The organism is Streptomyces sp. NPDC049585, assembly GCF_040675615.1.
Lineage (GTDB): Bacteria > Actinomycetota > Actinomycetes > Streptomycetales > Streptomycetaceae > Streptomyces > Streptomyces luteosporeus.
The window spans coordinates 55,757-169,806 of the sequence record NZ_JBFAPE010000002.1 but is presented as its reverse complement, the minus strand read 5'-3'; the positions used below and the strand labels follow the sequence as shown (position 1 = coordinate 169,806).

General features: G+C 71.6%; 104 protein-coding genes, 3 tRNA genes and 2 pseudogenes (2 of these 109 running past the window's edge). 63 read left to right on the top strand and 46 right to left on the bottom strand.

The window, feature by feature from the left end; genetic code table 11:
* The 3 genes from AB0K17_RS03180 to AB0K17_RS03170 form a co-directional block, all read left to right on the top strand.
* Positions 1-509: the 3' portion of an NAD-dependent epimerase/dehydratase family protein gene (locus tag AB0K17_RS03180; protein ID WP_365981922.1), read on the top strand. It extends 445 nt beyond the left edge of the window; 509 of the gene's 954 nt are visible here — the last part of the coding sequence; the start codon falls outside the window, past its left edge; its stop codon occupies positions 507-509.
* Positions 510-732: 223 nt separating this feature from the next.
* Positions 733-1,629: a LysR family transcriptional regulator gene (locus AB0K17_RS03175; RefSeq protein WP_365965007.1), complete on the top strand. Its 897-nt coding sequence runs from the start codon at positions 733-735 to the stop codon at positions 1,627-1,629.
* A 59-nt stretch (positions 1,630-1,688) separates the two neighbouring features.
* Positions 1,689-2,204, top strand: a complete 516-nt coding sequence (locus tag AB0K17_RS03170; RefSeq protein ID WP_365981921.1) for an NUDIX domain-containing protein — start codon at positions 1,689-1,691, stop codon at positions 2,202-2,204.
* Positions 2,205-2,272: 68 nt separating this feature from the next.
* Here AB0K17_RS03170 and AB0K17_RS03165 read toward each other — a convergent pair whose 3' ends face one another.
* From AB0K17_RS03165 to AB0K17_RS03155, 3 genes are all read right to left on the bottom strand, one after another.
* A complete protein-coding gene (locus AB0K17_RS03165; RefSeq protein ID WP_365981920.1) occupies positions 2,273-3,547 on the bottom strand; it encodes a globin domain-containing protein in 1,275 nt (424 codons plus the stop codon).
* Positions 3,548-3,698: 151 nt separating this feature from the next.
* Positions 3,699-4,328, bottom strand: coding sequence for an HAD-IB family phosphatase (locus tag AB0K17_RS03160; RefSeq protein WP_365981919.1), 630 nt, complete (start codon positions 4,326-4,328; stop codon positions 3,699-3,701).
* A 485-nt stretch (positions 4,329-4,813) separates the two neighbouring features.
* Positions 4,814-6,034 (bottom strand): MFS transporter, encoded by a 1,221-nt coding sequence (locus AB0K17_RS03155; protein WP_365981918.1) that lies wholly within the window; start codon positions 6,032-6,034, stop codon positions 4,814-4,816.
* Positions 6,035-6,172: 138 nt separating this feature from the next.
* Between AB0K17_RS03155 and AB0K17_RS03150 the strand changes: the two genes are divergently transcribed.
* Together AB0K17_RS03150 and AB0K17_RS03145 are read left to right on the top strand one after the other, a co-directional pair.
* Positions 6,173-6,631 carry a MarR family transcriptional regulator gene (locus tag AB0K17_RS03150; RefSeq protein WP_365981917.1) on the top strand — a complete coding sequence of 153 codons (459 nt, stop codon included), beginning with the start codon at positions 6,173-6,175 and terminating at the stop codon, positions 6,629-6,631.
* A 41-nt stretch (positions 6,632-6,672) separates the two neighbouring features.
* Positions 6,673-7,134 (top strand): GNAT family N-acetyltransferase, encoded by a 462-nt coding sequence (locus tag AB0K17_RS03145; protein WP_365981916.1) that lies wholly within the window; start codon positions 6,673-6,675, stop codon positions 7,132-7,134.
* Here the strand turns inward: AB0K17_RS03145 and AB0K17_RS03140 are convergent.
* The 3 genes from AB0K17_RS03140 to AB0K17_RS03130 form a co-directional block, all read right to left on the bottom strand.
* On the bottom strand, positions 7,105-7,872 hold the full coding sequence (locus AB0K17_RS03140; protein ID WP_365981915.1) for a helix-turn-helix domain-containing protein: 768 nt from the start codon (positions 7,870-7,872) through the stop codon (positions 7,105-7,107). The genes AB0K17_RS03145 and AB0K17_RS03140 overlap by 30 nt on opposite strands.
* A 204-nt stretch (positions 7,873-8,076) precedes the next feature.
* Positions 8,077-9,204 carry an aminotransferase class V-fold PLP-dependent enzyme gene (locus AB0K17_RS03135; protein WP_365964999.1) on the bottom strand — a complete coding sequence of 376 codons (1,128 nt, stop codon included), beginning with the start codon at positions 9,202-9,204 and terminating at the stop codon, positions 8,077-8,079.
* A gap of 95 nt (positions 9,205-9,299) precedes the next feature.
* Positions 9,300-10,685: a serine hydrolase domain-containing protein gene (locus AB0K17_RS03130; protein ID WP_365981914.1), complete on the bottom strand. Its 1,386-nt coding sequence runs from the start codon at positions 10,683-10,685 to the stop codon at positions 9,300-9,302.
* A gap of 94 nt (positions 10,686-10,779) precedes the next feature.
* Between AB0K17_RS03130 and AB0K17_RS03125 the strand changes: the two genes are divergently transcribed.
* On the top strand, positions 10,780-12,018 hold the full coding sequence (locus AB0K17_RS03125) for an MFS transporter (protein WP_365981913.1): 1,239 nt from the start codon (positions 10,780-10,782) through the stop codon (positions 12,016-12,018).
* Here AB0K17_RS03125 and dnaB read toward each other — a convergent pair.
* Positions 11,985-13,463, bottom strand: a complete 1,479-nt coding sequence (gene dnaB, locus AB0K17_RS03120; RefSeq protein ID WP_365964996.1) for a replicative DNA helicase — start codon at positions 13,461-13,463, stop codon at positions 11,985-11,987. The two genes, AB0K17_RS03125 and dnaB, sit on opposite strands and share 34 nt — an antisense overlap.
* A gap of 379 nt (positions 13,464-13,842) precedes the next feature.
* Here dnaB and AB0K17_RS03115 point away from each other — a divergent pair, with 379 nt between their 5' ends.
* Positions 13,843-15,195 (top strand): MATE family efflux transporter, encoded by a 1,353-nt coding sequence (locus AB0K17_RS03115; protein ID WP_365981912.1) that lies wholly within the window; start codon positions 13,843-13,845, stop codon positions 15,193-15,195.
* A gap of 266 nt (positions 15,196-15,461) precedes the next feature.
* Here the strand turns inward: AB0K17_RS03115 and rplI are convergent, their stop codons facing one another.
* The 4 genes from rplI to rpsF form a co-directional block, all read right to left on the bottom strand.
* Positions 15,462-15,908, bottom strand: a complete 447-nt coding sequence (rplI, locus tag AB0K17_RS03110) for a 50S ribosomal protein L9 (RefSeq protein ID WP_344433031.1) — start codon at positions 15,906-15,908, stop codon at positions 15,462-15,464.
* 18 nt (positions 15,909-15,926) lie between these two features.
* Complete coding sequence (gene rpsR / locus AB0K17_RS03105; RefSeq protein WP_004950692.1) at positions 15,927-16,163, bottom strand: 30S ribosomal protein S18; 237 nt, start codon at positions 16,161-16,163, stop codon at positions 15,927-15,929.
* A gap of 74 nt (positions 16,164-16,237) precedes the next feature.
* A complete protein-coding gene (locus AB0K17_RS03100) occupies positions 16,238-16,822 on the bottom strand; it encodes a single-stranded DNA-binding protein (RefSeq protein ID WP_365964994.1) in 585 nt (194 codons plus the stop codon).
* 83 nt (positions 16,823-16,905) lie between these two features.
* Positions 16,906-17,196 carry a 30S ribosomal protein S6 gene (gene rpsF / locus AB0K17_RS03095; RefSeq protein ID WP_049719052.1) on the bottom strand — a complete coding sequence of 97 codons (291 nt, stop codon included), beginning with the start codon at positions 17,194-17,196 and terminating at the stop codon, positions 16,906-16,908.
* Between the two features lie 276 nt (positions 17,197-17,472).
* On the opposite strand from rpsF, the gene AB0K17_RS03090 reads away from it, so the two are divergent.
* The 3 genes from AB0K17_RS03090 (at position 17,473) to AB0K17_RS03080 (ending at position 20,099) form a co-directional block, all read left to right on the top strand.
* Positions 17,473-17,802 carry a hypothetical protein gene (locus AB0K17_RS03090; protein WP_365964993.1) on the top strand — a complete coding sequence of 110 codons (330 nt, stop codon included), beginning with the start codon at positions 17,473-17,475 and terminating at the stop codon, positions 17,800-17,802.
* A 101-nt stretch (positions 17,803-17,903) separates the two neighbouring features.
* Complete coding sequence (locus AB0K17_RS03085; RefSeq protein WP_344433028.1) at positions 17,904-19,022, top strand: peptidoglycan bridge formation glycyltransferase FemA/FemB family protein; 1,119 nt, start codon at positions 17,904-17,906, stop codon at positions 19,020-19,022.
* Between the two features lie 45 nt (positions 19,023-19,067).
* The gene (locus tag AB0K17_RS03080; RefSeq protein WP_365964992.1) at positions 19,068-20,099 is read left to right on the top strand and encodes an alanine racemase; all 1,032 of its coding nucleotides are present in this window, start codon (positions 19,068-19,070) and stop codon (positions 20,097-20,099) included.
* Between the two features lie 63 nt (positions 20,100-20,162).
* Here AB0K17_RS03080 and AB0K17_RS03075 read toward each other — a convergent pair whose 3' ends face one another.
* Together AB0K17_RS03075 and AB0K17_RS03070 are read right to left on the bottom strand one after the other, a co-directional pair.
* Positions 20,163-21,656, bottom strand: a complete 1,494-nt coding sequence (locus AB0K17_RS03075; RefSeq protein WP_365981910.1) for a glycosyltransferase 87 family protein — start codon at positions 21,654-21,656, stop codon at positions 20,163-20,165.
* A gap of 129 nt (positions 21,657-21,785) precedes the next feature.
* Positions 21,786-24,419: a transglycosylase domain-containing protein gene (locus AB0K17_RS03070; RefSeq protein WP_365981909.1), complete on the bottom strand. Its 2,634-nt coding sequence runs from the start codon at positions 24,417-24,419 to the stop codon at positions 21,786-21,788.
* 394 nt (positions 24,420-24,813) lie between these two features.
* On the opposite strand from AB0K17_RS03070, the gene AB0K17_RS03065 reads away from it, so the two are divergent.
* The 4 genes from AB0K17_RS03065 to AB0K17_RS03050 all read left to right on the top strand — a co-directional run bounded on the left by AB0K17_RS03065 (position 24,814) and on the right by AB0K17_RS03050 (position 28,531).
* The gene (locus AB0K17_RS03065) at positions 24,814-25,401 is read left to right on the top strand and encodes a helix-turn-helix transcriptional regulator (protein WP_365964989.1); all 588 of its coding nucleotides are present in this window, start codon (positions 24,814-24,816) and stop codon (positions 25,399-25,401) included.
* 50 nt (positions 25,402-25,451) lie between these two features.
* The gene (locus tag AB0K17_RS03060) at positions 25,452-26,534 is read left to right on the top strand and encodes an inositol-3-phosphate synthase (protein WP_344433023.1); all 1,083 of its coding nucleotides are present in this window, start codon (positions 25,452-25,454) and stop codon (positions 26,532-26,534) included.
* Between the two features lie 81 nt (positions 26,535-26,615).
* A complete protein-coding gene (locus AB0K17_RS03055) occupies positions 26,616-27,884 on the top strand; it encodes an MFS transporter (protein ID WP_365981908.1) in 1,269 nt (422 codons plus the stop codon).
* 107 nt (positions 27,885-27,991) lie between these two features.
* Positions 27,992-28,531 (top strand): hypothetical protein, encoded by a 540-nt coding sequence (locus AB0K17_RS03050; protein WP_365981907.1) that lies wholly within the window; start codon positions 27,992-27,994, stop codon positions 28,529-28,531.
* A 76-nt stretch (positions 28,532-28,607) separates the two neighbouring features.
* Here the strand turns inward: AB0K17_RS03050 and AB0K17_RS03045 are convergent, their stop codons facing one another.
* Positions 28,608-30,071, bottom strand: coding sequence for a CCA tRNA nucleotidyltransferase (locus AB0K17_RS03045; RefSeq protein ID WP_365981906.1), 1,464 nt, complete (start codon positions 30,069-30,071; stop codon positions 28,608-28,610).
* A gap of 208 nt (positions 30,072-30,279) precedes the next feature.
* Between AB0K17_RS03045 and AB0K17_RS03040 the strand changes: the two genes are divergently transcribed.
* The 4 genes from AB0K17_RS03040 (at position 30,280) to AB0K17_RS03025 (ending at position 36,836) form a co-directional block, all read left to right on the top strand.
* On the top strand, positions 30,280-32,637 hold the full coding sequence (locus AB0K17_RS03040) for a DUF6049 family protein (protein ID WP_365981905.1): 2,358 nt from the start codon (positions 30,280-30,282) through the stop codon (positions 32,635-32,637).
* 46 nt (positions 32,638-32,683) lie between these two features.
* A complete protein-coding gene (gene murJ, locus AB0K17_RS03035; protein ID WP_365981904.1) occupies positions 32,684-34,885 on the top strand; it encodes a murein biosynthesis integral membrane protein MurJ in 2,202 nt (733 codons plus the stop codon).
* Positions 34,886-34,994: 109 nt separating this feature from the next.
* Entirely contained in the window at positions 34,995-36,677 is a 1,683-nt protein-coding gene (locus tag AB0K17_RS03030) for a protein kinase family protein (RefSeq protein WP_365981903.1), read from the top strand.
* A gap of 36 nt (positions 36,678-36,713) precedes the next feature.
* On the top strand, positions 36,714-36,836 hold the full coding sequence (locus AB0K17_RS03025; protein WP_365981902.1) for a hypothetical protein: 123 nt from the start codon (positions 36,714-36,716) through the stop codon (positions 36,834-36,836).
* A gap of 104 nt (positions 36,837-36,940) precedes the next feature.
* On the opposite strand, the gene AB0K17_RS03020 is transcribed toward AB0K17_RS03025, so the two are convergent.
* Complete coding sequence (locus tag AB0K17_RS03020; protein WP_365981901.1) at positions 36,941-37,486, bottom strand: RICIN domain-containing protein; 546 nt, start codon at positions 37,484-37,486, stop codon at positions 36,941-36,943.
* Between the two features lie 211 nt (positions 37,487-37,697).
* Here AB0K17_RS03020 and sigM point away from each other — a divergent pair, with 211 nt between their 5' ends.
* The 4 genes from sigM to trxA all read left to right on the top strand — a co-directional run bounded on the left by sigM (position 37,698) and on the right by trxA (position 40,823).
* The gene (gene sigM, locus AB0K17_RS03015; protein ID WP_365981900.1) at positions 37,698-38,408 is read left to right on the top strand and encodes an RNA polymerase sigma factor SigM; all 711 of its coding nucleotides are present in this window, start codon (positions 37,698-37,700) and stop codon (positions 38,406-38,408) included.
* Positions 38,405-39,367 (top strand): hypothetical protein, encoded by a 963-nt coding sequence (locus AB0K17_RS03010; RefSeq protein WP_365981898.1) that lies wholly within the window; start codon positions 38,405-38,407, stop codon positions 39,365-39,367. The genes sigM and AB0K17_RS03010 overlap by 4 nt, the downstream gene beginning before the upstream one ends.
* 114 nt (positions 39,368-39,481) lie before the next feature.
* Entirely contained in the window at positions 39,482-40,450 is a 969-nt protein-coding gene (gene trxB, locus AB0K17_RS03005; protein ID WP_344433012.1) for a thioredoxin-disulfide reductase, read from the top strand.
* Positions 40,451-40,496: 46 nt separating this feature from the next.
* Positions 40,497-40,823: a thioredoxin gene (gene trxA / locus AB0K17_RS03000; RefSeq protein ID WP_365964979.1), complete on the top strand. Its 327-nt coding sequence runs from the start codon at positions 40,497-40,499 to the stop codon at positions 40,821-40,823.
* Positions 40,824-40,898: 75 nt separating this feature from the next.
* Here trxA and AB0K17_RS02995 read toward each other — a convergent pair whose 3' ends face one another.
* The 9 genes and pseudogenes from AB0K17_RS02995 to rpmH all read right to left on the bottom strand — a co-directional run bounded on the left by AB0K17_RS02995 (position 40,899) and on the right by rpmH (position 47,727).
* Positions 40,899-41,516, bottom strand: coding sequence for a GNAT family N-acetyltransferase (locus AB0K17_RS02995; protein ID WP_344433010.1), 618 nt, complete (start codon positions 41,514-41,516; stop codon positions 40,899-40,901).
* 316 nt (positions 41,517-41,832) lie between these two features.
* Positions 41,833-42,957 carry a ParB/RepB/Spo0J family partition protein gene (locus AB0K17_RS02990; RefSeq protein ID WP_365981897.1) on the bottom strand — a complete coding sequence of 375 codons (1,125 nt, stop codon included), beginning with the start codon at positions 42,955-42,957 and terminating at the stop codon, positions 41,833-41,835.
* On the bottom strand, positions 42,954-44,006 hold the full coding sequence (locus AB0K17_RS02985) for a ParA family protein (RefSeq protein WP_365964977.1): 1,053 nt from the start codon (positions 44,004-44,006) through the stop codon (positions 42,954-42,956). Before AB0K17_RS02985 ends, AB0K17_RS02990 begins: the two co-directional genes overlap by 4 nt.
* A gap of 299 nt (positions 44,007-44,305) precedes the next feature.
* Entirely contained in the window at positions 44,306-45,046 is a 741-nt protein-coding gene (rsmG, locus tag AB0K17_RS02980) for a 16S rRNA (guanine(527)-N(7))-methyltransferase RsmG (RefSeq protein ID WP_365964975.1), read from the bottom strand.
* An 86-nt stretch (positions 45,047-45,132) separates the two neighbouring features.
* Positions 45,133-45,663 (bottom strand): R3H domain-containing nucleic acid-binding protein, encoded by a 531-nt coding sequence (locus tag AB0K17_RS02975; RefSeq protein WP_365964974.1) that lies wholly within the window; start codon positions 45,661-45,663, stop codon positions 45,133-45,135.
* Positions 45,663-46,790 (bottom strand): membrane protein insertase YidC, encoded by a 1,128-nt coding sequence (yidC, locus tag AB0K17_RS02970; RefSeq protein ID WP_365964973.1) that lies wholly within the window; start codon positions 46,788-46,790, stop codon positions 45,663-45,665. The genes AB0K17_RS02975 and yidC overlap by 1 nt, the downstream gene beginning before the upstream one ends.
* Positions 46,791-46,793: 3 nt before the next feature.
* A complete protein-coding gene (yidD, locus tag AB0K17_RS02965) occupies positions 46,794-47,111 on the bottom strand; it encodes a membrane protein insertion efficiency factor YidD (protein WP_365964972.1) in 318 nt (105 codons plus the stop codon).
* Between the two features lie 89 nt (positions 47,112-47,200).
* Positions 47,201-47,563: pseudogene (gene rnpA, locus AB0K17_RS02960) on the bottom strand (ribonuclease P protein component); the annotation flags it as partial.
* A 26-nt stretch (positions 47,564-47,589) separates the two neighbouring features.
* A complete protein-coding gene (gene rpmH / locus AB0K17_RS02955) occupies positions 47,590-47,727 on the bottom strand; it encodes a 50S ribosomal protein L34 (RefSeq protein ID WP_351567897.1) in 138 nt (45 codons plus the stop codon).
* A 462-nt stretch (positions 47,728-48,189) separates the two neighbouring features.
* Between rpmH and dnaA the strand changes: the two genes are divergently transcribed.
* From dnaA to AB0K17_RS02905, 10 genes are all read left to right on the top strand, one after another.
* A complete protein-coding gene (gene dnaA, locus AB0K17_RS02950) occupies positions 48,190-50,058 on the top strand; it encodes a chromosomal replication initiator protein DnaA (RefSeq protein WP_365981896.1) in 1,869 nt (622 codons plus the stop codon).
* A 906-nt stretch (positions 50,059-50,964) separates the two neighbouring features.
* Positions 50,965-52,095 (top strand): DNA polymerase III subunit beta, encoded by a 1,131-nt coding sequence (gene dnaN, locus AB0K17_RS02945; protein ID WP_365981895.1) that lies wholly within the window; start codon positions 50,965-50,967, stop codon positions 52,093-52,095.
* A 234-nt stretch (positions 52,096-52,329) separates the two neighbouring features.
* Entirely contained in the window at positions 52,330-53,205 is an 876-nt protein-coding gene (gene gnd, locus AB0K17_RS02940) for a phosphogluconate dehydrogenase (NAD(+)-dependent, decarboxylating) (protein ID WP_365964969.1), read from the top strand.
* Positions 53,206-53,263: 58 nt separating this feature from the next.
* On the top strand, positions 53,264-54,388 hold the full coding sequence (gene recF / locus AB0K17_RS02935) for a DNA replication/repair protein RecF (protein ID WP_365981894.1): 1,125 nt from the start codon (positions 53,264-53,266) through the stop codon (positions 54,386-54,388).
* Complete coding sequence (locus AB0K17_RS02930) at positions 54,385-54,942, top strand: DciA family protein (protein ID WP_365981893.1); 558 nt, start codon at positions 54,385-54,387, stop codon at positions 54,940-54,942. Before recF ends, AB0K17_RS02930 begins: the two co-directional genes overlap by 4 nt.
* 356 nt (positions 54,943-55,298) lie before the next feature.
* Entirely contained in the window at positions 55,299-57,341 is a 2,043-nt protein-coding gene (gene gyrB, locus AB0K17_RS02925) for a DNA topoisomerase (ATP-hydrolyzing) subunit B (RefSeq protein ID WP_365981892.1), read from the top strand.
* Positions 57,342-57,392: 51 nt separating this feature from the next.
* Positions 57,393-60,026 carry a DNA gyrase subunit A gene (gene gyrA / locus AB0K17_RS02920; RefSeq protein WP_365981891.1) on the top strand — a complete coding sequence of 878 codons (2,634 nt, stop codon included), beginning with the start codon at positions 57,393-57,395 and terminating at the stop codon, positions 60,024-60,026.
* A gap of 411 nt (positions 60,027-60,437) precedes the next feature.
* Entirely contained in the window at positions 60,438-61,079 is a 642-nt protein-coding gene (locus AB0K17_RS02915; RefSeq protein WP_365982044.1) for a DUF3566 domain-containing protein, read from the top strand.
* A 76-nt stretch (positions 61,080-61,155) separates the two neighbouring features.
* Positions 61,156-61,229: transfer RNA gene (locus AB0K17_RS02910), tRNA-Ile, on the top strand.
* A gap of 170 nt (positions 61,230-61,399) precedes the next feature.
* Positions 61,400-61,534 (top strand): DLW-39 family protein, encoded by a 135-nt coding sequence (locus tag AB0K17_RS02905; protein WP_344432996.1) that lies wholly within the window; start codon positions 61,400-61,402, stop codon positions 61,532-61,534.
* A 125-nt stretch (positions 61,535-61,659) separates the two neighbouring features.
* On the opposite strand, the gene AB0K17_RS02900 is transcribed toward AB0K17_RS02905, so the two are convergent.
* Both AB0K17_RS02900 and AB0K17_RS02895 read right to left on the bottom strand, forming a co-directional pair.
* A complete protein-coding gene (locus tag AB0K17_RS02900) occupies positions 61,660-62,772 on the bottom strand; it encodes a serine/threonine-protein kinase (protein WP_365981890.1) in 1,113 nt (370 codons plus the stop codon).
* Positions 62,773-62,802: 30 nt separating this feature from the next.
* Positions 62,803-63,348, bottom strand: coding sequence for a DNA-binding protein (locus AB0K17_RS02895; protein WP_365964962.1), 546 nt, complete (start codon positions 63,346-63,348; stop codon positions 62,803-62,805).
* Between the two features lie 117 nt (positions 63,349-63,465).
* On the opposite strand from AB0K17_RS02895, the gene AB0K17_RS02890 reads away from it, so the two are divergent.
* Positions 63,466-63,538 (top strand) — tRNA-Ala (locus AB0K17_RS02890).
* A gap of 77 nt (positions 63,539-63,615) precedes the next feature.
* On the opposite strand, the gene AB0K17_RS02885 is transcribed toward AB0K17_RS02890, so the two are convergent.
* Positions 63,616-64,263 (bottom strand): DUF5324 family protein, encoded by a 648-nt coding sequence (locus AB0K17_RS02885; protein ID WP_365964961.1) that lies wholly within the window; start codon positions 64,261-64,263, stop codon positions 63,616-63,618.
* A 174-nt stretch (positions 64,264-64,437) separates the two neighbouring features.
* Between AB0K17_RS02885 and AB0K17_RS02880 the strand changes: the two genes are divergently transcribed.
* Both AB0K17_RS02880 and AB0K17_RS02875 read left to right on the top strand, forming a co-directional pair.
* Positions 64,438-64,965, top strand: a complete 528-nt coding sequence (locus tag AB0K17_RS02880) for a peptidylprolyl isomerase (RefSeq protein WP_365964960.1) — start codon at positions 64,438-64,440, stop codon at positions 64,963-64,965.
* A gap of 86 nt (positions 64,966-65,051) precedes the next feature.
* Positions 65,052-65,921 carry a rhomboid family intramembrane serine protease gene (locus tag AB0K17_RS02875; RefSeq protein WP_365981889.1) on the top strand — a complete coding sequence of 290 codons (870 nt, stop codon included), beginning with the start codon at positions 65,052-65,054 and terminating at the stop codon, positions 65,919-65,921.
* A 321-nt stretch (positions 65,922-66,242) separates the two neighbouring features.
* Here the strand turns inward: AB0K17_RS02875 and crgA are convergent, their stop codons facing one another.
* Positions 66,243-66,500 carry a cell division protein CrgA gene (gene crgA, locus AB0K17_RS02870; protein WP_365964958.1) on the bottom strand — a complete coding sequence of 86 codons (258 nt, stop codon included), beginning with the start codon at positions 66,498-66,500 and terminating at the stop codon, positions 66,243-66,245.
* Positions 66,501-66,660: 160 nt separating this feature from the next.
* On the opposite strand from crgA, the gene AB0K17_RS02865 reads away from it, so the two are divergent.
* From AB0K17_RS02865 to AB0K17_RS02840, 6 genes and pseudogenes are all read left to right on the top strand, one after another.
* The gene (locus tag AB0K17_RS02865; protein ID WP_365964957.1) at positions 66,661-67,425 is read left to right on the top strand and encodes a DUF881 domain-containing protein; all 765 of its coding nucleotides are present in this window, start codon (positions 66,661-66,663) and stop codon (positions 67,423-67,425) included.
* Between the two features lie 25 nt (positions 67,426-67,450).
* The gene (locus AB0K17_RS02860; protein ID WP_365981888.1) at positions 67,451-68,278 is read left to right on the top strand and encodes a class E sortase; all 828 of its coding nucleotides are present in this window, start codon (positions 67,451-67,453) and stop codon (positions 68,276-68,278) included.
* A gap of 73 nt (positions 68,279-68,351) precedes the next feature.
* Positions 68,352-68,564: a hypothetical protein gene (locus tag AB0K17_RS02855; RefSeq protein ID WP_365964955.1), complete on the top strand. Its 213-nt coding sequence runs from the start codon at positions 68,352-68,354 to the stop codon at positions 68,562-68,564.
* Entirely contained in the window at positions 68,561-69,199 is a 639-nt protein-coding gene (locus tag AB0K17_RS02850) for an aminodeoxychorismate/anthranilate synthase component II (RefSeq protein ID WP_365964954.1), read from the top strand. Before AB0K17_RS02855 ends, AB0K17_RS02850 begins: the two co-directional genes overlap by 4 nt.
* Before the next feature lie 221 nt (positions 69,200-69,420).
* A pseudogene (locus AB0K17_RS02845) lies at positions 69,421-70,125 on the top strand (class E sortase); the annotation flags it as partial.
* A gap of 27 nt (positions 70,126-70,152) precedes the next feature.
* Entirely contained in the window at positions 70,153-70,854 is a 702-nt protein-coding gene (locus AB0K17_RS02840; protein ID WP_365981886.1) for a class E sortase, read from the top strand.
* A 60-nt stretch (positions 70,855-70,914) separates the two neighbouring features.
* On the opposite strand, the gene pknB is transcribed toward AB0K17_RS02840, so the two are convergent.
* From pknB to AB0K17_RS02810, 6 genes are all read right to left on the bottom strand, one after another.
* Complete coding sequence (gene pknB / locus AB0K17_RS02835) at positions 70,915-72,948, bottom strand: Stk1 family PASTA domain-containing Ser/Thr kinase (protein WP_365964952.1); 2,034 nt, start codon at positions 72,946-72,948, stop codon at positions 70,915-70,917.
* A 164-nt stretch (positions 72,949-73,112) separates the two neighbouring features.
* Positions 73,113-74,567 (bottom strand): penicillin-binding protein 2, encoded by a 1,455-nt coding sequence (locus tag AB0K17_RS02830; RefSeq protein ID WP_365981885.1) that lies wholly within the window; start codon positions 74,565-74,567, stop codon positions 73,113-73,115.
* Positions 74,564-75,961, bottom strand: a complete 1,398-nt coding sequence (locus AB0K17_RS02825) for an FtsW/RodA/SpoVE family cell cycle protein (protein WP_365965145.1) — start codon at positions 75,959-75,961, stop codon at positions 74,564-74,566. Before AB0K17_RS02825 ends, AB0K17_RS02830 begins: the two co-directional genes overlap by 4 nt.
* 38 nt (positions 75,962-75,999) lie before the next feature.
* On the bottom strand, positions 76,000-77,580 hold the full coding sequence (locus AB0K17_RS02820) for a PP2C family serine/threonine-protein phosphatase (protein WP_365981884.1): 1,581 nt from the start codon (positions 77,578-77,580) through the stop codon (positions 76,000-76,002).
* A gap of 21 nt (positions 77,581-77,601) precedes the next feature.
* Positions 77,602-78,132 (bottom strand): FHA domain-containing protein, encoded by a 531-nt coding sequence (locus tag AB0K17_RS02815; protein WP_365964949.1) that lies wholly within the window; start codon positions 78,130-78,132, stop codon positions 77,602-77,604.
* Between the two features lie 10 nt (positions 78,133-78,142).
* Complete coding sequence (locus AB0K17_RS02810) at positions 78,143-78,958, bottom strand: DUF3662 and FHA domain-containing protein (RefSeq protein ID WP_365964948.1); 816 nt, start codon at positions 78,956-78,958, stop codon at positions 78,143-78,145.
* A 364-nt stretch (positions 78,959-79,322) separates the two neighbouring features.
* Between AB0K17_RS02810 and AB0K17_RS02805 the strand changes: the two genes are divergently transcribed.
* The 4 genes from AB0K17_RS02805 to AB0K17_RS02790 all read left to right on the top strand — a co-directional run bounded on the left by AB0K17_RS02805 (position 79,323) and on the right by AB0K17_RS02790 (position 82,217).
* Positions 79,323-79,409 (top strand) — tRNA-Leu (locus AB0K17_RS02805).
* Positions 79,410-79,619: 210 nt separating this feature from the next.
* Positions 79,620-81,017, top strand: a complete 1,398-nt coding sequence (locus AB0K17_RS02800; protein WP_365964947.1) for a DUF2252 domain-containing protein — start codon at positions 79,620-79,622, stop codon at positions 81,015-81,017.
* A gap of 28 nt (positions 81,018-81,045) precedes the next feature.
* Positions 81,046-81,849 (top strand): hypothetical protein, encoded by an 804-nt coding sequence (locus tag AB0K17_RS02795; RefSeq protein ID WP_365964945.1) that lies wholly within the window; start codon positions 81,046-81,048, stop codon positions 81,847-81,849.
* 20 nt (positions 81,850-81,869) lie between these two features.
* The gene (locus AB0K17_RS02790) at positions 81,870-82,217 is read left to right on the top strand and encodes a rhodanese-like domain-containing protein (RefSeq protein WP_365964944.1); all 348 of its coding nucleotides are present in this window, start codon (positions 81,870-81,872) and stop codon (positions 82,215-82,217) included.
* Positions 82,218-82,264: 47 nt separating this feature from the next.
* Here AB0K17_RS02790 and AB0K17_RS02785 read toward each other — a convergent pair whose 3' ends face one another.
* The 6 genes from AB0K17_RS02785 to paaA form a co-directional block, all read right to left on the bottom strand.
* Complete coding sequence (locus tag AB0K17_RS02785) at positions 82,265-83,395, bottom strand: acyl-CoA dehydrogenase family protein (protein ID WP_365981883.1); 1,131 nt, start codon at positions 83,393-83,395, stop codon at positions 82,265-82,267.
* A 117-nt stretch (positions 83,396-83,512) separates the two neighbouring features.
* On the bottom strand, positions 83,513-84,598 hold the full coding sequence (locus tag AB0K17_RS02780) for a 2Fe-2S iron-sulfur cluster-binding protein (protein ID WP_365967779.1): 1,086 nt from the start codon (positions 84,596-84,598) through the stop codon (positions 83,513-83,515).
* Positions 84,598-85,125: a 1,2-phenylacetyl-CoA epoxidase subunit PaaD gene (paaD, locus tag AB0K17_RS02775; RefSeq protein WP_365967780.1), complete on the bottom strand. Its 528-nt coding sequence runs from the start codon at positions 85,123-85,125 to the stop codon at positions 84,598-84,600. Before paaD ends, AB0K17_RS02780 begins: the two co-directional genes overlap by 1 nt.
* The gene (gene paaC, locus AB0K17_RS02770; RefSeq protein WP_365967781.1) at positions 85,119-85,838 is read right to left on the bottom strand and encodes a 1,2-phenylacetyl-CoA epoxidase subunit PaaC; all 720 of its coding nucleotides are present in this window, start codon (positions 85,836-85,838) and stop codon (positions 85,119-85,121) included. Before paaC ends, paaD begins: the two co-directional genes overlap by 7 nt.
* On the bottom strand, positions 85,835-86,122 hold the full coding sequence (gene paaB / locus AB0K17_RS02765) for a 1,2-phenylacetyl-CoA epoxidase subunit PaaB (RefSeq protein WP_336410259.1): 288 nt from the start codon (positions 86,120-86,122) through the stop codon (positions 85,835-85,837). The genes paaC and paaB overlap by 4 nt, the downstream gene beginning before the upstream one ends.
* Positions 86,119-87,069: a 1,2-phenylacetyl-CoA epoxidase subunit PaaA gene (paaA, locus tag AB0K17_RS02760; protein WP_365967782.1), complete on the bottom strand. Its 951-nt coding sequence runs from the start codon at positions 87,067-87,069 to the stop codon at positions 86,119-86,121. The genes paaB and paaA overlap by 4 nt, the downstream gene beginning before the upstream one ends.
* 245 nt (positions 87,070-87,314) lie before the next feature.
* Here paaA and AB0K17_RS02755 point away from each other — a divergent pair, with 245 nt between their 5' ends.
* The 3 genes from AB0K17_RS02755 to AB0K17_RS02745 are packed head-to-tail and all read left to right on the top strand — an operon-like array spanning position 87,315 to position 90,076.
* A complete protein-coding gene (locus AB0K17_RS02755) occupies positions 87,315-88,022 on the top strand; it encodes a DUF5819 family protein (protein ID WP_365967783.1) in 708 nt (235 codons plus the stop codon).
* Positions 88,019-89,296 (top strand): HTTM domain-containing protein, encoded by a 1,278-nt coding sequence (locus AB0K17_RS02750; protein ID WP_365967784.1) that lies wholly within the window; start codon positions 88,019-88,021, stop codon positions 89,294-89,296. Before AB0K17_RS02755 ends, AB0K17_RS02750 begins: the two co-directional genes overlap by 4 nt.
* A 9-nt stretch (positions 89,297-89,305) precedes the next feature.
* A complete protein-coding gene (locus tag AB0K17_RS02745) occupies positions 89,306-90,076 on the top strand; it encodes a TrmH family RNA methyltransferase (RefSeq protein WP_365967785.1) in 771 nt (256 codons plus the stop codon).
* On the opposite strand, the gene paaN is transcribed toward AB0K17_RS02745, so the two are convergent.
* Positions 90,073-91,776, bottom strand: a complete 1,704-nt coding sequence (paaN, locus tag AB0K17_RS02740) for a phenylacetic acid degradation protein PaaN (protein WP_365981881.1) — start codon at positions 91,774-91,776, stop codon at positions 90,073-90,075. The genes AB0K17_RS02745 and paaN overlap by 4 nt on opposite strands.
* A gap of 138 nt (positions 91,777-91,914) precedes the next feature.
* Between paaN and AB0K17_RS02735 the strand changes: the two genes are divergently transcribed.
* Both AB0K17_RS02735 and AB0K17_RS02730 read left to right on the top strand, forming a co-directional pair.
* The gene (locus AB0K17_RS02735) at positions 91,915-93,438 is read left to right on the top strand and encodes a 3-hydroxyacyl-CoA dehydrogenase (protein ID WP_365981880.1); all 1,524 of its coding nucleotides are present in this window, start codon (positions 91,915-91,917) and stop codon (positions 93,436-93,438) included.
* A gap of 2 nt (positions 93,439-93,440) precedes the next feature.
* Positions 93,441-94,034, top strand: a complete 594-nt coding sequence (locus AB0K17_RS02730) for a TetR/AcrR family transcriptional regulator (RefSeq protein WP_365967788.1) — start codon at positions 93,441-93,443, stop codon at positions 94,032-94,034.
* 45 nt (positions 94,035-94,079) lie between these two features.
* On the opposite strand, the gene AB0K17_RS02725 is transcribed toward AB0K17_RS02730, so the two are convergent.
* On the bottom strand, positions 94,080-94,586 hold the full coding sequence (locus AB0K17_RS02725; RefSeq protein WP_365967789.1) for an Lrp/AsnC family transcriptional regulator: 507 nt from the start codon (positions 94,584-94,586) through the stop codon (positions 94,080-94,082).
* Positions 94,587-94,756: 170 nt separating this feature from the next.
* Here AB0K17_RS02725 and pdhA (AB0K17_RS02720) point away from each other — a divergent pair, with 170 nt between their 5' ends.
* The 9 genes from pdhA (AB0K17_RS02720) to AB0K17_RS02680 all read left to right on the top strand — a co-directional run bounded on the left by pdhA (AB0K17_RS02720) (position 94,757) and on the right by AB0K17_RS02680 (position 105,030).
* Complete coding sequence (gene pdhA, locus AB0K17_RS02720) at positions 94,757-95,923, top strand: pyruvate dehydrogenase (acetyl-transferring) E1 component subunit alpha (protein WP_365967790.1); 1,167 nt, start codon at positions 94,757-94,759, stop codon at positions 95,921-95,923.
* Positions 95,920-96,966: an alpha-ketoacid dehydrogenase subunit beta gene (locus AB0K17_RS02715; RefSeq protein WP_365981879.1), complete on the top strand. Its 1,047-nt coding sequence runs from the start codon at positions 95,920-95,922 to the stop codon at positions 96,964-96,966. Before pdhA (AB0K17_RS02720) ends, AB0K17_RS02715 begins: the two co-directional genes overlap by 4 nt.
* Positions 96,966-98,354: a dihydrolipoamide acetyltransferase family protein gene (locus AB0K17_RS02710; RefSeq protein ID WP_365981878.1), complete on the top strand. Its 1,389-nt coding sequence runs from the start codon at positions 96,966-96,968 to the stop codon at positions 98,352-98,354. Before AB0K17_RS02715 ends, AB0K17_RS02710 begins: the two co-directional genes overlap by 1 nt.
* 16 nt (positions 98,355-98,370) lie before the next feature.
* Complete coding sequence (locus AB0K17_RS02705; RefSeq protein WP_365981877.1) at positions 98,371-99,234, top strand: NTP transferase domain-containing protein; 864 nt, start codon at positions 98,371-98,373, stop codon at positions 99,232-99,234.
* 578 nt (positions 99,235-99,812) lie between these two features.
* On the top strand, positions 99,813-101,585 hold the full coding sequence (locus AB0K17_RS02700; RefSeq protein WP_365981876.1) for a molybdopterin-binding protein: 1,773 nt from the start codon (positions 99,813-99,815) through the stop codon (positions 101,583-101,585).
* Complete coding sequence (locus tag AB0K17_RS02695) at positions 101,582-102,652, top strand: potassium channel family protein (RefSeq protein ID WP_365981875.1); 1,071 nt, start codon at positions 101,582-101,584, stop codon at positions 102,650-102,652. The genes AB0K17_RS02700 and AB0K17_RS02695 overlap by 4 nt, the downstream gene beginning before the upstream one ends.
* Positions 102,653-102,731: 79 nt before the next feature.
* A complete protein-coding gene (locus AB0K17_RS02690; RefSeq protein ID WP_365967795.1) occupies positions 102,732-103,712 on the top strand; it encodes an NAD(P)H-quinone oxidoreductase in 981 nt (326 codons plus the stop codon).
* 115 nt (positions 103,713-103,827) lie between these two features.
* Entirely contained in the window at positions 103,828-104,355 is a 528-nt protein-coding gene (locus tag AB0K17_RS02685; protein ID WP_365981874.1) for a hypothetical protein, read from the top strand.
* Between the two features lie 114 nt (positions 104,356-104,469).
* A complete protein-coding gene (locus AB0K17_RS02680) occupies positions 104,470-105,030 on the top strand; it encodes a bacterial proteasome activator family protein (RefSeq protein ID WP_365967797.1) in 561 nt (186 codons plus the stop codon).
* 73 nt (positions 105,031-105,103) lie between these two features.
* Here AB0K17_RS02680 and AB0K17_RS02675 read toward each other — a convergent pair whose 3' ends face one another.
* Positions 105,104-106,801 carry a protein kinase gene (locus AB0K17_RS02675; protein ID WP_365981873.1) on the bottom strand — a complete coding sequence of 566 codons (1,698 nt, stop codon included), beginning with the start codon at positions 106,799-106,801 and terminating at the stop codon, positions 105,104-105,106.
* 329 nt (positions 106,802-107,130) lie between these two features.
* Here AB0K17_RS02675 and AB0K17_RS02670 point away from each other — a divergent pair, with 329 nt between their 5' ends.
* The gene (locus AB0K17_RS02670; RefSeq protein ID WP_365981872.1) at positions 107,131-108,786 is read left to right on the top strand and encodes a protein kinase; all 1,656 of its coding nucleotides are present in this window, start codon (positions 107,131-107,133) and stop codon (positions 108,784-108,786) included.
* Between the two features lie 50 nt (positions 108,787-108,836).
* Here AB0K17_RS02670 and AB0K17_RS02665 read toward each other — a convergent pair whose 3' ends face one another.
* From AB0K17_RS02665 to AB0K17_RS02655, 3 genes are all read right to left on the bottom strand, one after another.
* Positions 108,837-109,931 (bottom strand): phosphotransferase, encoded by a 1,095-nt coding sequence (locus AB0K17_RS02665; RefSeq protein ID WP_365981871.1) that lies wholly within the window; start codon positions 109,929-109,931, stop codon positions 108,837-108,839.
* 15 nt (positions 109,932-109,946) lie between these two features.
* Complete coding sequence (locus tag AB0K17_RS02660; RefSeq protein WP_365967800.1) at positions 109,947-110,390, bottom strand: pyridoxamine 5'-phosphate oxidase family protein; 444 nt, start codon at positions 110,388-110,390, stop codon at positions 109,947-109,949.
* Between the two features lie 140 nt (positions 110,391-110,530).
* Positions 110,531-111,190 carry a response regulator transcription factor gene (locus AB0K17_RS02655; protein ID WP_365981870.1) on the bottom strand — a complete coding sequence of 220 codons (660 nt, stop codon included), beginning with the start codon at positions 111,188-111,190 and terminating at the stop codon, positions 110,531-110,533.
* Positions 111,191-111,550: 360 nt separating this feature from the next.
* On the opposite strand from AB0K17_RS02655, the gene pdhA (AB0K17_RS02650) reads away from it, so the two are divergent.
* The 3 genes in view from pdhA (AB0K17_RS02650) to AB0K17_RS02640 are tightly spaced (at most 19 nt apart) and all read left to right on the top strand, a layout consistent with a single transcriptional unit that may run on beyond the window.
* Complete coding sequence (gene pdhA / locus AB0K17_RS02650; protein ID WP_344432947.1) at positions 111,551-112,696, top strand: pyruvate dehydrogenase (acetyl-transferring) E1 component subunit alpha; 1,146 nt, start codon at positions 111,551-111,553, stop codon at positions 112,694-112,696.
* Positions 112,697-112,698: 2 nt separating this feature from the next.
* A complete protein-coding gene (locus AB0K17_RS02645; RefSeq protein ID WP_365967803.1) occupies positions 112,699-113,679 on the top strand; it encodes an alpha-ketoacid dehydrogenase subunit beta in 981 nt (326 codons plus the stop codon).
* Between the two features lie 19 nt (positions 113,680-113,698).
* Positions 113,699-114,050: the start of a dihydrolipoamide acetyltransferase family protein gene (locus tag AB0K17_RS02640; RefSeq protein WP_365982042.1), read on the top strand. 1,172 nt of this gene lie beyond the right edge of the window; only the first 352 of its 1,524 coding nucleotides appear in the window; its start codon is at positions 113,699-113,701; its stop codon lies beyond the right edge, outside the window.

Genomic DNA, 114,050 nt, shown 5'->3' with positions numbered 1-114,050 from the left:
CGGCGGGCGGCACGGTGCTGCGGCCGCCCCTGGTCTACGGGCGCGGCGACACCTGGGTCGTCCCCGCGATCGCCGAACTGACCGAGCGCGTACCCGCGCTGGTCGACGGCGGCCGCGCCCTGCTGTCCCTCGTCGCCGTCGACGACCTGGCCCGGCTGGTGGTGGCGGTGGCCGGCACCGACACCGTGCCCGCCGGCGTCCACCACGCCGCCCACCCCGAACCGGTCGCCTTCCGCGACCTGCTGGACGCCCTCGTCACCCACGCCGGCCTGCGCGCGCCCGTGGACGACCTCGGCCGGCAGGAGTACCTCGCGCGGCTGCGCCGCACCTCCGGGCGCGTCTCGGAACACCAGGTCTCGCTCATCGCCGCCGACCGCTGGTACGCGAGCCGGCGCATCTGGGAACTGGCCGGCTGCGCCCCCGGCCCCGGGCTGCGCATCGCCGAGCACGCCGACTGGTACCGCGCCCACCTCGCGGGACGGGCCCGCCCCTACGACAACGCCGCCTGACGGCGCTGCCCGACAGCGTCGGCCGACAGCACCGCCCGACGACACGGCGAAGGGCGGCTCGAGCCTCCCCCCTCTTGGCTCGAGCCGCCCGGCTCCACGAGGAAGAGCCGTGCGAAACAGGCTAGTTGACTCTGCGTCAGTGTCCAATCACGCCGGCGACACCGCCCTATCGACTTATTTATAGTTCCCCCACAATCAGTGGCGACAAGCCAAGGGGAGACACATGGATCTGGCCCTCTTACGCACGTTCGTCACGGTGCACCGGGCCGGCTCCCTCACCCGCGCCGCCGCGCTCCTCGGCCTCTCCCAGCCAGCCGTCACCAGCCAGATCCGGGCCCTCGAACGCCAGGTCGGCCGCCCGCTCTTCCTGCGCGTCGCCCGCGGCGTGCGCCCCACCACCACCGGCGACGAACTGGCCCACCGCATCGCCCCGCACGTCGACGCCCTGCTGGAGATCACCGAATCCGGCTTCGCCGGCCAGGGCCCCGCCCGCACCCTGCACCTGGCCGGGCCGCCCGAGTTCACCGCCCTGCGCATCCTGCCCGCCCTCGCCCCGCTCATCGGCCGCGGCCTGACCGTGCGCGCCGCCCACGGCATGGCCGAGGAGCTCTTCGAGGGTCTGGCCGCCGGCCACCACGACCTCGCCGTCACCACCACCCGCCCCCGCGGCCCCCTGCTGACCGCCACCCCGCTGTGCGACGAGGAGCACGTCCTGGTCGCCGCCCCCCGATGGGCCGCCCGGCTCGGCGGCCCGGCCGTCCTGCGCGACAAGGGCGCGAGCGCCCTGGAGGGGCTGCCCGTCGTCGAGGTCCACGAGAGCCTGCCGCTCCTGGCCCGCTACTGGGCCACCGTCTTCGACGCCGCACCCGTCACCGCCGGCACCGTCGTCGTCCCCGACCTGCGCGCCGTCCTGGCGTGCGTCGCCGCCGGGGCCGGCATCGGCGTCCTGCCCCGCTACCTGTGCGGCGACGCCCTCGACGCCGGGGAGGTGGTGGCCCTGCTCGACCCGCCGGTGCCACCGCTGCGCACGTACTTCCTCGTCGTCCGCGCCGGCACGCTCGGCAACCCGCAGCTGGCCCGGGCGCACGAGTGGCTGCTGCGCGCGGCGGTGTCGTGGTGAGACGCCCTTTCACCCGGCACCCGCGTTTCGCCCGACGGTCCGCGCGGCAGATCTTCCCCATGACCGAACGCCCCGTGGTCAAACGCACCGCCCGCGCCATCCTGCTCGACACCCCCGACGCGCCGGGGGGCGGCTCCCGCCCGGCCGGCCACGAGATGATCCTGATCAAACGCACCAAGCCCGGCGAGCCGCCCTACTGGATCACCCCCGGCGGCGGCGTCGAGCCGCAGGACCCCACCGTCGTCGCCGCCCTGCACCGCGAGGTGGACGAGGAGCTCGGCGCCAAGGTCACCGACGTCGTCCCCGCCTTCGTCGACACCGTCCGCCACTCCCTTCACCACGCCGCCCACGGCGTGAAAGTGCAGCACTTCTTCGTCTGCCGGCTCGCCTCCATGGACCTCTCCCGGCGGCACGGACCGGAGATCGACGAGCCCCGCGGCACGTACGAGGTGGTGCGCATCCCCTTCACCCCGGACGGACTGGAGTCGGTGGAAGTCGTCCCGCCCTCGCTGCGCACGTATCTGCGCGAGAACGTCGAGGGCATCCTGGCCCTGCTCGCCCCGGACCTGGGCTGATCCCGGGCCCGGTAGGGGCGCGGGGCGTTGTCGATTTGCGGCTGCCGCCGCGCCGTTCCCCGCGCCCCTTACGGGGCGCCCGGCGCGGAGGCCAGCAGTTCGTCGAGCGAGTCGTGCCGGATGCGGTGCGGGGGGATGCCGACGCCCAGCAGGGCGTCCACCCCGCTGCGGACCATGCCCGGCGGCCCGGAGAGGAACGCCTCGTACGCCGTCCACGGCCCGTACTTGCGCACCACCTGCGGCAGCCGGCCGCTCAGCCCCAGCGTCGGGCCGTCGGAGACCACCGGGCGCACCGACAGCCAGCGGTGCACCTTCTGCAACCGCAGCAGGGTGTCGAGGTCGTAGAGGTCGTCGTCGTGCCGCGCGCCGTAGAAGACCTCGACGGGACGGCTGCGGCCGTTTCGGGCCACGTCCTCGACCAGTGCCTTGATGGGGGCGATGCCGGTGCCGCCGCCCAGGCACAGCATGCCGTCGTCGGTGCTGTGGTCGGCCACCATCGACCCGGCCGGCGGCCCGAGGCGGACGACGTCGCCGGGCCGGGCCCGGTGCACCAGGGCCCCCGACACCCAGCCCGCGGGCACGGCCCGCACGTGGAAGGTGAGCAGGCCGTCGGAGCGGGGGGCGCAGGCGAAGGAGTAGTGCCGCCACACCCGGGGCCACCACGGCGTCTCCACGCTCGCGTGCTGCCCGGCGCGGAAGGGGTAGGGCGCATCGGGCCGGACGGTGATCACGGCGACGTCGTGGTTGCGGGGTTCGTGGGCGACGATCTCCGCCTGCCACCAGGGCGGGGAGGTGCGCTCGTCCGCGGCGGCCGCGTCGATCATGATCTGCGAGACGGTGGTGTACACCCGCGCCCACGCCGCCTCGGCGGCCTGGTCCCAGGTCTGCGTGGCGTACCGGGCGAGGGCACCGAGGAGGGCCTCGCCGACGGCGGGGTAGTGGGCGGCGACCGTGCCGTACTTGCGGTGCCCGCGGCCCAGTTCCGACAGGTACGTGGTGAGCACCGGCACGTCGTCGGCGTACCGGGCGGCGGTCAGCAGCGCCTTGAACAGCCGGTCGCGCTGGACGTCCATGGCGGCGGGGAACAGGCCGCGCAGATCCGGGTCGCGCAGGAAGAGCAGGGCGTAGAAGTAGGAGGTGACCTTGTCCGCGACGGGCTCGATCTCGGCGAGCGTGCGGCGCACGAGCACCGTGTCGGCGGACGGCTGCACCGCGGAAGCCTCCGGCCGGTGCGCCCGCTCCTGGTAGGCGAGCGGCTGCCAGCGGCCGCCGAGGCCGGAGGGGGGAGCGGTCGCGCAGGCCGGTATGCCCCCGCCGGCCGCCGGGGTGCTGGGAGCGTCCATCGTTCCCTCGCTCGGACGTCATCGTCTGCTGATGGAGCGCAGCCTGCCACCGGCAAATCGGGCGGCAGAACGATTCAGCAGAAGTCCGAACGGGCGCGGGGACGTTGCTCTAGGGTGGCCCCGGCCCGGCCCCGGCCCCGCGGCCCCCGGCTCAGGCGGCGGCGACGAGGGCGTGGGCCTCGCGCAGGTCCGTGCCGCGGTAGGCGTGCGTGGCGACGTCCCGTACGTGGTGGTCGGCGTTGACCGCCACCGACACCGGCACGACCTTGAACAGTTCGGCGTCCGACATCGAGTCGCCGTACGCCACGCAGTCGGCGCGCCCGAGCCCGTACCGCGCGCACAGGGTGTCGGTGATGCGGACCTTCGCCGAGGCGTCGAGGATGCCCGCCGGGTCCACCCGCTCCCGGAAGGGCACCGCCGGCCACTGCGAGCCGTGGGCGGCGTCGGCGCCCCAGTCCAGCAGGCGCCGGACGAAGAACGCGGGCGACAGAGAGATCACCGCGATCCGCTCGCCGCGGGCCCGGATCGCGGCCCACACCTCCTCGATGCCGGCGAGCCACGGCGCGCCGGCGAAGGCCGCGGCCACCTGGGCCTCGGTGAGATCCGTCCACAGCGCGACCGCGCGCTCGGCGAACTGCGACGGCGTCAGCCGCCCCGCGGCGAACTCCCGCTCCAGCTCGCCCGTTTCCGCCTCCAGCCCCAGCTGCCGGGCTATCTCCACCGCGGCGGCCGAGCCGTGGATCAGCGTCCCGTCGAGATCGAACACGTGCAGTCTGCTCATGCCCGCGAGCCTAGGCCAGCGCCCCGCCAGGGCCGCGGGACAGTGCCGACCTGCGGCTGCGCCGCGTGGGCGCGACCAGCCACCGACGGCCCCCAGTCGACGTGCCACCCCAGCACCCCCTCCGCAGGCGCGTCGTGGCTTGTCGCGCAGTTCCCCGCGCCCCTACGGGGCGCCGTCGTGGCGCGTGACGACGATCCGCCGGACAGGGCCCCGGCCGTGCGCGGCGCCCCGCAGGGGTCCGGGGCAGTGCCGACCTGCGGCCGCCGCCGCGTGGGCGCGACCGGCGGATCAGGCAGCGCCCCGTAGGGGGCGCGGGGAACTGCGCGATCGGCCACCGACGGCCCCCAGTCGACATGCCACCCCAGCACCCCCCCCCCGCAGGCGCGTCGTGGCTTGTCGCGCAGTTCCCCGCGCCCCTACGGGGCGCCGTGGTGGCGCGTGACGACGATCCGCCGGACAGGGCCCCGGCCGTGCGCGGCGCCGCGTCAGGGGCGCGGGGCGGCCGGCTCGGTCTCCGTGGCCGCCGGCGCCCCCGCGGCCACGACCCGGCCGCCGGCGGATGCCGTCCGCCGCTCCAGGGCCGCCGCGACCAGGGCCAGCAGCAGCGCCGACGCGGCCATCGCGGCGCCCACCCAGGCGGGCGACGTGTAGCCGTGACCGGCGGCGATCACCAGGCCGCCGAGCCAGGCGGCGATCGCGTTGCCCAGGTTGAACGCGCCGATGTTGACGGCCGAGGCGAGGGTGGGTGCCTCGGCGGAGTGGTCCAGCACCCGCTTCTGCAGCGGCGGCACGGTCGCGAAGCCGAAGGCGCCGACGAGCATGACGGCCACCGCGGCCGCCGCCTTGTCGTGCGCGGCCAGCGGGAAGAGGGCGAGCAGCACCGCCAGTCCGCCCAGGGCGGTGTACAGCATGGGCATCAGCGCACGGTCGGCGTACCGCCCGCCGACGAGGTTGCCGGCGAGCATGCCGACGCCGAACAGCACCAGCAGCCAGGTGACCGACTGCGGGGCGTAGCCGGCGACCTCGGTCATCATCGGCGCCACGTACGTGCTCATGGTGAACACACCGCCGAAGCCGAGGACGGTCATCGCCATGGCCAGCAGCACCTGGGGGTTGCGGAAGGCGGCCAGTTCGCCGGCGACCGGCCGGCGCTCCGGGCGCCCCTGGTGGGGGACGAGCGCGGCGATGCCGAGGACCGCGAGAACGCCGAGCCCGGCGACGACGAAGAAGGTGGTGCGCCAGCCGGCGTGCTGGCCGAGCAGCGTGCCCAGGGGCACGCCGGCCACCGTGGCCACGGTCAGGCCGGTGAACATCATCGCGATGGCACCCGCCTTCTTCTGCGGGGCGACCAGGCCGGCGGCCACGATCGCGCCGATGCCGAAGAACGCGCCGTGCGCGAGTGAGGCCACGACGCGCCCGGCGAGCATGACGGAGAAGACCGGGGCGGCGGCGGAGAGCGCGTTGCCGGCGACGAACAGTCCCATCAGGGCCATCAGCATCGTCTTGCGCGGCACGCGGCTGCCGAGCACCGCGAGGACGGGGGCGCCGGCGACGACGCCGAGCGCGTAGCCGGTGGTCAGGAAGCCCGCGGTGGGGATGGAGACGCCGTAGTCGGCCGCGATCTCGGGCAGCAGGCCCGAGACGACGAATTCCGTGGTGCCGATGCCGAAGGCACCGACGGCGAGCGCCAGCAGGGCGAGGGGCATGGGGGCAACTTTCCTTGCAAACGGTCTCTACGGGCTTCGACAATAATTGCAGACGCATTTGCTTGCAAGCGCCTGCTATTGCATCGGAGGGATATCCTGGGGGCGACCGGCACGAACGCGGCGAAGGAGGCCCACCCCATGTCCCGCACGACGGACCCCGCCCTGGTGGGGCTGGCCCAGGGCTGGTGCGCGCTCTCCGCACTGCACGGCCGCATCGAGGCCCACGTGGAACGCGCCCTGCAGGAGCACCACGAGCTGAGCGTGCGCGAGTTCTCCGTGCTCGACGTCCTCAGCCGCCAGCACGACGGCGAGGGCGGCCACCTGCGCATGAACGAGGTCGCCGACGCGGTCGTCCTGAGCCAGAGCGCGACGACCCGCCTGGTCAACCGCCTGGAGGAGCGCGGCCTGCTGACCCGCTACCTGTGCCTGACGGACCGGCGCGGCATCTACACCGACGTCACGCCCGCCGGCCTCACCCTCCTGGAAGAAGCCCGCCCCACCAACACCCGGGCCCTGCGCGAAGCCCTCGACGAAGCAGCAACCCGCCCCGAGCTGGCACCTCTGGTGGCAGCGGTGGAGTCACTGACGAGCTCCTGACCCCTGGGCACCAGGGGTACGCGCGCATAAGGTCACCGATCATGAGTGACCTGGCGACAGCAATCCGGCGGGCGACCGCCGACGACATACCGGCCGTCGTGGCGCTGCTGGCCGACGACCCCCTCGGCGCGGCGCGCGAGTCCCCCGACGACCTGACCCCCTACCGCGCCGCCTTCGCGCGCCTGGCCGACGACCCGAACCAGCACCTGGTCGTCGCCGTCCGCGAGGACGGCCGCGTCGTGGGCACCCTGCAGCTGACCGTGATCCCCGGCCTCTCCCGGCGCGGGGCCACGCGCGCGACCGTCGAGGGCGTGCGGGTCCACGCGGACGAGCGCGGCAGCGGCCTGGGCACCCGGCTCCTCGAGTGGGCCGTGGACACCGCGCGCCGGGAGGGCTGTCACCTCGTGCAGCTGACGTCGGACGCGACCCGGGTGGACGCGCACCGCTTCTACGAGCGGCTCGGCTTCGAGGCCTCACACCTCGGCTTCAAGTACCACCTCTGAGCCCGCCCGGGCGCGGGCCCGCGACCGGTGGGCGCGCTGGCGGCAGGCCGCCCCGCAGTAGCGGGCGGGCCGGCCCGTGCGCGCCGGCGTCACCGGCCCGCCGCACGCGGCGCACTCCGTTTCGTTACGCGCAGGCGCAGGGTTCGGCGGGAGTTTCGTCACGCGCCGCCCGGGCCGGAGGCTGTCGCATGCCAGGGCCGTCATCCGGCCCGGCGCCACCTGGGGCCCGCGCCGCTGTTCCATCGACAGGCAGCCGACGAGCAGGGCGCGTACGTCGTCGACGGTCACGTCCGCCCGTACGGCGCCCGCCTGTTGGGCCCGCTGGAGGAGTACGGCGAGGGCGGCCCGGAAGTCCTCCTCCACGCCGGCCGAAGGCTGGAACGTGCCCTCCAGCGCGTCGCAGAGTCCCTTGTTGCGCACGGACAGCCGGACGACCGCCGCGACGTAGCGGAAGAAGACCGGTCCGGCGTCGTCGACGCCCGCCAACTCCCGTGCCGTGTCGGTGAAGAGCCGTACCCGGTCGGCCACCGTTGCCCTGAACAGGGCTTCCTTGGACGGGAAATGGCGGTAGACCGTGCCCGTGCCCACCCCCGCGCGGCGGGCGATCTCCCCCAACGGCACGGCCAGCCCCGCCTCTTCGAAAGCGGACCGGGCCGCGCGCAGCACCAGCGCCCGGTTGCGCCGGGCGTCCGCGCGCAGCTCCGCGGGGGCCCGGAGGGGGGTGCTGCGGCGTGCCATGGGGGTCCTTCCGCAGGCGAAGAGGCCGGGAAACGAAACGGGATGCGGGTTCCGATTCTATCCGCGGGTGTGGGCGAGCCGGCGCGCCGCCATACCGGGGCAAATAATCCAAAGACGAAAAGGGCAGCAAAAAGCCGCCCTCGGCGCGGTAGGCGCCGGGGCGGCTGGGCCGTGTCGGATCGGGCAGGCCCTCGGTGCAGCCCGTCAGGCGGTGGCCACCGCGTCCCAGGCCTTGCCCGCCGCGGCCAGGGCCTCGTCCGGCTCGGCGACCGGCACCTCCAGGGCCCGCAGGCCCGCGGCCAGTGCCTCCAGGGTCGCGAGGACGACCTCGCGGTCCGCGTCGAGCCCGTAGTGGTTGACGCGGATCATCTCGGTGGCCAGCGCGCCGCCGGCCGCCTGCAGCGGCACCGACGCGTCGGCGGCCAGTGCCGCGGCCACCACGTCGCGGGCGTCGCGGTCCTGCGGGGCGCGCAGTGTCGTCGCCGCGGGGGCGGCGTCCTCGTCCCGTACGACGTAGGGGGCGAGCGCGCCCAGCAGGCGCACGCCGGCCCGGGTGGCCGCGGAGGCGGCCCGGTGGCGGGCGATGACGGCGTCCAGCCCCTCCTCCTGGATGCGGTCGACGGCCTGTTCCAGGGCGAGCATCTCCAGCTGGGCCGGGGCGTGCGGCAGGGCGGAGCGCCCGGCGTCGACCCAGCGCTCCTTCCAGTCCAGCAGGGAGAGGTAGGAGCGGCGCGGGGCCTGCGGGTTGGCCGCGATGCGCTCCCAGGCCCGCTCGCTGACGGAGACGGCCGAGACGCCGGCCGGGCCGGCCATGGCCTTCTGGCCGCCGATGATGCACAGGTCGACGCCCCACTCGTCGGTGAGCAGCGGTTCGGCGGCCACCGAGGCGACGGCGTCGAGCATCAGCAGCGCGCCGTGCTCGCGCACGACGGCGGCGATGTCGGCGACGGGGTTGGTGTTGCCCGTGGCCGCCTCCGCGTGCACCAGGCTCACGAAGTCGATGGCGGGGTGGGCGCGCAGCGCCTCGGCGATCTGCTCGGCGCTCACGGCACCGGTGAACGGCGCCGCCACCGTCACCACGTCGGCACCGCAGGAGCGCAGCCAGCCGCCGAAGGTCTCCCCGTAGGGGCCGGTGACGACGTTCAGCGCGGTGCTGCCGGGGCGTACGGCCGAGCGGATGGCCGCCTCCAGCGGCAGCAGCGCCTCGCCCTGCATGGCGACGACGGTCCGGCGGGTGCGCATCAGCGCCGCGACCTTGTCCTCGATGCGGGCGAAGTGGCCGGCCTCCAAAGGCGGGAAGTCGAGCAGGTCCGGTGCGATGTGGGCAGTCACGGTGCCTTCCAGGTGGGTGTCGCGCCGCGTGGTCGGGCGCCGCCGTTCTCCCGGTCGACTCTACGTCCGCGCCCCACCGCGTGACGACGATCCGACTATCGCCAGCCGCCCGTGTCGACTCCTCCGGGCACGGCGTCCCCGGGTTCGTAGGGGTGGCGGGTGAAGACGAAGGTGCCGATGTCGAGGTGGCTCACGGCGTTGTCGGCGGTGCGCACCACGCGCAGGGTCTCCCCCGCGTAGTAGCCGTCGAGCCCGGTCCAGGTGCCGTCGGCCTCGGGGCGGAAGCGCGCTGCGCGCCCGGGGCCGCCCACGGGGGCGAGGGACAGGGCGCGGCCGGCGCCGAGCCGCAGGGCGAAGGGGCTCGCGCCCCAGTACCAGGGCCCGGTCAGTTCCAGCAGCTGCGGATCCGCGTCCTGCAGGGGCCGCCAGGGGGCGGGCAGGCCCGGTTCGAGCTCGGCCACGGTGGTGATCAGGTCGGCCGCGACGGCGCCGGCGGTGGGCAGGGAGGTGAGGTTGCCCAGGACGACGGAGGCGATGCCTTCGGCCGGGTCCGTCCACAGCTGGGCCACGAAGCCCGGCATGGTGCCGGTGTGGCCGGCGAGGATCATGCCGTCCTTGCGTACGAGCTGGACGCCCAGGCCGTAGCCGCCCGTCCAGTCCGCGCCCTGCGGCTCGGCCAGCGGCGTGCGCATCTCCTCGACGGTGGCCGCCGGCAGCACCCGGTCGTCCCCGGCCATGAGGAACGCGGCGAAGCGGCCCAGGTCGGCCGCCGTCGACCACAGCTGTCCGGCGGGCGCCATCCGGCCGGTGTCGGCGGCCGGTTCGGGCAGCAGGACGTCGGCCCACGGGTGCACCGCCCAGCCGTCGGCGTGCGGAGCCACCGGGTGCAGCGTGGTGCGCTCCAGTCCCAGCGGCTGCAGCACCTCGCGGCGCAGCACCTCGTACCAGTGCTCCCCGCGCAGCTTCTCCACCAGCGCGCCCAGCAGCGCGAAGCCGAGGTTGGAGTAGTGGTGGACGCGGCCGGCCGGGTGGCGCTGCGGGCGCTCGCCGAAGAGGTCCGCAAGGCCGGGGCGCAGGCTGCCGTCCGTGCGCTCCCACCAGGGTCCGCGCGGCTCGGCGGACAGGCCGGAGGTGTGCGACAGCAGCTGGGCGATCGTCGCCCCGGCCCCCTCCGGGACCTCCAGGTGCTGCCCCAGCCGGTCGCCGAGGCCGAGCAGGCCCTCGTCGCGCAGCCGCATGACCAGCACGGCGAGGAAGGTCTTGGTGATCGAACCTATGCGGTACTGCGTGTCCGCATCCGGCTCGCGGCCGCCGACGTCCCCGCGCCCCGCGGCCCACACCAGGTGCCCGTCGCGCACGACGGCGCCCACCATCGAGGGCGTACGGCCCTCGGTCTGCCCCTGCGCCACCCGCCGCAGGAGGGCCCGCCGCGTCCCCGGCAGCAGCCCGTCCCCGCCCTGCACCCCACTCGTGTCGATCATGTCCGCACCCTAACCAGGGCCACCCGGTGCGGCAGCCCGGTTTATCCGGGCGTGCCGCGGCGGAGGCGGCGGGCCTTCTTGATAGGCAGTCGCGGTGACGCATGATCAGCCCGCCGGACCGGACGGGCCCACCTGGCCCTTCGCCACGGCCGCGTACGCCTTCGCCGTCGCGATGTGCGGCACCACCCTGCCCACCCCGCTGTACGCCCTCTACCAGCGGGAGTTGGGCTTCTCCTCGCTGATGATCACGGTGATCTTCGCGGTCTACGCCGTCGGTGTCATCGCCGCCCTGCTCCTGCTGGGACAGCTCTCGGACGTCGTCGGCAGACGGCCGGTCCTGCTGGCGGGGCTCGTGCTGTCGGCGGCGAGCGCCGCCTGCTTCCTCTTCGAGCACGGCCTCGCCGAACTCTTCGCCGGACGGGTGCTCTCGGGGCTGTCCGCCGGGCTGTTCACCGGCACCGCCACGGCCGCCGTCGTCGAACTCGCCCCCCGGCGCCTGGCGGGGACGGCCGTCCTCGTCGCCACCGCTGCCAACATGGGCGGCCTGGGCAGCGGCCCCCTGCTCGCCGGCCTGCTCGCCCAGTGGGTCCCCGACCCGCTGACCTGGGTGTACGTCGTCGACCTGGCCCTGGTCGCCGTGGCCGTCGCCGGGGTGCTGCTGATCCCCGAGACCGTGGGCGGCCGGCGCCGGGCCCCGCTCGTCCCGCGCCGGCTGCGGGTGCCGCGGCAGGTGCGCCCGGCCTTCGTCCCCGGCGCCATGGCCGGCTTCGCCGGCTTCGCCACCCTCGGGCTGTTCACCTCCGTGGCCCCCAGCTTCCTCGGCGAGGTGCTCGGCGTGCACGACCCGGCGGTCGCCGGCACGGTCGTCTGCGCGGTCTTCGCGGCATCGACCGCCGGCCAGCTCGCCATGGGACGCGTCGGCGTCCACCGGGCCCTGCCGTGGGGGTGCGTGGTACTCGTGGCGGGCATGGCCCTGATCTTCGCCGCGCTGCTCGTCGTCTCGCTGCCGCTGCTGGTCACCGGCGCCCTCGTCGCGGGCTGCGGGCAGGGCCTGTCGTTCCGCGCGGCGGTCACGGCGGTGGGCGACCTGGCTCCGGCCGAGCGGCGGGGCGAGGTCACCTCCGCCCTGTTCGTGGTGCTCTACGTGGCCATCTCGATCCCCGTGGTCGGCGTCGGCGCCATGGCCACGGCCTTCGGCCTGCGCCACGCGGGGCTGGTCTTCAGCGCCTGCGTGGCCCTCCTCGCGACCACCACGGCCGTGCTCCTCGCCCTGCGCCCGCTGGAGGGCGGGCGGCGGGATCAGGTCTGTGCCATGTCCACGAAGCGCGAGTAGTGGCCCTGGAAGGCGACCGTGATGGTGGCCGTCGGACCGTTACGGTGCTTGGCCACGATCAGGTCGGCCTCGCCCGCGCGGGGCGACTCCTTCTCGTACGCGTCCTCGCGGTGCAGCAGGATGACCATGTCCGCGTCCTGCTCGATGGAGCCGGACTCACGCAGGTCGGAGACCATCGGCTTCTTGTCGGTGCGCTGCTCGGGTCCACGGTTCAGCTGGGAGAGGGCGATGACCGGCACCTCCAGCTCCTTGGCGAGGAGCTTGAGGTTACGGGACATGTCCGAGACCTCCTGCTGCCGGCTCTCGGGGCGCCGGGCGCCACCGGACTGCATCAGCTGCAGGTAGTCGATGACGACGAGCTTGAGGTCGTTGCGCTGCTTGAGCCGGCGGCACTTGGCGCGGATCTCCATCATCGACAGGTTCGGGGAGTCGTCGATGTACAGCGGCGCGGCCGAGACGTCCGGCATCCGGCGTGCGAGGCGCGTCCAGTCGTCGTCCGTCATCGAACCCGAGCGCATGTGGTGCAGGGCGACCCGGGCCTCGGCGGACAGCAGACGCATCGCGATCTCGTTGCGGCCCATTTCGAGGGAGAAGATGACGCTGGGCAGCTGGTTCTTGATCGAGGCGGCCCGGGCGAAGTCGAGGGCGAGGGTGGACTTACCCATGGCGGGGCGCGCCGCGATGACGATCATCTGGCCGGGGTGCAGGCCGTTGGTCAGGGCGTCGAGGTCGGTGAAGCCGGTGGGCACGCCGGACATCTGACCGCTGCGCGAACCGATCGCCTCGATCTCGTCGAGGGCGCCCTCCATGATGTCGCCGAGCGGGAGGTAGTCCTCGCTGGTGCGCTGCTCGGTGACCGCGTAGACCTCGGCCTGGGCCTTGTTGACGATGTCGTCGACGTCGCCGTCGGCCGCGTATCCCATCTGCGTGATGCGCGTGCCGGCCTCGACCAGGCGGCGCAGGACCGCCCGCTCGTGGACGATCTCCGCGTAGTACTCCGCGTTGGCCGCCGTGGGGACCGACTGGACGAGGGTGTGCAGATAGGCCGCGCCGCCGACCCGGGTGATCTCGCCGCGCTTGGTCAGCTCCGCCGCGACCGTGATGGGGTCGGCCGGCTCGCCCTTGGCGTACAGGTCGAGGACGGCCTGGTAGATCGTGGCGTGGGCGGGACGGTAGAAGTCGTTGCCCTTGAGGACCTCGACGACGTCGGCGATGGCGTCCTTGGACAGCAGCATGCCGCCGAGCACCGACTGCTCGGCGTCCAGGTCCTGCGGGGGGACGCGCTCGAAGCCCGTCTCCCGGCCGCTCCAGGCGCCGTCCTCGGCGCCGCGGTCGTGCTGCTCGCCCCGGCCCTTGCCGTCGCCGCGGCGGGCGCGGGGGAAGGGGAGCCGGTCGCTGGGGCCGCCGTCGTCCCAGGGGTCGTCCATGGGCTCGGGGATACTCACCCGGGGACCTCCTACGGCACGGGAAAACGGACGACGGACAGCGCGCCCGACTCCGGCGGCCGCCGGTCCACGGTAGGGCCGCGGGCACCGTCAGCCAATCTGGTTATCCACAGGGGGTGTGGATGAGCGGCCCCAGTCTGTGGAGAAGTCCCCGTAACCTGTGCACAGCACGGGGGACAGCGCTGTGGACAAACACACAATCCCCTCGACCCAACCCCTCTGACCTGCCCTTTTGCCATCCACCGGCTGTTGAGGAGAAAAAGTTTCGCCCTCGGCCGGAGATCACGACAAACGGCACAGAGAAGATCACACAACACCCCGTGAGGTAAGGGGCGTAAGCTAAGAGGACTGATTACCTGTGGAAGATGGGAGGGCATCCGTGGCCCAGGCGCCCACAACCGCCCGGCAGGCCGCCCGGCGCACCGCCCGCCGGCACGACCGCGAGATCCTCGCACTGGCCGTCCCCGCCTTCGGCGCACTCGTCGCCGAACCCCTCTTCCTCATGGCCGACAGCGCCATCGTCGGCCACCTCGGCACCCCCCAGCTCGCCGGCCTCGGCATCGCCGCCGCCCTGCTCACCACCGCCGTCAGCGTCTTCGTCTTCCTCGCCTACGCCACCACCGCCGCCGTCGCCCGCCGCCTCGGCGCCGGCGACCTGCAAGCCGCCATCCGCCAGGGCATGGACGGCATCTGGCTCGCCCTCCTCCTCGGCGCCGCCGTCACCCTGGGCGTCCTCGCCACCGCCCCGCTGCTCGTCGAGGCCTTCGGGGCGTCACCGACCGCCGCACCCCACGCCGCCACCTACCTGCGGATCAGCTCGCTCGGCATACCCGCCATGCTCGCCGTCCTCGCCGCCACCGGCGTCCTGCGCGGGCTGCAGGACACCCGCACCCCGCTCTACGTCGCCATCGGCGGCTTCGCCGCCAACGCCGGCCTCAACCTCGCGCTCGTCTACGGCGCCGGCCTCGGCATCGCAGGCTCCGCCTGGGGCACCGTCATCGCCCAGTGCGCCATGGCCGCCGCCTACCTCGCCGTCGTGGTCCGCGGCGCCCGCCGGCACGACGCCTCGCTGCGCCCGGACGCCGCCGGCATACGCGCCTGCGCCCGGGCCGGGGCGCCCCTGCTGGTGCGCACCCTGTCCCTGCGCGCCATCCTGATGATCGCCACGGCCGTCGCGGCCCGCCTCGGCGACACCGACATCGCCGCCCACCAGGTCGTGCTGTCCCTGTGGAACCTCCTGGCCTTCGCCCTCGACGCCATCGCCATCGCCGGCCAGGCCATCATCGGGCGCCACCTCGGCGCCGGGGACGCCACCGGGGCCCGCGCGGCCTGCCGGCGGATGGTGCAGTGGGGCATCGGCTCCGGAGTGGTGCTGGGTGCCCTGGTGGTGCTGGCCCGGCCGGTGTTCATCCCGCTGTTCACCTCCGACCCCGCCGTACGGGACGCCATGCTGCCCGCCCTGCTGCTGGTGGCCCTCGGCCAGCCGGTCGCCGGGGTCGTCTTCGTCCTGGACGGCGTGCTGATGGGCGCCGGCGACGGGACGTACCTGGCCGGGGCCATGCTCCTCGTCCTGGCCGTCTTCGCGCCCGTCGCCCTGCTGGTGCCCGCCCTCGGCGGCGGGCTGACCGCCCTGTGGTGGGCGATGACGCTGATGATGGCCGCCCGGATGGCCACCCTGTGGCTGCGGGCCCGCTCGGGCCGCTGGATCGTCACCGGGGCCGTACGCTCCTAGGCCGTGCCCGGCGGATCTTCGTCACGCGCCACCACGGCGCCCCGTAAGGGGCGCGAGGAACTGCGCGATCAGCCAGCGGCGGCCCGCAGCTGACACGCCACCCCGGGGGTCCGGGCAACCTGCGGGCACGTCGTGGCTTGTCGCGCCCACGCGGCGGCAGCCGCAGATCGACACCGCCCCGCGCCCCTTACGGGGCGCCCGGGTACGGCAAAGGGCCGCACCCCGAAGGGGGTGCGGCCCTTTGTGCAGCCTGCCGAGCGCAGCGATTACGCGGCGACGACCTCGATGCCGAGCTTGGCAACGACGTCGGCGTGCAGACGCACGGACACCTGGTGGGCGCCGAGGGTCTTGATGGGCGCGCCCAGCTCGACACGACGCTTGTCCACGTCCGGACCACCGGCAGCCTTGATCGCGGAAGCGACGTCGGCCTGGGTCACGGAACCGAACAGACGGCCGGCCTCGCCGGCACGGACGGCAAGGCTGACCTTGACGCCCTCGAGCTTGCCCTTGACCTCGTTGGCCTGCTCGATCGTGGCGATCTCGCGGATCTTGCGACCACGACGGATCTGCGCGACGTCCTGCTCGCCACCCTTGGTCCAGCGGATCGCGAAACCGCGCGGGACCAGGTAGTTGCGGGCGTAGCCGTCCTTGACGTCCACGACGTCGCCGGCGGTGCCGAGGCCGGAGACCTCGTGGGTGAGGATGATCTTCATGTTTTGGTCACCCTTCCCTTATCGCGCGGACGAGGTGTAGGGCAGCAGCGCCATCTCACGGCTGTTCTTGACTGCCGTGGCGACGTCACGCTGGTGCTGGGTGCAGTTGCCGGTCACGCGACGGGCACGGATCTTGCCGCGGTCGGAAATGAACTTCCGCAGCATGTTCGTGTCCTTGTAGTCCACGTAAGCGGTCTTGTCCTTGCAGAACGCGCAGACCTTCTTCTTCGGCTTGCGCGGGGGCGGCTTCGCCATTGTCTCTCTCCTGTGAATCAAGAAGTTTTGTGCTGGCGCCCTCGGGCCCCTTGAGGCCCGGGTCCCCGGGGGACCTAGAAGGGCGGCTCGTCGGAGTAGCCGCCGCCGGAGTTGCCGGAGCCGCCGCCCCAGCCACCTCCGCCGCCGCCCTGCTGGCCGCCGGACGGAGCGCTGGACGCCCAGGGGTCGTCGGCGGGAGCCCCGCCGCCCTGCTGGCCGCCGGGACCGGAGCCCCAGCCGCCACCACCCTGCTGGCCGCCACCGCCGCCACCAAAGCCACCCTGGCCACCGCGACCCGTGGTCTTGGTGACCTTCGCCGTGGCGTTCTTCAGGCTGGGGCCGACCTCGTCGACCTCGAGCTCGAAGACCGTGCGCTTGACGCCCTCGCGGTCCTCGTAGGACCGCTGCTTCAGACGGCCCTGCACGACGACGCGCATGCCGCGCTGAAGCGACTCGGCGACGTTCTCCGCCGCCTGACGCCACACCGAGCACGTGAGGAAGAGGCTCTCGCCGTCCTTCCACTCGTTGGTCTGGCGGTCGAAGGTGCGGGGGGTGGACGCGATACGGAACTTCGCGACCGCCGCACCGGACGGGGTGAAGCGCAGCTCGGGGTCGTCGACGAGATTGCCGACGACCGTGATGACGGTCTCGCCTGCCATGGATGAACCTCTCGGCGGGTGTGCTGCTGGCTGCTTGCTACTCGTTGGAGATGCAGCCCGATGACCTCTCTAAGCCGTCAGGCTCAGTGGGTCTCGGGACGGAGGACCTTGGTCCGGAGGACCGACTCGTTCAGGTTCATCTGGCGGTCGAGCTCCTTGACGACCTCAGGCGTGGCCTGCAGGTCGATGACCGAGTAGATGCCCTCGGGCTTCTTCTTGATCTCGTAAGCGAGACGACGACGGCCCCAGGTGTCGACCTTCTCGACCTTTCCGTTGCCCTCACGGACGACGGAGAGGAAGTTCTCGATCAGCGGGGAGACAGCTCGCTCCTCGAGATCGGGGTCGAGGATGACCATCACCTCGTAGTGACGCATGTGGAACCCACCTCCTTTGGACTCAGCGGCCACGGTCGATCCGTGGCAGGAGGGTCGTGATGCGTGAACAACGGTATCGGCGGACACTGACAATCAGCGGAGAGTCCCTGGGTTGCCCCCGGGACCGAAGCTGGGTCCGGGCAGACACCGGTGCAGACCGTACAGAGTACCCCCACCGTGGCGTGCGGTTGAAATCCGGCAGTCCGGGCCCTCAGTCTGGACGCAACGGGTGTGACCGGCGCCATACGGCGCTCCCTGCCTTCTGGAGGTGCCCCCATGACACAGGCAGCACGACAGCCCCGCCGCCCCGGGTCCCTGCTCGGCGGTCTGCTCAACAGCGACGGAAAGCCCCACCCTGTCGAGAACACCTTCGTCGCCGTGACGGTCGTGCTCGGTCTGGTGGCCTTCATCTCCTCGGCCTTCGACAACCTGCACCTGCTCAGCTCCTGGAGCGGACTCCTCGGCATCCTCAGCGGGGCCTGGGGACAGTTCATCTCGGCCACCACCGGCGAGCGCTTCCTGCTGATCATCGGCCTCGGGGCGGCCGCCATCGGCTTCTTCCTGGGGATGGCGCACGGCGGTCTCTTCGGGGGTGTGATCGGATAGCGGGGCGTACGCCCAAACGGGGCGCTCCCCGGTCGCAGTAGGCTTCGGCGCGAGAGCCGGAGCCCCGACCATGGGGACACACCTGCCGAGGAGCGCCCCGCATGAGCCTGACCCTGAGGACAATCAGCCGAGAGCAGCATCTGGCATTCATCCAGAGCCTGCCCGCGGCCAGTCACATGCAGGTGCCGGGGTGGGCGGACGTCAAGGCCGAGTGGCGCTCGGAGAACCTCGGCTGGTTCGACAAGACCGGCCAGCTCGTCGGCGTGGGCCTGGTGCTCTACCGCCAGCTGCCCAAGGTCAAGCGCTACCTGGCCTACCTGCCCGAGGGCCCGGTGATCAACTGGTACGCCCCGAACCTCGCCGACTGGCTGGAGCCGATGCTGGCGCACCTGAAGCGGCAGGGCGCCTTCTCGGTGAAGATGGGCCCGCCCGTCGTCATCCGGCGCTGGGACGCCGGCGCCATCAAGAACGGCATTTCCGACCCGGACGCCAAGCGCCTGCGCGACGTCCAGCCGACCTTCATCGAGCCGCGCGCCTTCGAGGTCGCCGACCAGCTGCGCCGCATGGGCTGGCAGCAGGGCGAGGACGGCGGTGCCGGCTTCGGTGACGTCCAGCCCCGCTACGTCTTCCAGGTGCCGCTGGAGGGCCGCTCGCTGGAGGACGTCCACAAGGGCTTCAACCAGCTGTGGCGGCGCAACATCAAGAAGGCCGAGAAGGCCGGCGTCGAGGTCGTCCAGGGCGGCTACGAGGACCTGCCGACCTGGCAGCACCTGTACGAGATCACCGCGGAGCGCGACAAGTTCCGCCCGCGGCCGCTGAGCTACTTCCAGCGCATGTGGACGGCCCTCAACAACGAGGACCCCAACCGCATGCGGCTGTACTTCGCCGTCCACGAGGGCGAGGCCGTCGCCGCGGCGACGATGCTGATCGTCGGCGGGCACGTGTGGTACTCCTACGGCGCCTCCGCCAACCACAAGCGCGAGGTCCGTCCGTCGAACGCCATGCAGTGGCGGATGCTGCGCGACGCCTACGCGCTGGGCGCGAGCGTCTACGACCTGCGCGGCATCGGTGACTCCCTCGACGAGAACGACCACCTCTTCGGCCTGATCCAGTTCAAGGTCGGCACCGGCGGCCAGGCGGCCGAGTACCTCGGCGAGTGGGACTTCCCGCTGAACAAGCTGCTCCACAAGGCGCTCGACATGTACATGTCTCGTCGCTGATCCAACGGCTCCAACGACACTCAGGGAAAGGTTCCGGGACCGGCCATGGCGCTCACGCTCTACGTCGACACCGCGCGCTGGCGGGCACACCAGCAGTCCGTCATCCAGCAGTTCCCCGGGATCATCCCGGTCTGCAAGGGCAACGGCTACGGCTTCGGCCACGAGCGGCTGGCCGAGGAGGTCACCCGCATGGGGGCCGACACCCTCGCCGTCGGCACCACCTACGAAGCAGCCCGCATCAAGGACTGGTTCAGCGGTGACCTGCTGGTGCTGACCCCCTTCCGGCTCGGCGAGGAGCCGGTGCCGCTGCCCGACCGGGCCATCCGCTCGGTCTCCTCGGTCGAGGGCGTGCGCGGGCTGGTCGGCGCGCGCGTCGTCATCGAGGTCATGAGCAGCATGAAGCGGCACGGCATCAGCGAGGAGGACCTGCCCAAGCTGCACGCGGCCATCGAGGACGTGCGCCTGGAGGGCTTCGCGATACACCTCCCGCTCGACCACGCCGACGGCACCAGCGGGGTCGACGAGGTCGCCGCGTGGATGGAGCGGCTGCGCGCCGCCCACCTGCCGCTGCACACGATGTTCGTCAGCCACCTCAAGGCCGAGGAGCTCGCCCAGCTGCAGCAGCAGTTCCCGCACACCCGCTTCCGGGCCCGCATCGGCACCCGGCTGTGGCTGGGCGACCACGACGCGACCCACTACCGGGGCGCGGTGCTGGACGTCACGCCGGTGGCCAAGGGCGACCGCTTCGGCTACCGCCAGCAGAAGGCCACCGGGGACGGCTACCTCGTGGTGGTGGCCGGCGGCACCTCGCACGGCGTCGGCCTGGAGGCGCCCAAGGCGCTCCACGGCATGATGCCGCGCGCCAAGGGCGTGGCCCGGGCGGGCCTGGCCACGATGAACCGCAACCTGTCGCCCTTCGTGTGGGCCGGCAAGCAGCGCTGGTTCGCCGAGCCCCCGCACATGCAGGTCTCGATCCTGTTCGTGCCCTCCGATGCTCCCGCCCCGCAGGTCGGCGACGAGCTGGTGGCCCACCTGCGGCACACCACCACGCAGTTCGACCGCGTGGTCGACCACTGATCCCGCTGTTCCTGCCGATCCCACTGTTCCCACCCCCGTGATCCGGGGCCGGGGGCCGTCACCTCACGGGGTGCGGCTCCCGGTGCCCCACTCGACGCGTGCGACCGAGGCGGGTTCCGTCCGGCGCTCGCGACGCACGGAACCCGGGATCCATATGTCCGGGGCCCCGTCCAGCACGCCTCCGGAGGGGTCGTCGGAGCCGTCGCGGCGCACCACGTCCCGCTCGGGGAACCAGATGTCGCGCACGACCAGCGCGCAGAGGTAGAGCGTGCCCAGCAGGTGGGCGACGATGGCCAGTTGGTAGCCCTCGGGGGGCAGGCCCTGGTGCTTGTCCCCGCTGCCGGTGTAGGCCAGGTAGAACCAGATGCCCAGGTAGTACAGGACCTCGCAGGCCTGCCAGATCAGGAAGTCCCGCCACTTGGGCCGGGCCAGCGCGGCCAGCGGCACCAGCCACAGCACGTACTGCGGCGAGTAGACCTTGTTGACCAGGATGAACAGGGCCACCACCAGGAAGGCCAGCTGGGCGAAGCGCGGGCGCCGGGGCGCGCACAGGGCGAGGACTCCGATGCCCAGGCAGCCCAGGACCATCAGCGCAGACGCGTAGGTGTTGGCGTCCTCCAGGGGGTTCCCGGTGCGCTGGGAGAGGAAGAGCCACACCGAGCCGAAGTCGATCGGCCGCTCCTGGCTGAAGGTGTAGAACTTCGCCCAGCCCGGCCGGATGTGGAAGCCGCTCGCGTCGTGCGTGAGCATCACCGGCAGGTTCACCACGAGCCAGGACGCGACGGCCGCGGCCACCGCCGAGCCGAACGCCCGCAGCCGCCCGGCCCGCAGGCACAGCACGAACAGCGGCCCCAGCAGCAGGGCCGGGTACAGCTTGGCCGCGGCCGCCAGGCCGATCAGCACGCCCGCCGCCACCGTCCGGCCGCGCGACCAGGCCGCCATCGCGCCGGCCGTCAGGGCGACCGCGAACAGGTCCCAGTTGATGGTGGCCGTCAGCGCGAAGGCCGGTGCCAGGGCGAACAGCAGGGCGTCCCAGGGCCGGCGGCGGTGGGTGCGCGCCACGCACACGGCGATGGCGGCCGTACAGGCCATGAGCATCCCGGCGTTGACGAACCAGTACATCTGCTCGCGGTGCTGCAGCGTGCCGCCACCGGGTGTCAGCAGCGCCGCCACCTCCATGAACAGGCCCGTGAGCACCGGGTACTCCAGGTAGTCCATGCCCCCGGAGACGGTCTGCGGAATGTGATCGAAGTAGGGGATGAGCCCCTGGTCGAAGCCGCGCCCGTAGTAGAGGTGGGGGATGTCGGAGTAGCAGGCGTGGGTGTACTGCGTGGTGGCGCCGAAGAACCAGCCGTAGTTGTAGCAGGGCAGCTTCTGCACCATGCCCAGCGCGAACAGGCCGATCGCCACGAGGGCGATCACCCGCACCGGCGACCACCATCCCGCGCCGAGCAGGGCCCGCCGCCCCATCGGCCCCCCGATGAGTTCGCTGCCGGCGGCGGCCACCTCGTCCTCGACGGTGGGCCGTACTGGCTGATCGTCCCGCGCGCTCCTCATGCGCCCATCCTGCCGTACGGGCCAGGAGCGGTGCGGAGCCTGTGGACAACCGCACGGGCCGCCCCGCGAACGTGCGGGACGGCCCGTGAAACGACCTGCTCAGGCGCATCGCGCCTATTCGTATGACAATCAGCCGCCGGGGCCGCCGAAGAGGCCGCCACCGCCCTGCTGACCGCGGCGGGTCGGGCCGCTCGTCGGGGTTTCGCCGGTGTCGCCGCCGGTGTCGCCCGTACCACCGGGCCCACCGGTCGTGCCGCCGTTGCCCTTGCCGCCACCGTTCGGCTTGCACTTGGGCTCGAACAGGCCACCGCAGGACGCGCTCGGCGAGGGTGAGGCGGAGGGGGACTTCGAGGGCGAGGGGGACGCCGCCGGGGAGGGCGAGGCCGCCGACGCCGAGGGCACCGGGCTGGGGACGGGGCTCGCCCCGTCGCCGTAGACCTTCTGGCCGATCGGCTGCGGCGGGTCGAACTGCATCACGGGCTGGCCCTTGAGCGCCTGGCCCATGTAGTCGGCCCAGATCTCGGCGGGGAACGACGCACCGTGGATCGTGGGCTGACCGCCCACGCCGCGCATCGAGAGGAACTCCTGCTTCTTGGCGTTCGGGTCCACGCGGTACATGCCGATCGCCGTCGACAGCTGCGGGGTGTAGCCGGCGAACCAGGCCGAGCGGTTGCCGTCGGTCGTACCGGTCTTGCCCGCCACCGGACGGTCGCCGAGCTTGGCCTTGGTGCCGGTGCCCGACTCCACGACCGTCTTCAGCACGTCGGTGACGTTGTTGGCGACGTTGGCATCGAAGGCCTGGGCGCTCTTGAGCTCGTGCTCGTAGACCGGCTTGCCGTCCTTCTCCACCTTCTCCACCGAGTAGGGGTCGACCTGCTTGCCGGAGGCCGCGAAGGTCGCGTACGCGCCGGCGAGCCGGATGGCGCTGGGGGCGGAGGTGCCCAGCGAGAAGGTGGGCGTGATCGAGGCCAGCTGGTCCTTGTCCAGGCCCGCCTTGAGCGCCGCCTCCTTCACCAGGTCCGTGCCGACGTCCATGCCGAGCTGGATGTAGGGGGTGTTCACCGAGAACTGCATGGCGGTGCGCAGCGTGATGAGGCCCCTGTCCTCGTCACCGTCGTTCGGCTGGTGCCATTCCTTGCCGTCCTGGTCGTGCCAGACGGTGCCGTTGTACGTCCGCAGGGTCAGCTTGTTGTTCCCGTTGTAGATGCTGTCCGGCGAGACGACAGTGCGCTGGCTGTCGCTCTGGTTGGGGCCGAGGCCGGGGTTGCGCTTGCCGTGGGTCATCGCGGCGGCCAGCACGAACGGCTTGAAGGTCGAGCCGACCTGGACGCCGGTGTAGTCGGCGTTGTTGGTGTAGTGCTCCAGCGCGTTCTCGCCGCCGTAGATGGCGACGATCTTGCCGGTCTTGGGCTCCACCGATGCGCCGCCGAACTGCACGAACTGGTCGACGTCGCGCACCTTCGGCTTGATGTTGGCCTTGCGGACCTCCTCGACGGACTGCGCCAGCGCGTTGATCTTGTCGCGGTCGAACGTCGTGTAGATCTGGTAGCCGCCCTTGTCCAGCTCGGCCTTGCTGATCTTGGAGTGGGCGACGATGTAGTTGTCGGCGAGGTCGGTGAGGTAGCCGATCTGGCCCGCCCGGTTGGTCGCCGGCTTGGGCTTCTGCGGCTGCGGGAAGCCCTTGGCCACCCACTTGTCGTGCTCGGCCTTGTCCATGCGGCCGACCTGGACCTCACGGTCCAGCGTCCACTTCCAGCGGTCCGTGGCGCGCTTGGTGTTCTTCTCCGGCGTCGCCGCCGGCCCCTGGCCGCCGTACGGGTCGTAGAGGTTCGGGCCGTTCAGCGTCGCCGCGAGGAACGCGCTCTCGCTGGGCGTGAGGTCCGCGCAGTCCTTGTCGAAGTACGCGCGGGCCGCCGCCTGGATGCCGTACGCGCCGCGTCCGTAATAGGCGGTGTTGAGGTAGCCGGCCAGGATGAAGGGCTTGTCCTTGGTCGCTCCCACCTTCACCGAGATCAGCAGCTCGGTGGCCTTGCGCTTGAGCGTCTGCTCCTGGCTCAGGTAGGTGTTCTTCACGAACTGCTGGGTGATGGTGGAGCCGGACTGCGTCTCACCGCCCTGCGCCATCTTCACGACGGCGCGCAGGATGCCCATCGGGTCGACGCCCCAGTCCTTCTCGAAGCTGGCGTTCTCGGCGGAGATCACCGCGTTCTGCATGGACGTGGGGATCTGGCTGATCGGCACGATCTGCCGGTTGAGGCTGCCGCCGCCGGCGACCACCATCTGCTTGCCGTCGGACCAGTAGTAGACGTTCTTCTGGACCTTCGACGCCTTCTGCGCATCGGGCACCTGCACCACCGCAAGGGCGACGCCCACGATGCCCACGATCAGGCCGGCGAAGGTGACGATCATGCCGGTGATCAGCTTCCAGGACGGGATCCAGCGCCGTGCGCCCGTCTTCCCCGCGCGCGGGTAGTCGATGAAGCGCTTCGCCGCGGGCCGGCCGTCCCTCCTGCCGCCGCGGCCCCCGCCGGCCGCTCCCGCGGCCGGCGGGCGTCTGCGCCCGCCGGGGGCGCTCGATCGCCGGTCGCTCCGGCGGGTGTCGGCCCGGCCGACGGCCCGGGCCCCGTCACGGCCGTGACCCGGCGCGCCCGGATTGCTGTGTGGTGCGGCGCGACGGCCGGACGCCGGCTGCGGGGCCGCGCGACGGGCCGCGGCTCGTCCGCCGCCCTGAGGCTGCGGCGGCTTGCGGCGGTGCTCGCTCATCGAACGATTACTCCTCGGGCAGGCACTGTGCGCCTGACAGCTGCAGGTGGCTTGCGTTCCCCCCGGTGTGCGAGCCGGCTGTCCCCCCGAGCTACGGTCCGCACTGCTGCATACGGGTCGAGGACGCGTGTCGGCGTCACCCGGTTCCCGCTGGTCTGCATGCCGCACAGACTACGCACGGCCAAATCACGCCCTCTGCGGACCTTCACTCCAAATCAGGCCCGTTGTGTCCCACGAATCAGTGATGTGACCTCGTTCACCGTGCCCGCTCTTGTCCGCTCGGGGCGCCGGCCCTATCGTCTGGATGTATCGAGTCGATACATCAGCTCGGCATAAGGGACCAATAAGGATCGGATCATCAAGGACTAGGCTGTGGGGGACAAGGAGGCGAAATATGAGCAGACGCTCCGGCATCCTCGAGTTCGCCGTCCTCGGCCTGCTCCGCGAGTCCCCGATGCACGGCTACGAGCTGCGGAAACGCTTGAACACCTCGCTCGGGGTGTTCCGCGCGTTCAGCTACGGCTCCCTCTACCCCTGCCTGAAGTCCCTCGTGGCGAACGGCTGGCTGGTCGAGGAGCCCGGGAGCGCTCCGGAAACCGCCTCCACGGCGGCCCTGGCCGGACGGCGGGCCAAGATCGTCTACCGGCTGACGGCCGCGGGCAAGGACCACTTCGAGGAGCTCCTGACCCACACCGGCCCGGACGCCTGGGAGGACGAGCACTTCGCCGCCCGGTTCGCGTTCTTCGGACAGACCTCGCGGGACGTACGGATGCGGGTGCTGGAAGGCCGCCGCAGCCGGCTGGAGGAGCGCCTGGAGAAGATGCGCGCCTCCTTGGCCCGCACCCGGGAACGGCTGGACGACTACACCCTCGAACTCCAACGGCACGGCATGGAGTCCGTGGAGCGCGAAGTCCGCTGGCTGAACGAGCTGATCGAGAGCGAGCGGGCCGGGCGTGACACACGCAACGGCCCGGACAAGTGAGTCCTGCACCCCGCAGGGCTTCGTCGAGTACAAACAGGGAGCAACCGCCAATGGGTTCGGTTCGCGTAGCGATCGTGGGTGTGGGCAACTGCGCCGCCTCGCTGGTGCAGGGCGTCGAGTACTACAAGGACGCCGACCCGAACGGCCGCGTGCCGGGTCTGATGCACGTGCAGTTCGGCGACTACCACGTCGGTGACGTGGAGTTCGTCGCCGCGTTCGACGTCGACGCGAAAAAGGTCGGCCTCGACCTCGCCGACGCCATCGGTGCGAGCGAGAACAACACCATCAAGATCTGCGACGTGCCCGCCACCGGCGTGACCGTCCAGCGTGGCCACACCCTCGACGGCCTCGGCAAGTACTACCGCGAGACCATCGAGGAGTCCGCCGAGGCCCCGGTCGACGTCGTCCAGGTCCTCAAGGACAAGCAGGTCGACGTCCTGGTCTGCTACCTGCCGGTCGGCTCCGAGGACGCCGCCAAGTTCTACGCGCAATGCGCCATCGACGCCAAGGTCGCCTTCGTCAACGCCCTCCCGGTCTTCATCGCCGGCACCAAGGAGTGGGCGGACAAGTTCACCGAGGCCGGCGTGCCGATCGTCGGTGACGACATCAAGTCGCAGGTCGGCGCCACCATCACGCACCGCGTGATGGCCAAGCTCTTCGAGGACCGCGGCGTCGTCCTCGACCGCACGATGCAGCTGAACGTCGGCGGCAACATGGACTTCAAGAACATGCTCGAGCGCGAGCGCCTGGAGTCCAAGAAGATCTCCAAGACGCAGGCCGTCACCTCCCAGATCCCCGACCGCGACCTGGGCGAGAAGAACGTCCACATCGGTCCCTCGGACTACGTGGCCTGGCTCGACGACCGCAAGTGGGCCTACGTCCGCCTCGAGGGCCGCGCCTTCGGCGACGTCCCGCTGAACCTGGAGTACAAGCTCGAGGTCTGGGACTCCCCGAACTCCGCCGGTGTCATCATCGACGCCCTGCGCGCCGCGAAGATCGCGAAGGACCGGGGCATCGGTGGCCCGATCCTCTCCGCCTCCTCGTACTTCATGAAGTCCCCGCCGGTGCAGTACTTCGACGACGAGGCCCGCGAGAACGTCGAGAAGTTCATCAAGGGCGAGGTCGAGCGCTAAGGCGCCCTCGGCTGCTCGTCACTCACAGGGGTCCCCGGGTTGTCCGCCCGGGGACCCCTGTGGTGTGTGAGGCTGTGCGCCATGCCTGTCGTGCGGGATCTCCGCGTTCTGCTCCGGCTGCGCCCCGTCCGCCGCCTGCTGACGGTCCGGCTGCTGTCCCAGGCCGCCGACGGCGTCTACCAGGTCGCCCTCGCCGCGTACGTCGTCTTCTCCCCCGAGAAGCAGGCGTCCGCCGCGGCCATCGCCTCCGCCATGGCCGTCCTGCTCCTGCCCTACTCCCTGCTGGGCCCCTTCGCCGGAGTGCTCCTCGACCGCTGGCGCCGCCGCCAGGTGCTGCTCCACGGCAACCTGCTGCGCGGCGCGCTGGCCGCGGTGACCGCACTGCTCATCGTCGCCCACGTCCCCGACGGCCTCTTCTACGCCTCCGCGCTCTCGGTCACCGCCGTCAACCGCTTCGTCCTCGCCGGGCTCTCGGCGTCGCTCCCCCGCGTCGTGGACTCCCCCGAGGGCCTGGTCATCGCCAACTCCCTCTTCCCCACCGCGGGCACGCTCGCCGCCACGGCCGGCGGCGGCCTGGCCTTCGCCGCACGGCTCGGCACATCAGGGGGCGGCGTCTCGGACGCCGGAGTGGTGCTCCTGAGCGGTGTCCTCTATCTGGTCGCCGGGCTGAGCGCCCTGCGGCTGCCCGCCGACCTGCTCGGCCCGGACGTCCCGGCACCGGACATCCGGCTGCGGACGACGGTGGCGGCCACCGCCCGGGGGCTCGCCGAGGGGCTGCGTCACCTTGCACAACGCCCCGTCGCGGCCCGGGCGCTGGCGGCCATGACGCTCATGCGCTTCTGCTACGGGGCGCTGACGGTCACGGTGCTGGTGCTGTGCCGGCATGCCTGGGCCGGTGACGGATCGACCGGGCTGGCCCTGCTCGGCTACGCCGTCGCCGCGTCGGGGGCCGGGTTCTTCACCGCCGCCCTCGTCACGCCCTGGGCGGTGCAGCGGCTGGGGCGCCGCGGCTGGATGCTCGCCTGCGCCGGGGCGTCGGCGCTCCTGGAACCCGCGCTCGGCCTGCCCTTCGCTCCCGCTCCCATGCTGGTCGCGGCGTTCGCCCTGGGCATCACCACGCAGGGGGCCAAAATCACGACGGACACCGTGCTGCAGGCGTCCATCGACGACGCCTTCCGGGGGCGGATCTTCTCCGTGTACGACGTGCTGTTCAACGTCGCCTTCGTCGGCGCGGCAGCCGTGGCCGCCCTCATGCTGCCGCCTGACGGCCGCTCAGCCGCCCTGATCCTGGTGACGGCTTTTCTCTATGCGGCGATTACTGCCGCATTGGCGGGATTTAGCCGCCGATAAGTGTTACATCAAGGCCACAGGACCGCTCGAAAACCCTGGAATGTCATGGACACGGGGTACCTTACGCTGCACCGCCTGTCTGATTTTCAACGCTCCAGAGGACACCCGTGACCACTCCGCCGCCCAACCAGCACCCGTACGCCCCCCAGGGCGGCGGCACCCCCTACGGCCAGCAGCCGCCCGCCCCGTACGGCCAGCAGCCGGGCCCGTACCCGCAGCAGCCGGGTCCGTACCCCCAGCAGCCCGGCCCCTACGGCCAGCAGCCCCCGGCTCCCTACGGCCAGCCCGGCACCTTCCCCGGGAACCCGGTGCAGCCGCCCAAGCGCTCGAAGCTGAAGTTCATCCGCAAGGTCGTGGTCCCGATCATTGCGATCATCGTGGCCGCCTGCGGCTGGTTCTTCAGCAAGGGCGACGACACCCAGAAGCTCGCGGTCGGCGACTGCCTGCGGAACTCCGGCACCGAGAACAAGCCGGAGATCCACAAGGTGGACTGCACCGACGCCAAGGCCACCCACAAGGTGCTGAAGAAGGTCAGCGGCACCTACTCCGACTCGGTGTGCAACGGCGTCGAGGGCACCGTCGCCGCCCTGACCTGGGAAGAGCGCCGGAACAACTTCGTGCTCTGCCTGGCGGACAACAAGAAGTAAGGGAAAAGCAGCGGGGCGGTGTTTCACGTGAAACACCGCCCCGCTGACGTTTCACGTGAAACGTCGGCCCTGAACGTCAGCCCTGGTCCTGGGCCGCCCACCACTCCTTGAGGGCGGCGACCGCCGCCTCGTGGCTCATCGGCCCGTGCTCCAGGCGCAGCTCCAGCATGTGCTGGTAGGCCTTGCCGACCGCCGGACCGGGCTTGATGCCGAGGATCGTCATGATCTCGTTGCCGTCCAGGTCCGGGCGGATCGCATCCAGCTCCTCCTGCTCCTGCAGGCGGGCGATGCGCTCCTCCAGACCGTCGTAAGCGCGGGAGAGGGCGTTGGCCTTGCGCTTGTTGCGGGTCGTGCAGTCCGAGCGCGTCAGCTTGTGCAGCCGCTCCAGCAGCGGGCCGGCATCGCGCACGTACCGGCGCACGGCCGAGTCGGTCCACTCGCCGGTGCCGTAGCCGTGGAAGCGCAGGTGCAGCTCGACCAGCTTCGAGACGTCCTTGACCATCTCGTTGGAGTACTTGAGCTTGGTCAGCCGCGCCTTGGTCATCTTCGCACCCACCACCTCGTGGTGATGGAAGGAGACCCGGCCGTCCTTCTCGAAGCGGCGCGTCCTGGGCTTGCCGATGTCGTGCAGCAGTGCCGCCAGGCGCAGCACCAGGTCGGGGCCCTCGGTCTCCAGGTCGATGGCCTGCTCCAGGACGGTGAGCGTGTGCTCGTAGACGTCCTTGTGGCGGTGGTGCTCGTCGCGCTCCAGCCGCAGGGCCGGCAGCTCGGGCAGGACCCGCTTGGCCAGACCGGTGTCGACGAGCAGGGCGAGGCCCTTGCGGGGGTGGTCGGAGACGATGAGCTTGTTCAGCTCGTCCCGGATCCGCTCGGCGGAGACGATCTCCAGCCGCTCGGCCATCCCGGTCATGGCGGCCACGACCTCGGGGGCGACCTCGAAGTCGAGCTGGGCCGCGAACCGCGCGGCCCGCATCATGCGCAGCGGGTCGTCCGAGAAGGACTCCTCCGGCGTCCCCGGGGTGCGCAGCACCCGGGCCGCCAGGTCCTGCAGACCGTTGTGCGGGTCGACGAACTCCTTCTCCGGCAGCTTCACGGCCATCGCGTTGACGGTGAAGTCGCGACGGACGAGGTCCTCCTCGATGGAGTCGCCGTAGGAGACCTCGGGCTTGCGGGAGGTCCGGTCGTACGCCTCCGACCTGTATGTGGTGACCTCGATGTCGAAGTCCGACTTGCGGCACCCCACGGTCCCGAAGGCGATGCCGACCTCCCAGACGGCGTCCGCCCACGGCCGCACGATCTTCAGCACGTCCTCCGGACGGGCGTCGGTGGTGAAGTCGAGATCGTTGCCGAGCCTGCCGAGCAGCGCGTCGCGCACGGATCCGCCGACCAGGGCGAGCGTGAAGCCGGCGTCCCGGAAGCGGCGGGCGAGGTCGTCGGCCACGGGGGAGACCCGCAGGAGCTCGCTCACGGCACGGCGCTGCGCCTGGCTGAGCTCGTTGGTCGACGGCAGGGTGGGGCTGTCATGGTTGGCGTTCGGCACAACAGAAGAGGGTACGTGTCCGCGCGCGCCGCGGCCTCCTCGTTATGGGGCGGTTTCCGGCAGCTCCGGCAAAGCAGGCGCAGCCCGGACAACGGACCCGGTGGCGATCTTGTGATGCGGTCCGCGGCACTTCGCCACAGCGGGCCTCGTTACCATTCGTGGACGCACCATCCGACGACCACTGACACGACGAGGGACGGGCGAGCGCGTGGCCGAGGCGGCAGAGGTCCAGGAGGCCTTGTACGGGACACGGCCCGCTCCTGCCTTCCGGCGGTCACGCTGGGCCGTCCTGGTGCTCACCGGCCTGCTGGTGGTCCTGGGGCTGGGGCAGCTGCCCGCGGCCCGGGCGGCGGAGTCCGGCGGCACGTCCGCGGTCGACGTCTCCGTGGACTCCCTGGCCCCCGTCGCGCCCAAGCAGGACGACACGCTCGTCGTCTCGGGTCACGTCACCAACAACAGCCGCTCGACGATCACCGGCGCCCACGTGGGGCTGCGGGTGGGCCCCCAGGTCACCACGCGCAGTGACATCGACGCCATCGGCGACCAGGCCCCCTACTCGTCCTCCGACGGCTCCGAGGTCGGCGGCAACCACGCCCAGAAGCTCGACAGCCTGCCGCCGGGCACCAGCCGCGACTTCACCCTGAGCGTGCCCGCCAAGGACCTCGACCTGAGCAAGGACGGCGTCTACCAGCTGGGCGTCACGCTCTCCGGGCAGTCCGGCGGGCAGTCCTACGAGCGTGTGCTGGGCATCCAGCGCACGCTCCTGCCCTGGCAGCCCTCCGCGACCGACGGCAAGAAGACCCGGCTGACCTTCCTGTGGCCGCTGATCTCGGCGACCCACCTGACGGCCCGCACCGAGTCCGACCAGCAGCAGACGCCGGTCTTCCCCAACGACGACCTCGCGGCCGAGCTCGCGCCCGGCGGGCGCCTGCAGCAGCTCGTGGCGCTCGGCAAGAACCTGCCGGTCACCTGGGTGATCGACCCGGACCTGCTCGCCACCGTCGAGGCCATGACGAAGAGCTACCACGTCAGCGGCCGCAACGGGCAGGAGAACACCCCCGGCCACGGTCAGGCGGTGGCCAAGCAGTGGCTCAACCAGCTGCAGCAGGCCGTCGCCGACCACCAGGTGGTGGCCCTGCCCTTCGGCGACCCGGACATCGCCTCCCTGGCCCACCGGGGCAAGGACGTCTCCGGCGCCCTCAGCCACCTGCAGTCCGCCACCGAGCTGGCCTCGACCACCGTCGACACGATCCTCGGCGTGAAGCCGCGCACGGACTTCGCCTGGCCCGTCGACGGCGCTGTCGACTCCTCCATCGTGGACGTGGCCACCTCGGCCGGCGCCCACAACGTCATCGCCCGCAGCGACAGCCTCCGCGAGCCCGTCCCCTACGCCCCGACGGCGGCCCGGCAGATCGGCGGCGGCAACACCGCGATCGTGGCCGACGCCCGGCTCTCCACCGCCTTCCAGGGCGACATGATCCGGGCCGAGGACGCCTCCCTCGCCGTGCAGCGCTTCCTGGCCCAGAGCCTCGTGGTCACCAAGCAGGCCCCGGACAACGAGCGCAGCATCGTCGTCGCCCCGCAGCGCATGCCCACGGCGAGCCAGGCCCAGGCGATGGCGACCGCGCTGGGCGCTCTGGCGGACGGCCGCTGGAGCCAGTCCGCCGATCTGGGCGCCGCGGCCGCCTTCCAGCCCGACCCGGCGGCCGGCCGGCACGTTCCCGGCCCGGGGTCCTACCCGGACGCGTTGCGGGCCCAGGAGCTGCCCACCGAGGCGTTCGAGGCGATCCAGCGCACCCAGACCACCCTGGACAGCTTCAAGGTCATCCTCACCGCCCAGGACCGCGTGGTCACCCCCTTCGGCAGCGCGATCATGCGGGAGATGTCCACGTCCTGGCGCGGCGACCCGCAGGGTGCGGCCGCCTTCCGGGACGCCGTGCAGTCCTACCTCGACCAGCTCACCCGCCAGGTGCAGCTGATCAAGAAGTCCGACGCCACGCTCTCCGGCCGCAGCGCGACCATCCCCGTGACCGTGCACAACGGCCTGCTGCAGGGGGTCCGCGGGCTCAAGCTCGTCCTCACCTCCAGCCAGCCCAACCGCCTCAAGATCGACGCCTCCCAGCCCGTCGAGGTCGGCGGCGGACGGCAGCAGACGGTGAAGTTCGAGACCCGGGCCAACGCCAACGGCCCGGTGCAGGTGACGGCCCGGCTCTACGCCGAGGACGGCCAGCCGTACGGCGAACCGATCCGCTTCACTGTGCATGTCACCTCCATCACCCCTATGGTTCTGCTGGTCATCGCCGGTGGGGTGCTCCTCCTCGTCCTCGCAGGCCTGCGGATCTACCTCCAGCGACGCAAGCGGGCGGCCGCCCGTGGCACCGCCGGTGACGGTCCCGGCCAGGACGGCGGACCGGACGCGGGCGGCGAAGGGCCCGGTGGCGACCGGCCCGGCGACGGCGAGGGCGGAACCGGCGAGGACGAGCCCGAGCAGCCGGGTGATCCGGCAGCCGAAACCGGGGCGCGGAACGGTGAGCCGTCCGGCCCGGGTGAGAAAGTGGAACGTTGAGCGTGCGGTGGGGCCAGCCCGCCGCCGACGATGAGGTGGGGTAGCGATGAGCGCGCCGTACGACGGTGACCGCGGTCAGGGCACCGGCGGTGGGCAGCGGGGTCCGTACCCGCCGATCCCGCCTGCCCACATTCCGCCCGGCCAGACGCCTCCCCCCGTGATGGACCAGGGCGCCATGGGCACGACGGGCGGAACGGACCAGGGTCAGCAGGGCGGCCCGTACGCACGGGACCCGTACCTGCGGGACACCTACGCCTCGGCCCCCTACCCCCGCCAGCAGACATGGCCGCCGGCCCAGGCCCAGTACGCCCCGCCGCAGGCGCAGCAACAGCAGCCGCAGCCGCAGCCGCAGCCGTACGGTGACGCCGACGAGACCCAGATCATGGGTGTGGGCGGCTTCGACGAGCAGCCCGCCGAGGGCCGGCCCCGCGACGCCTTCGCCCACCTCTACCGCGACCAGCAGCAGCCCTACGAGCCCCAGCAGCCGGTGGGCCGCCAGGTGCCCCCGCCGGGCGCCTACGTGCCCCCGCCCGTCGCACCGCAGCCGACCGAGCCCACCACCGAACCGGAACCGGAGCAGGTGGCCGAGGCACCGGCCGCCGGCAAGGGTGGCAAGGCCGCGGGTCTGCTGAAGTCCAGCGCGATCATGGCCGCCGGCACGATGGTCTCCCGCCTCCTGGGCTTCGGCCGCAACCTGGTGATGGCCGCGGCCATCGGTGTCAGCACGCTCAACGACGACTACCAGGTCGCCAACGTCCTGCCGACGATGATCTACATCCTCGTCGCCGGTGGCGCACTGAACTCGGTGTTCATCCCGCAGCTGGTGCGCGCCATGAAGAACGACGAGGACGGCGGCGAGGCCTACGCCAACCGCCTCCTGACCCTGGTGGTCGTGCTGCTGGCCGGCGTCACCACCCTCTGTGTGCTGGGCGCTCCGCTCTTCATCCGGATGATGTCGCCGACGATCGCCGACGACCCGGCACGGATGGACGTGGCGGTCGCCTTCGCCCGCTACTGCGTGCCGACCCTGTTCTTCATGGGCGTGCACGTCGTCCTGGGGCAGATCCTCAACGCCCGGGGCCGGTTCGGCGCGATGATGTGGACCCCGGTCCTGAACAACATCATCATCATCGCCACCTTCGGCGCCTTCATCTGGGCCTTCGGTCCCTTCACCAGCACGGACGTCAGCGCCGCGACCATCACGCCGGAGGGCGTCCGCCTGATCGGCATCGGCACGCTGCTGGGTCTCGCGGTCCAGGCCCTGGCGATGTTCCCCTACCTGCGGGACGCCGGTTTCCGCATCCGGCCGCGCTTCGACTGGCGCGGCCAGGGCCTCGGCAAGGCCGCGGGCCTGGCCAAGTGGACCCTCTTCTTCGTCCTCGCCAACCAGCTGGGCATGGTCGTGGTCACCCAGCTGGCCACCAAGGCCGGCGCCCTGGCCGACAAGGCCGGGCACAAGGGCACCGGCATCACCGCCTACAACTTCGCCCTGCAGCTGTGGCAGATGCCGCAGGCCATCATCACCGTCTCGGTCATGACCGCCGTCCTGCCGCGGATCTCCCGTGCCGCCCACGACGGGGACGCCGTCGCCGTCCGCGACGATCTCTCCCACGGCCTGCGCACCTCGGCCGTCGCGATCGTGCCCTGCGCGTTCGCCTTTCTGGCGCTCGGCGTCCCGATGACGACCCTGATGTTCGGTGGCTCGGGTGTCTCCGCCGCCACCAACATCGGCTACATCCTGATGGCCTTCGGCCTCGGTCTGATCCCGTTCTCCGCGCAGTACGTCATCCTCCGCGGCTTCTACGCCTACGAGGACACGCGTACGCCGTTCTACAACACGGTGATCGTCGCCGCGGTCAACGGCGCCGCCTCCTTCGTGAGCTACCTCGTCCTGCCCGCCCGCTGGGCGGTCGCCGGCATGGCCGCCTCGTACGGTCTCGCCTACGCCGTCGGTGTGGGCGTCGCCTGGCGCAGGCTGGCAGCGCGGCTGGGCACCGACCTGGACGGCGCGCGCGTCGTGCGCACCTACGCCCGCCTCATCGGCGCCTGCGTCCCCGCCTCGCTCGTCGCCGGCGCGGCGGCCTACGGAATCGGTCAGGGCCTGGGCAACGGCGTCCTCGGATCGCTCGCGTCCCTGGTCGGTGGCGGACTGCTCCTGATCGTCGTCTTCTTCTTCACCGCGAAGCGGATGCGCGTGGAGGAGTTGAACGCCATGGTCGGTATGGTGCGCGGGCGTCTCGGTCGCTGACCGGAGCACAACCATCGCCCGCCGCCGCGTGTCGTGCATAGCGCCGGACTGTGGGCACAATTGTCTTGGCTGTGGACAGCGTGCAACGGATGGGGAGGCAGGAACGACGGTGGCGGAACGGAGCACGGCTGCCGTCGACGTGGCTGGCAACAGCGGCGACCAGCCGCTGACCGCCCAGGCGGGCCCGGCCACGGCCGACGGGGCGAAGGCCCAGAAGAAGGCCAGCACCCACCAGGACCACTCGCGCGCGGAGAGCAAAAGCCCCGCGCGCGACGCACAGCAGCCCGAGCTGCACAGCGGTCACAAGCTCGCCAGAAGGTACCGCCTGGAGGAGTGCGTCACCCGTCTGGAGGGATTCAGCAGCTGGCGTGCCGTCGACGAGAAGCTGCGCCGCGCCGTCGGGGTCCACCTCCTGCCCGCCGACCACCCCCGGGCCCGGCCCGTCCTCGCCGCCGCCCGCTCCGCCGCCCTGCTCGGCGATCCCCGCTTCGTCCAGGTCCTCGACGCGGTCGAGGAGAACGACCTCGTCTACGTGGTCCACGAGTGGCTGCCCGACGCCACCGAGCTGACTCCCGTCCTCGCCTCCGGCCCGCTCGAACCGCACGAGGCGTACCAGCTCGTCAGCCAGGTGTCCCAGGCCATGGCCGCCGCCCACCGCGAGGGGCTCGCCCACCTGCGTCTCAACCCCGGGTCCGTGCTGCGTACGGCGACCGGGCAGTACCGCATCCGCGGCCTCGCCGTCATGGCCGCCCTGCGCGGCATCACCTCCGAACACCCGCAGCGCACCGACACCGAGGCCATCGGCGCCCTGCTGTACGCGGCACTCACCCAGCGCTGGCCCTACGAGGGCAACGCCCACGGGCTGCCCGGCCTGCCCAAGGGCGTCGGCCTCATCGCCCCCGACCAGGTCCGTGCCGGCGTCCACCGCGGGCTGTCGGAGCTCGCCATGCGCGCCCTGGTCAACGACGGCGCCACCGCCTCCCGCCAGGAGCCGCCGTGCACCACGCCGGAGGAGCTGGCCAAGGCGGTCGCCGCGATGCCGCGCATCCGGCCGCCGGAGCCCGACTTCACGACCCCGCCCCCCTACCCCCGCCCCCACGCCGCGGCGCGCGGCGCCGCACCGGCCCCGCCGGTGCCCGTGCCTCCGCCTCCGCTGGAGGGCCGCACGGGACGGGCCCTGAAGTGGACGGTGTCGGCCCTGCTCATCGCCGCCCTCGGACTGGGCAGTTGGCAGCTGGCGGACACCCTGCTCAAGGACGGCGAAGAGGACACCCCGCGCTCACAGTCGTCGGGCGACGACAACCCGCAGAAGACACCGAGGCCCCTCCAGATCCAGGGAGCCAAGGAGTACGCACCGGACGGGCTGCCGCAGCAGAGCGACCATGTGCGGGAGACATACGACAACGACCCGGGCACGTACTGGCGCACCAGGACCTTCAACGACGGGCCGAAGCTCGCTCCGTTCAAGGAAGGCGTCGGCATCGTCTACGACCTGGGCGACAACCAGGACCTCAACGGCGCGACGGTCCAGTTCCGCTATGGCGGGAACCACACGAAACTCTCCCTCTACGCGGTCGACTCCCTGAGCCCTTCCAAGAAGCCGCGCGCCATGAAACCGGTGGCCACGGGACAGACGTCGGAGAAGACGGTGACGGTCTCGCTCAAGGAACCCGTCAAGACCCGGTACGTCCTGGTCTGGGTAACGGACGTGCCCCTGGCTCCACGCGATGATGAGACCTTTACCGATCCCGGCTACAAACAGGCCATCACCGAAGTGCGATTCACCGGCTGACCGTCAGGTCGTGTCGGTCAGGGGGAGGGCTCGACGGTGGACGACGTCGCTCGTGACGGCGCAAGCGATGCCGAGCTCCTGGCCCTGCACGTCGATGGGGACCCCGACGCCTTCGCCGAAGCCGACCAGTCGTCAACGGGGGAGCTGGTCGGCCAGTAGCTGGTTATACACACGGCCAGCTCTCCCTCTACTGTCGGACCGTTTATTTCGAACTGCGTGCGACCCGCTTGGCCTCAGCAGACCGACACCAGCAGGCCAATCATCTACCCCGCCCCTTTTACCCAGATCCATTCCTGGCCTGGCGCCGTCACAGAGAGAGACCACTGCTGGGCAGGCGCTCCATTAGCATAGCTTGAATTGCTAATTTCTAGAACTTTCCGGCTGTTCAAGTTCTCTATGGCCCACTTTCCATTGCTCATCTGAACCCCTCGCCACCAATGACCAGCCAGACGCTCGTTACAGTCCCACTGCTGAGCTCGGGCACCGTTGTCTGTGCTGGAGTTTTCAAACTCCAAACACTTTCCACTGTTCCGGTTCACTATCATGAAATATTCCACCCCCTCCGTACCTTCCGCCTCAAATTCCAGAGTCCATCGAGCCCCCGGCTGCCCATTACAACTCCACTGCTGGACCCTCGCGCCGTTATCGGTACTGGAATTCTCCACTTCCAAACATCTACTACTTCCTCCATTCACCAGCAGAGCCTTATAGTTGGCCGCCTGACTTGCGGGCGAGTTCAGCAAAATCGCCGAAACCCCAATAGCCGCTACTGTCACGCTTTTACGCCCCGGCCTCAAGGTGGCCCCCATTCCCCAAAGTGCGCAACATAAACATCAAAGCCGACTGCCCCATGTTATGAGCACTCACTGGAGCCACCAGATCACTTTCAGCCAAAGCTGGTCCAGTTTATGCCTTAAAAAGTGATCCCCATCTTGGGTAAGTAGCCGCCTTAACACGACTGCCGAAAATCTCATAGATTAGTCCCATCATGGATGCTGGGCAGCGTTAGGGGCTGGGTGAGTGGCATCGCAAGACGGTGAACTGCGCCAGCGGGATCCGGCGGATAGTACGGATGCCGAGCTCCTGGCCCTGCACGTCGGTGGGGACCCCGATGCCTTCGCCGAGATCGTGCGCCGGCACCGCGACCGGCTCTGGGCCATCGCGCTGCGCACCCTCGGGGACAGGGAAGAGGCCGCCGACGCCGTGCAGGACGCCCTGGTCTCCGCCTACCGGGCCGCCCACACCTTCCGGGGCCAGTCCGCGGTGACGACCTGGCTCCACCGGATCACGGTCAACGCCTGCCTGGACCGCGCCCGCAAGGCCGCCTCCCGGCGCACCGCGCCGCTCGCCGAGACCGAGCGCCTGGAGCAGCTCCTCGAACCGCACGAGTCGGCCGCCGCGCCGGCCGAGCGCGGGGATCTGCATCGTGAACTGATCCGTGCCCTGGCGAAGCTGCCACCGGACCAGCGGGCCGCCTTGGTCCTCGTCGACATGCAGGGGTATCCCGTGGCGGAGGCGGCCGCCGTCCTGGGGGTGCCACCCGGCACCGTGAAGAGCAGATGCGCCCGGGGCCGGGCACGGCTGTTGCCGATGCTCACCCATCTGCGCCACGACGGCATGGGTAGCGCCTCCGCCGGGAGGGAAAGGAACCGGTCGCAGGGCGCATCCGTCCCACCACCGGCGGGGCAGAACGACTCGGATCCAGTGAAGGGCGGAGGTGGGCGAGCGTGACCAGGACCGGCACGGATGGGCACCCGGAGGTCGCGGAGATCTCCGCGCTCACCGAGGGCATCCTCTCCCCGTCCCGTACGGCGGACGTCCGGGAGCACCTGGCCGACTGCGCCGTCTGCGAGGACGTCCACAGCTCCCTGACGGAGATCAAGGACCTGCTGGGCACGCTGCCCGGCCCGGCCCGGATGCCGGTGGATGTCGCCGAGCGGATCGACGCGGCGCTGGCCGCCGAGGCCCTGCTCGATGCCACCGTCCCCGGGGCCGACTCCGTTGTTTCACGTGAAACGGCGGAGGGGGAGCAGAACGAGGGGCAGAGCTCCTCCGTCCGTGTTGCACACGAGCATGTTTCACGTGAAACGGCTGAGCACCGTTCCCGTCCGCGCCCCCGCGCCGTCACCGGACCGGGTCGCCAGGCACCCGCCGCCTCCGGCCCCGGCACGCGGCGCCCCCGGCGCTGGTCCCGGGCTCTGCTGGGGGCGGCCTGTGCCGCAGCCGTGATCGGTGTGGGCACCTTCTTCCTGCAGTCCGGACAGGACGCCGATCAGCACGCCGACGGACCGGCAGCCGGCAGCAGCCAGGCCACCCTGTCCCCCCTCGCCGCGGACGACCTCTCCGCCAGGGTGGCGAGCCTGCTCCACCAGTCCTTCAAGGCGCCGGACGGCCAGAGTGCCGGAGCACAGGGGATCAGCCCAATCAGTCCCCGCACCTCCACCGACGGCACACCGACCACATCGGCGACCGTGGAACCGCCGTGCGTCCGCCAGGGCATCGGCCGCTCCGAGCCGGCGCTCGCCGCCCACCGGGAGACGTACGACGGGCAGGACGCGTACCTGGTGGTGCTGCCCCACCCGGGCGACGCGCAGCTCGTCGATGCCTATGTGGTGGCGTCCTCGTGCGAGACCGCATCCGCCCCGGCGCCCGGGAAGGTGCTGAGGCAGCTGACCCTGCCGCGCAGCTGAGGGTGGCGCGCCGCGCTGTCGTCCACGCCGGGAATGCTCGCCCCGTAGGATCCGTTGGGTGGGGTGAGACCCAGCAAGGACCCATACAGCTGTCGGCAGACAAGGAAGACACCCGTGAGCGACGTCCGCAACGTGATCATCATTGGCTCCGGGCCTGCGGGCTACACGGCCGCGCTCTACACCGCCCGCGCCTCCCTGAAGCCTCTGGTCTTCGAGGGCGCCGTCACCGCTGGTGGTGCGCTGATGAACACCACCGACGTGGAGAACTTCCCGGGATTCCGTGAGGGGATCATGGGCCCGGACCTCATGGACAACATGCGGGCCCAGGCCGAGCGCTTCGGCGCCGAGCTGATCCCGGACGATGTCGTCGCCGTCGACCTCAGCGACGAGATCAAGACCGTGACGGACTCGGCGGGCACCGTCCACCGCGCCAAGGCCGTGATCGTGACGACCGGCTCCCAGCACCGCAAGCTGGGCCTGCCCCGCGAGGACGAGCTCTCCGGCCGCGGTGTCTCCTGGTGTGCCACGTGCGACGGCTTCTTCTTCAAGGACCAGGACATCGTCGTCGTCGGCGGTGGCGACACCGCGATGGAGGAGGCCACCTTCCTCTCGCGCTTCGCCAAGTCGGTCACCATCGTCCACCGCCGGGACACCCTGCGGGCGAGCAAGGCGATGCAGGAGCGCGCCTTCGCCGACCCGAAGATCCGCTTCATCTGGGACAGCGAGGTCGCCGAGATCCACGGCGAGAGCAAGCTGTCCGGGCTGACGCTGCGCAACCTCAAGACCGGTGAGACCTCCGAGCTGCCGGTGACGGGCCTGTTCATCGCCATCGGCCACGACCCGCGCACCGAGCTGTTCAAGGGCCAGCTGGAGCTGGACGACGAGGGCTACCTCAAGGTGGAAGCCCCCTCGACCCGCACCAACCTCACGGGTGTGTTCGCCGCGGGTGACGTGGTCGACCACACCTACCGCCAGGCGATCACCGCCGCCGGCACCGGGTGCTCCGCGGCACTCGACGCCGAGCGTTTCCTCGCTTCCCTCACGGACAGCGAGAAGGTCCGGGAGCCCGAGAAGACCCCCTGATCCACCCCACCCCCCACCCCACGCAGAAAGACCCGAGGAGACCTCAGTGGCTCTCAAGAACGTGACCGACGCTTCCTTCGACGAGGACGTCCTCAAGAGCGACAAGCCCGTCCTGGTGGACTTCTGGGCCGCGTGGTGCGGTCCGTGCCGCCAGATCGCCCCGTCGCTGGAGGCTATCGCCGCCGAGTACGGCGAGAAGATCGAGATCGTCAAGCTGAACATCGACGAGAACCCGTCGACCGCCGCCAAGTACGGTGTCATGTCGATCCCGACCCTGAACGTCTACAAGGGCGGCGAGGTCGTGCAGACCATCGTGGGCGCCAAGCCGAAGGCGGCGCTGGAGCGCGAGCTCTCCGACTTCATCCACGCGTAAGCATCCACGCGTAAGCCACGCGCTGTTTCACGTGAAACGGGACTGCCCCCCTGAGGGGGCAGTCCCGTTCTCGCATTACAGGGGCCGCAGTGCGGGTTCCTTCTGTACCGCGCCCAGCAGCCGGTCCAGGGCCAGCTCGACGTCCTCCCGCCACGACAGCGCCGTACGCAGCTCCAGCCGAAGCCGGGGATAGCGCAGGTGCGGCCGTACGGTCTTGAAGCCCACCGCCAGTAGGTGGTCGGCGGGAAGGACACAGGCCGGGTCCTTCCACTGGGCATCACCGAACGCCTCGATCGCCTTGAAGCCACGCCTGAGCACATCCTTGGCGACCGTCTGCACCATGACCCGGCCCAGACCCTGGCCCTGGTAGGCGGGCATCAGCCAGGCGGTCATCAGCTGCACCGCGTCCGCGGCGACGGGGCTGGTGGGAAAGGCGGTCGAGCGCGGCACATAGGCCGGGGGAGCGTAGAGCACAAAGCCCACCGGCACGTCGTCCACATAGACCACCCGGCCGCAGGAACCCCACTCCAGGAGCACGGCGGAGATCCAGGCTTCCTTCTCCAGCTCGGGTCGACCGGCTCTCAGCGCGGCTTCGCCGCTGACGGGGTCCAACTCCCAGAAGACGCAGGCGCGGCAGCGCTTGGGCAGGTCCGGGAGGTTGTCCAGCGTGAGCGGTACGAGCCGACGCCCCATGCAGCCAGTTCCTCACTTCCGTCGTCTGCCACGCCCCGGGCGGCGCTCAGTGCGCTGCGTTCCCTCAGGAAACTGCCGACGAAACCGCCGACTGCCCCCAGGCCCAAGCCTGCTGCCACCAGCCCGGTCCGGCTCACCGATCGCATGGCCCCGCCCCTCCGTGAACCGTGTCCAACGTGGATGTGCCATACCTCAACGCATCGTATCCGCGACCCGATTGAGCGGACAGCGCGACAAGGCAAAGGGCGGGTGTGTTGCACGCAAACGTTCCACGTGAAACACACCCGCCCATCAACGAGCGTCAGCCAGGGCGCTCCTACTCGGCGGCCTCGCCCTCGCCGGTGGAAAGCCGCTGCTCCAGGACGCGGCCCTCGCCGGGCGCGAGCGTTCCCAGGATGCGCTCCAGGTCCTCCATCGAGGCGAACTCGACCACGATCTTGCCCTTCTTCTGACCCAGGTCGACCTTCACCCTGGTCTCGAAGCGGTCCGACAGCCGGGAGGCGAGATCGGTCAGTGCCGGCGACACCCGGCCGCCGGCCCGGGGCCCCTTGGCCCGCGCGTTCTTGGGCCGGGACCCCATCAGGGTCACGATCTCCTCCACCGACCGCACGGACAGCCCTTCGGCGACGATGCGCCGGGCCAGGTCGTCCTGCGCCTCGGGGTCGTCGAGCGAGAGCAGCGCCCGGGCATGGCCGGCGGACAGCACGCCCGCGGCCACCCGCTTCTGCACGGCCGGTGAGAGCTTCAGCAAGCGCAGGGTGTTGGACACCTGAGGGCGGGAACGCCCGATGCGGTCCGCGAGCTCGTCATGCGTGCAGTTGAAGTCCTTGAGCAGCTGGTCGTAGGCGGCCGCCTCTTCCAGCGGGTTCAGCTGGGCCCGGTGGAGGTTCTCCAGCAGCGCGTCCAGCAGCAGCTTCTCGTCCTCGGTGGCCCGGACGATGGCGGGGATCCGCTCCAGGCCGGCCTCACGGCAGGCCCGCCAGCGGCGCTCCCCCATGATGAGCTCGTAGTGCCCCGGACCCAGCTGACGGACGACCACGGGCTGGAGCAGGCCGACCTCGCGGATCGATGCGATCAGCTCGGCCAGGGCGTCCGGGTCGAAGACCTCGCGCGGCTGGCGCGGGTTGGGCGTGATGGAGTCCAGCGGCAGCTCGGCGAAGTGGGCACCGGCCGGGCTCGCGCCATCCGTTTCACGTGAAACGGCGTGCGCATCGGCGTCGTGGCCCCCCGGCTCGCGCAGAGTGTCCTGGGAAGGGGCGTCCTCCACTGCAAGCGTGGCAACCTTCGCCGCGGCAACCCCCCGCTCGGGAGTCAGCACCGGCACCGCGGTCGGGGACGTGGCCCCGGCCCCCACGATCGGTCCCCCCGTCTCCCCTCCCTTCGGCGCCGGCGGGATCAGCGCACCAAGCCCCCGGCCCAGTCCTCTACGTCGCTCACTCACTGAAGCCCCTCCGACATGCTGTGCTGTTCGTGCTGTTGCTGGCGGCCCACCATGTGGGCCCTGCTGCCGTCGTAGTGCACCCCGACCCCCCGCAGTGCAATCTCCCGGGCAGCCTCCAGGTAGGACAGCGCACCGCTCGAGCTCGGGTCGTAGGTCAGAACCGTCTGCCCATAGCTGGGCGCCTCGGAGATGCGCACCGAACGCGGAATGCTGGTGCGCAGGACCTCGTGTCCGAAGTGGCTGCGCACCTCCTCGGCCACCTGGGAAGCGAGCCTCGTCCGGCCGTCGTACATCGTCAGCAGGATCGTGGAGACATGGAGCTTGGGGTTCAGGTGCCCCCGTACCAGCTCGACATTGCGCAGCAGCTGCCCCAGGCCCTCCAGTGCGTAGTACTCGCACTGAATGGGGATCAGCACCTCCGCGCCGGCCACCAGGGCGTTCACGGTGAGCAGGCCGAGCGAGGGCGGACAGTCGATGAGGATGTAGTCCAGCGGCTGCTCGTACGCCTTGATGGCCCGGTCCAGCCGGCTCTCCCGTGCCACGAGCGAGACCAGCTCGATCTCCGCGCCGGCCAGGTCGATCGTGGCGGGGGCACAGAAGAGCCCCTCCACGTCGCGCACGGGCTGCACCACGTCGGACAGCTGCTTGCTGTCCACGAGGACGTCATAGATCGACGGCACCTCGGCATGGTGGTCGATGCCCAGTGCGGTCGAGGCATTGCCCTGCGGGTCGAGGTCGATGACCAGCACCCGGTTGCCGTGCAGCGCCAGGGAGGCGGCCAGGTTCACCGTGGTCGTGGTCTTACCGACCCCGCCCTTCTGGTTGGCGACGACCATCACCCGGGTGCGCTCGGGCCGGGGCATGGGGGGCGGCGGCGTTTCACGTGAAACGAGCTCGCCCATGGGCGGAACTCCATGAGCGGCCGTCGATGGGGAGTCGGAGGGGCGGGGACCGGGGACCGGGTCGGTCATCGGTCCCCCAAGATTGGCGTCGGACCGCAAGGATTCACTCTCCTCGACTTCAGGCTCGCGATGCACAGAGCCTGCCATGCTTTCGGGGTCATGAACCAGCGAGGCCCGTTCTCCTGTGGATGAATCCCCCGGGCCTGTGGATGAATCGTCGTTCCCACGGCCCACAGCCTCGACCGCCTGGCGGTCACGCGTTGCCGCGGCGGCACGACCTCGACCGATGATTCCCTGCAGCAGCGAGCGATGTTTCACGTGAAACACGATGCATGGCACACCTCGCTACAGCGGAGCGACACTCCGTGACGAGTCGTCTTGCCAGCTTGTATGGAGCATTCGCCGCCCCGTAGGGCGGCGTGCACCGGAAATCAGCGGTACGAAGCTCAGCGGCGGCGACGCGCCCGGGTGGAGCGGGCGGCCTTCGCCCTCTTGGCGGCGAAGCGCACACCACCGGGGCTCTCGCCGACCTCGACCCGCACCAGGGTGGACAGAGGGTCGACGACGCCCTCGCCGACGTGCAGCACCGAGGTCCGTACGACCCCCAGCTTGCTGAGCGCGGCCCGCGCGGCCTTCAGCTCCTCCTCGGCCGTGTCGCCCTTGAGGGCCAGCATCTCGCCGTACGGCCGCAGCAGCGGGACGCCCCAGCCCGCCAGCCGGTCCAGCGGCGCCACGGCACGGGCGGTGACCACATGCACGGGGTCGATCTTGCCGAGCATCTCCTCCGCCCGGCCGCGGACCACGGTCACATGGTCCAGGCCCAGCAGCTCGACGACCTCCTGCAGGAACGTCGTCCGCCGCAGCAGCGGCTCCAGCAGGGTGATCTGCAGGTCGGGACGGACGAGGGCCAGCGGGATGCCGGGCAGCCCGGCTCCGGAGCCCACATCGCACACGGACACGCCGTCCGCCACGGCCTCGGCGAGGACCGCGCAGTTCAGCAGGTGCCGCTCCCACAGCCGGGGCACCTCACGGGGACCGATCAGGCCCCGCTTGACGCCCGCGTCCGCGAGCAGCTCCGCGTAACGGACGGCCTCCGGAAAGCGGTCACCGAAAACCGCCCGCGCCGCCTCGGGCGCCGGGGGGAGCTCCGCTGCCTCTTCCACGGGGACCGTCCTTCCGTACAACATCGTTCGTCTGGGGATACGGGCTGGGATTCAGGCCGGCCCCGCCTGCCGGGCAGACGGGGCCGTGCACACCTGAAGGCGTGAGTGGGTCAGGCGGGCAGGACGACGACTCGGCGCTGGGGCTCCTCGCCCTCCGACTCGCTGCGCAGCCCTGCCGCGGCCACCGCGTCGTGGACGACCTTGCGCTCGAAGGGGGTCATCGGGTCCAGCTTGACCGGCTGACCGGTGCTGCGGGCCTCCTGGGCGGCCTTGGCGCCCAGCCCGGCCAGCTCCTCGCGCTTGCGCGCGCGGTAACCGGCGATGTCGAGCATCAGGCGGCTGCGGTCCCCGGTCTCCCGGTTCACCGCGAGGCGGGTGAGCTCCTGGAGGGCTTCGAGCACCTCGCCGTCCCGGCCGACGAGCTTCTGCAGGTCGCGGCTGGTGGTGTCGCTGATGATCGACACCGAGGCGCGGTCGGCCTCGACGTCCATGTCGATGTCGCCGTCGAGGTCGGCGATGTCCAGCAGGCCCTCGAGGTAGTCGGCCGCGATCTCGCCCTCCTGCTCCAGGCGGGAGAGGGTGTCGGTGGTGCCCTCAGCGGCGGTCTGGGGCTGCGTGTCCGTCACGGTGGACTCCTTCATCACTTCTTCGAGGGGTGCTTGGGCCGCTGCGGGCCGCCCTTGCGCTGACCGGACTTGCCGCGGGCCGAGCCACCGGCCTGCTTGCCCTTGCCGGCACCGGGCTCCTCGGGCTTCTCGAGGGAGGTCTCCTCGCCGTTGCCCGCGGTGGCCCGGGCGTGACCGGTGGTACCGGCCGTACCGGTCGCGCCGGTGGCACCGGCGCCCTGGCGCTTGGCCTTGGTCTGCCGCTTGGGCTGCTGGCGGGACGCACGGGCCGCCTCGGCGGCCTGGCGGGACTCGACCTCGGCCGGGTCCTCCTTGAGCTTGCCCTTGGCGCGCAGGCGCTCCTGGCGCTGCTTGAACGCGAGGCTGCCGGGGGTGGGGTTGCGGCGGATCACGAACATCTGCTGGCCCAGGGTCCACACGTTGGTGGTCAGCCAGTAGACCAGGACACCGACCGGGAAGTTGATGCCGAAGACGGCGAACATGATCGGGAAGACGTACATCAGCATCTTCTGCTGCTGCATGAACGGCGTCTTCACCGTGAGGTCGACGTTCTTCGTCATCAGCTGGCGCTGCGTGTAGAACTGCGACAGCGACATCAGCACGATCATGATGACCGTGACGACGCGAACGTCGGTGAGCGTGGCGCCCAGGGACTCGACCTTGCCGGCGCTGTCCATGAACTTGGACGCGATCGGGGCACCGAAGATGTGCGCCTTACGGGCGCTGTCCACCAGGGCCTGGTCCATCACGCCGACGGTCCGGCCGCTGGCGATGTGGTTCAGCACCTGGTACAGAGAGATGAAGAACGGCGACTGGGCCAGGATGGGAAGGCAGCTCGAGAGCGGGTTGGTGCCCGACTCCTTGTAGAGCTTCATCATCTCTTCGGACTGGCGCTGCCGGTCGCTCTTGTAGCGCTCCTGGATCGCCTTCATCTTCGGCTGGAGCGCCTGCATGTTCCGCGTGGCCTTGATCTGCTTCACGAAGAGCGGGATCAGGCAGATGCGGATCAGCACCACCAGCGAGACGATGGACAGGCCCCACGCCGCTCCACTGTCCTTGTTGAAGATCAGGCTGTAGAACGAGTGGAACTGGACGATGATCCAGGAAACTGCGTCATAGAGAGGACCGAGGATCGTGTCCACGAATCAGGCTCCTTGGGCGTTGGGCTGAGTCTCGGGCTGTGCGGCGGCCACCGTGGCGGGGTGTCCGCCCAGTCGGCTCCTCAGCCGCTGGTGCCAGACCGGACGCTTCCGGGGAGGAACGTGGTCGACGCCACCGAGCGACCACGGGTTGCAGCGCAGGATGCGCCAGGCGGTCAGTACCGATCCCTTGATCGCGCCGTGCACGTCGATGGCCGTGTAGCCGTAGTGCGAGCACGAGGGGTAGTACTTGCAGACCGGGCCCAACAACGGGCTGATGGTCCACTGGTAGATCTTGATCAGCCAGAGCAGCGGGTACTTCACCGTGCGCTCCCTCCCGGGTGACCGGGACTCCGGGGGTCACCCCCCGGGGGATTGCTTCGCGGCGCCCTCCCCTTGGCTCCGCCGGGGGTGCCCCCGCCCAGAAGCCGCTGCAGCGCTGCGTCGAGGTCGCCGGCCAGCTGTCCGTAGTCGGCCTCGCCCGCGCCGGGCAGGGCTCTCACCACCACCAGGCTACCGGCGGGCAGCCGATCCAGCCGTTCACGCACCAGGTGGCGCAGCCTGCGTTTGACCAGGTTGCGCACCACGGCACCGCCGACGGCCTTGCTCACGACGAAACCCGCACGCACCGGGGGGACAATTCCCCCAGGTGGGTGCGGGTCCGTGGTACCGCTGCGGAAGTGGACGACGAGGAGCGGGCGGCCGGCCCTGCGTCCCCGGCGAACCGCGGTCGCGAAGTCCTCGCGCCGCCTCAGCCGGGACTCGGAAGGCAGCACGTCATGGACCTTGACGTCGTGGCTGCTCAGGCCGACAGGCTGGCGCGACCCTTGTTGCGGCGGGACGCGAGGATCGCGCGGCCGGCGCGGGTGCGCATGCGCAGGCGGAAGCCGTGGGTCTTCGCGCGACGACGGTTGTTCGGCTGGAAGGTGCGCTTGCTCACTCGGGGACTCCAGAAATGAATCGTGTGATGGCGGTACATCGCCTGGCTGTCACCGTGCGCCCACGAGTAGCTCGCAAGTGCGCCCAAGTGCACCGCTTCATGACCACGAACTCGGCAAGCATCCCGGGGAGAGAACCCGACGAGATCGCGACCTTTGCCCATCGGAGGCAGGCGGCAGCAGCCATCGACAACTCGACCTGGTCACGGTACGCGTGGTTACGCCATCCGGTCAAACCGGCAGCGCATCACCTGTTTCGTCGCGCACCACCGTAGCCTCCGGACGGCCGGGAGGACGTCAGGCGCCACCGCATGGCACATTTGTACACACCCTGTGGACAACGACTTGAACCACATACCTCGCCCTGACTACCGTGACTGAACTCCGAATCCTTCCCGCCCGTCCCGAGAACCACACATTCGTGGGACTCCAGGGCACCCCCTGTGACTGAGAGAGCGTGCCCTGTGGCTGACCTGCCCGCCGATCTTGCCGCAGTGTGGCCGCGCGTGCTCGAACAGCTCCTCGGTGAGGGGCGCGGTCAAGGCGTGGAGACCAAGGACGAGCACTGGATCAGGCGCTGCCAGCCCCTGGCGCTGGTGGCGGACACCGCCCTGCTCGCGGTCCCCAATGAATTCGCCAAGGGCGTCTTGGAGGGCCGGCTCGCGCCGATCGTCAGCGAGACCCTCAGCCGCGAGTGCGGCCGCCCCATCCGGATCGCGATCACCGTCGACGACTCCGCCGGCGAGCCCCCGGCCCCCCAGCCCCAGGAGCGCCCGCAGCCGCGTCCGCACGCGCCGGGCCCGCCCCAGGAGGGCTACGAGGGCTACCCGGGCCGGTCCGGCGACGACCTGCCGAGCGTGCGCCCCGCCTACCCGGACTACCAGCACCGCTCCGCCGACCAGCCGGGCGCCTGGCCGCGCCACTCGGCGCCCTCCGGCCCGGTCGGCGGCGAGCGGGGCGAGCGGGGCGAGCGGGGCGAGCGGCCGGAGCGCCCGGGCGGCCGTTCCGAGCGCGGCGACCGGGGCGACTACGGCTGGCAGCAGCCGCGCCTGGGCGCCTTCGGCGAGGCGGAGCGTGATCCCTACGCCTCGCCCTACGAACAGCAGTCGGAGTACCGCTCCCCGGCGCAGGACGGCCGCTCGCCGTACGAGCGCTCGCGCCACGACCTGCCCGAGGGCCCGCCGTCCCGCGGTGGTGCCGGGGGGCATGCGGAGCGCTCCTCGTCCTCGGTGCCACCGCTGCCGTCCGCCGGAGGCGGGTCGTCCACCGGTACGGGACCGGGCACGGGTGCGGGCGAGCCGACGGCCCGGCTGAACCCGAAGTACCTCTTCGACACCTTCGTCATCGGCGCGTCCAACCGCTTCGCCCACGCCGCCGCGGTCGCGGTGGCCGAGGCGCCGGCCAAGGCGTACAACCCGCTGTTCATCTACGGCGAGTCCGGGCTCGGCAAGACGCACCTGCTGCACGCCATCGGGCACTACGCGCGCAGCCTCTACCCGGGCACGCGCGTGCGCTACGTGAGCTCCGAGGAGTTCACCAACGAGTTCATCAACTCCATCCGCGACGGCAAGGCGGACGCGTTCCGCAAGCGCTACCGCGACATGGACATCCTGCTGGTCGACGACATCCAGTTCCTGGCGAGCAAGGAGTCGACGCAGGAGGAGTTCTTCCACACCTTCAACACCCTGCACAACGCGAACAAGCAGATCGTGCTGTCCTCCGACCGGCCGCCCAAGCAGCTGGTCACCCTGGAGGACCGGCTGCGCAACCGCTTCGAGTGGGGCCTGATCACCGACGTGCAGCCGCCGGAGCTGGAGACGCGCATCGCGATCCTGCGCAAGAAGGCGGTCCAGGAGCAGCTGAACGCTCCGCCGGAGGTGCTCGAGTTCATCGCCTCCCGCATCTCGCGCAACATCCGCGAGCTGGAGGGCGCACTGATCCGGGTGACGGCCTTCGCGAGCCTGAACCGGCAGCCGGTGGATCTCGGCCTCACCGAGATCGTCCTGAAGGACCTGATCCCGGGCGGCGAGGACGCCTCCCCGGAGATCACCGCGACCGCGATCATGGCGGCCACCGCGGACTACTTCGGACACACCGTGGAGGACCTGTGCGGGGCCTCCCGCAGCCGGGTGCTGGTCACGGCCCGGCAGATCGCGATGTACCTGTGCCGGGAGCTCACCGACCTGTCGCTGCCCAAGATCGGCGCACAGTTCGGCGGCCGCGACCACACCACGGTGATGCACGCCGACCGCAAGATCCGCGCGCTGATGGCCGAGCGGCGCTCGATCTACAACCAGGTGACCGAGCTGACCAACCGCATCAAGAACGGCTGACGAGCGCGGCCGGCGGCCGCCGCACGGACCCGTCCGAGGGCGCTCCGGGGCTTCCCGGGGCGCCCTTCGGCGTACCTGGAACGGCTCCGGTACCGCTCCTGTGCCCGCTGCCGGCACCCGGTACGGGCCGTCCGCGGGGACCCGTCGTCCCCAGGTGATCCCCAACCTGTTCGAATAGTGGCTCTGATCTGCGGGTTCTCCACAGATCGGCCCTCCACCGGCCGTCCACACCCTGGGGAGGGCGAAGTTATCCAGACCCTGTCCACAGACCGGGCTGTTGATATGCCATCAGCAGCAGGTCAGCGGCGTGTGGATTTGTGGCAAAGCCCGTTCCACAGCCTGTGGATGACGAGGGGCGCCGCGACACGCCGGAACGTTGTCCACCGCCCGCCCACAGGAGGCGCGGTGTTATACACAGCCTTTCCACACTGCTGTCCACTGTTCGGCAACGAAACGCCCGAGGTCACCGGGCCGAGTGAAAGGCATCACACCAACGAGGCGGGTTGGGCTGTGGGCAACGTGGGTAAAGCTGGGGACAGTGCTGGGGAGAAGTGCGCCCTGCCTGTGCACCGGGTGTGCAGAACTTTCCCCAGTCCACAGCACCCCCCGGTTTTCCACCGCCCCCACCCACAGGCCCGGTGGACAAAAAATCTGGCCTGAGCTGGGCAAAGAAGGTTTTCCACGGTTTCCACAGGCCCTACTACTACGACCACAGAGATCTAGCGGGGAACTCGTTTCGAAGTGGGTCCTGTGCACAACTTCGCCTCGGGCCGCGCCACGCCCCGGGCCTCGACTTGACCGCCAGCCGCACCGACTGTCGGCGGCGTGCGTCAGACTGGTCTCCGGCAACTCGTGCCGACGAAGAAGCCAGCAGGGCGAGCCAGCGACTAGCAGGAGGCGGTTCCGGTGAAGATCCGGGTGGAGCGCGATGTACTCGCGGAGGCAGTGGCCTGGGCGGCCCGCAGCCTCCCGGCCCGTCCGCCGGTACCGGTGCTCGCGGGCCTGCTGCTGAAGGCCGAGGACGGCTCCCTGAGCCTGTCCGGCTTCGACTACGAGGTCTCGGCCCGCGTCTCGGTGGAAGCGGACGTGGAGGAGGACGGCACCGTCCTCGTCTCCGGCCGCCTGCTCGCCGACATCTGCCGCGCACTTCCCAACAGGCCTGTGGAGATCTCCACCGACGGTGTGCGCGTCACCGTGGTCTGCGGCTCCTCGCGATTCACACTCCACACCCTGCCTGTGGAGGAATACCCCGCCCTGCCCCAGATGCCGACCGCCACCGGCACCGTCCCGGGCGAGGTCTTCGCCTCCGCCGTCGCCCAGGTGGCCATCGCCGCCGGCCGTGACGACACCCTCCCGGTGCTCACCGGTGTGCGCATCGAGATCGAGGGCGAGACCGTCACCCTGGCCTCCACCGACCGCTACCGCTTCGCGGTGCGCGAGTTCATGTGGAAGCCCGAGACCCCCGACATCTCCGCGGTCGCCCTGGTGCCCGCCAAGACGCTCCTGGACACCGCCAAGTCGCTCAGCGGCGGCGAGACCGTATCGCTGGCGCTGTCCGGCGAGGGCAAGGGCGAGGGCCTCATCGGCTTCGAGGGCGCCGGCCGCCGCACGACCACCCGCCTGCTCGAGGGCGACCTGCCGAAGTACCGCACGCTCTTCCCGACCGAGTTCAACTCCGTCGCCGTGATCGAGACCGCGCCCTTCGTGGAGGCCGTCAAGCGTGTCTCCCTCGTGGCCGAGCGCAACACCCCGGTGCGGCTGAGCTTCGAGCAGGGCGTGCTGATCCTGGAGGCCGGCTCCAGCGACGACGCACAGGCTGTGGAAAGGGTCGACGCCCAGCTCGACGGCGACGACATCTCGATCGCGTTCAACCCCGGCTTCCTGCTGGAGGGCCTGTCCGCGATCGACTCCCCAGTCGCCCAGCTGTCGTTCACCACGTCGACGAAGCCGGCGCTGCTCAGCGGCAAGCCGGCGATCGACGCGGAGGCGGACGACGCGTACAAGTACCTGATCATGCCCGTCCGCCTGTCCGGCTGAGGAAGACCGCGAAGGGTTCGCACCCGGTCCTTCGGGTGCGGGTCCGCTGTGGCTGGTCGCGCCCGCGCGGCGGAGCCGCAGATCGATGCGGCCCCGCGCCCCTAGGGGGCGCCCCGAAGGCGCGACCCGACCCGTTTGAGCGGTGCGACCCCACAGGTGTGCGTGGGGGCCCGGGCGTAGGCTCGGACCGTACCCCTGGTACGTATCGCACGACTACGGCAAAGAGGATCACCCATGGAGCTCGGTCTCGTCGGTCTCGGCAAGATGGGCGGCAACATGCGCGAGCGCATCCGTCGCGCAGGCCACACCGTCATCGGATACGACCGCAACCCGGACCTCGCGGATGTCCACAGCCTGCGTGAGCTTGTGGATTCCCTCCAGGGTCCGCGCGTGGTGTGGGTCATGGTGCCGGCCGGTGCCGCGACGCAGTCCACGATCGACGAGCTCGCCGAGCTGCTGTCCCCCGGCGACGTCGTGGTCGACGGTGGCAACTCCCGCTGGACCGACGACGAGAAGCACGCCGAGGAGCTGGCGGCCAAGGGCATCGGCTTCGTCGACTGCGGCGTCTCCGGCGGCGTGTGGGGCCTGGAGAACGGCTATGCGCTGATGTACGGCGGCGACGCCGAGCACGTGGCCAAGGTGCAGCCGGTCTTCGACGCGCTCAAGCCCGAGGGCGACTTCGGTTCCGTCCACGCCGGCAAGGTCGGTGCGGGCCACTTCGCGAAGATGGTCCACAACGGCATCGAGTACGCGATGATGCAGGCCTTCGCCGAGGGCTGGGAGCTGCTGGAGGCCGTGGACTCGGTGACCGACGTCCGCGAGGTCTTCCGCTCCTGGCAGGAGGGCACGGTCATCCGTTCCTGGCTGCTCGACCTGGCCGTGCGCGCCCTGGACGACGACGAGCACCTGGAGAAGCTGCGCGGCTTCGCGGCCGACTCCGGCGAGGGCCGCTGGACGGTCGAGGCCGCGATCGACAACGCGGTCCCGCTGCCGGCGATCACCGCGTCGCTGTTCGCGCGGTTCGCCTCCCGCCAGGACGACTCGCCGCAGATGAAGATGATCGCGGCGCTGCGCAACCAGTTCGGCGGCCACGCGGTCGAGTCGAAGTAACACCGAGCACCGAGCACTACAGCAACACCCAGCAGCCGGGGGAGGTCGGCGCGCACCCATGCACGTCACGCATCTGTCGCTGGCCGACTTCCGCTCGTACGCCCGGGCCGAGGTTCCGCTCGACCCGGGCGTCACCGCCTTCGTGGGCCCCAACGGGCAGGGCAAGACCAATCTCGTCGAGGCCGTCGGCTACCTGGCCACCCTCGGCAGCCACCGGGTCTCCTCCGACGCCCCGCTGGTGCGCATGGGCGCGGACCGGGCGGTGATCCGGGCCGCCGTCGTGCAGGACGAGCGCCAGCAGCTGATCGAGCTGGAGCTCAACCCGGGCCGCGCCAACCGCGCCCGGATCAACCGTTCCTCCCAGGTCAGGCCGCGCGACGTGCTGGGCATCGTGCGCACGGTGCTGTTCGCCCCGGAGGACCTGGCCCTGGTCAAGGGCGACCCCGGTGAGCGCCGCCGGTTCCTCGACGAGCTGATCACCGCGCGCTCGCCGCGCATGGCCGGCGTGCGCGCCGACTACGACCGGGTGCTCAAGCAGCGCAACACCCTGCTGAAGTCGGCCGCCATGGCCCGCCGGCACGGGGGCCGGTCCATGGACCTGTCCACCCTGGACGTGTGGGACCAGCACCTGGCCCGGGCCGGCGCCGAGCTGCTGGCCCGCCGCCTGGACCTGATATCCGCGCTGCGCCCGCTGGCCGACGCGGCCTACGAGCAGCTGGCGCCCGGCGGCGGCCCGGTCTCCTTCGACTACCGCGGCCCCGAGGGCCTGACGGACACCCACGGCCGTGACGAGCTGTACGAGGTGCTGCTCGCCGCGCTGGGCGAGGTGCGCAAGCAGGAGATCGAGCGCGGGGTGACGCTGGTCGGCCCGCACCGTGACGAGCTGGTGCTGCGCCTGGGCCGGCTGCCGGCGAAGGGGTACGCGAGCCACGGCGAGTCCTGGTCGTACGCGCTGGCGCTGCGTCTGGCCTCGTACGAGCTGCTGCGCTCGGAGGGCAACGAGCCGGTGCTGGTGCTCGACGACGTCTTCGCCGAGCTGGACGCCCGCCGCCGCGAGCGGCTGGCGCAGATGGTGGCGCCCGGCGAGCAGGTGCTGGTGACCGCGGCGGTGGACGACGACGTGCCGGGCGTGCTGACCGGTGTCCGGTACGCGGTCTCGGAAGGCAGGGTCGAGCGCTCATGACCACTCCGGCCGAACAGCCCCGCGAGGGCGCGGCGCCTCAGACCTCCGCAGTGCCGCAGCCCTCCGGCGTGGACCTGGCGCGCGTGGCGTTGCGCGCGGCGAAGGAGCAGGCGCGGGCGCGGGGCAATGCCGTGCAGCAGAAGAAGCAGGCGCGCCGCGGCGGCCTGCGCTCCGGCGCGCGTGCCGACGGGCGTGACCCGCTGCCGCTGGGCGCCGCGATCAACCGGCTGATCACCGAGCGCGGCTGGGAGACGCCGGCCGCGGTGGGCGGGGTGATGGGCCGCTGGCCGCAGATGGTGGGCCCGGAGGTGGCGCTGCACTGCGAGCCGCTGAAGTACGACGAGGACGCCCGGGTGCTGACCGTCGGCTGCGACTCCACGGCCTGGGCGACGCAGCTGCGGCTGCTGGCGCCGACCCTGGTGGCCCGGCTGAACGCCGATCTGGGGCAGGGCACCGTGAAGCTGATCAAGGTGGTGGGGCCGGGCGGTCCCGGTCGCCGCTTCGGCCCGCTGCGCGCCCCCGGCAGCACCGGTCCGGGCGACACGTACGGCTGATCGCCGGGCCGTGCGGGGGCCCGGTTCGGGTGCGGTGGCGGGCCGTTGGTGAAGGGCGTGGCGCCCGAAGTGTCCTGGGACTGCGCTCACCGTAGCGCGCGGTTGACAGCCCGAAGCGCTGAGTGCCTCTGTGAGCCTCTCGGAGCCCGGGGTCCCATATAGGGAGTCGGCTGATGCCGGTTCAGGGCGGCACATGGGGACTCAGGCACCGCCAAACCCCCATTCATGTCAGCGCCCCCGGTACACTGGTAAGTAATCCCGCCGGATCGCGGGGGGTCGCCGACACACACCGACAACACCGAACGACGCAGCCTCTCCTGTCTGCCCCGGAAGTGCCCATGCAGCAGGGATGGCCTGTGCTGTGCCAGAAAGGGCGCTTCGTGGCCGATTCCGGCAACTCCAACGAGAACACCACCCCCTCCGAGGCAGTGGGCGCCACCGGCGTCGCCGGCGGTGAGAAGTCGTACGACGCCAGTGCGATCACCGTCCTGGAGGGCCTGGACGCGGTCCGCAAGCGGCCCGGCATGTACATCGGCTCGACCGGTGAGCGCGGCCTGCACCACCTCGTCTACGAGGTCGTCGACAACTCCGTCGACGAGGCCCTTGCCGGTCACGCGGACACCATCGACGTGACGATCCTGTCCGACGGCGGCGTGCGCGTCGTCGACAACGGCCGTGGCATCCCGGTCGGCATCGTGCCCTCCGAGGGCAAGCCCGCCGTCGAGGTCGTCCTGACCGTCCTGCACGCGGGCGGCAAGTTCGGCGGCGGCGGCTATGCCGTCTCCGGTGGTCTGCACGGCGTCGGCGTCTCCGTCGTCAACGCCCTGTCCACGCGCGTCGCGGTCGAGGTCAAGACCGACGGCTTCCGCTGGACGCAGGACTACAAGCTCGGCGTCCCGACCGCCCCGCTGCAGAAGAACGAGCCGACCGACGAGACCGGCACCTCCGTCACCTTCTGGGCCGACGGCGACATCTTCGAGACCACCGAGTACTCCTTCGAGACGCTCTCGCGGCGCTTCCAGGAGATGGCCTTCCTCAACAAGGGCCTGACCATCTCGCTGACCGACGAGCGCCCGGCCCACGTGGACGAGGAGGGCAGGCCGCTTTCCGTCCGCTACCACTACGAGGGCGGCATCTCCGACTTCGTCCGCTACCTCAACTCGCGCAAGGGTGAGGTCGTCCACCCGACGGTGATCGCCTTCGAGGCCGAGGACAAGGAGCGGATGCTCTCCCTCGAGGTCTCGATGCAGTGGAACACCCAGTACACCGAGGGTGTCTACAGCTTCGCCAACACCATCCACACCCACGAGGGCGGCACCCACGAGGAGGGCTTCCGCGCGGCGCTGACCGGTCTGATCAACCGCTACGCGCGCGACAAGAAGCTGCTGCGGGAGAAGGACGACAACCTCACGGGCGACGACATCCGCGAGGGCCTGACGGCGATCATCTCCGTCAAGCTGGGCGAGCCGCAGTTCGAGGGCCAGACCAAGACCAAGCTGGGCAACACCGAGGCCAAGACCTTCGTGCAGAAGGTCGTCCACGAGGAGCTCACGGACTGGCTGGACCGCAACCCCAACGAGGCCGCGGACATCATCCGCAAGTCCATCCAGGCCGCCACGGCCCGCGTCGCGGCCCGCAAGGCGCGTGACCTGACCCGCCGCAAGGGCCTGCTGGAGACGGCGTCGCTGCCGGGCAAGCTGTCGGACTGCCAGTCGAACGACCCGGTCAAGTGCGAGATCTTCATCGTCGAGGGTGACTCCGCCGGCGGCTCGGCCAAGTCCGGCCGCAACCCCGAGTACCAGGCGATCCTCCCGATCCGAGGCAAGATCCTCAACGTCGAGAAGGCCCGGATCGACAAGATCCTGCAGAACCAGGAGATCCAGGCGCTGATCTCGGCCTTCGGCACGGGTGTGCACGAGGACTTCGACATCGAGAAGCTCCGCTATCACAAGATCATCCTGATGGCGGACGCCGACGTCGACGGCCAGCACATCAACACCCTGCTGCTGACCTTCCTCTTCCGCTTCATGCGGCCGCTGGTCGAGGCCGGGCACGTCTACCTCTCGCGTCCCCCGCTCTACAAGATCAAGTGGGGCAAGGACGACGTCGAGTACGCCTACTCCGACCGCGAGCGCGACGCCCTGATCCAGCTCGGCCGGGAGAACGGCAAGCGGATCAAGGACGACTCCGTCCAGCGCTTCAAGGGTCTCGGTGAGATGAACGCCGAGGAGCTGCGCGTTACCACCATGGACGTCGACCACCGCGTGCTCGGCCAGGTCACCCTGGACGACGCCGCGCAGGCGGACGACCTGTTCTCGGTGCTCATGGGCGAGGACGTCGAGGCACGGCGCTCCTTCATCCAGCGCAACGCCAAGGACGTCCGCTTCCTCGACATCTGAGCCTGTCGGCCCACGACAAACTGCCGCAGCGCGAAAGGACTTTGAACAACCATGGCCGACGAGACTCCCGAGACCCCGACCGCCGCTCCCGTCCCCGAAGTCACTCCGGAGGGCGCGCCCGCGCCCCTGGAGGGCGTGGGGATGCGCGTCGAGCCCGTCGGGCTCGAGACGGAGATGCAGCGCTCGTACCTCGACTACGCGATGAGCGTCATCGTCTCGCGCGCGCTGCCCGACGTGCGGGACGGCCTCAAGCCGGTGCACCGCCGCGTGCTCTACGCGATGTACGACGGCGGCTACCGCCCCGAGAAGGGCTTCTACAAGTGCGCCCGCGTCGTCGGTGACGTGATGGGTACGTACCACCCGCACGGCGACGCCTCCATCTACGACGCCCTCGTCCGCCTCGCCCAGCCCTGGGCCATGCGGATGCCGCTGGTGGACTCCAACGGCAACTTCGGCTCGCCCGGCAACGACCCGGCCGCCGCCATGCGCTACACCGAGTGCAAGATGGCGCCGCTGTCGATGGAGATGGTCCGGGACATCGACGAGGACACCGTCGACTTCCAGGACAACTACGACGGCCGCAACCAGGAGCCGACGGTCCTGCCGTCGCGCATCCCCAACCTCCTGGTGAACGGTTCCGCCGGTATCGCGGTCGGCATGGCCACCAACATCCCGCCGCACAACCTGCGCGAGGTCGCCGAGGGCGCCCAGTGGTTCCTCGCCAACCCCGAGGCCTCCTCCGAGGAGCTGCTGGACGCGCTCATCGAGCGGATCAAGGGCCCCGACTTCCCGACCGGCGCCCTGGTGGTCGGCCGCAAGGGCATCGAGGAGGCCTACCGCACCGGCCGCGGCTCGATCACCATGCGCGCGGTCGTCGCGGTCGAGGAGATCCACAACCGCCAGTGCCTGGTGGTCACCGAGCTGCCCTACCAGGTCAACCCGGACAACCTCGCGCAGAAGATCGCCGACCTGGTGAAGGACGGCCGGATCGGCGGCATCGCCGACGTCCGCGACGAGACCTCCTCGCGCACCGGCCAGCGCCTGGTGATCGTCCTCAAGCGGGACGCGGTCGCCAAGGTCGTCCTCAACAACCTCTACAAGCACACCGACCTGCAGACCAACTTCGGCGCCAACATGCTGGCCCTGGTCGACGGCGTGCCGCGGACCCTGTCGCTGGACGCGTTCATCCGCAACTGGGTCACCCACCAGATCGAGGTCATCGTCCGGCGCACCCGCTTCCGGCTGCGCAAGGCCGAGGAGCGCGCCCACATCCTGCGCGGTCTGCTCAAGGCCCTGGACGCCATCGACGAGGTCATCGCGCTCATCCGGCGCAGCGACACCGTCGACGTCGCCCGCACGGGCCTGATGGAGCTGCTGCGGATCGACGAGATCCAGGCCAACGCCATCCTCGAGATGCAGCTGCGCCGCCTGGCCGCCCTGGAGCGCCAGAAGATCACCGCCGAGCACGACGAGCTCCAGGCGAAGATCAACGAGTACAACCAGATCCTGGCCTCCCCCGAGCGCCAGCGCGGCATCATCAGCGACGAACTGACGGCCATCGTCGAGAAGTTCGGCGACGACCGGCGCAGCAAGCTCGTGCCCTTCGAAGGCGACATGTCCATCGAGGACCTGATCGCCGAGGAGGACATCGTCGTCACGATCACCCGCGGCGGCTACGTCAAGCGGACGAAGACCGACGACTACCGCTCGCAGAAGCGCGGCGGCAAGGGCGTGCGCGGCACGAAGCTGAAGGAAGACGACATCGTCGACCACTTCTTCGTCTCCACCACGCACCACTGGCTGCTGTTCTTCACCAACAAGGGCCGCGTCTACCGCGCCAAGGCCTACGAGCTGCCGGACGCCGGCCGGGACGCGCGCGGCCAGCACGTGGCGAACCTGCTGGCCTTCCAGCCGGACGAGCGCATCGCCCAGATCCTGGCCATCCGCGACTACGACGCGGCGCCGTACCTGGTGCTCGCCACGAAGTCCGGCCTGGTGAAGAAGACCTCGCTCAAGGACTACGACTCGCCCCGTTCCGGCGGTGTCATCGCCATCAACCTGCGCGAGACGGACAGCGGTGCGGAGGACGAGCTGATCGGCGCCGAGCTGGTCTCCTCGGACGACGACCTGCTGCTGATCAGCAAGAAGGCGCAGTCCATCCGGTTCACCGCTTCGGATGACGCCCTGCGTCCCATGGGCCGCGCCACCTCCGGCGTCAAGGGCATGAGCTTCCGCGAGGGCGACGAGCTGCTCTCGATGAGCGTGGTGCGTCCGGGCACGTTCGTCTTCACCGCGACCGACGGCGGCTACGCCAAGCGCTCCAGCGTCGACGAGTACCGCGTGCAGGGTCGTGGCGGCCTCGGCATCAAGGCCGCCAAGATCGTCGAGGACCGTGGTTCGCTGGTCGGAGCCCTGGTCGTGGAGGAGAACGACGAGATCCTCGCCATCACCCTCGGGGGCGGCGTGATCAGGACGCGGGTCAGCGAAGTCCGTGAAACCGGCCGTGACACCATGGGCGTCCAACTGATCAACCTGGGCAAGCGCGATGCCGTCGTGGGCATCGCCCGGAACGCCGAGGCCGGTCGTGAGGCTGAAGTGGTCGACGATGCGGCCGGAGCGGCCGAGATCGACGAGGCCGAGGTGGCCGAGGGCGCCGCGCCCCCGGTCGAGGACACCGAGGAGTAAGTCGTGAGTCGAGCCACGGGCGCCGCCACCAGCGGCGCGGGTACCGAGCGGCGGAGTTCCGCCCGGTCCGTCCCCGAGCAGGCGGAAGCCCGTGGCCCGGCCGACGACGGCTCCACCGCACAGGGCGGTGAGGACGAGGCCGCCGGGGCGGCGGGAGTCGCGGCGGACGCCTCGAAGGAGGCCGGTTCCGCGGCCGCCGGTGCGGATGAGGCCGGCGCGGGGAAGGCTGCCGGCACGAAGGCGCCCGGCAAGGGCGCCGCCGGGGTGTCCGAAGGGGCCGGTGAGGCCGCGGAGGACGCCGAGGCGACCCGGGCGACGAAGCTCACCAAGCCCTCCAAGGCGGCGAAGGCCGCCGCGTCCGCCGAGGGCTCCCGGGATGACGATGCCAGGCCCGCTGGCAGGGGGAGGACCATGACGGACACCCGGGGCCCACAGCCCTACCACCCGCCGAAGGCGTACGAGCCTCCGGCCGATGCGGCCGAGGAGGGCTCCACCGCGAGCGCCAAGGGCCGCAAGCCCGGCAAGGCGGCGAAGAACGAGAAGGCGCAGGAGGCCCGCAAGGCCCTGAACGCCGTCAAGAAGGCCGTGCAGGCCGCCGAGGCGGCGGAGGAGGGCTCCACCGCGGGCGCCATCCCCCGGCAGCAGTCCGCGGCCACGGCGGCCCGCCCGGCTCCGCGCACCCGCAAGGCGCGGCTGCGGGTGGCCAGGGTCGACCCCTGGTCGGTGATGAAGGTCAGCTTCCTGCTCTCGGTCGCGGTCGGCGTGTGCACGATCGTGGCGTCGGCGGTGCTGTGGGGCGTCATGGACGGCATGGGCGTCTTCTCGGCCGTCGGCGGCACGGTCAGCGATGCCACGGCCTCCGGTTCGGGCGAGGGCGGCGGCTTCGACCTGGAGTCGTTCCTGTCGCTGCCGCATGTTCTGCTCTTCACCACCGTCATCGCGATCATCGACGTCGTCCTGGCGACGGCGCTGGCCACGCTGGGCGCCTTCGTCTACAACCTCGCCGCGGGCTTCGTGGGCGGTGTGGAGCTGACGCTGGCCGAGGACGAATAGGGGCTGCACACGACGGGGCCCGGGCGATTTTGGGACTGGGCCCCAAGTGCGCTAATCTTTCGGTGTCGCAAGGCGCGGGGCTATAGCTCAGACGGTTAGAGCGCTTCCCTGATAAGGAAGAGGCCACAGGTTCAAGTCCTGTTAGCCCCACAGGATCGATCGGCCCGGACGGAATTTCCGTCCGGGCCGATCGTCTTTGGGAGTTCGGCTGCGGTCGCCACCCGTCGGGGGAGGGGACGCAGGTCACCGATCGGTATCGGCCGGTGTGTATCATCGGCCCCCAGAGGTCCCCTTACGTCGACGAAAGACGAGGTCGCGCGGTGAAGAAGCTGCTCCTGGTCGCACTGGCCGCCATCGGCGGGCTCCTCGTGTACCGGCAGATCCAGGCGGATCGTGCCGAGCAGGACCTGTGGACGGAGGCCACCGACTCCGTGCCCGCCGGCTCGAATGTGTGATCCACGACACGTGCAGGACCGGGTCCTGGCCGCAGCAGCGGCTGGGGCCCGGTTTTTTGCATCCGCAAATAAAATGATTGCGATGGTGAAGTCGCTCGCGAGCGGGCCGCGAACCGCCCCCGCGTTCAACTGAGGTACAGCGCCCACACGCCCGCGGCAAGGCACAACAGCGCCAGGACCAGCAGGGGTACGGCCACCTTCGCCGGCGGCCCCGTACGGCCCCGTGGCGGCCCGTCACCGGCTGCCGCAGGCACGGGCGGCGGCAGCGGCAGGGTGGCCGGCACCGGAGGCGTCCAGGCGCCGGTGGGCGGGTAGTTCGGCCGGGGCGGTACGGGCCGGAGGCGCTGCTCCCGGACGGCCTCGGGCCCGCTCGGGCCGAAGCCCGGCGGCAGCGGCCCCAGCTGGTCGAAGATCTCGATGGGCTCCTCGTCCGCCGGCGGCTCCCCCAGCAGCTCCACGGCCGCCGCCAGCGCCTTGCGCGCGCCCGTGGCGGTACGGAAGCGGGCGTACGGGTCCGGGTGCAGCAGCCCCGCCACGACGTCCCACAGGGGCTCCGGCACCTCCTGCGGGGCGCCGGGGACGCCCTGCTCCAGGAAGCGCTCCACGAGCGCCTCGGCGTCGGGTTTGCGGCCCGTGAGGAGATACAGGGCCACCAGGCCGACCGCGAAGAGGTCGGCGGGGAAGTCGGGTTCCTCGCCGAGCATTTGCTCCGGCGCGAAGTAACCCGGAGTTCCCATAACGAAGTTGGTCTCCGTCAGCCGCGGCTCGCCCTTGCGCATGGCGATGCCGAAATCCGAGAGCCGTAAATGCGGCCGGCCCGTTCCCGTCACCTCCAAAAGGAGATTGGCGGGCTTGATGTCGCGGTGCACCACGCCCTCGGTGTGCACCGCCGTCAGACCCGACAGCAGCTGGTCCAGCAGCGTGCAGACGTAATGCGGCGGCAAGGGACCGTAGTCGCCGATGAGATGGGCGAGCGAACCGCCGCCCACCAGCTCCATGGTGAACAGCACCTTGTCGTCGTCGGCGGCCCAGCTCATCGGCGCCAGCACATGGGGATGGTCGATGCGCAGCGCCTGCTCCCGGACGAACCTCAGCAGGGTGTGCGCATCGCTGTGCTGCAGCACCTTGGCGGCCACGTACCGCCGTCGCCGGCGGTCCCAGGCCCGCCACACGGCCCCCGCGCCGCCCCGTCCGATGGGGTCCACCAGCACGTACCGACCAGCGAAGACCTCACCCATGTCGTTCGCGTCGCCCCCCGTCCGGCGCGGTCAGCTCTGATGCGCCTCGTAGTGCGCGACCGCCTCGGCGGTCCGCCCGGCGCCGTAGACGCGCAGGAACTCGGCCAGTTCCGGATGGGTGGGGGCGAGGGTCTCGGCGGCGTCGATGATGTCCCCCGCACCCGCCACCGAGCGCAGCAGCGACTGGATCTCCCGCACGACCCGGCGCACGGTCGGCGCACCGCTGCTGGCCGTCGTCTGCGTGGAGTTGAGCACCGAGCCGCCCGAGCTGCGCTTGACCTCCTCCATCCGCTCGGCGGCCTCCGCGGCGCTCACGGTGCCGTCCGCGACCTGGCCGGAGAGCTCCTGCAGCGCCTGCACGCGCTGCACCACGGCCGGGTTGCCGATCTTCGCCCGCTGACCGCTCATCAGCTGGGAGAGCATGGGCGCCGAAAGCCCCAGAACGGACGCGAGACGTGCCTGGTTGAGCCCCAGATCGTCGATGAGCCGGCGAAAGAGCGCCCCCAACGGCTCCCCGTACCAGCTCCTCTGCAGCTCTCGTGCGCGGGCGGTGGCTTCCTGCTGTGCTGCGTCCATCTCGCTCTCCCCTTCGCTTCGCTGCAGCGAATCTTGCGGTGCATCCTACGGAGAGCGGTGGGTCGCGGCGATACCCGGTCGGGAAACACTGCCGGCACCGGGTAGTCTGTCCCCGACGGGGCCTTAGCTCAGTTGGTAGAGCGCTGTCTTTGCATGGCAGATGTCAGGGGTTCGACTCCCCTAGGCTCCACAAGATCAGACCCCTCTGACCTGCGCAAACGCAGTCAGAGGGGTCTTTTGTCGTCCGGCGCGGGGCCGGTTTCGCCGTCAGGGCCGGTCGTCGTCGCCGTGCGGGGCGGCGTCGGTGTCGGCGCGGTCCTGTTTGGCCTGGACCTCCGGGTCGAGGGTGGCCGGGGAGCTGCCGTCGACCGAGGTGAGGGTGGCCCGGTCGGTCGGTTCGGTGGCCTCCGGGGGCTCCAGGAGCCAGTCGGGGTTGGACTGGCGGTCCCACCACTTCCACGCGGCCACCGCGCCGCCGACCACCAGGCCCAGGATCAGCAGTCGTTTGGCGGCACGGCCGGTGCGGCAGCGGCGGGAGTTGCGGCGGTTGATCTTCTGGACGTCGGATGCGGAGACCTGGCCGCGCAGGGCGGCGAGGGCGGCGGTGCCGCGGGAGAGCGCCTCGTCGCGGACGGGCTCGGCGAGCGCGCGGGCCTTGACCGCGGCCTGGTCGATGGCGGGGGGCAGGGCGCCCCGGGCGTGTTCGATGCGGGGTTGGAGATGGGTGTCGTACTGCGCCCGGGCCTGGTGCGCGGCCTCGGCGACCTTCGGCGCGAGACGCGTCTTGGCCTCGTGCGCGTAGTGCACGGCCGTGTCCTTGGCCGTGCCGGCGTAGGGAGCCACCACCTCCGCGGCGTGGCGCACGCTGTCCTTCGCGGAATTCGTTGCGGCGCGCACGCTGTCCTTGCGGGTCACGGGAACCTCCTCCTCGGTGGCGTATGGTTTGTCGCCTTTCCACCCAGTGGAAAAATCATGCCTGCCGGGGGGCGGTCCGGCAGTGCGGGGCGCGCATCCGGGTCACGGTCCGTCCGTGGAGCATGCACCGTGCGAGGATCGGTAGCCGTCAGTGACCACTATGGAAGGTAGATCGTGGCCGAGCAGCTCTACGCCACCTTGAAGACCAACCAGGGCGACATCGAGATCCGGCTGCTGCCGAATCACGCCCCCAAGACCGTCCGGAACTTCGTCGAGCTCGCCCAGGGCGAGCGCGAGTGGGTGAACCCCGAGACGGGCGAGAAGACCACGGACAAGCTGTACGACGGCACGATCTTCCACCGTGTCATCGAGGGCTTCATGATCCAGGGCGGTGACCCGCTGGGCAACGGCACCGGCGGCCCGGGCTACAAGTTCGCGGACGAGTTCCACCCGGACCTCGCCTTCACCAAGCCCTACCTGCTGGCCATGGCCAACGCCGGCCCGGGCACCAACGGCTCGCAGTTCTTCATCACCGTCTCGCCGACCACCTGGCTGACCGGCAAGCACACCATCTTCGGCGAGGTCACCAACGACGCCTCCAAGAAGGTCGTGGACGCCATCGCCTCGACGCAGACCAACCCGCGCACCGACCGCCCGGTCAACGACGTGGTCATCGAGTCCGTCGTCATCGAGTCCCGCTGAGCGACCGCGCGCTTCGTGGGAACCTGGCGCCCCGCCCGTCCGTATGACGGGCGGGGCCGCGCGTTGTGAGGGGCGAGGGGAAGAAGATGAACGACCAGGCCGTCCGCTGCTACCGGCACCCGGACCGGGAGACCGGCGTCCACTGCGTGCGCTGCGAGCGCCCGATCTGCCCGGAGTGCATGGTCAGCGCCTCGGTGGGCTTCCAGTGCCCGCAGTGCGTGAGCGGCGGCGAGGGCACCGGTGCCGGGCCGCACGCCACCGCGAGTGCGCCGCGCACGATCGCCGGCAGCGTGCACGTCAGCGATCCGCGCCTGGTGACCAAGGCACTGATCGGGATCAACGTCGCCCTGTGGATCGCCGTCATGGCCACGGGGGAGCAGCTCGGCCGGTCCCTGGAGCTGATCGGGCGGGTCTCCTACGACGGCATGACGCTGGACGGCGTCGCCGAGGGGCAGTGGTACCGGCTGCTGACGGCGATGTTCATGCACGACACGCCCGCGCCCACGCACATCCTCTTCAACATGATCTCGCTGTGGTTCCTCGGGCCGCCGCTGGAGGCCGCCCTCGGCCGGGTGCGCTACCTCGCGCTGTACCTGCTCTCCGGCCTCGGCGGCAGCGCGCTGACCTACCTGCTGGCCGCGCCCAACCAGCCCTCGCTGGGTGCCTCCGGGGCGATCTTCGGCCTGCTGGGTGCCACGGCGGTGCTGCTGCGCCGGCTGAAGTACGACATGCGCCCGGTGATGGCGCTGCTCGTGCTCAACCTGATCTTCACCTTCACGTGGGCCAACATCGCCTGGCAGGCCCACGTCGGCGGCCTGGTGGTGGGCACGGCCGTGGCGTACGCGATGGTGCACGCGCCGCGCGGCAGGCGGGTGCTGGTGCAGCGCCTGGCGTGCGCGGCGGTGCTCGCCGTGATCGTCGCGGTGGTGGTCGTGCGGACGCTGCAGCTCACCTGACCGGCGCAGTCCCCGGGGGCTGGGGTGGGCCCCCGGGGCCCTCACTCACACGTGTGGCCCAACGGGTTGTCCACAGCGCGCACAGAATCTTGTGCACGGGGTTAAGGAACGGCCGTCCGCTCGCCCCGCACCCGGCCCACACCCGCTCCGATCTGCGTTTCTGCTGGAAGACGCCGGTGTGGACCATGGATACGCAGTGCTTGCGACCAGTCACACCGGCGTCAACCTGCAGGTGGTTATCCACAGATCTTCAGAGTTTTCCCCACTGTGGACGAGGGTGTGGATAACTCGCTGCCAGGCTCAGGGCAGAGCTGCTGCCGGCTACTTCCACTGGGTGGAAACGACGAACCCCGCGGCGATGAAACCGAAGCCCACGACGATGTTCCAGTTGTGCAGCGACTCGATCGGCATGTCACCGCTCGTCACATAGAAGATGACGATCCACGCCAGCCCGATCAGGAACATCGCCAGCATCAACGGCGCCACCCAACCGCGGCCGGTGGTCAGCTTGATGCTCTGCTGCTGCTTCACCGGCGGCGGCGTGAAGTCGTCTTTCTTGCGGATCCGTGACTTCGGCACGAGGGAACTCTCCTGTCGATGCGCTGCGTGACCGCGCTGGGCTTGCATGGGGCCGGGCTTACAAGGGACGACCGCCGGGGCGGGAGCGACGGGGAGCGCTTCCTTCCCCGGGCGTCCGTTAGCGTAGTGCTTCCGCGGCGTCGGAGAGGATAAGGGTACGGTGAGTAATTCTGCGGACTCCACCAGCCGGCCTGCTCGGCGCTTCCGGCCGGTCCGGCTGCTGACCGGTGGCGTCTTCGCCCTCGCCGGCCTCATCTTCTGGATGAGCTTCAACACCGCACAGGGCACCAACATCCGGACCGACGCCTCCATGCTGCGCCTGTCCGACCTCATCCAGGAGCGCAGCCGCAAGAACGGCGAGCTGGAGGACAGCGCCGCGGCCGCCCGCGCGCAGGTCGACGCCCTCGCCCGGCGCGACAACGGCAACACCGCCGCCGAGGACAAGCGGCTCGACGCCCTGGAGAAGGCCGCCGGCACCCAGAGGATCAGCGGGTCCGGGCTGACCGTCACCCTGACCGACGCCCCGCCCAACGCCACCGCCCGCATCCCCGGCGTCCCCCAGCCGCAGCCCAACGACCTCGTCATCCACCAGCAGGACCTGCAGGCCGTCGTCAACGCCCTGTGGCGGGGCGGCGCGCAGGGCATCGAGGTCATGGACCAGCGGCTGATCTCCACCAGCGCCGTGCGCTGCGTGGGCAACACCCTCATCCTGCAGGGCCGCGTCTACTCCCCGCCCTACAAGGTCACCGCCGTCGGCGACCGTGGCGCGCTGCGCAAGGCGCTGGACTCCTCCCCCGCGATCCAGAACTACCTGCAGTACGTGGCGGCCTACGGACTCGGCTGGAAAGTCGACCAGCACGACGCGGTGACTCTTCCGGGGTACTCCGGCACAGTGGACCTCCACTACGCCAAGCCCGTGGGGTGACGCCCCGCGGGAAGGGGGCCGACCGGTGGGCTTACGACTGCTCGTGCGGACGCTCAGCGAACTGTGCCTGACCGCCGGGGCGCTGATCGTGCTGTTCGTGGTCTACGTCCTGTACTGGACGGGGGTCCGGGCCGACGACGCCATGGAGCGTGAGATCGGCCGCCTGCAGCAGCAGTGGGCCGCGGACCGCACCGCCGGCGCCCCGGCCGGGCGGACGCCCGGCGGCGCACCACCGGCGGACGGCGATCCGCAGGCGCCCGCGGCGCCGACCCCCGGCGCCGGCCCGGGCCCGGGAGCCGCACCGCCCGCCCCCGGCTCCGGCGCACAGCACCGGGCCGCCCCGGCGCAGGGAGGTACGGGCGGAACGGGCCCGCGCCCCGGTGCGCCGTTCGCCGTGATGACGATCCCCCGCCTCGGTGCCGGCTGGGCCAAGCCCGTCCTGGAGGGCACCGGCACCGACCTGCTCAAACGGGGTCTGGGGCACTACGCGGGCACCGCCGGCCCGGGCGGCGCGGGCAACTTCGCGGTGGCCGGCCACCGCCGCACGTACGGCGACCCGTTCAAGGACCTGCCCGCCCTGCGCCCGGGGGACGCGGTCGTGCTGACCGTGGGGGCCGCCCGCTACACGTACCGCGTCGACACGCGCCCGTACCGGACGCTGCCCACCGACACCGCGGTGATCGACCCCGTGCCCGCGGCGGCCGGCTACCGCGAACCGGGGCGCTACCTGACGCTGACCACCTGCGACCCCGAATGGGGGCACAGCCACCGGCTGGTCGTCTGGGGCCATTTGGAGAGCACGGAGGGCCTTTCGCCGTCCGCGCAAGCCGAGCCCAAAGCTTTGCACGGCTGACCCCGCCGCACACGGGCCGCCCCGTACCCTGGTGGCTGCAAACGACCGACAACCTTCGGCGAGTGGGTAGAGCATGTACGGCTGGATCTGGCGTCATCTGCCGGGCAACGCATGGGTGAAGGCGCTGGTCTCCCTGCTGCTCGTGCTGGGGATCGTCTACGCCCTCTTCCAGTACGTCTTCCCCTGGGCGGAACCGCTCCTGCCGTTCAACGATGTGACGGTCGACAACGGCATGCCGGCCGGTGCCCTCGTGACCGCCGGCCACGGAACGGCGGTGACCCGGTGAGCGCACGCATCCTCGTCGTGGACAACTACGACAGCTTCGTCTTCAACCTCGTGCAGTACCTCTACCAGCTCGGCGCCGAGTGCGAGGTGCGGCGCAACGACGAGGTGGAGCCCGCCCACGCCCAGGACGGCTTCGACGGCGTCCTGCTCTCGCCCGGCCCCGGCGCCCCCGAACAGGCGGGCGTGTGCATCGACATGGTGCGCCACTGCGCGAACACCGGGGTGCCCGTCTTCGGCGTCTGCCTGGGCATGCAGTCGATGGCGGTCGCCTACGGCGGTGTCGTCGACCGCGCCCCCGAGCTGCTGCACGGCAAGACCTCGCTCGTCACGCACGAGGGCAAGGGCGTCTTCCAGGGCCTCCCCTCGCCCTTCACGGCCACCCGCTACCACTCCCTGGCCGTCGACCGGCAGCAGTGGCCGGACGAGCTGGAGATCACCGCCTGGACCGACACGGGCATCGCCATGGGCCTGCGCCACCGCGACCTGCCGGTCGAGGGCGTGCAGTTCCACCCCGAGTCGGTGCTCACCGAGTGGGGCCACCGGATGCTGGCCAACTGGCTCGCCGCCTGCGGCGACACGGGGGCGGTGGAACGTTCCGCCGGTCTGGCCCCGGTGGTGGGCAAGGCCGGGGCGTGACGGCCACGCGGCCCGAGCAGGACCCCCTGCTGCTGCCGCGGCGCACCACGTACGGGACCGGAACCGCGTCGTACGGCTCCGGTGCCGGCACCGGGAGCGGGTACACCCCCGGCAGCGTCTCGCAGCCGCTGCCGCCCGAGGACGACCCCACCATGACGCTGCGCCGCGTCGAGCCTGCGCCGCCCGTCGCGGCCGGGGGGCGTGCGGCGCGGCGCAAGGCCGCTCGGCGCGCCGTGCGCGCCCGCCGCGACAGCGTGGGCGTGATCGTGAGCCGTCTGATCGGCGAGCTGTTCATCACCGTCGGCGTGGTGATGCTGCTGTTCGTCGCCTACCAGCTGTGGTGGACGAACGTCAGGGCCCAGCAGCAGGCCGGCGGCGCCGCCAGGGACCTGCGGCACAGCTGGGAACAGGGCGGGGGCAACCGGGCCGCCGGGGAGTTCTCCCCCGGCCAGGGCTTCGCGATCATCTACATCCCGAAGCTCGACGTGAAGGCGCCCATCGCCCAGGGCGTCGGCAAGCACCAGGTGCTGGACCGCGGCATGGTCGGCCACTACGCCGAGGGCACGCTGAAGACGGCCATGCCCTGGGACAAGCAGGGAAACTTCGCGCTGGCCGGGCACCGCAACACGCACGGTGAGCCGTTCCGCTACGTCAACCGGCTGCAGCCCGGTGACAAGATCGTTGTGGAGACGCGGGACACCTTCTACACCTATGAGATGACCAGCCGACTGGACCAGACGTCCCCGGCGAACACGCGGGTCATCGCCCCGGTCCCGGCCGGCTCCGGCTTCACCGGCCCCGGCCGCTACATCACGCTGACCACCTGCACCCCGGAGTTCACCAGTACGTACCGCTTGATCGTGTGGGGCAAGATGGTCGAGGAGCGGCCGCGGAGCAAGGGCAAGCCGGACGCTCTCGTCAACTGAGACACGCAGAACGGGGTACGAACGTCCGTGGCAGGCACCGACCGCACCAGGAGGCGGATCGCCGCCGTCGTCAGCGTCCTGGGCGAGGCCCTGATCACCGCCGGTGTGATCATGGCACTGTTCGTCGTCTACTCCCTGTGGTGGACCAACGTCCTCGCCGACCGCGAGGCCCGGCGCCAGGGCGACCACGTCCGCGACAACTGGGCCAAGGCCCCGGTCGCCACCGGTCCCGGCGCGCTCGACACCAAGGACGGCATCGGCTTCCTGCACGTACCGGCCATGCGCAACGGCGAGGTGCTGGTCAAGCCCGGCACCGGCAGCGGCGTCCTCAACGAGGGCGTCGCCGGCTACTACCGCGACCCGGTGAAGGCGGCCATGCCCTGGGACAAGCAGGGCAACTTCACCCTCGCCGCCCACCGCGACGGCCACGGCGCGAAGTTCCACAACATCGACAAGATCAAGACAGGTGACGCGGTCGTCTTCGAGACCCGTGACGTCTGGTACGTCTACAAGGTCTACGCGGAGCTGAAGGAGACCTCCCGCTACAACGTCGCCGTCCTCGACCCCGTCCCCAAGGAGTCGGGCCGCACGCAGCCGGGCCGCTACCTGACCCTGACGACCTGCACGCCGGTGTACACCTCCGACTACCGCTACATCGTCTGGGCGGAGCTGGAGCGCACGCAGAAGGTCGACGCCAAGCGCACCCCGCCGAAGGAGCTGGCGGGCTGATCCCGCCGCGTACGCGAAAGCCCCGGCATCCCGTGAGGGATGCCGGGGCTTCGGCGTGTGTCAGTGCTTGCGGCCCCAGCCGCCGAACAGGCCACCGATGTCCTGGTTGCCGCCCGTCTGGCCCTGGGCGGCGCCCCCGGTGCCGTCCGGGACGCCCTGCTGGGTCGTCAGGGCGACCGGCGTGTCCTTGGGCACCTGCTGGCCGATCGGCGGGTTCGTGCCCAGGACGATCGCGTTGTCGTCCTGCGGGCCCGCGATCGGACCGACCTTCAGACCGGCGTCGGTCAGCGCCTTCTTGGCGTCCTTGAGCTTCCAGCCCGCCACGTTGGGCACGCCCACGTTGGCCTTGCCGCCCTTGGAGACGAACAGGTTGACCGTCGAGCCGGGCTGGGCCGAGGTGTTGCCGTCCGGGCTCTGCCGGGTGACCGTGCCCGCCGGCTTGTCGGAGTCCTCGTCGGTGCGCTGCACCTGGAAGCCGAGGTCCGTCAGCTGCTTCTGGGCCTGGTCGAAGGGCTGGCCGACCACCGAGGGCACCGTCTTGCTCGACGCCTTGGTGGCGACCGTCAGGACGATCTCGGAGCCCTTGTCGGCCGACGTGCCGCCCTTGGGGTCCTGCTTGATCACGATGCCGGTGGTGCGGTCGGACTCCTCCTGCTTCTGCGTGACCGTGAAGCCCTTGCCCTCCAGCTCCGCCTTGGCCGCGTCGAACTGCGTGCCGAGGACGTCCGGGACGACGATCTTCGCCTTGCCCTTGGAGACGACGACCTTGACCTCGCTGTCGCGCGCGACCTTGGTGCCGGCCTTGGGGTCCTGGTCGCAGACCTTGCCCTTGTCCTGGTCGCAGTTCTTCTGCTCGCCCTCGACGACCTTGAAGCCGCCGTTCTCGCCGGAGCGCTGCGCCTCGGCCAGCGTCTGCCCGGTCAGGCTGGGCACGGTGACCCGGTCGTTGTTGCCGCTGCCGCTGAAGAGCGACTTGCCGATGAAGATCGCACCGACCAGCACCAGGACGCCCGCGACGACCAGCAGGATCGTCGACAGGTTGTTCTTCCGGCCGCCGCCGTTGCCGCGGCGCCCGCCGCGGGAGCCCTCGTCGTAGCCGCCGTACCCGCCGCCGTAGCCACCGCCCTCGGGGACGGGCGGCATCATCGACGTCTGGCCCATGCCCTGCTCGTGGGAGCGCAGCATGGTGGTCGGCTGGTCCTCGCCGTAGCCGCCGGGGCCCATGGCGCCCAGGGCGGCCGCGGCGGCCACGGGCCGGCCGTCCAGGGCCGCCTCGATGTCGGCGCGCATCTCGTCGGCCGACTGGTAGCGGTAGTCCGGGTCCTTGGTCAGCGCCTTGAGGACGATGGCGTCGATCTCGGGCGCGATCTCGGGGTCGTGGGTGCTCGGCGGGTTCGGCTCCTCGCGCACGTGCTGGTAGGCGACGGCCACGGGGGAGTCGCCGACGAACGGCGGGCGCACCGTGAGCAGCTCGTAGAGCAGGCAGCCGGTGGAGTACAGGTCGGAGCGCGCGTCGACCTGCTCGCCCTTGGCCTGCTCCGGCGAGAGGTACTGCGCGGTGCCGATCACGGCCGCGGTCTGCGTCATCGTCATGCCGGCGTCGCCCATCGCGCGGGCGATGCCGAAGTCCATGACCTTGACCTGGCCGGTGCGCGTCAGCATGACGTTCGCGGGCTTGATGTCGCGGTGCACGATGCCGGCCCGGTGCGAGTACTCCAGGGCCTGCAGGACGCCGATGGTCATCTCCAGCGACCGCTCGGGCAGCAGCTTGCGGCCCGAGTGCAGCAGCTCGCGCAGCGTCGACCCGTCGACGTACTCCATGACGATGTACGGGATGGAGACGCCGTCGACGTAGTCCTCGCCGGTGTCGTAGACGGCGACGATCGACGGGTGGTTGAGCGAGGCCGCCGACTGCGCCTCGCGACGGAACCGGGCCTGGAAGGACGGGTCGCGGGCGAGGTCCGCCCGCAGCGTCTTCACGGCGACGGTGCGACCGAGCCGGGTGTCGTGGGCGAGGTAGACCTCGGCCATGCCACCGCGGCCGAGCACCGAGCCCAGCTCGTACCGGCCGCCGAGGCGACGCGGCTCTTCCATAGCTCCAGCCCTTCCGTTCTCCTGACCGCACCTTCGTTACGTCCGGCTGTGTGCTGTCCGGCCTACCGTACCCGGCGTCCGGGGCGCCTCCCGGGCGCCACCGTCACCTGATATAGGACCGGTACAGACGGAGGGGGGAAACGGCCGCGAGGGAGTGGGCCGGATCACTTCTCCGTCGCGAGCACCGCCTGCATCACGCTCTTCGCGATGGGCGCGGCGAGCGCACCACCGGCGATGTCGTCCCGCGCGGTCTCCTCGTCGCCCTCGATGACCACGGCGACCGCCACCGGAGAACCGTTGTCCGTCTTCGCGTACGAGATGAACCACGCGTACGGGTTGCCGCTGTTGTCCACGCCGTGCTGGGCCGTACCGGTCTTGCCGCCGACCTTCACGCCGCTGATCTGGGCCGACTTGCCGGTGCCCTGCTCGACCACGGTCTCCATGATGCTCTGCAGCTTGCGCGCGGTGTCCGCGGAGATGGGCTGACTCATCTCCTTGGGCTGGTGGTGCTCGATGACGTTGAGGTTCGGCGCGCGCAGCTTGTCGACCATGTACGGCTCCATGAGCTTGCCGTTGTTGGCGACTGCCGCGGCGATCATGGCCATCTGCAGCGGGGTGGCGCGGTTGGAGGCCTGGCCGATGCCGGCCATCGCGTTCTGCGGGCGGTTGTCCTTGGGGTAGACGCTCGGCACGGCGCGGACGGGGGTGTCCACCGGCTTGTTGAAGCCGAACTTGTTCGCCTGGTCGATCATCTTCTTGTTGCCCAGGTCGGCGCTGACCTTGCCGAAGACGCTGTTGCAGGACCACTGCAGGGCCACGCGCAGCGAGGCGTCCTTGCAGGGGATGTTGCCCTCGTTCTTCAGGTCGATCCGGGTGTCCGGCAGCGTCCACGGCAGCGGCGAGTCCGTCTTGGCGTCCACGTCCGTGTACAGGCCGTTCTCCAGCGCCGCGGCGGCCGTGACGACCTTGAACGTCGAACCCGGCGGGTAGGTCTGGCGCAGCGCCCGGTTCAGCATGGGCTGGTTCTTGTCGTCCTGCAGGGCCTGCCAGGCCTTGGAGTCCTGCGCCCCGGCGATCTTCGACGGGTCGTACGACGGCGTGGAGGCCAGCGCGAGGATCTTGCCGGTGCGCGGGTCGAGGGCGGCGACCGCGCCCTTCTTGCTGCCCAGGCCCTTGAAGGCGGCCTCCTGGGCCTTGGCGTTGAGGGTGGTGATCACGTCACCGCCCTTCTTGCCCTTGCCGGTGATCATGTCGACCGTGCGGTTGAAGAACAGCCGGTCGTCGTCGCCCGTCAGGACCGGGTCCTCGAGCTTCTCGATCTGGTTGGCACCGAAGACCTGGGAGCTGAAGCCCGTGACCGGGGCCCACATCTCACCGTTCTGGTAGGTGCGCTTGTACTTGAAGTCGATGCCGCCGGTCTGCTCGGAGCCGGTGATGGCGTTGCCGTCGACGATGATGTTGCCGCGCGGCTGGCTGTAGCGGGCGATGGTCACCCGCCGGTTGTTCTTGTTGGTCTTGAGTTCGTCCGCCTGGACGAACTGGATCCAGTTGTCCCGGATCATCAGGGCGAGGACGAGGAGACCGCAGAAGATGGCGATCCGGCGCACGGGCTTGTTCACGGGCGGACCACCTGGGTCATCTCGGCGTCGGGGGACGGGGCGGGGGCCGGTGCGGGCCGGCGGGCCGTGTCACTGATCTTGATCAGGACGGCGATCAGCGCCCAGTTGGCGATCACCGAGGAACCGCCCTGGGCCATGAACGGCATCGTCATACCGGTCAGCGGGATCAGGCCCATGACGCCGCCCGCGACCACGAAGACCTGGATGGCGAAGGCGCCGGACAGGCCCGTGGCGAGCAGCTTGCCGAAGGGGTCCCGGGCGGCCAGCGCGGTGCGCACGCCGCGCTCCACGATCAGCCCGTAGACCAGCAGTATGGCCATCACACCGGCCAGACCGAGCTCCTCGCCGACGGTGGCGAGGATGAAGTCGGAGTTGGCCGCGAAGCCGATCAGGTCGGAGTGGCCCTGGCCCCAGCCCGTACCGAAGACGCCGCCGGAGCCGAAGGCCATCAGCGCCTGCGCGATCTGGTCGGAGCTGCCGTCCTTGAACGCGTCGAAGGGGTGCAGCCAGGCGTCCACACGCTGCTGGACGTGGTGCTCGAAGGTGGAGACCGCGACCGCGCCGACGGCCGACATCAGCAGGCCGAAGACGATCCAGCTGGTGCGCTCGGTCGCGACGTAGAGCATCACGACGAACATGCCGAAGAACAGCAGCGAGGTGCCGAGGTCGGTCTCGAAGACCAGGATCAGGATCGAGAACGCCCACACCGCCAGGATCGGGCCGAGGTCACGGCCGCGCGGCAGGTACAGCCCCATGAAACGGCGGCTGGCCAGGGCCAGCGCGTCGCGCTTGACCATCAGGTAGCCGGCGAAGAAGACCGCCAGCACGATCTTGGCGAACTCACCCGGCTGGATCGAGCCCAGACCCGGGATGGTGATCCAGATGCGCGCGCCGAACTTCGCCGGGAAGAACACCGGGGCGATCAGCAGGATCAGCGCCGCCACCATCGAGATGTAGGTGTAGCGCTGCAGGATGCGGTGGTCCTTCAGGACCATCAGGACGACCACGAACAGCGCGATGCCCAGCGCCGAGAACATCAGCTGGTTGGTGGCGCTGGCATGGAAGAACTTGCGGGCCTGCAGCCGCGGCGACTGGTCCAGACGCCAGATGATCACCAGGCCGATGCCGTTGAGGAACGTGGCCATCGGCAGCAGGATCGGGTCCGCGTACTTGGCGAACCGGCGCACCACCAGGTGACCCACACCGGCCAGCAGACCGAGGCCGATGCCGTAGCCGAGCATGCCGGTGGGCATCTCGCCGTCCATGGCGAGGCCCACGTTGGCGTAGGCGAAGCACGGGATGAGCACGGCGAAGGCCAGCAGCGCGAGCTCGGTGTTGCGCCTGCTGGGCGGGCCCGCGGTGCTGATCGTCGTCGTGTTGGTGGTGTTCGGCATCGGTGAAATCGCTGACATGCGTGTGGCCCCCTACGGCTTCACTGCTGGGCGCTGCTGCACTGCGGGACCAACTTCTGCTCTTCCTCGCTCAGGGTGGGGCCCGGGCTGGGGGCCGGGGTGGCCTGTGCGGCTTCCTTCTCCTTGGCGGGATCCTTCGCGGCCCCGCCGGTGCGATCGGCGTTCTGCTTCTCGCTCTCGCGCTGCTGCTGTTGCTCGGCCTTGCGGCGCTCGCCCTCCTTCTTGCAGGCGCCGGCGAGCGTGCCCAGCTCCTTGGCCTTCTGCAGGGCCTGGTCGCGGCTGCCGACCGCGATCGTGTCCACCACGCGGCTGCGCTGGTCGACCGGGAGGTACTTGAGTTCGATCTCGGGGTGGTCCTCGTACAGGCGGCTCAGGCTGAGCCAGGCCAGGTCCTGGTTGATGCCCTGGTAGACGGCCACGTGGTCGTTGTCCTTGGCGCCCACGTAGTACTGCGTCTGCGTCCAGGTGTAGCCCCCGTACAGACCGCCGCCCACCACGCCCAGGGCCAGGACGAGGATCAACGAGCGCTTCAGCCACCGGCCCTTGCGGCGGGGCTTGACGAAGTCCTCGTCCGTGAACGGGCCGAAGCCCTCCGGACCGTCGGTGGCCCCCATGGCGTACATGTCGCCGCTGCCGGGCGGCCCGAAGCCACCGGGCGCGCCGCCACCGTCCTGCGGCGGCGCGGGACGGTGCGCGCGGGCGTGCTCGGCGGCACGGCCGGCCGGGGTGCCCATGGCGTCGCCGCCCAGCTGCACCTGGTGCTCGGCGACCGCGCCGACGATCACCGGGGTGTCGCTGTACTGGCCGGCCAGGGAGTCCCCGCCGTCGACGTCGAGGACGTCGGCGACGATGCAGGTGATGTTGTCCGGGCCGCCACCGCGCAGGGCGAGCTGGATCAGCTCCTGGACCGTCTCGTGCGGACCCTGGTAGCTGGCGAGCGTCTCCTCCATCGTCTGATGGCTGACGACGCCGGACAGGCCGTCCGAGCAGATCAGGTAGCGGTCGCCGGCACGCACCTCGCGGATCGACAGGTCCGGCTCGACGTGGTCGCCGCTGCCCAGCGCGCGCATCAGCAGGGAGCGCTGCGGATGGGTGGTGGCCTCCTCCTCCGTGATGCGGCCCTCGTCCACCAGACGCTGCACCCAGGTGTGGTCCTGGGTGATCTGGGTGAGGACCCCGTCGCGCAGGAGGTACGCCCGGGAGTCGCCGACGTGCACCAGGCCCAGGCGCTGACCGGTCCACAGCAGCGCGGTCAGGGTGGTGCCCATGCCCTCCAGCTGCGGGTCCTCCTCGACCATGACGCGCAGCTGGTCGTTGGCGCGCTGCACGGCGGTGCCGAGCGAGGTGAGGATGTCGGAGCCGGGGACGTCGTCGTCGAGGGTGACCAGGGTGGAGATCACCTCGGAGGAGGCGACCTCGCCGGCGGCCTGGCCGCCCATGCCGTCGGCGATGGCGAGCAGCCGGGGGCCGGCGTAACCGGAGTCCTCGTTGCCCTCCCGGATCATGCCCTTGTGCGATCCGGCGGCGAAGCGCAGTGACAGACTCATGCGCACCTCGCCCGTCGGCTCCGGGTACAGCCCCTTCCCAGCCACGCTGCCCACCCTCCGGTCGTCATGGTCGTACTACTTCCGCAGCTCGATGACGGTCTTGCCGATACGGATCGGCGCGCCGAGCGGAATCGGGGTCGGAGTGGTCAGCCGGGTCCGGTCGAGGTAGGTGCCGTTGGTCGACCCCAGGTCCTCGACGATCCACTGGCCGTCGCGGTCGGGGTAGATCCGGGCGTGCCGGCTGGAGGCGTAGTCGTCGTCCAGCACGATCGTGGAGTCGTGGGCACGGCCGAGGGAGATCGTCTGGCCCTGCAGGGCCACGGTGGTGCCGGTCAGGGAGCCTTCCGAGACGACCAGCTTGGTGGGCGCCCCGCGGCGCGAGCGGTCCGCCCGGCGGCCACCGCCGCCGGACTGCTGCTGGCGCTGCTGCGGCGGCGCGGTCTGCGCCGCACGCGCGGCGCGGGCGCCGTCACCGCGACGGGACCCGCGCTGGGTCACGCGCGTGCCGAACAGGTCGCTGCGGATGACCTGGACGGCCACGATGACGAACAGCCACAGTACGGCGAGGAAACCCAACCGCATGACCGTGAGGGTCAGCTCTGACATTGCCCCCGCTTCACCCTTCGGCTTGCCGGTAAACGATGGTGGTACTGCCCACGACGATCCGTGAGCCGTCGCGGAGCGTAGCGCGCGTGGTGTGCTGTCCGTCCACCACGATGCCGTTCGTCGACCCCAGGTCCTGGATCGTCGCGGGGGTGCCGACCCGGATTTCGCAGTGCCGGCGGGAGACGCCGGGGTCGTCGATGCGTACGTCCGCTTCCGTGCTGCGCCCCAGCACGAGGGTGGGCCGCGAGATCTGGTGGCGGGTGCCGTTGATCTCGATCCAGCGGCGCGTCTGACCGCCCGCCCCGGCGCTCGGGCCCGGCCCGGTGCGCGGCAGCGGGCGTACGCCCGGCGGCGGCGTGGCGGGCATGGGCGGCGCCCCGGCCGGCTGCGGGGGGTAGCCCCCGCCCGCGGCCCGGCCCGCCGGCGGCCTGCCGTGCGGCTCCTGCGACTCGCTGGCGGCCAGCGTGCGGCTGCGCACCCGGTACAGACCGGTGTCGAGGTCGTCGGCCTTCTCCAGATGGACCTTGATCGGCCCCATGAAGGTGTACCGCTGCTGCTTGGCGTAGTCGTGGACCATGCCGGACAGCTCGTCGCCGAGCTGCCCCGAGTACGGGCTGAGCCGCTCGAAGTCGGGGGCGCTCAGCTCCACGATGAAGTCGTTCGGGACGACGGTGCGGTCACGGTTCCAGATGGTGGCGTTGTTGTCGCACTCCCGCTGGAGTGCCCCCGCGATCTCGACCGGCTGCACCTCGGACTTGAACACCTTGGCGAAGGTGCCGTTGACGAGACCCTCGAGTCGCTGCTCGAAGCGCTTCAGTACTCCCACGGGGCACCTCCTTCCCTCAGTGACGTCTGTGATGCTCGGTGTCGTTCCTGTACTGCTTACTGATCGTATCCACGCGCCGGGAAAACAGCTGGTTCCCCTTCGGCGCCAGGAGTGACGAGTGTCGCCCCACCGCCGCGCGCTGCGCGCCCACGCGGATCCGCTACGCGGATCGTAGAGGCGGCCCGAGCCCAGTGTCGCGCAACCGGAGCCCTCCCTGTGGTCCCGCACGGGGGCGGCCGGGGGCAACGGGTGTGAAGGCGCCCTCGGAACCGTGCTAATGTTCTCGATGTCGGAAGGCGAACGGACGAAAGCCCGGGCCGAAAAGCCCAGGATCTCGACCTGGTAGCCTGAGGACACACCCAATGCGCGGGTGGCGGAATAGGCAGACGCGCTGGATTCAGGTTCCAGTGCCCGAAAGGGCGTGGGGGTTCAACTCCCCCCTCGCGCACCAGTCGGAACGGGCCCCTCCGAGTGACGATAGTCACTCGGAGGGGCCCGTTCTGCATGTCCGGGTGCCGTTGCCGTTCCGTCCTTCCGGATCCCCCGCGTTTGTGATCTTGAACTCTCCCGGGCCGCGGCACGTCCCTTTCCCTTCGTCTTCCCTTCGTCGGCCGGGCTGTACCTTCGGGGCACTGTCGTCGACGGGGGAGGAGGCGCCGCGATGGCGCGACTGCCGTTTGTGCCGGGGTTTGCGGAGCCGGTGGGGCGGGGGGCCGCTCGGGCCGGGGGCAAGGCGGTGGGGAAGGCGCTGCGGGCGAAGGTGCCGCGGGCCGCGCACGCCGAGTTCCGGGTCGGGGCCGGGCGGCCGGGGGCCGTGGAGAGCGTGGAGGCGGCGAACGCCGGGCGACTGGCGGAGCTCGTTGCGATCAGGGTGGGGCGCATGGTGGCCTCGCCGTTCGCCTTCCTGCGCGGTTCGGCCGGGCTGATGGGGTACGACCTGGTGGACACCCCGGTCACGGGGCTGGGCGCCCAGGTGTGCGGGGACGCCCATGCCGCCAACTTCGGGCTGTACGGGGACGCGCGCGGCAGGCTGGTCATCGACCTCAACGACTTCGACGAGACGCTGCACGGCCCCTGGGAGTGGGACGTCAAACGGCTGGCGGCCTCGCTGGTGCTGGCCGGGCGGGAGGCCGGGGCCGGGGAGGCGGCCTGCCGGCAGGCCGCGCGGGACGCGATGGGCGCCTACCGGCGCACCATGCGGCTGCTGGCCAGGATGCCCGCCAGCGAGGCGTGGAACGCCATCGCCGACGAGGAACTCGTCTCGCACGCCGACGCCCACCAGCTGACCGGCACGCTGGAGAAGGTCTCGGAGAAGGCCCGGCGCAACAACAGCGCCCGCTTCGCCGCGAAGGCGACGGAGAAGGACGGCTCGGGCGGGCGGCGGTTCGTGGACGCGCCGCCGGTGCTGCGCCGGGTGCCGGACGGGGAGGCGGCCGAGGTCGCCGCGGCGCTCGCCCCGTACCTGGGTACCCTGCCCGCCGAGATGCTGCCGCTGCTGGCCCGCTACGAGGTGCAGGACGTGGCGTTCCGGGTCGTGGGCACCGGCAGCGTGGGCCTGCGTTCGTACGTCGTGCTGCTGCTCGACCACCGGGGCGAGCCGCTGGTGCTGCAGGTGAAGGAGGCCCGGCCCTCCGCGCTGCTGCCGCATGTGGAGAAGGCGGGCTTCGCCCCTGCGCCGGTCGCCCACGAGGGGCGGCGGGTGGTGCTGGGGCAGAAGGCGATGCAGGTCGTCAGCGACGTGCTGCTGGGCTGGACGACGGTGGCCGGACGGCCGTACCAGGTACGGCAGTTCCGCAATCGCAAGGGCAGCGTGGACCCCGTGCTCCTGGCCGGCGACGAGCTCGACGACTACGGGCGGATGACCGGGGCGCTGCTCGCCCGGGCGCACGCGCACAGCCTCGATCCGCTGGTCGTGGCCGGCTACTGCGGCAAGGGCGAGGAGATCGACGAGGCGATGGCGGCCTTCGCCGTGACCTACGCCGACCGTACGGAGGCGGATCACGCGGAGCTGGCGGCCGCGGTGCGCAGCGGGCGGGTGGCGGCCGAGACGGGGATCTGAGACCCCCCGGACCTCGTACCCTGGGCGGGTGACGAATCCGGAAGCCGATATTTCCGAGGAGCCCGGCGTCGAGCGTCTCGCCCGGGCGGTGGAGACGGCCGAACAGGCACTGATCGAGTTCGAGATCGCGGTGGAGACCTTCCGGGTCGAAGTGGAGAACTTCTCCCGCCTGCACCACCAGCGGCTCGGCCCGATGTACGCCCGCCTGGACGAGCTGGAGGCGCATATCGCCGAGGCCGTCGCGGCGCGCACGGGCGCGCCCGAGGACGTGCGCCGGGCGCGCGAGGCGCGCGCCATGGTGCAGCCGATGCCCGGGGTCGAGGAGCTGTTCGGCGGCTGGATGGACGGCGACGGGCTCTCGCCGGAGGCCCAGGCCATGCTCACCGAGCAGCAGGTCAGGCCGCCGCAGCGGGTGCGGCCGAGCGAGGAGGCACGCAAGATCTTCCGTGACCTCGTCCGCAAGGCGCACCCCGACCTCGCCCGGGAGGACGGCGAACGCCGGCGCCGCGAGGAGTTCATGGTCCGGGTGAACGCCGCCTACGCCGGCGGCGACGAGGCGCAGCTGCTGCAGCTGGCCGAGGAGTGGGCGGCCGGCCCGCTGCCCGCACAGCGCCGGCCGAACCGCAGCGAGGAGCTCTACGCGCGGCTGGAGTGGCTGGCCGAGCGCAAGGAAATGCTCTCCGCCCTGGCCGCGGAACTGGAGGAGTCGGCCATCGGCTCGATGCTGCGGATGGCGCCCGACGACCCGGACGGGCTGCTGGTGCAGATCGCCGACGGGCTGGTGGCGCAGATCGCCGAACGCGAGGCCCACCTGGCCTCGCTCGTTACCTAGCGTCCGGTAGCGTCGGAGACATGTTTTTCGGTTCCGGAGTTCCCACGGTCGCCGTCGACGCCCTGACGTCCGACGATTTCCTGCTCGACGTGCGCGAGATCGACGAGTGGCAGGCGGGGCACGCCGAAGGGGCGCTGCACATCCCGATGAGCGACTTCGTGGCGCGCTACGGCGAGCTGACCGAGAAGGCCCCCGCGGGCGGCCGGATCAACGTCATCTGCCGCTCGGGAGGTCGCTCCGCGCAGGTCACCGCCTACCTGGTGCAGCAGGGACTGGACGCGGCGAACGTCGAGGGCGGCATGCAGGTGTGGGCGGCCGCCGGCCGCCCGGTGGTGGACGCCGGCGGGGCGCCGGGCTCGGTGATCTGACCCCGGCGTTGCGGCCCCGGCGTTCCGACCCCCGGCGTTGTGGTGATCTAGCCCGGGGTGTGGGCGGCCAGCAGGTCGCCCAGGGCCTCCTCGTGGGCGGCGGCCGGGCCCAGCACGAGTTCGAGCTGCTTGGCCCAGGCGTGGTAGCGGTGCAGGGCGTAGTCGGTGTCCGCGCCGAAGCCGCCGTGCAGGTGCTGGGCGGTCTGCACCACGCGGCGCACGCCCTCCGCCGCCCAGATCTTGGCGACGGCCACGTCGGCCGCGGCCGGCAGCGGGCCGGGGGCGCCGGATTCCAGGCGCCAGGCGGCCTGCCAGAGCGTGGCCTCCATGGCCCGCAGGTCGATGTAGCGGTCGGCGCACTGGACGGCCACGGCCTGGAAGGTGGCCAGCGGGTGGCCGAACTGCTCGCGCTTGCTCGTGTAGTCGCTCGTCATCCGGGCGGCTGCCTCGCCGAGGCCGAGGGCCAGGGCACAGGTGCCGCAGGTCAGCGTGGTGCGCAGCAACTCCCAGGCGCCGTCTTCGGAGATCAGCTCGGTGTGTTCGGCGCGGGCGGAGTCCAGGGTCAGGTGGCCGAGGCGCTCGCCGTTCGTGGAGACCTGCTCGGCGAGGGTGATGCCGGTGCGGTCGGGCGGGAGCAGTGCGAGGACGGTCCGCCCGTCGGGCGTGTGGGCCGGCAGCAGGACGCGGTCGGCGGTGGCGGCCCACGGTACGGCGGTGTGGGCGCCGTCCAGGAGCCAGTGGCCGGCGTGCGGGGTGGCCGTGGCGGACAGCGCGGGGGCGTCGTGGCCGGTGCGGCCGTGGGCGGCCACGGTGACGACGAGCTCGCCCCGGGCGAGGGGCGCGAGCAGCCGCCGGGTCTGCGGTGCGGCGCACGCCCGCAGGACCAGGGCCGCGGCGGCGGTCTCCAGCAGCGGGACGCGGGCCAGCACCCGGCCGGCCTCGCGCAGCACCAGGCACAGGGCGAGGGGGCCGAGGCCGGAGCCGCCGTGCTCCTGCGGCACGACGAGGCCCAGCAGGTCGGCGCGGGCCAGGCGCTGCCACAGCGGGCGGTCGAAGTCCTCGGCGACCGCGCCGGGGGTCAGGGCCGGGCTGGGGACGGCGTCGGGGGCGACGCCCGAGAAGACGGCCCGTGCGGCCTCGGCGGCCGCCTGCTGTTCCTCGGTGAAGGTGAAGTCCACTGCACCGCCCCTTCGTCAGCCGTCCACATCATCTGACGGTCCGTCAAGATAGGCGCTGCCCGGGCAATTGGGAATGGCAAGGCGCGGCTGCTGCCGCATGAGCACGGGCCGGTCGGCTCAGCGGTCGAAGTCCAGCTCGACCTCCTCCGTGGCCGGGTGGGACTGGCAGGCCAGGACGTAACCGGCGTCCAACTCGTCCTGCTCCAGAGCGAAGTTGCGGTCCATCCGCACCTCGCCGGAGACCAGGAACGCCCGGCACGTGCCGCACACGCCGCCCTTGCAGGCGTAGGGGGCGTCGGCGCGGTTGCGCAGCACGGTCTCCAGCAGCGACTCGCCCTCGCGCACCGGCCACCTGCCGCTGCGGCCGTCGAGCTTGGCGGTCACCGTGCTGTGCGCCGGCGTCCCCGCCGGTGCGCCGGTCGGCGCGGGAGCGGCGGAGGCCTCCTCGACGTGGAAGATCTCCTGGTGGACGCGCTCGCGGGGGACGCCCAGCGCCTTCAGTGCGCCGCGGGCGCCCTGCACCAGACCGTGCGGGCCGCACAGGAACCAGCCGTCGACGTCCGGCACGGGCAGCAGGGCCGGCAGCAGCCGGGTCAGCCGCTCCTCGTCCAGCCGGCCGGAGGCGGGGCCGGCCTGCTGCTCCTCGCGGGAGAGGGTCTGCACGAGCTGGAAGCGGTCGGGGAAGCGGTCCTTGAGCTCGGCCACCTCGTCCAGGAACATCGTCGAGGCCGTCGTGCGGTCGCTGCGTATCAGGCAGAACCGGGCGGCCGGCTCGCTCTCCAGCAGCGTGGAGACGATGGAGAGCACCGGGGTGATGCCGCTGCCGCCGACGATCGCCGCGAAGTGGCCCGGGCGCGGGGTGAGCACGAACCGGCCGGCGGGCACCATCACCTCGACGACGTCCCCGGGAGCGAGCTCCTTGAGGGCGTACGTGGAGAAGGCTCCCCCGTCCACCAGCCGCACCCCGATCCGCAGGGACTGCGGCCCCTCGGCGCCCGACGCCCGGCCGCAGAGGGAGTAGGTGCGGCGTATCTCGGTGCCCTCGGCCGTCCGGCGCAGCGCCAGGTGCTGGCCGGGCGTGTACCGGAAGGCCTCGCGCAGGGCGGGCGGCACCGCGAGGGTGACGGCGACCGAGTCGTCGGTGAGCGGTTCGACGGCCGTGACCCGCAGGGAGTGGAACGCGCCGTGGTGGGCCGCTGCCATCACAACTCCTTGAAGTGGTCGAACGGTTCGCGGCAGGACTCGCAGCGGCGCAGGGCCTTGCAGGCGGTGGACGAGAACCGGCTGAGCAGCGTGGTGTCGGTGGAGCCGCAGTGGGGGCAGCGGATGGCCAGGTCGACCATGACCGGCCCGCCCGCCGCCGTGGGCCGGGGCGGGGCTATGCCGAACTCGGCGAGCTTGCGGCGCCCTTCGGGCGTGATGTCGTCGGTGGACCAGGCCGGCGAGAGGACGGTGCGGACCGTCACCTCCTGCTGGCCGTGGGCGCGCAGCACCTGCCGGACGTCCTCGGACATGGCCTCGATGGCGGGACAGCCGGTGTAGGTGGGGGTCAGCTCCACCTCGACCCGGCCGGGACCGGTGACGTGCACCTCCCGCAGCACGCCCAACTCGGCCAGGCTGAGCGCGGGCAGCTCGGGGTCGGGGACGGCCCCGGCCAGGGCGCGCAGCTCCTCCTCCAGCGGCGTGGGCTCCACCGGCGTGGGTTCCAGGGGGGTGCGCGGGCTCACCATGACGCCCCCGGGTGGCTGCGGTGCAGGTGCTGCATCTCGGCGAGCATCCGGCCGAACGGCTCGGTGTGGATGCCCTGCCGGCCGCCGCCGGCCGTCCAGCTGCCGGACTGCGGGCCTGCGGGGAGGGTGAGCGTGGCCCGCTCGACCACGTCGGCGACGGCCTTCGTCCAGCCCTCGCGCAGCTCGGCCCAGCCCACCTCCAGGCCCTCGACGGGCTCGAACAGCTCGCCGGTGTACCGCCACAGGCCGTCCAGGGCGTCCTGCATCCGGGTGTGGCTCTCCTCGGTGCCGTCGCCGAGCCGCAACATCCAGTGCTCGGCGTGGTCGCGGTGGTAGGCGACCTCCTTGACCGCCTTGGCGGCCAGGCCGGCCAGCGGCCCGTCCCCGGCGGCCAGCTGCCCGAACAGCAGGTGCTGGTGGACGGAGAAGAACAGCTGCCGGGCCATCGTGCGGGCGAAGTCGCCGTTGGGCTGCTCGACGAGCTGGACGTTGCGGAAGGCGCGCTCCTCGCGGCGGAAGGCCAGCTCGTCCTCGTCCCCGACGAGGGAGAGCAGGGTGCGGGCCTGGCCGAGCAGGTCGAGGGCGATGTTGGCGAGGGCGACCTCCTCCTCCAGCACGGGGGCGTGCCCGGCCCACTCGCCGAGCCGGTGGGAGAGCACCAGGGCGTCGTCGCCGAGGGCGAGCGCCGCGGGAAGGGCGGGTGCCACGGTCACAGGTGCCGCACCCCCTCGGGGATCTCGTAGAAGGTCGGATGGCGGTAGGGCTTGTCGGCCGCGGGCTCGAAGAAGGGATCCTTCTCGTCCGGCGACGAGGCGGTGATCGCGGCGGAGGGCACCACCCAGATCGAGACGCCCTCGGAGCGCCGTGTGTACAGGTCGCGGGCGTTGCGCAGGGCCATCTCCGCGTCCGGCGCGTGCAGACTGCCGGCGTGCGTGTGGGACAGGCCCCGCCTGCTGCGCACGAACACTTCCCACAGGGGCCAGTCGGTGCCGGTCATGCCGTCGCCTTCCCGTGCTTGGCCGCGTACGCCGCGGCTGCCTCGCGCACCCAGGCGCCGTTCTCGTGTGCCGTGCGGCGCTGGGTGATGCGCTGGTCGTTGCAGGGGCCGTTGCCCCGGAGCACTTCCTGGAACTCGGTCCAGTCGATGGGCCCGAAGTCGTAGTGGCCGCGCTCCTCGTTCCACCGCAGGTCGGGATCGGGCAGGGTGAGCCCGAGGGACTCCGCCTGGGGGACGCAGATGTCCACGAAGCGCTGGCGCAGCTCGTCGTTGGAGTGCCGCTTGATCTTCCACGCCATGGACTGCGCGGAGTGCGACGAGGCGTCGTCGGGCGGGCCGAACATCATCAGGGAGGGCCACCACCAGCGGTTCACGGCGTCCTGGGCCATCTCGTGCTGGGCCGGCGTGCCGCGGCTGAGGGTGAGCAGCAGCTCGTACCCCTGGCGCTGGTGGAAGGACTCCTCCTTGCAGATGCGGACCATGGCGCGCGCGTACGGCCCGTAGGAACAGCGGCACAGCGGCACCTGGTTGGTGATGGCCGCGCCGTCCACCAGCCAGCCGATCGCGCCGACGTCGGCCCAGGTCAGGGTGGGGTAGTTGAAGATCGAGGAGTAGCGCTGGCGGCCGGCGTGCAGCTTGTCGAGCAGCTCCTCGCGGCTGGTGCCCAGCGTCTCGGCCGCGCTGTACAGATACAGCCCGTGGCCCGCCTCGTCCTGGACCTTGGCCATGAGGATCGCCTTGCGCCGCAGGGAGGGCGCCCGCGTGATCCAGTTGGCTTCCGGCTGCATGCCGATGATCTCGGAGTGGGCGTGCTGGGCGATCTGCCGGACGAGCGTCGCGCGGTAGGCGTCGGGCATCCAGTCGCGCGGCTCGATGCGCTCGTCCGCGGCGACCGTGGCGTCGAACACCGCCTCCAGGGTCTGTGCCTCCGGCGCCGTCGTGGTCATGTCCGTGCCCCCTCGCCTCGCGAACTCTCCCTACCGACCGATCGTTCGGTTCAATGGTGGGCCCGGCCCCGGGGCCTGTCAACCCTGTGGATAACCCGGCGGGCGGGACGCGAGCGAGGGACGTGTGCGGTCTTCCGGGGCCCTCCGGGCGCTGGGCCTGCCAGGCCCGCGTCGGTACGGTTCGGGTCGTACACGCAAGAAGGCAGTACGAGAGCAGTACGAGAACAGAGGGAATCGGGGCGGGCATGGAGACGCACGAGGCGGGCGCGCGAGCCGGCGGGGCGGCCGGGCGGGCGGGACCCCACCCGCCCGCCGCCGGGGTGAGGAGCCTGTCCCTGCCCGCCTGCCTGGTCGTCACGGCCGGCGCCGCCCTGATCGCGCTGGCCGCGACCATGCACCTGCTGATGGTGTTCCTGCACGTCGCGCCGCAGAACACCGTCAGCAGGCAGCACGCGCAGGCGATAGACGACTACGTCCTTCCCGAGTTCGAGCAGAACTGGAAGTTCTTCGCCCCCAACCCCCTGCAGCAGAACATCGCCGTCCAGGCCCGGGCCGAGCTGCGCGGCCCCGACGGCCGCACCACCGTCACCCCCTGGACGAACCTGTCGGCCCTCGACGGCGCCGGCATCCTGCACAACCCCCTGCCCAGCCACACGCGCCAGAACGAACTGCGCCGCGCCTGGGACTTCTACGCCGCCACCCACGACGTCCAGGAACGCCCCCAGGGCCTGCGCGGACGGCTCTCCGAGAGCTACGTCCGGCGCATCGTCGTCTCCCGCCTCGGTGCGCGGCGCGACGGCCGCCCCGTCGACCGCGTCCAGCTCAGGACCGTCACCACGCCCATCGCCCCGCCGCCCTGGAGCCAGGAGAAGGCCGACACCGCACCCGTCCAGCGGGTGCTCCCCTGGTGGCCGGTGACCGGCGACGACCTCGCGGAGGCCCGGACCCGATGAACGCCTCGACCACGACCGCCCTCCAGCGCGGCATCGACCGCGTCACCGGCTCCTCCCTCGGGCCGTACCAGAGCGCCCTCCTGCGGATCGGCCTGTCCTTCGTGTGGGTCGGCTACCTGCTGCGCGAATGGCCCCACCGCCACGAGCTCTACGGCCCGAACGCCCCCTGGGGCTGGTCGCTGGCCCGCGAGCTGACCGCCGACAACCACGCCTTCACCGTGCTCATGTGGTCCGACGGCCGGGGGTGGTTCGAGACGGTCTACGCGCTGGCCGTCGTCTCGGGCGTCCTGCTCATGCTGGGCTGGCGCACGCGCACGATGTCCGTGCTGTTCATGCTCGGCGTGCTCGCCCTGCAGAACCGCAGCGTCTTCGTCGGCGACGGCGGCGACAACGTCGTCCACCTGATGTCCATGTACATGGTCCTCACCCGCTGCGGCCGGGTCTGGTCGCTCGACGCCCGCCGCGCGGCGCGCCGGGCCCGCGACGGCGCCGACCCGGGGCGGGACACGACGGGCATCGTGCTGTGGGCCGTGTGCGGAACGGCCCTCGCCGCCGCCCAGGTCCTCGCCGACCCCGCGCTGTCGTGGACGGAGCACGGCCCTCTTCCCGGCATCGGCTGGGCCGCGGCCCTGTGGGGCCTGTGGTGCGTGCACGGCCTGTGGTGGGTGGTCTGCCGCCACGCCCCCGGCGAGCCGCGCACCGTGCTGGACGTGCTGGCCCATCTGGCGCACAACGCCGCCCTGTTGGTGATCATGGCCGAGGTGTGCCTGATCTACGCCACGGCCGGCTGGTACAAGATCCAGGGCTCGCGCTGGCAGGACGGCACCGCGCTGTACTACCCGATGCACATCGACTACTTCTCCCCCTGGCCCGCGCTCTCGCACGCCCTGGCATCCGACGGCACGATGGTGATGCTGCTCAGCTACGGCACGGTGTTCGCGCAGGCGGCCTTCCCCTTCACCCTGCTGAACCGGCGCGTGAAGAACGTGCTGCTGCCGGTGATGATGGCCGAGCACGTCGGCATCGCCGTGCTCATGGGCCTGCCGTTCTTCTCCCTGGCGATGATCGTCACCGATGCGGTCTTCCTGCCGACGTCCTTCCTGCGCCGGCTCGGGACGGCGGCCGGACGGCTGACGGGACGACTGACGGGACGGCTGACGGCGCGGCTGCCCAGCCGGGCGGTCCCGTCGGCAGGCAGTGCCGGAGGTACGGGCGGCACCGGCGAGACCGCCGGGGACCGTCCCAGGGCGTCGACTCCTGTCGGCGGACCCTAGGCTGAGCCCATGACCAGGCACGACGACTCCGAGACCACGGCGGCGCCGGAGCGGTGGGCCGCCCTGGCCCCCGACGCCGTGCTCCTCGACGGCTTCCACGCCCTCAAGCACGCCCTGCGCTTCGGAGCGCCGGTGAGCATGGCCCTCACCAGTGACCGGGCGGCCGCACTGGAACTGGCCGAGGACCTCGCCGACGACCTGACCGACCGGCTCGCGGACCTCCTGGTGGAGGTGCCCGCGCAGACCCTGCGCACCCTGCTGCCCAGGGTCCACCCCACGGGAGTGGCCGCACTGGCCGGCCGCCCCGACCGCGACGCGCACCTGCAGGCGCTGGCCCGGCGGCCCCGGCGGGCACCCGTCGTCGTCCTGGACAACCCCCGCAACCTCGGCAACGTCGGCGCCGTGGTGCGCCTCGTGGCCGGGTTCGGGGCCACCGGCGTCATCACCACCGGCACCCTCGACCCCTGGCACCCCAACGCGGTGCGCTCCGGGGCAGGGCTGCACTACGCGACGGCCGTCGAGCGGCTTCCGGCACAGGAGCTGCCGGACGGGCCGCTGTACGTCCTGGACCCGGAGGGCGAGGACATCCGTGCCGTCGCCGTGCCCGACGACGCGCTGCTCGTCTTCGGCTCGGAACGGCACGGGGTGTCGGCGGAGCTGCGGGGCAGGGCGGACCGGCTGGTCGCTCTGCCGATGCGGCCCCAGGTGTCGAGCTACAACCTCGCCACGAGCGTGGCGATGGCGCTGTTCCACTGGGGCTCGGGGGGACGGGCTTCCTAGGCCTGGCGGCGGACCTCCACCACGCGGAAGCGGGGGGCCACGAACGCGCTGTCGCACAGCACCGCGTTGGCGGCCGGGTTGCCGCCGGAGCCGTGGAAGTCGGAGAAGGCCGCGGTCTGGTTCACGTACACACCGCCCGTGAGGTTCAAGGAGAGCTGGGCGCACTCCTCCAGGCAGGCCTCCTCCACCAGGCGCTCGACCTCCGGCGACGTGGTGTACGCGCCGACCGTCATCGCGCCCTTCTCCCGCACCGTGCGGCGCAGCAGCTCCACGGCCGCCTCCGCGGAGTCGACGGCCACCGCAAAGGACACGGGGCCGAAGCACTCGGAGAAGTAGGCCGCTTCGGCATCCGGCTTGGCGCCGTCCAGCTTGACGACGACCGGGGTGCGCACGGTGGCGCCGGGGAAGTCGGGGTTGGTCAGCGTGCGCGAGGCCAGGGCGACCTCGCCCAGCTGCGCGGCGGCGTCGATACGGGCCTTGACCTGGTCGTTGACGATCGCGCCGAGCAGGGCGTTGGCCCGGGCGTCGTCGCCCAGCAGCTTCTCCACGGCCATGGCGAGGTCGGCGACCACCTCGTCGTACGACTTGTGGCCGGCGTCGGTGGCGATGCCCTCGCGCGGGACGAGCAGGTTCTGCGGGGTGGTGCACATCTGGCCGCTGTACAGGGACAGCGAGAAGGCCAGGTTGGAGAGCATGCCCTTGTAGTCGTCGGTGGAGTGGACGACGATCGTGTTCACGCCGGCCTTCTCGGTGAAGACCTGCGCCTGGCGGGCGTTGGTCTCCAGCCAGTCGCCGAAGGCGGTCGAGCCGGTGTAGTCGATGATGCGGATCTCGGGCCGCACCGCCAGGATCTTGGCGATGCCCTCGCCGTCCCGCTCGGCGGCCAGCGCGACCAGGTCGGGGGAGAAGCCGGCCTCGCGCAGCACCTCGCGCGCGATGCTCACGGTCAGCGCGAGCGGCAGCACGGCCCGCGGGTGCGGCTTGACCAGCACCGCGTTGCCGGTGGCGAGGGACGCGAACAGGCCCGGGAAGCCGTTCCACGTGGGGAAGGTGTTGCAGCCGATGACCAGCGCGATGCCCCGGGGCACCGGGGTGAACCGCTTGTCCAGCTTCAGCGGGTCGCGCTTGCCCTGCGGCTTGACCCACTCCGCGCTCTCCGGCGCGGCCGCGGTCTGCTCGGCCAGGGCGTAGACCACGGCCTCCAGGCCGCGGTCCTGGGCGTGCGGGCCGCCGGCCTGGAACGCCATCATGAACGCCTGGCCGCTGGTGTGCATCACGGCGTGCGCGAACTCGTGCGTACGGGCGTTGATCCGGGCCAGGATCTCCGCGCTCACCGCCGCCCGGGCCAGCGGCCCGGCCTCGCGCCAGGCGGGCATGGCCGCGCGCATGGCGGGCAGCAGGACGTCGGTGTCCACATGCGGGTACTCGATGGAGAGGTCGATGCCGTACGGCGAGACCTCGGAGCCGGCCCAGCCGTCGGTGCCGGGCTGGTCCAGCTCGAAGCGCCGGCCGCGCAGCGCGTCGAAGGCCGCCTGACCGGCGGCGGCGTCGAGGCTGCCGGGCACGCCCTCGGGGCCGTAGGCCTTCGGGTGCTCGGGGAAGGGGGACCAGTAGGCGCGCGTGCGGATGGCCTCCAGCGCCTGGTCGAGCGTGGGGCGGTGCTTCTCGATCAGCTGAGCGGTGGTGAGTCCGGCGGTCACGTCTGACCAACTCCTCGTCGAGCGGGGCTCCGATACGGGGGACCAGATGCACCCCCGATGGATACAGTAACCGAACGATCGGTCGGGACAAGGGGGGCCGGCGAACCTGTGGACAACGCATCGGGGAGGATCACTGCCATGACCGCAATCGACCCGGCCCGTGCCGTCGCCGTCGTCGGCACCGGCACCATGGGCCAGGGCATCGCCCAGGTCGCCCTGACCGCGGGGCACCCCGTACGGCTGTACGACGCCGCACCCGGTCGCGCGGAGGAGGCGGCGGGGGCGATCGCCGCCCGGCTCGGCCGCCTGGTGGACAAGGGCAGGCTCGACGCCGCCGTGCGCGACGCGGCCCTCGCCCGGCTGCGGCCCGCCGCGCAGCTCGCCGAACTCGCCGGCTCCGCGCTGGTCATCGAGGCGATTGTGGAGCAACTCGGCGTCAAGCAAAAGCTGTTCGAGGAGCTGGAACAGGTCGTTGCGCAGGACTGCCTGCTGGCCACCAACACCTCCTCCCTGGCCGTCACCGCCGTCGCCGCGGCCCTGCGCCACCCCGGGCGCTTCGTCGGCCTGCACTTCTTCAACCCCGCGCCGCTGATGCCGCTCGTGGAGGTGGTCCGCGGCTTCGCCACCGACGCGGCGGCCGCCGAGCGGGCGCGGGCGACCATGACGGCCTGGGGGAAGACGCCGGTGGCCTGCGCGGACACCCCCGGCTTCGTCGTCAACCGCCTCGCCCGGCCCTTCTACGCGGAGGCCCTGCGGGTGTACGAGGAGGGGGCGGCCGACCCCGCGACCATCGACGCCGTCCTGCGGGAGAGCGGTGGCTTCCGCATGGGGCCCTTCGAGCTCACCGACCTCATCGGCCAGGACGTGAACAACTCGGTCACCCATTCGGTGTACGAGGCGTTCTTCCACAGCCCGAAGTTCACGCCGTCGCTGGCGCAGGGACGGCTGGTGCAGGCGGGGCTGCTGGGCCGCAAGAGCGGCCGCGGGTGGTTCACGTACGGCGAGGGGGCTAAGAAGCCCGAGCCCGGCACGGCCGAGCCGTGCCCGGCCCCCGCCGAGGTGGGGTACCGCCACCGCCTCACCGGCCCCGCCGCGGTCCTGCCGCAGATGATCGAGGAAGCGGGCATCAAGATCACCCGCGATGGCGGACAGGACACCTACGACGGCAGCATCGTCCTGCCCGGCGGGACCGAGCTGTGTCTCACGGACGGCCAGGGGCCCACCAACGCCGCGTACCTCGGCCCCCGCATCGACTTCGACCTCGCCCTGGACTACCGCACGTGCACCCGCGTGGCCCTGGCGCCCTCCGCGACGGCCCCGCAGGACGACGTCCGGGCGGCCATCGGCCTCTTCCAGGCCCTCGGCAAGAAGGTCAGCGTGATCGGCGACCTCCCCGGAATGATCGTCGCCCGTACGGTCGCCCTCCTCGCCGATTTCGCCGAGGACGCCGCCGGCCGGGGCGTGGCGAGCGCCGAGGACATCGACACCGCCATGCGCCTGGGCGTGAACTACCCCGTCGGCCCCCTGGAGTGGGGGCGGTCGCTCTACACCACGTGGCTGCGGCAGTTCCTGCTGAACATGGACCACCAGTACCCCGGCGGGCGCTACAGCGCCTGCCAGTCCCTGCGCCGCCGTGCGGCCGTCGAAGAGAGCCTGCTGTAATCATGACCATGGCCAAGCGCGACACCTACACGCCCGAATCGCTGCTCGCGGTCGCCGTCAAGGTGTTCAACGAGCGGGGCTACGACGGCACGTCCATGGAGCACCTCTCCAAGGCGGCCGGGATCTCCAAGTCCTCGATCTACCACCACGTCAAGAGCAAGGAAGAGCTCCTGCGCCTGGCGATAAGCCGGGCGCTGGACGGGCTGTTCGCCGTGCTGGACGAGCCCGGGGCGAGCACCGGGCGGGCCGTGGACCGGCTGGAGCACGTCACCCGGCGCACGGTCGAGGTGCTGATCGGCGAGCTGCCGTACGTGACGCTGCTGCTGCGGGTGCGCGGCAACACCGGCACCGAGCGCTGGGCCATGGAGCGTCGCCGCGAGTTCGACCACCGGGTGGCCGGCCTGGTGAAGGAGGCCGCAGCCGAGGGCGACCTGCGCCAGGACGTGGACGCGCGGCTGGCGACCCGGCTGCTCTTCGGGATGATCAACTCGGTCGTCGAGTGGTACCGGCCGGAGCGCGGCGGCGCCGCCACGGCCGACGAGGTCGCCGCCGCCGTGATCCACACCGCTTTCGACGGCCTGCGCACGGACCGCTGAGCCGCTCGGCCACCACGCACGGGCCGGCCCCTGGGCCGGCCCGTTTCAGTACGCGTCCTGCGAGGGGTGGACGTCGTCCATGTCCGTCTCCTCGAACACCAGCAGCGTACGGGTGCTCAGCACTTCCTCGATGGCCTGGATCCGGGTCAGGACGAGCTCCCGCAGGGCCCGGTTGTCGCGCGTGTGCACCAGCAACAGGACGTCGAAGTCCCCGCTGACCAGGGCGATGTGCGCGGCGCCGGGCAGCTCGCGCAGCTTGTCGCGCACGGTGCGCCAGGAGTTCTGGACGATCTTCAGTGTGATGTACGCGGACGCGCCGTGCCCCGCCCGCTCCTGGTCTATTCGCGCCCCGAAGCCCCGGATGACCCCGTCGTCGATGAGCCGGTTGATGCGCGCGTAGGCGTTGGCCCGCGAGACGTGCACCCGCTCGGCCACCGAGCGTATCGAGGCCCGGCCGTCGGCCTGGAGCATGCGCAGGATCGACCGGTCGATCTCGTCGAGCGGACGGGCCGGTGGTCTGCCCCCCGACGTGGCCATCTGTTCGTCCCGCATACCGCCATGCCTCCCCTTCATGGACGCGCTGTCCATATCTCAGGCTGTGGAGAACCGTTTGTCCACAGGCTCAGGCCGCCTGTAGCCAAAAAGTGTCGACGACCGAACAATCGGTAGGGAGAGCGCACGACGCTTTCCGGTCAGGCTCGTCCCAAGAGGAGGTGCTCGCCATGACGGTTCTGGAGCAGCCGGGTCCCTACCGGCCCACGCCGCCCCCCGCCTGGCAACCCCGTACCGACCCGGCACCGCTGCTGCCCGACGCGGAGCCGTTCCGGGTGCTGGGCACCCCCGCGGCCGACGGGATCGACCCCGAGCTGATGCGCCGGCTGTACGGCCAGCTGGTGCGCGGCCGGCGGTACAACACCCAGGCCACCGCGCTCACCCGGCAGGGGCGGCTCGCCGTCTACCCCTCCTCCACCGGCCAGGAGGCCTGCCAGGTCGCCGCCGCGCTCGCCCTCGAAGAGCGCGACTGGCTCTTCCCCAGCTACCGCGACACCCTCGCCGCCGTCGCCCGCGGCATGGACCCGGTCCAGGTCCTGACCCTCCTGCGCGGCGACTGGCACACCGGCTACGACCCCCGCGAGCACCGCGTCGCCCCCCTGAGCACCCCGCTGGCCACCCAGCTCCCGCACGCCGTCGGCCTCGCCCACGCCGCCCGCCTCAAGGGGGACGACGTCGTCGCCCTCGCCCTGGTCGGCGACGGCGGCACCAGCGAGGGCGACTTCCACGAGGCGCTCAACTTCGCCGCCGTCTGGCAGGCGCCCGTCGTCTTCCTCGTGCAGAACAACGGCTTCGCCATCTCCGTGCCGCTCGCCAAGCAGACCGCCGCGCCCTCCCTGGCCCACAAGGCCGTCGGCTACGGCATGCCCGGCAGGCTCGTCGACGGCAACGACGCCCCCGCCGTCCACCAGGTCCTCACCGAGGCCGTGCGCCGGGCCCGGGCCGGCGGCGGGCCCACCCTCGTCGAGGCCGTCACCTACCGCATCGAGGCGCACACCAACGCCGACGACGCCACCCGCTACCGCGGCGACGCCGAGGTCGAGACGTGGCGCGCCCACGACCCGATCGCCCTGCTCGAACGCGAGCTGACCGCCCGCGGGCTGCTCGACGACGCCGGCATACGCGCCGAGGCGGAGGCCGCCGAGCTGCTCGCCGCCGACCTGCGCGAGCGGATGCACCAGGACCCCGCCCTGGACCCGATGGAGATGTTCACGCACGTTTACGCCGAGCAGACTGCCCAACTGCGCGAGCAGGCAGCACAATTGCGTGCTGAGCTGACCGCCGCGGGGGAGCTGCCGGGGCCCGGTGAGGCCCCCCAGGAAGGAAGGCCGCGATGACCACCGCGCCCGCCGCAACCGGCCGCAAGCCGGCCAGCATGGCCCAGGCCCTGGGCCGCGCGCTGCACGACGCCATGGCCGACGACCCCACCGTGCACGTCCTCGGCGAGGACGTGGGCACCCTCGGCGGCGTCTTCCGGATCACCGACGGCCTGGCCAAGGAGTTCGGCGAGGACCGCTGCACCGACACGCCCCTGGCCGAGGCCGGCATCCTCGGCACGGCCGTCGGCATGGCGATGTACGGGCTGCGGCCGGTGGTCGAGATGCAGTTCGACGCCTTCGCCTACCCGGCCTTCGAGCAGCTCGTCAGCCATGTCTCCCGGATGCGCAACCGCACCCGCGGCGCCCTGCCCATGCCCATCACCGTGCGCGTGCCCTACGGCGGCGGCATCGGCGGCGTCGAGCACCACAGCGACTCCTCCGAGGCCTACTACCTGGCCACACCCGGCCTGCACGTCGTCACCCCCGCCACCGTCGCCGACGCCTACGGACTGCTGCGCGCCGCGATCGCCTCCGACGACCCCGTCGTCTTCCTGGAGCCCAAGCGGCTGTACTGGGGCAAGGACGACTGGGACCCCGAGCACCCCGAGCCGGTCCCCGGCATCGGACGCGCGGTCGTACGCCGCCCCGGCACCTCCGCCACCCTCGTCACCTACGGCCCCTCCCTGCCCGTGTGCATGGAGGCCGCCCGCGCGGCCGCCGCCGAGGGCTGGGACCTGGAGGTCGTCGACCTCCGCTCGCTCGTCCCCTTCGACGAGGAGACCGTGTGCGCCTCCGTGCGCCGCACCGGACGCGCGCTGATCGTCCACGAGGCCGCCGGATTCGGCGGCCCCGGCGCGGAGATCGCGACAAGGATCACCGAGCGCTGCTTCCACCACCTGGAGGCACCGGTGCTGCGCGTGACGGGCTTCGACGTGCCGTACCCGCCGCCCATGCTCGAAAAGCACCACCTGCCGGACGTGGACCGGGTGCTGGACGCCGTGGCACGGCTGCAGTGGGAATCCGAATGGACCTCCGACGACTATGAGAGTGGTGCGCGCTGATGGCGGTCGTGCGCGAATTCACGCTGCCCGACCTGGGTGAAGGACTCACGGAGGCACAGGTCGTCCGCTGGCTCGTCGCCGTCGGCGACGTGGTCGCCGTCGACCAGCCCGTGGTCGAGGTCGAGACGGCGAAGGCCATGGTGGAGGTGCCCTGCCCCTACGGGGGCGTGGTCACCGCCCGCTTCGGCGACGAGGGCACCGAACTGCCCGTCGGGGCACCGCTGCTGACCGTCGCCGTCGGCGAGACGGCCACCGCGCCGGACGCCGGCGCCGCCGAGGAGGGCTCCGGCAACGTCCTGGTCGGCTACGGCACCCAGGCCCCGGCCGCCGGCCGGCGGCGCCGGGTGCGGCCGCAGGCCCGGCCGGCCGCCTCGGCCCCCGCCCCCGCCGCCCCTGCCCCCGCTCCCGAGCCGGAGGCCGCCGACGAGGCCCGTGCCGTGGCGGTCATCTCCCCGCTCGTGCGCCGACTCGCCCGCGAGCGCGGCGTGGACCTCGGCCGGCTCCACGGCTCCGGCCCCGACGGGCTCATCCTGCGCTCGGACGTCGAACAGGCCGCCGCGGCCGGACACGGCGAGCACCCGGGGCACCCGGAGCCCAGCGGGCACATCGTCCGAGCCGTCCCCGCCGCAGCCGCACCCTCGGCCGCCCGGCCCGCCGCCCGCACCGGCCGCCGCACCACCGCCGGCCGCAAGAACAACGACGGCCTGCGCGTACCCCTGCGCGGCGCACGGGGCGTCGTCGCCGAGAAGCTCAGCCGCAGCCGGCGGGAGATCCCCGACGCCACCTGCTGGGTCGACGCGGACGCCACCGAGCTGCTGGCCGCCCGCCACGCCATGAACGCCTCCGGCGGCGCCAAGGTCTCCCTCCTCGCCCTGCTCGCCCGCATCTGCACGGCAGCACTCGCCAAATACCCCGAGCTCAACGCCACCGTCGACACCGAGGCCCACGAGATCGTGCGGCTCCCCGACGTCCACCTCGGCTTCGCCGCCCAGACCGACCGGGGCCTGGTCGTCCCCGTCGTCCGCGACGCCCACGCGCGCAACGCCGTCGAACTCTCCGTCGAAATGGCACGCCTGACCGAGGCCGCGCGCGCCGGGAAGATCAGCCCCGCCGAGCTGACCGGCGGCACGTTCACCCTCAACAACTACGGGGTGTTCGGCGTCGACGGCTCCACACCCATCATCAACCACCCCGAAGCGGCCATGCTCGGCGTCGGCCGAATAACGCCCAAGCCATGGGTGCACCAGGGCGAGTTGGCCGTACGGCAGGTGGTGCAGCTGTCCTTCACCTTCGACCACCGCGTGTGCGACGGAGGCACCGCAGGAGGCTTCCTGCGATACGTCGCCGACTGCGTCGAACAGCCGGCGGTGCTGCTGCGCACCGTTTGAGGCCGATACTCGGAGGGTGACGCAATACGACGCGGTGGTACTGGCCGGGGGAGCCGCCCGGCGCCTGGGCGGTGCCGACAAGCCCGCCGTACGGGTCGGCGGGCGCCGGCTCCTCGACCGGGTCCTCGGCGCCTGCCCCGACGCCGGGCGGACCGTGGTCGTCGGACCCCGGCGCCCCACCGTCCGGCCCGTGACCTGGACCCGCGAGGAACCACCCGGCGGCGGCCCCCTCGCCGGCCTCGCCGCCGGACTGCGCTGCGTACGGGCCGAGGCCGAGCGGGTGCTCGTGCTCTCCGCCGACCTGCCCTTCCTCGCCCCCGGCACCGTGCACGGCCTCCTCGGCGCCCTCGACCCCGCGGAAGCCGCGCTGCTCGTCGACGGCGAAGGCCGCGACCAGCCGCTCGTCGCCGCGTACCGCACGGAGGCACTCCGGCGCGAGATCGGCCTCCTCGCAGCCGAACACGGCACGCTCAACGGGCTGCCCGTACGGCTGCTCACCGGCGAACTGACCACGCAGCGCGTACCGGCCGCCGGGGGCGGACACGGCGCCGCCGCCGCATCCTTCGACTGCGACACCTGGGAGGACATCAGCCGGGCCCGCGCACACATCAGGGACGATGGGACCGTGCTCGAAGAATGGATCTCCGCCGTCAAGGCCGAACTCGGCCTCGACCTCGACGTCGACGTCACCGGCCTCCTCGACCTCGCACGCGACGCGGCCCACGGCGTGGCGCGGCCCGCCGCGCCCCTGACGACCTTCCTCATCGGCTACGCCGCCGCCCAGCGGGGCGGCGGGCCCGAAGCGGTCGCCGAAGCGGCCCGTGTCGCGGGAGAGCTGGCACGGCGGTGGGCGGCGGAGGCCGCCGGGGAGCAGGCATGATCAACGGCGACGGGCGGGGGGACGGTTGCGGTGACGGGCGGTCCGCCAAGTCCGCTTCCGCGGAGGACGACGAGGCGGGGCTGGACCGGGCGACGGCGGAAGCGTTGGCGCTGCTCGCGGAGGGGCGGGGAGCTTCCGGGCCGCCGCGGCGGTATCGGGTGCGGCCGGCGGGGCGGTTCGACTTCGACTTTGCGGCGGATCCGTTCGGGGTGGTTTCTTCCCCCACCCCGCCCCTTCCCGAAACCGGGGCTGCGCCCCGGACCCCCCTGGACGCGGCCGGGGCTGCGCCCCTGGGTCCGCTGGACGGGGCTGGCGCTGCGGCACAGCGCCCGCAGGCCGGGGCCGGACAGGGCACCCGGGCCCGGGCCGGGGCTGCGCCCCAGGGCCCCCAAGCTGGAACCGGGGCTGCGCCCCAGGGCCCCTTGGCGCAGCTGCCCTTGCCGGGCGGCAGCTCGGCCGGCGCCGCCGAGCCGGCCGGGCCGGGCGTTCCGCCCGGGGAGGTCCGCTCAGGCGGTGGTCAGGCCGGCGGGGTTCCCGTTGGTGACGGTGACGCCGACGGTGACGCCGGCATCGCGGCCGTGGACGGCGCTCACGAGGCCGCCGGCGCCGACCCCGAGCGGGGCGGCGAAGAGGCCGCCGCACCGGAGCAGGCCGATGCGGCTGCTGCCGCCCCCGGCGGCCCGGCCTCCGGCACTGGATCCGCCACCTCCGGGCCGGACGGCGCCGGGCCGGTCGCCTTCGTCCCGGGCGGCGCCGGGTCCACCGCCTCCGTCTCAGGCGGCGCCAAGTCTCCCGCCTCCGAGCTACTCGCCGCCGGGCCTTCCGCCTCCGTCCGCGACGGCGCCGGGCCCTCCGCCTCCGAGCCGCCCGTCGCCGGGCCGGTCGCCTCCGTTCGCGACGGCGCTGTGCCTTCCGCCTCCGCCCCCGACGACGCTGTGCTTCCCGCCTCGGAGCCGCCCGTTGCCGGGCCTCCCTCTCCGGGGCCCTCCCGTCCCGCCGCTCCCGCCTCCGAGCCGCTCGTCGCCGGGCCTCCCGCCTCCGCCCCCGACGGCGCCAGGCCTCCCTCCCCCGAGCCCTCCCGTCCCCCCGAGCCCTCCCGTCCCCCCGCTCCCTCCCGTTCCGGCCCGTCCCGTCCCGCCGCTGCCGGCCCCGAGCGCTTCCGCTCCCTCTCCGTCGCCCCCTGGTCCGTTGCCCGGGAAGTTGCTGCTGGGGCTGCCGATGCGCTCGGGGTGCGGGATGTGGGGCTCGGGGAGGCACTGGGGCAGACGCTTGCCGAGGGGCTCACCGCGCTTGTCGATCTGCCGTCCTTCGACACCTCCGCCATGGACGGGTGGGCCGTTGCCGGGCCCGGGCCGTGGCGGGTCGGTGGGGACGAGGGGATTCTTGCCGGGCGGGGGAGCATTGCGCCGTTGGCCGACGGGCATGCCGTGCGCATCGCCACCGGGGCGCGGGTGCCGCCCGGGGCCACTGCCGTGTTGCGCAGTGAGCACGGCGTCGTGGGGCCGCACGGGGAGTTGCAGGCGCAGCGGCGGGTGACGCACGGTCAGGACGTGCGGCCGCGGGGGCAGGAGTGCCAGAAGGGCGACGAGTTGTTGCCGGCCGGTACGTTCGTCACGCCCCCCGTGCTGGGGCTCGCCGCGGCGTGCGGGTACGACCAGGTGCGGGTCGTGCCGCGGCCGCGGGTGGAGGTGCTGGTCCTCGGGGACGAGCTGCTGCGCGAGGGGTTGCCGCACGACGGCCGGATCCGGGATGCGCTCGGGCCCATGCTGGGCCCGTGGCTGGAGGCGCTCGGTGCCGAGGTGGTCGCCACCCGGCGCCTGGGCGACGAGGCCTCGGCGCTCGGCGGCGCGCTGGAGGCGTCGGACGCGGATCTCGTGCTGACCACGGGCGGCACGGCCGCCGGTCCGGTCGACCATGTGCATCCCACGCTGCGCCGGCTGGGCGCGGAGTTGCTGGTGGACGGGGTGGCCGTGCGTCCCGGCCATCCGATGCTGCTCGCACGCCTGGGCGACGGCCGGCACCTGGTGGGTCTGCCGGGCAATCCGCTGGCGGCCGTGGCGGGGCTGTTCACGCTGGCCGCGCCGTTGCTGCGGGCGCTCGCCGGCCGTCCGGCAGCGCAGCGGTCGTGGGCGCAGGTGGCCGAGGTGGTGCCGGGGCATGCGAGCAGTACGCGCCTGGTGCCCGTGGTGCGCCGGCCGGACGGGTGGCTGCTGCCGTTGCGCTTCCACGGTCCGGCGATGCTGCGCGGCCTGGCCGGTGCGGACGCGCTCGCCGTCGTACCGCCGGGCGGGCTCGCCGCCGGTGACGCGGCGGAGGTGCTGGTGCTGCCGCGCCCGGGTGGTGCGCCGTGATCCTGCCGGAGCGGGACGCCGCGTCCCGGGACGCGGCGCCGGTGGGGGACGCCCGGGTGGTGCTGCCGCGCTACACGGTGGCCCCGATACGGCAGGTGGGCCGCCGGCTGCTGCTCGCGCTGCTGGTGATGGTGGCCACCGTCGCCATCGTCTACGCGGACCGGCGGGGCTATCACGACAACGCCGACGGCACGGTCGACTTCCTCGACTCCGTCTACTACTCGACCGTCACCCTGTCGACGACGGGGTACGGCGACATCGTCCCGTACAGCGACAGCGCACGGTTGAGCAACGTGCTGCTGGTGACGCCCCTGCGCGTCCTGTTCCTGATCATTCTGGTCGGCACCACGCTCGAAGTGCTCACGGAGCGCACCCGTGAGCAGTGGCGCCTGGCCCGCTGGAGGTCCGCTTTGCGCGAGCACACCGTCGTCGTCGGCTTCGGCACCAAGGGCCGGTCGGCCGTGCAGACCCTGGTGGCCACCGGGCAGCCGCGCGAGAAGGAGCGGATCGTGGTCGTCGATCCGAACCCCAAGGTCGTCGAGTCGGCCACGGCGCTGGGTTACGCGGGGGTGGTCGGTGACGCCACCCGCAGCGACGTCCTGCTGCGTGCCGAGGTGCACAAGGCCCGCCGGGTGATCGTGGCGACGCAGCGGGACGACACGGCCGTCCTGGTCACGCTGACCGCCCGGCAGCTCAACCGCAGCCTGAAGATCGTGGCCGCCGTGCGGGAGGAGGAGAACGCACCGCTGCTGCGCCAGTCGGGCGCCGACGCGGTGATCACGAGTGCGAGCGCGGCGGGCCGGCTGCTGGGCCTGTCGGTGCTCAGCCCGAGCGCCGGCACGGTGATGGAGGACCTCATCCAGCAGGGCAGCGGCCTCGATCTCGTCGAGCGCCCGGTGGTGAAGGCGGAGGTCGGGCGCGGCGTGCGCGAGACGGACGACCTGGTCGTCTCCGTGCTGCGCGGGCACCGGCTGCTGGGCTACGACGACCCGCAGGTCGGCCCGCTGCAGGCGACGGACCGCCTCATCACGATCGTCCGCGCCCGGCCGCCCGCCGCCGCGGAATAGCCCGGGACAGCCCCGGAACAGCCCGGGACAGCCGCGGAATAGCCGCGGCAGAGCACCCACCGGCGAGTAGCCTCGCGCCATGCATGCGATCACGATTCCCGTGCCCGGCGGCCCCGAGGCCCTGGTCTGGTCCGAGGTGCCCGATCCCGTACCCGGCGAGGGCGAGGTCCTCGTCGACGTGGTGGCCAGCGGCGTCAACCGCGCCGACGTGGTGCAGCGGCAGGGCTTCTACGACCCGCCGCCCGGCGCCTCCCCGTACCCGGGCCTGGAGGTCTCCGGCCGCATCGCCGCGCTGGGCCCGGGCGTGAGTGGCTGGGCGGTGGGCGACGAGGTGTGCGCGCTGCTCGCGGGCGGCGGGTACGCCGAGCAGGTGTGCGTGCCGGCCGGCCAGCTGCTGCCCGTACCGGACGGCATGGACCTGGTCTCGGCGGCCGCGCTGCCGGAGGTGACCGCCACCGTCTGGTCCAACCTGTTCATGATCGCGCACCTGCGGCCGGGCGAGACGCTGCTGGTGCACGGCGGCGGCAGCGGCATCGGCACGATGGCCGTGCAGCTGGGCAAGGCGGTCGGCGCGCGGGTGGCCGTCACCGCGGGCGGCCCGCAGAAGCTGGAGGCATGCCGGGAGCTGGGCGCGGACATCCTCATCGACTACCGCGAGCAGGACTTCGTCGAGGAGCTCCACAAGGTGACCGGGGGTATCGGTGCCGACGTCATCCTCGACATCATCGGTGCCAAGTACCTCGACCGGAACCTCGACGCCCTCGCCGTCAACGGCCGGATGACCATCATCGGTCTGCAGGGCGGCCGCCGCGCCGAGCTGGACCTGGGCAAGCTGCTCGCCAAGCGCGCGGCCGTCGCCGGTACGTCGCTGCGCGGCCGCCCGCTCGCCGAGAAGGCGGCCATCGTGGCGGCCGTGCGCGAGCACGTGTGGCCGCTGATCGGCGGCGGCCGGGTACGGGCGGTGATCGACCGCACCCTGCCGCTGCGGGAGGCGACCGCCGCGCACCGGGTGCTGGAGGAGAGCAGCCACGTGGGCAAGGTGCTCCTGACGACCTCCTGAAGACGCACGGCTGCGTCACCCGACCGGCCCTCCAGCGCGCCGCCCCGCCGCCGGCGGCGTGTGAGGGTGGGGAACGTCCGCAGAAGTCCGCAGGGGGGCTCTCGGAGGCGGCGACATGGCCGGCAGCACCGGAGCGCGAGGGTTCCTGTTCGCCCTGTCGGTCTCGGCGGCCCTCATGGCACCGGCCGCGACGGCGCCGCCGGCACTGGCGTCCGACCGGGAGCCCACGGCCGCCCCCTCGGCGCCCGCCGCGGATCCGTCGTCCCCCTCCCCGTCGGGGAGCCTCGCGGGCACCCTGGCGGGCGAGGGGCGCAGGCACCCCGGCCGGGCGCCCCGGCACGGTGGGCCCCGGCACGGTGCGCCCCGCCGGGACCCCGGCGGCGACGACCCCGGCTACGACGCCGACGACGTGACCGGTGAGCAGGAGGAGGAACCGGCCGCCACCCCGGCCGCCACGCCCCTCGAGCCGCCGCCGGCGGCCTCGCCGGTCCCCGACGCGGCCCGCGCGCCCGCCACCACGGCGGCGCGGCACACGGCGACGAGGGAACGTGACCGTGTCATACGCGTGCTGCCCCTGGGTACGGGGATGACACTGACAGGTCTGGGTCTGGGGTACCTCGCGCTACGGCTGCGACGCCGTTAGCGGACGGAGGGCGTGCGCCCGGACGAACTTCGCGCCCCCGCGCGCCCCCGCGGTGGATCAGACGTGTACGGGGGCATCAACAGGGGGAAATCACCTGTGCGAGAGAATGGCGGCATGGATATGCCGAGGAATGAACGGTCGCAGGAGAGCCCGCACATCCTGGTCGTAGGGCCGGACGGCATGGCTCTCGGCAGCGCCAGCCCCGGCGGCGGGGAGGGCGAGGACGAGCCGCGCGAGGTCCCGGTGACGGAAATGGTGGAACAGCCCGCCAAGGTCATGCGGATCGGCAGCATGATCAAGCAGCTGCTCGAAGAGGTCCGGGCGGCACCTCTCGACGAGGCGAGCCGGGTCCGGCTCAAGGAGATCCACCGCGGCTCCATCAAGGAGCTGGAGGACGGCCTGGCCCCCGAGCTCGTGGAGGAGCTGGAGCGGCTTTCCCTGCCCTTCACCGACGAGACGATCCCCAGCGAGGCGGAACTGCGCATCGCGCAGGCGCAGTTGGTCGGCTGGCTGGAGGGGCTCTTCCACGGCATCCAGACCACCCTCTTCGCCCAGCAGATGGCCGCCCGGGCCCAGCTGGAGCAGATGCGCCGCGCCCTGCCGCCCGGTCTGACGGTCGAGGACGACCACGAGGGTCCGCAGCACGGCGGCGCCCGCTCGGGCCCGTACCTGTAAGTCACCTGGAGACACGGAAAGAGCGGGTGGTCGGTGCCGACCACCCGCTCTTTCCGTACCGGTCCTGCGCGCCTTACGAGCCCGACTCGCCCGTGGAGACCTGCAGCACGACCGTGCCGCTCTTGGGGTCGAACGGGTCGCCGGCCTCCGGCTGCTGGGTCATCACGGTGCCCTTGCCCCAGGTGTTCTCGTTCACCGGGTCCACGCGGTACTTCCAGCCCGCCGCCTGCAGGCACTCCTTGACCGAGTCGATGTAGATGTACTTGAAGTCCGGCGTGGTCTTCTTCGACTTGTCCGAGTAGCTGTCGTACGCCTTGGTGCACTTCTCCGTCGGGATGGTCTTGGACTTGTCGCCGTCCTTGACCTTCGCCTGGGCGCCGGAGCCGCCGCCCGTGCCGCTCCCGCCGGTGGTGTTGCCGCCGCCGGGGGCGGGGGCCGCGGACTGCGAGCTGCCGCTGCCACCGGCCTGGTTGTTGTTGTCGTCCCCGCCGTGCTTGCTCAGGGTGATGGCCACGATGACGCCGATGACGGCGAGCACGGCGACGACCGCCGAGCCGATGACGACCGGCTTGTTGCTCTTGCCGCCGCCACTGCTGCTCACGGGCGCACTGGGCGCCGAGGGCGCGGCGTACGGCGGTGGGGTGCCCGGACCGGCCTGGTAGCCGGCCGCGGGGGTCGCGTACGCCGGCGGGCCCTGCGGGGGCGTGGCGGGCCCGTACGGGCCGCTGTACGGCCCCTGGGGCGCCGGCTGCGGCTGGTAGGGGGTCTGGAGCGACTGCGGGCCCGGAGCGGGCGCCTGGCCGTCGACGGGCGGGAAGACGGCCGAGCCGAGGCCGGCGCCGCTGCTGGTGGGGCCCGCGCCGGGCACGATCAGGGGCGAGGGCGCGGCCTGGGCCGTGCCCAGGACGCGGGCGCACTCGTCGCGCATGGCCTCGGCGCCGGGGAAGCGCTCGTTCGGGTTCTTCTTCAGCGCGCGGGCGACCAGGGCGTCGACGGCCGGCGGGATCGCACGGTTGATCGACGAGGGGACCGGCGGCTCCTCCTGGACGTGCGCGTACGCAATGGCCAGGGGCGAGTCGGCGTCGAACGGCAGCCGGCCGGTGAGCAGCTCGAAGAGCATGATGCCGACCGAGTACAGGTCGGAGCGGGCGTCCACGCCGCGGCCGAGCGCCTGCTCGGGGGAGAGGTACTGCGGGGTGCCCACGACCATGCCGGTCTGGGTCATCGAGGTCACGCCGGACTGCATGGCGCGGGCGATGCCGAAGTCCATGACCTTGACCACGCCGCGCTTGGTCATCATCACGTTGCCGGGCTTGATGTCCCGGTGGACCAGGCCCATCTCGTGGCTGACCTCGAGCGCGGCCAGCACATCCGATGTGATCTTGAGCGCTTTTTCGGCGGGCATGGCGCCGAAGCGGGCCACGTCCTCGTCGAGCACCGAGCGCAGCGGCCGGCCCTCGATGTACTCCATGACGATGTACGGCATCGTGGTGCCGTCCAGCTCGTCCTCGCCGGTGTCGAAGACCGAGACGATGTTGGTGTGCGTGAGCTTGGCCACGGCCTGCGCCTCGCGGCGGAAGCGCTCGCGGAAGGAGGACTCGCGCCCCAGTTCGGTGTGCAGGGTCTTGACCGCGACCTGCCGGTCGAGCACCGTGTCGTAGGCGAGGTGGACGGAGGCCATGCCGCCCTCGCCGAGCAGGTCGCGCAGCTGGTAGCGACCGCGGCCGACGGACCGTCCGGCGTAGCGGGCCTGTGCGCCGTCCTGGCTCATGGTGTTGCTTCCCCCTCGGCGCTCGCCTGGTGATCCCGGTCGGGCTCACAGCCGTCCGGCAAGCGCTCGGATCCGGCTGTTCTTCGGTTTATCCCGGCCAAGTCTGCCCCAGGCCGCGGGCACGTCAAGCCGCGTGCCCGTTCCGTGACCGGATGCGCGACAAGCCGTCACGGGATTTGCCTTGCTCATACCGGTACGGGTTTGATAGCCGGTCCATCCCGGACCGGAGCGCGGCGCGAAGGCTGTACCGTGCCCTAGCGGAAGAACCTACGAGTTTCCCCGCGCAATCGCCTCCCACGCGAAGCGGCCAGACACGACGGCGAGGACTGATGGCACAGACGCAGAGCGACCAGGGTCCGTCCGACCCTGACGCCAACGGGGCCGGAATGCCCGATGTGCCTGAAATGTGGGGCAATGGAGGGCTGGTCGGCGACGGCCGCTACCGCCTCACCCACCGACTCGGCCGCGGCGGCATGGCGGAGGTGTTCGCCGCCGAGGACGTGCGCCTCGGCCGCACCGTCGCCGTCAAGCTGCTGCGCGCGGACCTGGCCGAGGACCCGGTCTCCAAGGCTCGCTTCACCCGCGAGGCACAGTCCGTCGCCGGCCTGAACCACCACGCCGTCGTCGCGGTCTACGACTCCGGCGAGGACACCGTCGGGCGCAACGTCGTGCCGTACATCGTCATGGAGTTGGTTGAAGGGCGCACCATTCGCGACCTCCTCCTCAACTCCGAGGCGCCGCCGCCCGAGCAGGCCCTGATCATCGTCTCGGGCGTGCTCGACGCGCTGGCCTACAGCCACCAGCACGGCATCGTGCACCGCGACATCAAGCCCGCCAACGTGATCATCACCAACACGGGCGCGGTCAAGGTCATGGACTTCGGCATCGCCCGTGCCCTGCACGGCGCCGCCTCGACCATGACCCAGACCGGCATGGTCATGGGCACGCCGCAGTACCTCTCGCCCGAGCAGGCCCTCGGCAAGACCGTCGACGCCCGCTCCGACCTGTACGCCACCGGCTGCCTGCTGTACGAACTGCTGGCGCTGCGCCCGCCGTTCACCGGCGAGACCCCGCTGTCGGTGGTCTACCAGCACGTCCAGGACACCCCTGTGCCGCCCTCGCAGGTGCTCGGCGCCGTCCCGCCGGAGCTCGACGGGCTCGTGATGCGCGCCCTCGCCAAGGACCCGGACGACCGGTTCCAGAGCGCCGAGGAGATGCGCGGCCTGGTCCAGTACGCGCTGCAGATGCTGCACGAGGCCGGCAGCCACACCGGCCAGTGGAACACCGGCCCGGTCGACCAGGTCACCGCGGCCACCCAGGTCATCGGCGGCGCCGGCCCCGGCATGGCGGCCACCACCGCGCTGCCGCAGGTCCCGCAGCACGGTGGCCCCGCACAGCCGCCGCTCATCCCCCGGCGCGCCGGCGGCGACGAGGGCGGCTTCGACGGCTACAACGGCTCCCACGGGGGCGGCGGCCGCGGCAACGGCGGCGGCCGGGCCCGTACGGTCCTGCTCGCGGCGGTCGCGCTGATCGCGATCGTGGCGGGCGTGGTGTGGGCGATGCAGATGGCCGACAAGAGCTCCGGCACCGGCAACAAGAACGACAAGACCACCGTCTCGCCGTCCGTCTCCGACTCCCCGAGCCCGAGCAAGTCGAAGTCCCACAAGCCCGGCAACGGCGGTACCGACCACAACAGCACCACCGGCGGCGACTCCGGCGACCGGGGCAGCTGGACGGACCCGAACGAGGACGACCCGACGACCGCCCCGTCCAAGGGCACGCACCCCTCGACGCAGCCCTCGACCGGCCCGAGCAACGAGCCGTCGAACCCGGGCAAGCCGTCGGACGGCGGCGACAACAAGCCCTCGGGCCAGCCGTCGACGCCGACCGACACGGGTGGCAACACCGGCAACACCGGGACGACCGGCAACCCCGGCACCACGGGGAACCCCGGCACCACGACCCGCGGGGTCACCGGAGGTTGAGATACGCCGAGCGGCCCTGCGGGGCCGCTCGGTTCGTTTTCGGCGCGGGTTCAGTCCGTGAAGGCGTCGCGCACCGCGTCGTACGCGCGCGTCCACCACACCGACAGGGCAGCGGACGCCGGGAAACCGGGGTCGGCGCGGTGGTCGCCGAGCTGGTAGCGCCAGCGCAGCATCCAGAAGTCGTTGAGCCGCTCCCACCACACGCGGTGCACGGCGGCGGCCAGCTCCGCCGCGTCGGCGCCGGCGGCCCGGCGGTAGGCGCGGGCGTACGGCCGTACCTTCACCAGGTCCAGCGTGCCGTCGGGCCGCAGGAAGAAGATCACCGCGGCCCGGACGGCCTCCTCGGCGCGCGGTTTGACGCCCAGCCGGTCCCAGTCGACGATCGCGGCGGGCTCGCCGTCGCGGTAGAGCAGGTTGAGCGGGTGGAAGTCGCCGTGCACCCAGCCGCGGGCCGGGATGACCGCGGCGGGCGGCCGCAGGTGGGCGTAGCGCTCCAGCAGGGCGCGGCGCTCGATCAGGCGGTGCTCGGCCAGCTCGTCGAAGCAGTCGCGGGGGCGGCCGCGCCTGCCGCGCCGTACGAGCTCCAGGAGCTCCTCGATGAGGGCGAACGTCCGTGTCGGGTCCGCGGCGGCGTCAGGGGCGCCCTCGGCGGCCCGCTCGGCGGCGGGGACGCCCGCGCGGCCCGCCATGACCTGTTCCAGCGAGGTGTGGACCTTTCCCAGCAGCGCGCCCAGGCGGCGGGACTGGGCGGCGGTGAGTTCGCCGCCGTCGCGGTGCCTGCCCTCGACCCAGGGGTGCAGGGCGTAGCAGCGGCCGCCGAGGACGGCGACGGTGTTGCCGTCGGCGTCGGGCACGGGCGGGGCCACGGGCAGGCCGATCTCGCCCAGGCGGCGGGTGGCCTCGTGCTGGTGGGAGATGGCGTCGCGGTCGCCGTCGAGGTGGTGCTTGAGGAAGAAGCGTCCCCTGGTGGTGGAGAGGCGGTAGCCGCGGTTGAGGAGACCCTCGGTCAGCGTTTCGCAGGAGACGGGCTCGCCGGCACGTTCGTAGCGGCGCAGCAGGGTGCGCAGGGTGCCGTGGTCGGGCAGGGTGCCGTTGTCAGGTGGGGCGTCGGGTGGGGCAGAAGGGGATACAAGTGAGCGCGGCACGTCCCAAATGTTAGTTCACGCAGCGTGCACGGAGCGTCGCGCGGGGACGCCTTCGAGGCGGTGCAGGCTGATGAACTGGGGTTCTATGCACAGGTATTCGGCCCGGAAGGGCTCGCCGTCCGCGGTGTGCGGGGCGCGGCCGAAGCGTGCGAGCTCCTCGGCTCGCGGGGTGATCGCCCGCGCGGTGCCGACGAACTGCACGGTCCACACCTCCTCGTCCCCCTCGGCGCGGTCGGCGAGGTTGTCCGCGCCGTACGCCACCACGCTGCCGTCGCAGGCCCGCGCGTAGCCGAAGCCGCCGTGCAGTCGCAGCAGGACGCGCGCGGGGGCGTCACCGGCCACGATGTGCCGGGCGACGGTGACGAACGGCAGGGCGCGCATGCTCACGGAGACGCGGCCGTAGGGGGTGCGGGCGAGCAGATCGAGGGCGCGCCGTTCGTCGGGGTGTGCGGTGGGCATGGGCATCACTTTGCCGTGCGGGTGAAGGCAACCCCAGGGGCTCCCGGCCCTGGGGAATGGGACGTAAGTCCTTACTTCACGTTTCTCAATGCTCGTCAGTGCCCGTCAGTGTGCCCGCCGGCGCAATGCCGCGAACATTCTCAGCGCTTTTCCGCCTGCAAACGGGCGACGTAGGCGGCGGCCTGGGAGCGGCGCTCCATGCCGAGCTTGGACAGCAGGCTGGAGACGTAGTTCTTGATGGTCTTCTCCGCCAGGTGCAGCCGCTCGCCGATGGCGCGGTTGGTCAGTCCCTCGCCGATCAGGTCGAGGATGCGGCGCTCCTGGTCGGTCAGGGAGGCGAGCCGGTCGTCGCCGCGGCCGCCGGTGCCGTCCCGCAGCCGCTCCAGCACCCGGGCGGTGGCCACCGGGTCCAGCAGGGACCGGCCGGCCGCCACGTCCCGTACGGCCGAGAGGAGCTCGGTGCCGCGGATGGCCTTGAGGACGTAGCCCGCCGCCCCCGCCATGATCGCGTCGAAGAGCGCCTCGTCGTCGGCGTACGAGGTGAGCATCAGGCACTTGACGCTGTCGTCCTGCGAGCGGATCTCACGGCATACTTCGACTCCGCTGCCATCCGGAAGGCGAACGTCCAGTACGGCGACGTCGGGGCGGGTGGCCGGAATGCGCACGAGCGCGTCGGCGGCCGTCCCGGCCTCGCCGACCACCTCGATGTCCTCCTCGCTGGAGAGGAGCTCATGCACGCCGCGCCGTACGACTTCATGGTCGTCAAGCAGAAATACCGTGATTTTTCGTTGCTCGCGCACGCTGCCAGTCTCACACATCGACTCTTCCCCCGCCCGAGTCCTCCGGGATAACGTGCCCCCGTTCCGGCCGCTCGCAAGGCGCTGACCAGTGGAAGTGTCCCCGCATTGGCCCGGCTTTCTCGATTTACTTGGAAATCCAAGCAAAATCGCAGGTCAAGCGGGGTTTCGCAGGAATGCCCCCCACTGGGTAACGTGCTTATTGCAGGCCATTGGCCGGGGCGCCTGTCACGCCCGGTTCCGGCCTCGGCACACCCACCCCGTGTGCCGCCGGGGATCGAGCGAGCCTCTTCCCGCCCCACGGCGGGGGGACCCCCTCTGGCCGCCGGCGACCCCGGGGGCCGGACAGACGGAGGAGCACACGTGACCGTGGACAGCACTGCCGCGCGCAAGCCGCGACGCAGCAGCAAGCGCGCCGGGGCCAAGAAGGCTGCCGGCGAGAGCGAACTCGTCCAGCTGCTGACGCCGGAAGGCGAACGGGTCGAGCACCCGGACTACTCCATCGACCTCTCGCCCGAGGAACTGCGGGGTCTGTACCGCGACATGGTGCTGACCCGCCGCTTCGACGGCGAGGCCACCACCCTGCAGCGGCAGGGCGAACTGGGCCTGTGGGCCTCGCTGCTGGGCCAGGAGGCCGCCCAGATCGGCTCGGGCCGGGCCACCCGTGACGACGACTACGTCTTCCCCACCTACCGCGAGCACGGCGTCGCCTGGTGCCGCGGGGTCGACCCCACCAACCTGCTGGGCATGTTCCGCGGCGTGAACAACGGCGGCTGGGACCCCAACGAGAACAACTTCCACCTCTACACCATCGTCATCGGCTCGCAGGCGCTGCACGCCACCGGCTACGCCATGGGCGTGGCCAAGGACGGTGCCGACTCCGCCGTCATCGCCTACTTCGGCGACGGCGCCTCCAGCCAGGGCGACGTGGCCGAGGCCTTCACCTTCGCCGCCGTCTACAACGCGCCCGTGGTGTTCTTCTGCCAGAACAACCAGTGGGCCATCTCCGAGCCCACCGAGCGCCAGAGCCGCGTCCCGCTCTACCAGCGCGCCCAGGGCTACGGCTTCCCCGGCGTGCGCGTCGACGGCAACGACGTCCTCGCCGTCCTCGCCGTCACCCGTGCCGCGCTCGACCGCGCCCGCAGCGGCGAGGGCCCCATGCTCATCGAGGCGTTCACCTACCGCATGGGCGCCCACACCACCTCCGACGACCCCACGCGCTACCGCCGCGACGAGGAGCGGGAGCTGTGGGAGGCCAAGGACCCGATCCTGCGCCTGCGCGCCCTGCTGGAGCGCGAGGGCCACGCCGACGAGGCGTTCTTCACCGAGCTCGAGGCGGAGAGCGACGCGCTCGCCAAGCGCGTGCGCGACACCGTGCGCACCATGCCGGACCCGGACGACATGGCGATGTTCGAGCACACCTACGCCGACGGCCATGCGCTGGTCGACGAGGAGCGTGCACAGTTCTTGGCCTACCAGGCGTCGTTCGCGGACGAGGAGAGCAAGTAGTCATGAGCACCGAGAAGCTCACGATCGCCAAGGCGATCAACGCCTCCCTGCGCACCGCACTGGAGAGCGACCCCAAGGTCCTCGTCATGGGCGAGGACGTCGGCAAGCTCGGCGGCGTCTTCCGGGTCACCGACGGCCTGCAGAAGGACTTCGGCGAGGACCGGGTGATCGACACCCCGCTCGCCGAGTCCGGCATCGTCGGCACCGCCATCGGCCTGGCCCTGCGCGGCTACCGGCCCGTCGTCGAGATCCAGTTCGACGGCTTCGTCTTCCCGGCGTACGACCAGATCGTCACCCAGCTGGCCAAGATGCACGCCCGTGCACTCGGCAAGGTCAAGCTCCCCGTCGTCATCCGCATCCCCTACGGCGGTGCCATCGGCGCCGTCGAGCACCACAGCGAGTCGCCCGAGGCGCTGTTCGCGCACGTCGCCGGACTGAAGGTGGTCTCGCCCTCCAACGCGCAGGACGCGTACTGGATGCTGCAGCAGGCCATCCAGAGCGACGACCCGGTGATCTACTTCGAGCCCAAGCGCCGCTACCACGACCGCGCCGAGGTCGACACCACCGCCATCCCCGGCCCCCTGCACGCCGCCCGCACGGTGCGCGAGGGCACGGACCTGACGCTCGTCGCCTACGGCCCCATGGTCAAGACCTGTCTGGAGGCCGCCGCGGCGGCCGCCGAGGAGGGCAAGTCCCTGGAGGTGATCGACCTGCGGTCGGTCTCCCCCATCGACTTCGACGCCGTGCAGAAGTCGGTCGAGAAGACCCGCCGGCTGGTCGTGGTGCACGAGGCACCGGTGTTCTTCGGCTCGGGGGCGGAGATCGCCGCGCGCATCACCGAGCGCTGCTTCTACCACCTGGAGGCCCCCGTCCTGCGGGTCGGCGGCTACCACGCCCCCTACCCGCCCTCGCGGCTGGAGGACGAGTACCTGCCCGGCCTGGACCGGGTGCTCGACTCCGTCGACCGGGCGCTGGCGTACTAGGGGAGAGGGTTTCGTGACCATGACTGCAAGCACCCAGCGCTTCCGCGAGTTCAAGATGCCGGACGTCGGCGAGGGACTCACCGAGGCCGAGATCCTCAAGTGGTACGTGAGCGTCGGCGACACCGTCTCCGACGGCCAGGTGGTCTGCGAGGTCGAGACCGCCAAGGCGGCCGTCGAGCTGCCGATCCCCTTCGACGGCGTGGTGCACGAGCTGCGCTTCCCCGAGGGCACGACGGTCGACGTCGGTCAGGTGATCATCTCCGTGGACACCCAGCCCGGCGCGGGGCCCGCGGAGGAGGCCCCGGCGGCCACCGCTGCCCACGCGGAGAGCCGCGCCGAGGCCGCCCCGGCCCTGCCGGACGAGGCCGAGG

Bases quoted from the DNA above. Each gene is read 5' to 3' on its own strand.
- AB0K17_RS03140 (WP_365981915.1), bottom strand. From the start codon at position 7,872: ATGGCACGCCGCAGCACCCCCCTCCGGGCCCCCGCGGAGCTGCGCGCG.
- AB0K17_RS03155 (WP_365981918.1), bottom strand. From the start codon at position 6,034: ATGCCCCTCGCCCTGCTGGCGCTCGCCGTCGGTGCCTTCGGCATCGGC.
- AB0K17_RS02800 (WP_365964947.1), top strand. From the start codon at position 79,620: ATGGCGCGACTGCCGTTTGTGCCGGGGTTTGCGGAGCCGGTGGGGCGG.
- AB0K17_RS02660 (WP_365967800.1), bottom strand. From the start codon at position 110,390: ATGCCCACCGCACACCCCGACGAACGGCGCGCCCTCGATCTGCTCGCC.
- paaB (WP_336410259.1), bottom strand. From the start codon at position 86,122: ATGACCGGCACCGACTGGCCCCTGTGGGAAGTGTTCGTGCGCAGCAGG.
- AB0K17_RS02750 (WP_365967784.1), top strand. From the start codon at position 88,019: ATGAACGCCTCGACCACGACCGCCCTCCAGCGCGGCATCGACCGCGTC.
- rsmG (WP_365964975.1), bottom strand. From the start codon at position 45,046: ATGTTGTACGGAAGGACGGTCCCCGTGGAAGAGGCAGCGGAGCTCCCC.
- AB0K17_RS02790 (WP_365964944.1), top strand. From the start codon at position 81,870: ATGTTTTTCGGTTCCGGAGTTCCCACGGTCGCCGTCGACGCCCTGACG.
- AB0K17_RS02690 (WP_365967795.1), top strand. From the start codon at position 102,732: ATGCATGCGATCACGATTCCCGTGCCCGGCGGCCCCGAGGCCCTGGTC.
- AB0K17_RS02875 (WP_365981889.1), top strand. From the start codon at position 65,052: ATGAACGACCAGGCCGTCCGCTGCTACCGGCACCCGGACCGGGAGACC.
- AB0K17_RS02855 (WP_365964955.1), top strand. From the start codon at position 68,352: ATGTACGGCTGGATCTGGCGTCATCTGCCGGGCAACGCATGGGTGAAG.
- pdhA (WP_365967790.1), top strand. From the start codon at position 94,757: ATGACGGTTCTGGAGCAGCCGGGTCCCTACCGGCCCACGCCGCCCCCC.
- AB0K17_RS03145 (WP_365981916.1), top strand. From the start codon at position 6,673: ATGAGTGACCTGGCGACAGCAATCCGGCGGGCGACCGCCGACGACATA.
- AB0K17_RS03090 (WP_365964993.1), top strand. From the start codon at position 17,473: ATGACACAGGCAGCACGACAGCCCCGCCGCCCCGGGTCCCTGCTCGGC.
- AB0K17_RS02710 (WP_365981878.1), top strand. From the start codon at position 96,966: ATGGCGGTCGTGCGCGAATTCACGCTGCCCGACCTGGGTGAAGGACTC.
- AB0K17_RS02895 (WP_365964962.1), bottom strand. From the start codon at position 63,348: ATGGACGCAGCACAGCAGGAAGCCACCGCCCGCGCACGAGAGCTGCAG.
- AB0K17_RS02715 (WP_365981879.1), top strand. From the start codon at position 95,920: ATGACCACCGCGCCCGCCGCAACCGGCCGCAAGCCGGCCAGCATGGCC.
- AB0K17_RS03020 (WP_365981901.1), bottom strand. From the start codon at position 37,486: ATGGGGGCCACCTTGAGGCCGGGGCGTAAAAGCGTGACAGTAGCGGCT.
- AB0K17_RS02675 (WP_365981873.1), bottom strand. From the start codon at position 106,801: ATGAGCCAGGACGGCGCACAGGCCCGCTACGCCGGACGGTCCGTCGGC.
- AB0K17_RS03130 (WP_365981914.1), bottom strand. From the start codon at position 10,685: ATGATCGACACGAGTGGGGTGCAGGGCGGGGACGGGCTGCTGCCGGGG.
- AB0K17_RS02915 (WP_365982044.1), top strand. From the start codon at position 60,438: ATGACGGACACCCGGGGCCCACAGCCCTACCACCCGCCGAAGGCGTAC.
- AB0K17_RS03170 (WP_365981921.1), top strand. From the start codon at position 1,689: ATGACCGAACGCCCCGTGGTCAAACGCACCGCCCGCGCCATCCTGCTC.
- AB0K17_RS03070 (WP_365981909.1), bottom strand. From the start codon at position 24,419: ATGAGCGAGCACCGCCGCAAGCCGCCGCAGCCTCAGGGCGGCGGACGA.
- recF (WP_365981894.1), top strand. From the start codon at position 53,264: ATGCACGTCACGCATCTGTCGCTGGCCGACTTCCGCTCGTACGCCCGG.
- AB0K17_RS03080 (WP_365964992.1), top strand. From the start codon at position 19,068: ATGGCGCTCACGCTCTACGTCGACACCGCGCGCTGGCGGGCACACCAG.
- AB0K17_RS02725 (WP_365967789.1), bottom strand. From the start codon at position 94,586: ATGCGGGACGAACAGATGGCCACGTCGGGGGGCAGACCACCGGCCCGT.
- AB0K17_RS02730 (WP_365967788.1), top strand. From the start codon at position 93,441: ATGACCATGGCCAAGCGCGACACCTACACGCCCGAATCGCTGCTCGCG.
- AB0K17_RS02685 (WP_365981874.1), top strand. From the start codon at position 103,828: ATGGCCGGCAGCACCGGAGCGCGAGGGTTCCTGTTCGCCCTGTCGGTC.
- AB0K17_RS03060 (WP_344433023.1), top strand. From the start codon at position 25,452: ATGGGTTCGGTTCGCGTAGCGATCGTGGGTGTGGGCAACTGCGCCGCC.
- AB0K17_RS02815 (WP_365964949.1), bottom strand. From the start codon at position 78,132: ATGTCAGAGCTGACCCTCACGGTCATGCGGTTGGGTTTCCTCGCCGTA.
- AB0K17_RS03160 (WP_365981919.1), bottom strand. From the start codon at position 4,328: ATGAGCAGACTGCACGTGTTCGATCTCGACGGGACGCTGATCCACGGC.
- AB0K17_RS02735 (WP_365981880.1), top strand. From the start codon at position 91,915: ATGACCGCAATCGACCCGGCCCGTGCCGTCGCCGTCGTCGGCACCGGC.
- AB0K17_RS02995 (WP_344433010.1), bottom strand. From the start codon at position 41,516: ATGGGGCGTCGGCTCGTACCGCTCACGCTGGACAACCTCCCGGACCTG.
- AB0K17_RS03165 (WP_365981920.1), bottom strand. From the start codon at position 3,547: ATGGACGCTCCCAGCACCCCGGCGGCCGGCGGGGGCATACCGGCCTGC.
- AB0K17_RS03150 (WP_365981917.1), top strand. From the start codon at position 6,173: ATGTCCCGCACGACGGACCCCGCCCTGGTGGGGCTGGCCCAGGGCTGG.
- rplI (WP_344433031.1), bottom strand. From the start codon at position 15,908: ATGAAGATCATCCTCACCCACGAGGTCTCCGGCCTCGGCACCGCCGGC.
- AB0K17_RS02670 (WP_365981872.1), top strand. From the start codon at position 107,131: ATGGCACAGACGCAGAGCGACCAGGGTCCGTCCGACCCTGACGCCAAC.
- AB0K17_RS03065 (WP_365964989.1), top strand. From the start codon at position 24,814: ATGAGCAGACGCTCCGGCATCCTCGAGTTCGCCGTCCTCGGCCTGCTC.
- rpsF (WP_049719052.1), bottom strand. From the start codon at position 17,196: ATGCGTCACTACGAGGTGATGGTCATCCTCGACCCCGATCTCGAGGAG.
- rpsR (WP_004950692.1), bottom strand. From the start codon at position 16,163: ATGGCGAAGCCGCCCCCGCGCAAGCCGAAGAAGAAGGTCTGCGCGTTC.
- AB0K17_RS02780 (WP_365967779.1), bottom strand. From the start codon at position 84,598: ATGGCAGCGGCCCACCACGGCGCGTTCCACTCCCTGCGGGTCACGGCC.
- AB0K17_RS03100 (WP_365964994.1), bottom strand. From the start codon at position 16,822: ATGGCAGGCGAGACCGTCATCACGGTCGTCGGCAATCTCGTCGACGAC.
- pknB (WP_365964952.1), bottom strand. From the start codon at position 72,948: ATGGAAGAGCCGCGTCGCCTCGGCGGCCGGTACGAGCTGGGCTCGGTG.
- AB0K17_RS02825 (WP_365965145.1), bottom strand. From the start codon at position 75,961: ATGCCGAACACCACCAACACGACGACGATCAGCACCGCGGGCCCGCCC.
- paaD (WP_365967780.1), bottom strand. From the start codon at position 85,125: ATGGTGAGCCCGCGCACCCCCCTGGAACCCACGCCGGTGGAGCCCACG.
- gyrA (WP_365981891.1), top strand. From the start codon at position 57,393: ATGGCCGACGAGACTCCCGAGACCCCGACCGCCGCTCCCGTCCCCGAA.
- AB0K17_RS02930 (WP_365981893.1), top strand. From the start codon at position 54,385: ATGACCACTCCGGCCGAACAGCCCCGCGAGGGCGCGGCGCCTCAGACC.
- AB0K17_RS03075 (WP_365981910.1), bottom strand. From the start codon at position 21,656: ATGAGGAGCGCGCGGGACGATCAGCCAGTACGGCCCACCGTCGAGGAC.
- AB0K17_RS03085 (WP_344433028.1), top strand. From the start codon at position 17,904: ATGAGCCTGACCCTGAGGACAATCAGCCGAGAGCAGCATCTGGCATTC.
- murJ (WP_365981904.1), top strand. From the start codon at position 32,684: ATGAGCGCGCCGTACGACGGTGACCGCGGTCAGGGCACCGGCGGTGGG.
- AB0K17_RS02985 (WP_365964977.1), bottom strand. From the start codon at position 44,006: ATGGCAGGCTCTGTGCATCGCGAGCCTGAAGTCGAGGAGAGTGAATCC.
- AB0K17_RS02900 (WP_365981890.1), bottom strand. From the start codon at position 62,772: ATGGGTGAGGTCTTCGCTGGTCGGTACGTGCTGGTGGACCCCATCGGA.
- gnd (WP_365964969.1), top strand. From the start codon at position 52,330: ATGGAGCTCGGTCTCGTCGGTCTCGGCAAGATGGGCGGCAACATGCGC.
- AB0K17_RS02745 (WP_365967785.1), top strand. From the start codon at position 89,306: ATGACCAGGCACGACGACTCCGAGACCACGGCGGCGCCGGAGCGGTGG.
- AB0K17_RS02645 (WP_365967803.1), top strand. From the start codon at position 112,699: ATGAGCACCGAGAAGCTCACGATCGCCAAGGCGATCAACGCCTCCCTG.
- AB0K17_RS02755 (WP_365967783.1), top strand. From the start codon at position 87,315: ATGGAGACGCACGAGGCGGGCGCGCGAGCCGGCGGGGCGGCCGGGCGG.
- AB0K17_RS03055 (WP_365981908.1), top strand. From the start codon at position 26,616: ATGCCTGTCGTGCGGGATCTCCGCGTTCTGCTCCGGCTGCGCCCCGTC.
- paaA (WP_365967782.1), bottom strand. From the start codon at position 87,069: ATGACCACGACGGCGCCGGAGGCACAGACCCTGGAGGCGGTGTTCGAC.
- AB0K17_RS02975 (WP_365964974.1), bottom strand. From the start codon at position 45,663: ATGAAGGAGTCCACCGTGACGGACACGCAGCCCCAGACCGCCGCTGAG.
- AB0K17_RS02680 (WP_365967797.1), top strand. From the start codon at position 104,470: ATGGATATGCCGAGGAATGAACGGTCGCAGGAGAGCCCGCACATCCTG.
- AB0K17_RS03175 (WP_365965007.1), top strand. From the start codon at position 733: ATGGATCTGGCCCTCTTACGCACGTTCGTCACGGTGCACCGGGCCGGC.